Source organism: Streptomyces sp. NPDC002851, assembly GCF_053591935.1.
Genome location: NZ_JBSFUT010000002.1, coordinates 168627 through 281888 on the forward strand (window position 1 = coordinate 168627; position 113262 = coordinate 281888).

A 113262-nucleotide genomic window follows, 5' to 3' on the forward strand; every position below is an offset into this window, starting at 1 on the left:
GTGCGTCCGCTGGAAGGCGGGGCCTAGGCCACTGCCCATGCAGTACGCGTACGCGAGTCCGGCGATCAGGTTGATGACGGTCAAGCCAGGCAGGGTCGCGTTGAAACCCACCATCCAGGCCGACGTCGCCAGGAACAGACCGACCAGCAGGCCGAGTCCCTCCAGAAACTGCACTGTCGACGTCGAGGCAGCCCGCTCGGAGCTGCTGCGCCGCAGCGCGAGCACGTCCGGGTGTTCCTCGATACCCGGAACTGTACGTTCGGTCACGTCAGACACCTCCCGTTTTCACCTCGAACCCACCGCACCCATGTTCACGGCGGGCGGAGATTGATCAGAAAGAGATATTGATCAGAAAGAGATAAAGAGGCGGAGAACGAAAGAGGAAGCGAAGAGGAGGATGGGGTCTCTTTATCCGTTTTTTATCCTCTTTTTCATAGTGAGCCCCCCTCCGGCCTGTGTCCAGCGGCAGCCGGCCCCGCCGGGTACCCCGCACATCCCGGAGGGGGTGCCAGGCCAGGACCGACGGCTATGGAGGCGTTACCCTCCGTGTCGACGCTGAGGTCCGAGGGCGGTGAGGTTCGTCAAAAGGCAGCTGTGGCTGGGGAGTTGACAGCTTTGTGCCGTGGCGTCAGAGTCCCGACTGATGGACATAAACGATCTTACGCAGACCGAGCTGCGGGTGTGGCAGGCCTTTCCCAAGGGCGTCTGCGTGGACTTCCGTACGGCGGATGGCGAGGGCGCGGCGGACGCGTCGGACGCGGCGCAGGGCGCGGACTGGGGCCCGGAGCGGACCGTACGGGCCGAGGTGCTGCGCGCCCTGCTCCTTAACGGCCCGCTGGAAGACGGCGAGATACCCGCCCTCAAACTGGCCGGCGCCCGCATCACCGGGCTTCTCGACCTGGCGTACGGCACGATCGACCACGCCATACGGCTGAGTGACTGCTTCTTCGAGAACGCACCCCTGCTGTACGCCTCCCGGCTGCGCCAGCTGAACCTGAGCGGCTCCGCACTGCCCGGCCTTGCCGCCGCCACCGTCCAGGTGGAGAGCATGGTGCAGCTGACCGGCTGCCGTTTCCGCGGGGCGGTGCGGCTCGGCGGGGCGCGGATCGACGGGGCGCTGTTCCTGGACGGATGCGCGATCACTCCGCCGGACACCGAGGAGCCCGCACTCGGGCTCGGCCATGCGACCATCGGCGACAATCTGTTCGCCCCTGGCCTGCGGACGCATGGCGGCGTCCTGCTCAGCGGCGCCTCGATCGACGGGTTGGTCACCCTCGACGACGCACGGCTCAGCCACCCGGACTGCGCCGCCCTCGACGCTCAGACGCTCGTAGTGGGAAGCGACTTGCGCCTGCGGCGCGTGCACGTACAGGGCTGGATCGGCCTCCGAGGCGCCCGCGTCGCCGGGCGGCTCGACCTGTCGTACGCACGCCTGTCGAACCCCGGGGACACGGCGGTGCGCGCGAGCAGCTGCACCATCGGGGAACTCTGGCTCCGCAGAGGCCCGGTCATCGAAGGCACCCTGAACCTGCGCCGCGCCCAGATCGACGTACTGTTCCTGGAACCGGAGGTACTCCCGGACCGGGTCCTCTTCAACGGCCTCGGCTACACCACCCTCACCCCGCACGAGCCCGCGGAGCGCCGCCTCCCCATGCTGGACAGGGAGGGCGAGGGCTATCTCCCGCACAACTACGAGCAGTTGACCGCGGCGTACCTCCGCGTCGGCGACGACCACGCCGCCCGCGTCGTCCAGCTCGCCAAGCTCCGCCGCCACCGCCGCACCCTGTCCATGCCCGGCCGCGCGTGGGGTCACCTCCAGGAGGTCACGGTCGGCTATGGCTTCCGCCCCGTGCTCGCCTGCGTCTGGCTCCTGTCCCTGCTCTCTGTCGGCACGGTGGCGTACGGCGTGCACCACCCCCGCCCACTCAAGGCTTCCGAGGCCCCCGAGTTCAGCCCGATGTTCTTCACCCTCGACCTGCTGCTGCCGGTGATCTCCTTCGGCCAGGAGGGCGCGTTCGACCCGACGGGCTGGCACCGGACGCTGTCCTACGCCCTCGTCATCGCCGGGTGGATCCTGGCGACGACGGTCTTCGCGGGCGTGACGCGGACGGTGAGCCGCCAGTGATCGGCGTGGGTCGCGCCATCCGCTCGCATCGCTATCGGGCAGGCGCCGCTGCCCCTGCGGTGATGCGCTGCGCACGCCGGTCGCATAGGCACACGTAGCGCGGCATAGTCGGGCGGCATGTGCTTCAAGAAGCGGTTTAAAAAGGGTTATTACACCTGATGGCATGAGAGACCATCCGAAAGGATGGCGAATCGTAACGGCGTTGCTACCTTCAGCGAGTGACGGAGCCGCCTGTTCCGGAACAGGGTGACCGGCTCGGTGTCAATCACATCGAGGCCCTCTGCCTGACGCGGGTTTGAGGGCCCGTCAGCATTGCTGACCACTGCAGAGAGGGGTTCACATGCGTCGCATCCTGGCCCGGCTCGCCCTCGTCCTCGGCCTGCTCGGCACGCTGCTGGGAGGAGCCGCGACCGCCGCCACGGCCAACGCGCAGTACCCGTACGCCCACATCGTCAACATCAAGACCGGCGGCAGCCTGCTGCCGCAGAACTGGGGCGATGGCTACCAGGACGGCTGGTTCCACTACGTCTGGGACCGCGGTAACACCCTCGGTGCCGACCAGTGGGACTTCGAGCACCTCGACGGCAACATCTACATCATCCGCAACACCAAGACCGGTATGTGCCTCAAGCCGGGCGCTCCCTGGTACAACAAGCCGCGGGTGACCGAGGGGTCCTGCGGTACCGGTCTGGAATTCCAGTGGGACCTGACCGTGCGGCCCTGGGACGGCGCGTACAAGATCCGCAGCCTTTCCGCGCGCCAGGTCATGACCCCGTACTACGGCAACGGCCTGGGTGAGGTCGTCGTCCTCGAACCGGACAGCAGCGTCGAGAAGGTCTGGTGGTCCATCGACAACCTGTGAGCCGCCCGCTTCCACCCGGTCGGCGGCGCGACCACGACAGCCCCTCCCCCCCCCCCGGGGTGGGGGCTGCTCCCTGCCCCGGGACCCCGGGATGGTTCACCGGGATGGTTCATCGGTAGCGCTTCAGCTCACCGGGCCGCGCAAAGTAGAAGCCCCGCGGCTCTTCGTCTTCACCGGCCCCGTCGCCCCCGTGCCCACCCCCGCACAGGCATGGCGCCCCCTGCCCTTCGGCCAGCTGACCGCCGTTGAGCACCGGCTTGCCGTCGAAGCGCCGACCGCTGAAGCCGAACAGATGCGTCCCCCGGCCCAGCCGCATCAGCCCCACCACGACCCGCGCCGCCGGAACGGGCAGTCCGCCGGATACGAGGGGCACGCGGAGGAAGAGGTTGCTCTTCTCCCGCGCGGCGGGACCTGTCCACAGGGCAACGATCACAGAAGCCGAGCCCGAGCCCGAGCCCGAGTCCGGGTCCGGTCCTGGTTCCGGGACGCATCCTCGTACGAAGTACGGCTTGGCCACCGGCGCGACCGTGTAGTGCCACAACGCGGCGGCAACGGCACGCTGCGCCCGGGCGAGGCATTGCGGAGAGCAGGTCGGCTGACCCGGGACGGGCACTTCCTCATCCTCCTGCGATAGACGGCGATGACGCAGATGACGGTGAATTCTCCCCGTGCTGCTGGAGGAGGCGCGACAGAGGGCAGGGCAGGGGGCCAGGCCGGGCGCCAGGTTCCGCGCGGTTCGGGCAGGTCCCCTGAGTGGGCGAGATCTCGCCATCATTCATACGAGGTCAGTGAAGTAGTGCGGGTAATGGGTGTGTTGCTTCGAGACCTGTTCGGGCGTGAGGTCGGGGACGCTCATGTTTCCCGTGATCAGCACCTCATGGTTCGCCCATGACCCCACGTCGCTTCGGCGCCCGCCCGGTTCCATCCGCCAATCCGCGGTGGGCAGATTCGCGACGATGTCGGCTTGCATGATGAAGGCGCGGGTTGCCTGAGTGATGATCCATTGCGCTCTCTCTTGGTCTCGCGCGGACTCTCGGCAGCATCGGGCCGCCAGCTGCCAGAGCGTGGCCCACTGAACTCCCGGTGTCAGCGGACCGACGTACGCGATCTGGTGGTCGTCCACGAGCTTCGACGCGTAGCCGAACACCGGGCCGAAAATGCTGAAGGCCGTCACTCGGCCTTGCCCTTTGTGGGCGGCTTCCGGCATGAAGTTCCTTCCGGAGGTGCCCGGACGCGCGAGCCCGGGCACCGGTGCTCGAACAGCTAGCAGCAGGGGCCGTCGCCGCAGCAGGTCGGTTCGTTGCACTCGGCAGCCGTGTGCCACAGCCGCTCATCCACCTCGAATCCTGCGTCCTTGATCCGGTCCACGACCGAGACCATGAGGCCCCGGGTACGCACCTTCGAGTTGGGCATGTGGTGCAGAAAGCGTCCGAAGTTCTCGTGGCACCAGTCGGTGTACTCGATGCTGTGGAGTATGAAGGTGTGCCAGGCCGGATCGACTTCCTTCGATGGGGCGAGGGTGTCTTCCGTGCGGGTCGTGCCCATGACCCACAGGAACGCCAGCCCCTGATCCATGATCCGGTCGGCCATGCTGTGTTCGAGGCCGTACTCATCGGCGCAGAAGTCCACCAGGTGCTTGAACAGCTTCTCGGGGACGAGTTCACGGCCTCGCCGTGCCTTTACCTGACGTTCAAGGGCGACTGTCATGTGTCTCTTCCCTTCTAAGGGAGGAAGTTGGGTTCAGTCCTGGCAGCTCAGGAGAAGTGCGGGTGTTTGGCCACGACCGTGACGCCGGGGCCGTCAGCTACGGCGCGACCACGGATGAGTTCCTGCAGGGGCGAGCGTGAACCGCACAGCGCGTTGGTCAGGCGCTCGCTCAGCAATTTCGCTTCGGCGGGCAGGAGGACCATGTCCGTGTCTGCCATGTGCTGACCGTTCTTGGTCAGCCAGACCGGGATGAGAATGTGTCCCGCATCGCCCTGGTAGGCCGGGCGGCTGGGGATCGGATCTACGCGCCAGCCCTTTGGGGTGGCCGGATTCCTTGGCTTCTTTGGCCTTGGCGTGGTCGGCATGACCTCATCGTTCCGAACCCCGCGGTGTTCTTACAGCCCTATTCGCGTTGTGGGGTATCCGATCAAGAACGGCAATCGGCTGACCATTCCTGAAGAAGGCTTCTGAGTTGTTCACCGAATAGGGCGTGTCGCTCGTACAGGCCGAATACTTCGAGATGCTCGGCAACGTCCCGGATGTCCTGAAACGCGATTCGGCCCGTGAATGTCTCAACGGTTGCGAGTCGCTGGTCGTAGACCGTGAACGTGTTCATGGGGCCGCGCGCCACCATCGTGCCCACGGGTATGACGCCGATGCGGACGTTAGGGAGACGGGATACCGAGGCCAAGCGGTCCATTTGTATGGCCATGGCCGCCGGGGGGACCACGGCCCACCTGACGGCCTGCTCCGTCAGCAGAAACGTGAACTGCTTGGTGTGGTCGTAGAGGAGCGATTGCCGTTCAAGCTTCCTGGCCACCGTCATGGAGATGTCGACCGGCGCATGGCCGAGGCTTGCCCGGATGTATTCAGGCGTTGCAAGCAGCCCGGTCACCATTGCAGGCAGGAAGTAGCGGAGCACTCTGGCTTCTGCTTCAAGTCCCGCCAGTTCCGCTTGTCGCTTCTCCAGCCCTCGCCGCCACGATCTCCGTTTCCCTTGCCATTCCGTGTTGGCGAGCCGGGCGAGGGCGGCCACCTCTGCGACCCGCTCCGGTGGGGCGTCAAGTGCTCGGAGGATCAGCTCGACATCGACAAGAGTCGGTATGAGCTTCCCGCTTTCAATGTTGCTGATCTTGGTTTGCGACATGTTGCAGCGCTTGGCGAGCCAGACTTGTGTACGGCTGGCTCGCCTGCGTGCTTCGCGGAGCGTCTCAGCCAGGTCGGCCTTGGACTGACCCAGCTGCCCCGGTTCAAACGTCAAGACCCTTCACGTACTCCTCGAAAGGCACGGCGTGATCCAGTGCGATCCGCTTCCAGTTCCGGTAGGGCGCGGGATCGCCGTCGTATGCCTCGCGGTTGATCTGTGTGCCGTCCGGCCGGTAGTTGAGGTGAGCGATGCGGGACTCGTCGAACATCCACCAGTCGCGGCAGGAGAGGGGCAAACCGAAGTCGCTCTGTGTCACATCCAGGATGCGGATGTCCTCCCCGGCCGAGATGTTGCCGGGGATACCCCATGCGAACTGATACCGCTGGTAGTCGGTGAGCGGTTGGCGCACGACACGGACACGGCCGATGCTTCTGCCGGATTTGACGAAGCCGCGAACTCGTTCGTGCCAGCGTGCGTTGTGGCCCACGGGCTTACCCCCGCCCCGCAGGAAGCGCGCCACATTCTCCTGTTCCTTGGGCATGGTGTAGGTCGGCTGAGCCTCGAACCGCCATGCCTCCCGCTCAAAAGCGTCGAAGAATCTGCGCCAGTCTTCACCATCCAAGAGCACGGACAGCCTCCCTGAGCACGTGCTCGGGAATCTCGACCAGACCTTCTCCGGCGGCCGGAGCGAAGGCCTCGGATACCTCGCCCTGGATGATGAGAGAGCCGCGCGCCGTTCGGTAGATGTTGGGGCAGTCGTCGTCGTCACAGTTCGGGCCGCCGACGCTGCCAGTAAGTCGGGTCAGTTCTTCTCGAGCCATGCTGAACTCCCAGTTTCGTGAGCCCATTTGGTCGGGTCGTGATGACCGTACGAGGAGGCGGACAGGCTCGTCCATGCGACAGCGCGGATATTCGCGTTGTCGGGTAAAACGGGGCTGACCAGGGCTCAGAGCAGGTGGTCGGCCTTGCCCGCCTTGATGTCGCGGATGAGGGTGCGGAGGGCTTCGTGGGTGTCGGTGAGGTAGTGGTCCTCTTGGCCTGCTACGGCGATGTAGGCGTTGCCCTCGGGGTCGGTGCCGAGGCGGAAGCAGTGGGCTGCTTCTCCGCAGAAGGGATCTTCCCAGTTGATGGCGGACACGGTTGTCTCCCTTAGATGTCGCGGGCCAGAGCGTGGATGAAGTCGCGGGAGGCCGTGGGCGTCATGGCGACCTGCTCCATGGCCTCCAGCTGAGCTCTGTACTTCCGCAACTGCATCTCTGCATCCATAAATTCCGGGCCGTGTGTGCTGTCCAGCTCTACGGTGTCGAGCGCGGGCACGGTGGCTTCGGCGTAGGTAACCGTCTGACCGGCACCAGGGAAGCTCCCGGCCTTGAAGGGAATGACCCGCAGGCTCACGGAGTCCCGCTCGGAGATGCCCAGCAGGTGTTGCAACTGCCGACGCGCAACTGCCGCGCCGCCGAACTCCATGCGCAGCGCGGCCTCGTGCACGATCATGTCGAGCTCGGGTGGGTTGGGGCGTTCGAGGACCTGTCGACGGTCCATGCGATGTGCCACGCGTACGTCGATGTCCGCATCGGGTAGCCGGGGGATGACCGCCTCGAAGAGGGCGCGGGCACGCTCCTCGGTCTGCACCATGCCGGGCAAGTGCACGGTAAGTGCCACACGTAGGCGTTTCGCGTGCCACTCCAGCTCTGCGATGTCGAGGAAACTGGCCGGGAGTTGACCCTGGTACGACTCCCACCAGCCCTTCTCGCGCTCGGTGGCCATCGCGGCAAGTGCGTCCACGAAGTCGGTGTCCGGGCAGCCGTAGTTGGAGGCGAGCGTGCGCACCCGCTCGGCGCTGACGCCGGATCGGCCGGACTCCATGTTGGGCACGTTCGTACGGGGCACGCCCAGAAGGCCCGCGGCGAACTCCGTCGTCATCCCGGCCGCGACCCGCATCTTCCGCAACTCCGCGCCCAGGCGCCGTTGTCGCTCCGTGGTCGTGCTCCTTGGCGACATGAGCCCCTCCTGTTCGGCATCGCGCTCAGTCTGCCGCCGAGCCCGGCGCCGGGTCCACTGAAGGTGGACTGAATTCGGGAAGGGGTAGTACATGTACTCTGCGATGCCCTACGGTGAGTAATGCCACGCTCACGCAAGCCGTAAGCGGAAGCGCATCACACGAGCCTGCCCGCAACTCCATCCCTGGGAGGGGCGGGCCGTGTCAGGGAGACAGGCCACCGCTCGCGGCCATCGGCACATCAACACCGCCAACACCTCTACTGGACAAAGGAGTCCACCATGCTCATCGCCGCTGCCTGCACGACTCCCCACGCAGACGACCTCGCCTCCTCGACCCCACCCGCCCCCGACGAACTCGCCTACAGCCTCACCCTCCCCGCCGCGCTGACCAGCCCGTCCGTCGCCCGCGCCGCCGCACGCCGCATGCTGGCGGCCCACGGACTGCAGGGCGCGGCCGACGCGACGTTGCAGGCGGTCGGCGAACTCACCGCCTGCGCCTGCCGTTTCACGGCGGCCGAGGCGGTCTATCTATCCCTCCGCTACCGGGACGGAACGATCAGGATCACGCTCCACGACTCCCATCCGCGCCACACCAGCCGCCACTTGGCCGCCGCCTGTGACCGTGCGCGCGGTGCGGTCCTCGGGCTCCTGGACTGTGTGGTGGAGGAGTGCGACGGCGACTGGGGATTCGGTGAGGCTCGGGAGCCGGGCGGCGACGGTGGTACGCGGATGTGGGCGGTGCTGCCGTGTGCGGGAGCCAGGCGGTACGGAGGTGAACGGTTGCCGTAAGTGGTAATCCGTACCTAGGCTTATTACATGTCGCATCTGGTACGGCAAGCAGGTGACGGGGATATCGGCGAACTCGTACGGCTGCGGGGGCTGTTGTTCGAGACGCTGGGCGGTGAATTCTTCAACCCCTCGTCCGGGGACGACGGGTGGCGGGCGGCGCTCGTGGAGGTTCTCAAGGAGCAGCTGACGGCCGACGATGTCCGGATTCTCGTCGTGGATGGGGAGGGGGACGGGCATGGGCTTGGGGGCGATGGCGGGTGTCTCGCTGCGTGTGGGATCGGGATCGTTCAGCAGCGGCTGCCGGGGCCGCATCTACGTAACGGGCGCATCGGGGAGGTCATCGGCGTCGTGACCGACCCGGCGTATCGGCGACGCGGCTACAGCCGGGGGATCATGCGCGGGCTGCTCGACTGGTTCCGGGAGCGTGACGTCGCGCGGGTGGATCTGCACGCCTCGGCCGAGTCCGAGCCGCTCTATCGGGACCTGGGGTTCGACAACCACCCTGATCCGTCGCTCTGTTGGCGACCCTGACCCTGACCCCGATCCTGACCCTGACCACTCTGACTCCCCGCCGGTCTACGTGCACCCTGTGGGCAGGGCGTCCCCGCGGGCGCGCAGGTGTCGCAGGGCATCGGCGAAGGAGTAACAGTCGAAGAGCGCTGAGTGCTCCTGCCTCTGACCGCGCCCCTGACCCTGCCCGGCCATGGGCTTGGGCAGGGCGAGCACCTCCCATAGTCGGCCGACGTTCGCCTCGGACGTCTCGGGCGCGACGGTGTTGAGCCAGGGCCGGATGTTCAGAAAGGCGGCGTCGAGAAAGCTGCCCTTGATCTCGTCGCCGCGTGCTCGCGCCCAGGCGAGGTTCTCCCCGAGAACCACCATGTCGTTGCCGTACGAGAGCACGGTCTGCCCCCGGCAGAATCCGAGCAGTTCGCTCAGGGCTTCGGCGGGGTCTGCTCCTTCCCGGTCCACCAACTCCTGTTCGATGCCGGTGAGTTGGGTGAAGTAGTCCGAGAGTTGAGGATTCGCGATGGGCCGCACCAGCGCCTCGTACTCCTCAAGGATGGCGCAGTCCTCGCTCAGCCGTAGGGCCCCGATCTGCACGATTTCGCGCAGCTGCCCGGGGGCCGTCCAGCCCTGTTCCAGGGCGCCGGGCCAAGTGGTGAATTCAAGGTCGAATACGACGAACGTCGTCGGAGCGGCTGCCATGCCAGCACCATGGCAGAACCCGGGCCTGACACGGGTCGTGATCACGGCAGATTCAGCAGGTGTTCAAAGAGGCGGTGCCTCCGCTCCAGCAGTGGCTTCAGCCGCTTCAGTGGCTACGGAGCGGAGGCACCCCTTGTGGCGCCGGGTGGTTCTCAGCGGATGGCGAGGGCGACGATCTGGGTGACCGCGTCCTCCGTGAAGTTGTCATCGCTGACCAGGATCAGCGAGCGTTCGCCGGAGGGCATGACCGGGCCCCACGTCATGCCCTCGGTGTTGTCCACGGTGGACAGGCCGGGTAGGTCGTGGAAGTCCGCGACGAGCGTCTTCTGCATCGGCACGACTGTTTCGCCTGTTTCCCCGGCCAGGGAATCCATGGCGCGCACGTCGGTCGCACCGCGCGTGGTGGCGTCGTAGAGGCGGATCTTGTACCCGTGGCCGGCCACCCAGGTGCGTTCGAGGACGAGGTAGCGGTGGGGGTCGTCCGGGAAGGCGAGGATCGAGGGGACGCCGGTGTCCGGGCCCCACGGGCTGTCCGGGTCGTTCGGGGCGAAGATCTTCTCTACGGGGTAGGCGAACTGCCCCAGTACGTGGCCGCTTCGGGTCTGCTGGGTGACGCGGACCAGTGCGCCGCGGTTCACGTCGGGTACCGGACCGTCCTGGATCAGCGGACCCTCGACCGCGCTGGTCACCATCTGGCCCCGCAAACCAAAGGTGAACGCCTCCACGCCCTGGTTCCGCCGCGGCCCCCGCTCCTCCGTGGTGATCTCGTAGTTCGCGGGCAGGGGCAGCTGGCCGAGGTAGGCGCCGGTGCGGGAGGCGAACTGGATCGTCTGCGGGATCAGCGGATCGTCCGCGTTCTTGGGCCGGTTGCCCTCCTGCGACCACCAGTAGCGGCAGTCGCGCGGGGCGACGCGGATCTCTTCCGGGTCCACGGCCTTGCCGTCGCCCGCGGTCGGCGGCGGGTAGACCGTTCCGTCGGGCTGGCGGAAGGGGTGGGTGCCGGTGAAGTCGACGGACCGCACTCCGGCCGCGGTCACGTCGACCTTCGCCGTGTAGAAGCGGGCGGGCTGCTGGAACGAACGGTCGTCGCTGATGAACACGTACTCGCCGGTGCAGGGGTTCCGGTCGATACCGGAGAGCCCGCCGACGGTGGTGCCCTGGAAGTCGAGCTTGTGCGGAACGATCTTCTCGCCGAGCAGCCGCGCGTGTGCCGCTGCCGCTGCCGCGGACTTGGACGACTCGGATGACGTGTACGGCGCAGACGACTGGGATGGCTGGGACGACTGCGACGACTGCGACGGCTGGGACGACTTGTGCGACTCGGACCGCTCGGCGGTGCCGCCGGGTTGGGCGGCCACCGCGGGGGCCAGGATCGTCGTCAAGGCCAGGGCGGCGCCGCATGCTCGGCGCATCAAGGGTGCTCTCATGGCGGTGATGTTGTACCGCCCGGCCCGTCCAGTGCAGTCACCCACCCGTGTATTCCTGCCCCTTGGCGCCTTCGGAGCTAAGAGGGCCGTCCAGGGTCACTACGCTGCCCGCGTGTCCGTCCTGCGTCGTTACGGTGTCGGTATCGCCGTCCCGCGGGGCCGGGTTGCCCGCGTGTCCGTCGGCATACGCCGTGGCCGAGGTGCCGCACAGTGCGGCGGCCGCGGCGGCGAGGGTGACGAAGGTCTTCTTGGCGCGGGTCATACCGACTCCTCCAGGGGCGGGAATTCGAACAGCGGTTGTCAGAGATATGCCTGAATCTGTGGTGGAACATGCGTCGGCCGCGACGGCTCCCCCTCCGCGCCGTCGCGGCCGATCCCCCGTAGGGCAGGACTACTTGGCGGGCTCGCTGCCCGCGTGGCTGTCCTGCGTGGTGATGCCGCCATCGACCGGCTCGCTGCCGGCGTGGCTGTCCATCGTGCTGACGTCCGCCGGCAAGCTGCCCGCGTGGCTGTCGGTCGGCTTGATGGTGGGCTTCTTCTTGTTCTTGATCTCTTCGTCGCTCATTACGAACTCCCCCTGTGTAGGCGGCATTGTTGGGTAGCAACACCCGCCCGGCAGCTCCCCCGAGGGCCGCCGGACGGGCACTGCGGAGTCGCACCTTAACCCTGCGACTCTCCGCCAAGCCGTCTGCCCCCCGAGGCGACGGTTCGACAGAAATGAAGACTGCCGGACTGCGATAAACGATTGATGAACGCTTGAGCCGTGCTGGTCAGGCGGCAATCGGGGCGAGCAGTCGGCGCACCACGTCTGCCTCGGGCGCGTCCGTCTGCTCGTAGATCGCGAGAGCCTCGGTCCAGCACGCCTTCGCGCGGTCGGCCTGACCGAGCTCGGACAGGGCGCACCCCAGTGTCGTCAGGACGTTGCCTTGCGCCCACTCGCCACCGATGCAGCGCAGGGCGAGCGCCTGTTCGGCGTGTTGCGCGGCCTGGGCGGGACGGCCTGCGGCGAGGTGTGCCTCGGCGATCCGGAAGTGTGTCGAGCCCTCCCAGAGCCGCTGCCGGTTCTCCGTGAAAATGCCCAGGGCGTCCGAGAGTTTGCCGAGCGCCTCGGCGTAACGGCCTGCCCGTGTCAGGGCGATGCCGAGGGCAAGGCGTCCGTTGGCGAGACGTACGGTCAGGCCCAGGTTGTCGTAGATACCGATGCCCTGCTGTGCGAGTTCCACGGCCTGCGTGGTGCGGCCCATCGCCACCAGGATGCGGGACAGGTTGCACAGGGCGCTGGCCTCACCGGGCTGGTTGCTGTCCGCGCGGAAGGCCCTGATGGCCCGCTGCAGGTGGGCCTCGCCCGCTTCGTGGTGCTTGCGGTAGATGGCGATGATGCCCCGCTCATTGGGGGCGTTGGCGCTGGTCCACGGGTCCTCGGCGATGCGGCCGAGCTCGGTGGCCTGCTCCGCCTCCGCGTCGGCCTCGTCGAACCGGCCCGCCCGGCTGTGCACCTGGGTCAGGGTCGTGCGGGCCCGCCCCTCCGAGTGGGGGTCCCGGGCAGCGCGGGCGGCGTCGCGCGCGGCAAGTGTCGCGGTCTCGTAGCGCCGTGAGCTTGCCCCGGACTCGGCCAGGTCCTTGGCCGCCAGCAGGAGGTCGACAGCGCGCCGCAGCGAGCCCTCGGTCAGGGACTGCTGTACGCAGGCGAGGATGCAGTCGGCTTCCGCGTGCAGCCAGTCCAGTGCCTCGGAGCTGTCGGTGAAGTCGAGCGCGGGGTACTGGGTCTCCTCCAGGTGGTCCACGGTGCGGTCACCGGGGCGCTCCCAGGCGTACACGCCCGCCGCCGTAGCCAAGTAGAAGTCCAGCAACCGCGAAAGCGCCGCATCCCGCTCGCTGGGCGGATGTTCGTCCCGTTCCGCGCACGCACGCGCGTAGAGCCGGACCAGATCGTGGTAGCGGTAGCGGCCCGGGGCCGCCGACTCCAACAGCGATGTGTCGACGAGGGACTCCAGGAGGTCCTCCGTCGCCTCCACCGGCTGGTCCAGGACCGCCGCCGCTGCCGCCAGCGAGATGTCCGGGCCGTCCGCCAGGCCCAGGAGCCTGAACGCCCGCGCCTGCGCAGCGTCCAGCGCGCCGTACCCGAGCTCGAACGTCGCCTTGACTGCCAGGTCGCCCGCCTGCAACTCGTCCAGCCTGCGGCGTTCGTCCGCCAGCTTCGCGGCCAGGACCGAGACCGTCCACGTACGCCGGGCCGCCAGGCGCGAAGCCGCGATGCGGATGGCCAACGGCAGGAAGCCGCACGCTGCAACGACATCCAGCGCTGCCTCACGCTCCGAAGCGACCCGCTCCTCGCCCACGATCTTCGTGAAGAGCTGTAGCGCCTCCTCCGGCGACATCACATCCAGGTCCACCAGGTGCGCGCCCGCCAGGCCGACCATCCGGACCCGGGAGGTGATGAGCGCCGCGCAGCCCGCCGTGCCCGGCAGGAGCGGTCTCACCTGGGCGGCATCGCGGGCGTTGTCCAGGAGGACAAGGAGTCTGCGGCCGTCCAGGACCGAGCGGAAGAGCGCCGCCCGCTCCTCCAGGGTGTCCGGAATCGCCGAGTCCGCCGTGCCGAGGGCGCGCAGGAAGGCGCCCAGGACCGTTTCCGGCTCGGCCGCCCGGGCGCCCGCGCCCTGCAGGTCGACGTAGAGCTGGCCGTCGGGGAAGTGGGTGCGGGCCGCATGCGCCACATGCACCGCAAGCGTGGTTTTACCCACGCCGCCGATGCCCGCCAGGGCCGAGACCGCCATGACCCGGCCCTCCGCCGAGGCCAGGACCTCGCCCAGTTCCTCCACGAAGGCCACGCGGCCCGTGAAGTCCGGGACAGTCGCCGGGAGCTGGGCCGGGCGGACCAGCGACACCGTCTGCTCCGCGGCCGGAACCGAAGGTTCCGCCAACCCGGGATCCGCCTGCAAGATCCGCTGCTGCAGTTCCGCCAGCCCGGGCTGCGGGTCGACCCCAAGCTCGTCCGCGAGCAGGCGGCGCGTGTCCGCGTACACCGCGAGCGCCTCCGCCTGGCGGCCCGAGCGGTACAGGGCCAGCATCAACACCTCGCGGAAGCGCTCCCGCAGCGGGTGCGCTGCCGTCAGGGCCGTCAGTTCCGAGACCGCCTCCGCGTGGCAGCCCTGTTCCAGGTCCATGTCCAGGCGGGATTCGAGGAGTTGGAGGCGCCACTCCTCCAGGCGGGTGCGCTGCGTGTCCGCGTACGGGCCGGGGACGTTGGCGAGCGGCCCGCCGTCCCAGAGGGCCAGGGCCTTGTTGATGAGACCCCGCGCCTGGCACAGGTCACCCGCGCCGCGCGCCTTTTCCGCGTCCCCGGCCAGCTCCTCGGCCTGGGTCAGGTCGAGCGCCTCGCCTCCGGGTACGCCGGAACTGCCGCCCACCGGCAGCCGGATCGCGTAGCCGCCCGCCTCGCTCGCAAGCACCCCCGCGTCCAGGATCTTCCGCAGCCGCGAGGCGTACGTCCGTACCGCCGCGAGGGCCTGTGACGGCGGCTCCTCGCCCCAGATCGCGTCGATCAGCTCGGCCGCCGTGGCCGTGCGGCCCTCGCGCAGGAGCAGGGCCGCGAGCAGGGCGCGCTGCTGTGGGGAGCCGGTGTTCAGGGGCTCCTCGCCGCGCCACGCACGTACTGGTCCGAGCACGCTGAAGCGCAACGGCGGCCCCTCCGGGCGCCGCTGCTCGGGTACGCGCGGTACACCGTCCATCGTTGTCCCCCTGGCGACCTGCGGACGTGCTGGAGCCCTCTGGAGCGGGCCGGTGGAACCGAGGGCCGGGAGCTGCCTTCCCCCGCCGCCCGGTCCACACACATGGAATTGTCCGTGCCAGTTTGCCTTGTCGGGGGCGTCCGCGTCAGCAGGGGGAGGTACCTCTCACAACGTCCACGCACCCTCTACTCCGGCTATTTCCCGCCACTTTCACGGCATCGGGTCGTTCTTGGGCCGTTCTCGGGTCGGCCGCGGATCGCCCTCGGGTCTCCGATGGACCGTCCTCGGATCGTCGTCGGATTGCCTTCGCAAGCAACTGTCCGGAGAGCTGACGGGGCGTCAGATCAGCGCTACCGTGGAGCGCATGGAGACCTTCCCGAAGATCATCTCGGTGGACGACCACACGGTGGAGCCCCCCAACGTCTGGCGGGACCGGCTCCCGTCGAAGTACCACGACATCGGCCCCCGGATCGTGCGCGCACCCCTGAAGGAAATGTCCTTCCTGGGTGGGAAGTTCGCGCCCGTCATGGGCGAGCAGGGCGATGACGGGCCCATCGGTGACTGGTGGATCTATGAGGATCTGCACCGGCCGCTGACCCGGCTCGACACCGCCGTCGGCTACGACCGCGACGAGATCAAGCTCGAGGTCATCACGTACGAGCAGATGCGCCCGGGTTCGTACGACGTGCCGTCCCGCCTCGCCGACATGGACGTCAACCACGTCCAGTCCGCCGTCTGCTTCCCGACCTTCCCGCGCTTCTGCGGTCAGACCTTCACCGAGGCCAAGGACCGCGAGCTCGGGCTGCTCAGCGTGCGGGCGTACAACGACTGGATGGTGGAGGAGTGGTGCGGACCGCAGGCGCGCGGGCGCCTGATCCCGCTCACCCTCATCCCGTTGTGGGACGCCGAGTTGGCCGCCGCGGAGGTACGACGCAATGCCGCGCGCGGCGTGCGGGCGGTCGCGTTCTCGGAGATACCGCCGCACCTCGGGCTCCCCTCCATCCACACCGACTACTGGGACCCGTTCCTCGCGGCCTGCGACGAGACCGGGACCGTCGTCGCCATGCACATCGGCTCGTCCTCGAAGATGCCCTCCACGTCCCCCGACGCGCCGCCCGCGGTCGGCTCCACCATCACGTTCGCCAACTGCTGCTTCTCGATGGTCGACTGGCTGATGAGTGGCAAATTCGAGCGGTTCCCGAACCTCCGGGTCATGTACGCCGAGGGCCAGATCGGCTGGATTCCGTACATCCTGGAGCGCGCGGACGTCGTCTGGGAGGAGAACCGCGGCTGGGGCGGGGTCGCGGACAAGGTGCACCGGCCGCCGTCCGAGCTGTTCGCGGAGCATGTCTTCGGCTGCTTCTTCGACGATGCCTTCGGACTGAAGAACCTCGACGCGATCGGCGTCAAGAATGTCTTGTACGAGACCGATTACCCGCATTCCGACTCCACCTGGCCCAAGTCGCGGGAGGTGGGGGAGTCCCAGATGGGGCATCTGGCGCCGGATGTCGTGGAGCGGATCGTGCGGCGGAATGCTGTCGATCTGCTCGGTCTGACGGGGGACGGGCTGTGGGGCCCCTCGGCGCCCACGCATCCTGGTGGGGCGGGTTCCTCATGAGGCGGGGAACGACTCCGGGGGGACTGGGGCGACGGGCGCGACTGGCGTACGGCATGCAGCTTCCCGTCCAGTCCCAGAGCACGATCTACGCCGAGTCCTGGGAGGCGGCGGCCGGGGTCGAGGACCTGGCCGAGGTGGCCCGGGCGGCCGACCGGGCGGGCTTCGCGTACATCGCGTGCTGCGACCACGTGGCGATTCCGCGACGGCTCGCGGACGCGATGAGCACCGTCTGGTACGACCCCGTGGCCACGCTCGCCTTTCTCGCCGGGGTCACCGAGCGGGTACGCCTGCTCAGCCATGTCGCGGTCGTCGGGCTCCGGCATCCGCTCGCCACGGCCAAGCAGTACGCGACCCTCGACCACCTCAGCGGCGGACGGCTGATCCTCGGGGTCGGGGCCGGGCACGTGCGGGAGGAGTTCGAGGCGCTCGGGGCGGACTTCGAGGGGCGCGGGCGGGTGCTCGACGAGTGCGTGGACGCGTTGCGGGCCGCGCTCGGGCCGGAGGAGTTTCCCGCACATCGGGGTGAGTTCTACGAGTTCAGCGGGCTTGGGCAGCGGCCGCGGCCTGTGCAGGAGCGCGTGCCGATCTGGGTCGGTGGCTCCTCTCCGGCCGCGGTACGCCGGGCGGCGACGCGGGGCGATGGCTGGCTGCCCCAGGGGGACCGTCGCTCCGAACTGCCCCGGAAGATCGGCCGGTTGCTGCAACTGCGTGAGGCCGCCGGGATCGAGGAGCCGCCGGTCATCGGGGCCATCGCCGAGCCCTTGTATGTCGGCACACCCCGCTGGGACGTGGGGCGCCGCACCCTTTCCGGCAAGCCGGAGGCGCTCGCGGAGTCGCTTGCCGAGTACGCCGCGATGGGGGTGGGGCAGGTACAGGTGCGGTTCCGGTCGCGGAGCCGGGGTGAACTCGTGGAGCAGGTCGAGGCGTTCGGCGCTGAGGTAGCGCCTCTTCTTCCCCAGCCCCGCCCCTTCCCGTAACCGGGGGCTCTGCCCACCGGACCCCCGCTCCTCAAACGCCGGAAGGGCTGAAACAAATGCCCGGGCGGGGTGGGGCCCATTCAACCGACAGGAGGCAGACACATGGGCAAGCTGGATGACCGCGTAGTCATCATCACCGGGGCCGCCCGCGGCCAAGGTGAGCAAGAAGCGCGGCTCTTCGCCGACGAGGGCGCGAAGGTCGTCCTCGCTGATGTGCTCGACGAGCAGGGGCAGGCCGTCGCCAAGGAAATAGGGGAGGAGCGGGCCCGGTACATCCACCTCGACGTGAGCCGCGAGGACGACTGGACCGCCGCCGTCGCCGCGGCCAAGGACGCCTTCGGGAAGGTCGACGGGCTGGTCAACAACGCGGGCATCCTGCGGTTCAACGCCCTCGTCGACACCCCGCTCGACGAGTTCATGCAGGTCGTGCAGGTCAATCAGGTGGGGTGCTTCCTCGGGCTCAAGGCCGTCGCGCCCGAGCTCGCCGCCGCCGGGGGCGGGACCATCGTCAACACGGCCTCGTACACCGCGATGACCGGCATGGCCGCCGTGGGCACGTACGCCGCGACCAAGCACGCCATCCTCGGGCTCACCCGCGTCGCCGCCATGGAGCTGGCGCCGAGCGGGATCCGGGTGAACGCCGTGTGCCCGGGGGCCATCGACACCCCGATGTCCAACCCCTCGCAGCTCGACCCCGATGCCGACCCCGCCGAGACCTCGGCGGCCCTCGACGAGCTGTACCGGAAGCTGGTGCCGCTCGGGCGGGTCGGCCGGCCGCGTGAGGTGGCCGACCTGGCGCTCTTCCTCTCCGGCGCGGACTCCTCGTACATCACCGGGCAGCCGTTCGTGATCGACGGTGGGTGGCTGGCCGGGGTCAGCGTCATCTGATGGCGTCTGACGTCCACCCGAGGAGATCTGACGGTTCATCAGTATTGACGGGCCTCGGCCTCGGTGGAACAGTCGACGCATTCAGATCTGACGGTTCGTCAGAAACCGTCAGGAGGAACCAGGGAATCAGAGGACGGTGAACTCCTTGGAATTCGGGCTCTTTGTACAGGGGTACGTCGGCAAGCAGGCCCTGACCGATCCGCAGGCCGAGCACCGGGCGCTGATGAACGAGACCGAGTACGTCGTCCAGGCGGACAAGTCGGGTTTCAAATACGCCTGGGCGTCGGAGCACCACTTCCTGGAGGAGTACTCGCACCTCTCCGCCAATGACGTCTTCCTCGGGTACCTCGCGCACGCGACGGACCGGATCCATCTCGGCTCCGGGATCTTCAACCCGCTCGCGCAGGTCAACCACCCGGTGAAGGTCGCCGAGAAGGTCGCCATGCTCGACCATCTCTCCGAAGGGCGGCACGAGTTCGGGTCCGGGCGCGGCGCCGGGTCGCACGAGATTCTTGGGTTCATCCCGGGCGTCACCGATATGAACTACACCAAGGAGATCTGGGAAGAGACCATCGCCGAGTTCCCCAAGATGTGGCTCCAGGACGAGTACCAGGGGTTCCAGGGCAAGCACTGGTCGCTTCCGCCGCGCAAGGTGCTGCCCAAGCCGTACGGCAAGTCGCACCCCGCCATGTGGTACGCGGCCGGATCCCCGCCCTCGTACGCCATGGCCGCGAAGAAGGGGCTCGGGGTACTCGGCTTCAGCGTGCAGAAGGTGTCCGACATGGAGTGGGTCCTCGAGCAGTACAAGGGGGCCATCAAGGACGCCGAGCCGATCGGGGACTACGTCAACGACAACGTCATGGTGACGTCCACGGCCATCTGCGCGCCCACGCACGAGGAGGCGGTGCGGATCGCGGCGACCGGGGGGCTCAACTATCTGCAGTCGCTGGTCTTCCGCTACCACGACACGTTCCCGCGGCCCGAGGGCTTCCCGGTGTGGCCGGAGACGCTGCCGGAGTTCAACGAGGAGATCATCGAGCTGCTCATCTCCGAGGAGCTGCTGATCTGCGGTGATCCGGACGAGGTGCGCACGCAGTGCAAGCGGTGGGAGCAGGCGGGCGCCGATCAGTTGTCGTTCGGGCTGCCGATCGGGATCTCCCGGGAGGACACGCTCCAGACGATCCGGCTCATCGGGGAGCACGTGATTCCGCGGATCGACACCGACCCCGTGCACCGTACGACCAGGTTCCGGCGGGCGGCGTAAGACGTAAGAGGAGCGACGTAACAGGAGCGACGTAACAGGAGTGGCGTAACAGGAGTGGCGTAACAGGAGTGGCGTAACAGGAGGGGAAAGCACGTCATGCTCGACCACCTCATCAAGGGCGCGACCGTCGTCGACGGCACCGGAGCCCCCGCGTACGTCGGTGACGTCGGTATCCGGGACGGCCGGATCGCCGTGATCGCCGAGCCAGGAACCGTCACCGAAGCGGCGCGCACCAGCGAGGACGCCGACGGCAAGGTCCTCGCCCCCGGATTCGTCGACCCGCATACGCACTACGACGCCCAGCTGTTCTGGGACCCGTACGCGACACCGTCGCTCAACCACGGCGTCACCACCGTCGCGGGCGGCAACTGCGGCTTCACGCTGGCGCCGCTGCACCCCGATCGTCCCCAGGACGCCGACTACACGCGCCGCATGATGTCCAAGGTCGAGGGGATGTCCCTGGTAGCCCTCGAAGAGGGGGCGCCCTGGAACTGGTCCGGCTTCGGGGAGTACCTCGACGCCCTCGAGGGCCGGATCGCGGTCAACGCCGGGTTCATGGTGGGGCACTGCGCCCTGCGGCGGTACGTCATGGGGGAGGACGCGGTCGGGGGGCAGCCCACACCCGAACAACTCAAGGACATGCTGCGGCTGTTCCATCAAGCCATGGAGGAAGGGGCCTGGGGGCTCTCCACCACCCAGTCGTCCACGCACTCCGACGGGGACGGTGAGCCCGTCGCCTCCCGGCACGCCAAGCCCGACGAACTCCTCGCGCTCTCCCGCGCCGTGGCCGAGCACGAGGGCACCCAGCTGGAGGCGATCGTCGCCGGGTGTCTCGATCAGTTCTCCGACGACGAGATCGATCTCTTCGTGGACATGTCCGCCGCCGCCGGGCGGCCGCTCAACTGGAACGTGCTGACCATCGACGCCGCCGTGCCCGAGCGGGTGCCGCGGCAGCTCGTGCCGAGCGAGCGGGCGCGCAAGGCCGGTGGCCGGATCGTGGCGCTCACGATGCCGATCCTCACGCCCATGAACATGTCCCTGGGCACGTACTGCGCCCTCAACTTCATCCCCGGCTGGGGCGACATCCTCGGCCTGCCCGTGCCCGAGCGGATCGCGAAGCTGCGCGACCCGGAGGTACGGAAGGAGATGCTGCGCCGGGCCGACAGCAAGGAGGCCGGGGTCTTCAAGCGGCTCACCGACTTCGGCCGGTACGTCATCGGGGACACGTACAGCAAGGAGAACGAGGGCCTGACGGGCCGGGTCGTCCAGGACATCGCCGCCGAGCGCGGGCAGGACCCGTTCCAGTGCCTGGTGGAGATCTGCGCCAACGACGAGCTGCGTACGGTGCTGTGGCCGATGCCCCCGGACAACGACCCGGCCTCCTGGGAGCTGCGCAAGCAGACCTGGGAGCACGAGGACGTCATGCTCGGCGGCTCGGACGCGGGCGCGCATCTGGACCGGATGTGCGGCGCGCCGTACACGACCCGCTTCATCGGCGACTGTCTGCGCGGCCGGAAGCTCACGACCCTTGAGCGGGCCGTGAAGATGCTGACCGACGACCCCGCGCAGCTCTTCGGGCTCCGCGAGCGCGGCCGCATCGAGGAGGGCTTCCACGCCGACCTGGTGCTCTTCGACCCGGAGAAGATCGACGCGGGCCCGGCCACGCTCGTGCACGACCTGCCGGGCGACAGCCCGCGCCTGGACTCCAAGGCGCTCGGCGTCACCGCGGTCTGGGTCAACGGGGTCGAGGCCATCCGCGAGGACACCGTCACCGGCGCGGTCCCCGGCAAGGTCCTCCGGTCGGGCCGGGACACCCGGACGGTGAGCACCCAGTGACCTCCGGGCAGCGGCTGTTCATCGGCGGCGAGTGGGTCGACCCGGACCACGGGCACTACGAGGTGATCGATCCGGCGAGCGAGGGCGTCGTCGGGCTCGCGCCCGAGGCGTCGCGCGAGCAGGTGTACGCGGCGGCCGCGGCGGCCCGGGAGGCGTTCGACGACTGGTCGCGGACGCCGCCGGAGGAACGCTCCGCACTCCTGGACCGGGCCGCGGAGCTCATCCGCCGCGACGCCGCCGAGTCCGCAAGGATCGCCCAGGCCGAGACCGGCGCCACCACCGGCACCGCCCGCGGCATGCAGGTCGCCGTGGGCGCCGCCCGGTTCGCGCGGTACGCCAAGGGGGCCCTGGAGCCGGTCGAGCACGCGCTGCCGCCCCAGGTCACCGAGGCGGGTCCGATGGGCCCGGCCTCGGTGCTCGGGGCGCTCGCGATCCGGCAGCCGGTCGGCGTGGTCACCTGCGTCACGTCGTACAACAACCCGTGGGCCAACCCGGCGGGCAAGGTCGCGCCCGCCCTCGCCATGGGCAACACGGTGGTCGTGAAGCCCGCGCCGCAGGACCCGCTGTCGGTGTACCGGATGGCGGCCGCCCTGGCGGAGGCGGGCGTTCCGCGCGGGGTGGTGAATGTGGTCTCCGGGACGGATGTGGCGGTCGGCGAGGCGGCCGTCGACTCCCCGGACGTCGACATGGTGAGCTTCACCGGCTCTACGGCGGTCGGGCGGCGGATCGGCGAGGTGTGCGGCCGCACGATGAAACGGCAGCTCATGGAGCTGGGCGGCAAGGGCGCGGCGGTCGTCTTCGACGATGCCGATCTCGATGCGGCAGTACGGGGCATCGGCACGACGTACGCCTTCTACAGCGGCCAGATCTGTACGGCGCCGACGCGGGTGCTCGCGCAGCGGGGCGTGTATGAGCAGGTGGTCGAGAAGCTGGCGGGCTACATCGGGTTCCTGAAGGTCGGGGATCCGGCCGAGCAGGGCACGGTGGTCGGCCCGGTGATCTCGGCGGCCCACCGCGAGCGCGTCGAGTCGTACGTCGAGCTCGGCCGCAAGGAGGGCGCGAGGGTGGTCGCGGGCGGCGACCGGCCGCCCCTTGAGCGCGGCTTCTACGTGGCCCCGACGCTCCTTGCGGACTGCACGAATGAGATGCGGGTGGCCCGGGAGGAGATCTTCGGCCCGGTGGTCGTGGTGATCCCCTTCGACGACGAGGAAGAGGGGGTCCGGCTCGCCAACGACAGCGACTACGGCCTCATCGACTACGTCTGGTCCGGGGACGCCGCCCGCGCCTTCCGGGTGGCGCGGCGGCTGCGGGCGGGCGGGGTCGGCGTGAACACGGTGGGCCGGAACATGGAGGCCCCGTTCGGCGGGTTCAAGCAGAGCGGGGTGGGCCGGGACGTGGGTTCGTACGCCCTGCACGCGTACAGCGAGCTGCAGGCGGTGGTGTGGTCTGGCTGAGTGCCCGTTGAGTGGCCCTGAGTGACCGCGCGCCGGGTTTCGAGTGACGTTCAAAACAAGGACGGGAAATTTTGATTCCGGACAAAACAGACACCTCTGCGGTTCCCGCATGGCGGAAACAGGACTTCAGTCCTGTGAATCTGTGACCGAAGTCTCGCGTGTGCCTAACAATCCTTGATCGATATCCGATTCGCATCGGCTGATTCAAGGTTTAAGTACCGGACTCAAATCCTCCGGATGTGGAAACCGCAGCACCTACCGTCCTTTGCATGACGCAGCTCGAATCCCCGCCCCAGGGCGGAGACACGGTACGGGGCGTGGCCGCCGCAGACGGCAACGCCCAGGATGGCATCGCCCAGGACGGCGTACGCGCCAAAGGACTCAGTGGCAACTCACTGGGCCTCGTCGGCAGTTCCGCGATCGGGATCTCGACGGTCGCGCCGGTCTACTGCCTGACCAGCACGCTCGGCCCGACCGTGAGCGAGGTCGGCCTGCAGATGCCGGCGATCTTCCTCGCCGGGTTCCTGCCGATGCTGCTCGTCGCCTTCGCCTACCGCGAGCTGAACAAGGCGCTGCCGGACTGCGGCACCTCCTTCACCTGGACCGTCAAGGCCTTCGGGCCGCGCGTCGGCTGGATGTGCGGCTGGGGCCTGCTTGTCGCCACGATCGTCGTGCTCTCGAACCTGGCGGGTGTGGCAACGAACTTCTTCTGGCTGCTCGCGGGCGAGGTGACGGGCAGCGAGTCGATCGCCGCCCTGGACGGCAACAAGGCGATCCACATCCTCACCACGCTCGTGTTCGTCGCGGCGGCCACCGCGCTGAGCTACCGCGGCATCACGGCCACGAAGTGGGTGCAGTACGCGCTGGTGGCCCTCCAGCTGGCGGTCCTGGCCCTGTTCGTGGTGATGGCCGTGACGAAGTCGGACGAGGTCGTCGGCTCCCTGGACTTCTCCTGGTCCTGGATGAACCCCTTCGGCGTCGAGTCCTTCGCCGCCTTCACCGCCGGACTCTCCCTCTCGATCTTCATCTACTGGGGCTGGGACACCTGCCTGTCCGTCAATGAGGAGAGCGTCGGCAGCGCGAAGACGCCCGGCCGTGCGGCCATGCTCGCGATCGTCGTGATCGTCGCCTCGTACCTGCTCGTCGCCATCGCCACCCAGATGTACGCGGGCATCGGCGAGGAGGGCACCGGGCTCGGCAACCCGGACACCGCCGACAACGTCTTCGCCGTGCTCGCCGACCCGATCATGGGCAGCGGCTTCGGGATGCTGCTCTTCCTGGCGGTACTCGCCTCGGCGGCGGCCAGCCTCCAGACCACGTTCATCCCGGTGGCCCGCACGGCCCTCGCCATGGGCACGTACCAGGCATTCCCGGAGTCCTTCGCCAAGGTGCACCCGCGCTTCAAGACGCCCGGCCTGGCCACGATCGCGGCGGGCGTCGGGACCGGCGTCTTCTACACGGTCATGACGCTGCTGAGCGAGAACGTGCTCCTGGACACGATCTACGCGCTCGGCCTCATGATCTGCTTCTACTACGCGATCACGGCGTTCGCCTGCGTCTGGTTCTTCCGCCGCGAACTGCGCACCTCGGTCAAGGAGCTGCTGGTCAAGGGCGTCCTGCCGGGCCTCGGCGGCCTGATGCTCACGGCGGTCTTCGTCCAGACCCTCAAGGACATGTGGGACCCGGCCTACGGCAGTGGCTCGGCCGTCTTCGGCGTCGGCTCGGTCTTCGTCATCGGCGTGGGCCTGCTGCTGCTCGGGGCCGTGCTGATGCTGGTCATGCAGCGCCGCAGCCCGGCGTTCTTCCGGGGCGAGGTGCTGACGACGGAGACACCGGCGCTGGTGGTCGAGGACTGATCTTCCCGCCCACCGGTGGGGAACGACGACGGCCCGTCCCGTGGGGGGACGGGCCGTCGTCGTGTGCTGCGCGCGGCGCCGGGCCATGGCGGGGCTTCCGGGATCAGGCCGGGATCAGGCCGGGTTCTGCGGCGACAGCTCCGCCATCTCGCTCCAGCCCTGGGCCTCCGGGATCTCCACGTTGATGATCTCGGGGGTCGTGGCGATCGCCTCGGCCATCGTCTCCAGGCCCGCCTTGAAGTGCTCGGACTGGACGTGTGCGGCGCCCGCGTCGCCGTCCGCGAAGGCTTCGAGCAGCACGAACTGGTTCGGGTTCTCGGTGCTCCGGGACCAGTCGAAGAAGAGGTTGCCGGGCTCGGCGCGGGTGGCGCGGGTGAAGGCGTCGACGCGGTCGAGCCAGGTGTCGGTGTGTTCGGGGCGGACGGTGAAACGTACGGCGATGAAGATCATGGGTTCAGGGTGGCGGTGCCGTCCGGGCGGTGCCAGTGCGGGGCACCCGGATTCCGGCTCTGCCGGAAGAATCGGCCCGTCCGGCGTTTGAGGTCGAGCGTGATCAGCGCGACAAGGGGGCCTGGGGCTTGCCCCAGTTACGGGAAGGGGCGGGGTGGGGATGAAAGAGGTTCAGGCCGCGATTCCGTGAATCCCCGGTCACGCTCGGAGCAGGGCGTACGTAGGAGGCGGAACGAAGCTCGGCCGTACATGGCTCGCTTGATGGTCTTGATGCGGTTGACATGACCTTCGACGATGCCCGAGCTCCACGGGAGGGTGAGGCCGGCGGTGACGGCATCGCGGTCGAGGCAGAGGCTCTTCGAGAAGGAGAGCATGGGCCCTGGAGAGTCACGTTCGGCCTCCTGTACCCGGGCCAACAGCTGGTGGCCGCGACGGTGTTGGAGCAGGTCGTGGAAGGTGCGGGCGAGGTCGCAGGCTCGGGCGATGTCGGGGCACGCCAGCCGTGCGGTCAGGAGTTGTCTTCCTCCGAGGGCCTGCGAGTGCTGCGGGGCAGCATGATCCACGTGATGATCTTCCGTGGACTGGGGGGCGCCGCGGGCGGGTTCGACGGTGCCGGTCTTGAGTCCGGCGACGTAGCGGCGAACGGGCAGATCGCTGCCTGGGTAGCCGCGCTCGCGGATCCCGCGGAAGAGGTCGGTCGGGCTGGTCACGCCGTCGGTGAACCGCTCAGTCAAGGTAGGCGGTGCACGGCTCCAGCACCCCCTCGGGGCGCCCGTGCCGGGCCGAGGCCAGCAGGTCGTCGAAGTCGGTGTCGCGGAAGCGGCGGACGGTCTTGCGGTCCAGGTGCAGGCGCCGGGCGATTGCGGAGGTGGAGAGCCTCTGCCGGAGCAGGTGGTGGATATCGGAGTACCGGTCGACGGTGCGGATGGCGATCTTCGTGGGCGGCAGCGTCGGCGGAGGCAGCGGGTTGATGATCCGCCGGGGCAGTGCATCGCGGTCGGCTTCGGCCTGTTCGCGCAGGCAGGGGCGGTGTTGGTGACACGTCTTCTCGACCGCGGAGGAGAGGTTGTGGAGCAAATGCCAGTGGTCGGCGATCTCCTGGGCCTCGGAGGCGGCTTCCCGGACGGCGCTGGAGTGGGCACTCGACCGGTTCCCTGCAAATGATCTCCGCACCGGGATGTTCGCGCAGCCACGCGACGAAGGTCGCGGCGTCGCGGTCAGGCAGGACGTCCACCACGCGGGCCGCCTCGACGTCCACGAAGACAGTGCCGTAGCGCCAGCCCTTACGGAAGGCGAACTCGTCAACCCTCAGCACTCTCGGCGCCTGGGAGGGCACGGCCGGGGCCGTGAGCAAGTTCAGTAGGTGGGTGCGGCCGGTGGGTAACTGCGGGGTCCGGCACAGGCGTTCACCGGGACGGCCGCCCAGGAACATCGCGATGGTCTGCATCCATCGCCGTAACCCCACGCTGACGACGGTATCGCTCGCTGAGATCCGGGACCTGTTCGACGAACGGCCGCCGCGAGCACGCGGCCCGCCCGCAGAAGAAGCGACGAACGCTGCGCCAGATCACCAACGCCCGCCCCACCACGGGACGTTCGGTCAGGCGGCGCACGTACCGGGAGTGCACACGGCGTCCCGGACAACCGAGCCAGGTCAGACTGGTGGCCGCCCGCACGACGACGCCTCGACGGTGACCTGCACCGCCGTGACACGCACATCGATCCCGGGAAACAGCACATCCTCGATCGTGATAGCCCCCTACCAGGGAATCCCCCGCAAGAAACGTTCCCGCACTCGCACGAGGACCCGGGGATTCACGGAATCGCGGCCTGAACCTAATTGAGCCGCCGTCAACACCGCCGGACCCAAAGGGCATTGCCTCAAGGGGCAATAGAAAACCACCCACGCCCGCCCCTAGCGTGATCACCATGAAAAACATACGCATGGCCACCGCCGGCCTCATCGTCGCGGCGGTCCTCGCAGGAGCCGCACCCGCCCAGGCCGCTGAAGCCCCCCAGCGCGTCACCGTGGCCACCAGCACCGCGAACCCCGGGGCGGCAGTCCAGGCCAGCCCCAAAACCGTCCTGAAGTGGCTCGACTACAGCCGCAGCAAGAAGAAGAACCTCCCCCTTCGCCTCGGCTACTACAAGAAGAAGGGGAAGAAGATGGTCGGATCCGGCTGGACCAAGATCAAAAAGCGGCACAACATCCAGAAATACCGCATCGTCTCCTGGCTCGCGAAGTCCCCCAAGATCAACCCCCAGGGCAACAAGCGCTACCGTCTCACCGGCTGGGCCCACCGCATCCGCTGCACCAGCGGCAACTGCAAGGTCGTCTCCCGCATCCCCATGCGCCTCGTCACCGACGAAACCCGCATCCCCAGCGGCGGCCACCCCGGCAGCAGCGCCTACTACGGCGTCCTCACCGCCTACTGCGACTACGGCGACAAGGCCAAGCTCAAGTGCCCCACCTGGGTCAACACCAAGTTCAAGCCCAGGTCCGCCGTCGGCGCCTACAAGGCCGGCGAGAGCTACAAATTCACCTACAAGCCCCTCAAGACCGTCAAGGGACGCCTGGTCACCGCCTCCTGACACCGTGTCACCAACGATGCCACTACCCTGCCCCGGGTATCCCGCCCGGGGCAGCCCCCATTCCCGCCCGCCAGGAGAGAACCATGCCCAAGCGTTTCTTCCGACGCAGCACCCGATACGTCTTCTCCTACGAGCCCCTCGACGGCGCCCCCGAGCCCGACACCGGCGAGCAGGACGCCCGCGACCTCGCCGTCTCCGAATTCCTCCACAAGACCTCAGACCTGATCTTCCACGGCGGCCCCCGCGGCATAGAGCTCGCCCGCCTCGACGTCACCACCCGCGAAGCTGTCTTCCGTGAAGCATCCCGCCCCGACCCCATCCAGCCCCACTGGCTGACCGGTGCTCCGCCGGACGACGACGAACGCTGCGAGGAACACTGGCCACCCCAGCCGCCTTCCCCGGCTTGGGCCCACCTGGCTTGGCTCGTCCATGACCTCCCCCTCCTCTTTGCCTTCCGCGACTACGGCCCCGAAGGCGGCCCCGAACTGGACGGCATCGACGTCCCTGGGCGGGACTATGCCGATGTCCTGGTCCAACACAAAGGCGTCCAGTGGCGCGTGCGGGTACAGCTCGAAGGCCGTACCGACGAACTCGACCAGACCGGGATGCACATCGCCGAGACCTTCGGCGAGGGCGAATACCATCGCCTCGCCGACAAACACGATCCCCACCTCATCGACCTGCTCTGAGCATGGTGAAGGCCCCTCGTTTATGAGAGGGGGGGAGGAGTCAAGTGGATGGCGGATACCGCGCCCTGGGCGCACCACTGCCGGTTGCGTACCGGTTCGCGCTTTGCGACCTCCAGGAGGCTCAGCCACTGCTCTTCGCCGGGAATGCACGGCAGCTTCGTCATCCGGGGGACCAGGCCGCGCTGCTGACCGCTGTTCCGTCGGTCGGGGGTGTACCGACCGCGGCCGACGGGGTTCGAATCCCGCAGCCCCTCTTCCATGAGGAGGTCGTAGAACAGACGGACCGGCACGAGCCGCTGCTGGATCGTCGCGTTCGTCAGTCCCGCCCCCGAGTCGATCGAGATCACGTTCCTACCACGGCGATGCGGCCCGCGAGCTCAACTCCCTTATGTAGACGGCGATGTGGGAACGGTTCGCGGCGACCGGATCGACTTCCTCCCGCTCGCACATCAGCAGGTACTCGGCCAGTCCCCAGCCGTACGCGTCAATCGTGCGCGGTGCACGTCCGAGATCCGTCCAGACCGTCAGCCAGGCCGCAGCCTGCTGATGCCCGCCGAGCACCGGCCACTTCTCCGTGAGCACCGTCATGCCGCTCAGGCCATCTCCCAAGTCCGTGGTTGCACCGGGGAGACATGATCACCCCGGCAGATTCCACGCAACTTTTAAGACCATCAAGCGAGCCATGTACGGCCGAGTTTCGTTCCGCCTCCTCCGCACCCGCATCCTGCTCAGATCATGCCGGGGATTCACGGAATCGCGGCCTGAACCAAGAAAGAAGTCATCCACCCCGGCCCGCAGCCCACGTCAGAGCTGAGCGCAGTTCCCCGTGGCGTCGGCGGAACTCCTCCGTCGGGACCGATACCGAGACCGCCCGTACCCCGGTCTCCTCCGTTGCCCCCGGCAGGGTCACCGCCAAACACGTATACGCCGGATCCGCCTCGCCCACCGACACCGCGACCCCCTCCGCCCGCACCCGGGCCAGCTCCGCCTCGAAGCGGTCCGCGGACGTGATGGTGCGGTCCGTGAAGCGGGCCATCCCGTGGTCGGCCAGATAGCGGCGCCGGTTCGCCCGCCCCACCGCCGCCAGGAGCGCCTTGCCGTGGGCCGTTGCGTGGGCGCGTTGTTCGAGTCCTGGGGTCCAGGGTTCGGCGGCGGACACCGGGGCCGTCGTGTCGAGCACCGTGATCCGGCCGTCCCGGTATGTCGTGAAGTACGCCTCCGCCCCGGCCGCCCGCCGCACCCTCAGCAGCAGCTCCCCGACACCCGCCCCGACTCCCTGCTGCCGCCGGAAGGACTGGTGCAGGGCCGGGACCCGGTGGCCCAGGGTGTAGCCGTCCGGCGTGCGGGCCAGGTGGCCGCGGGCGGTGAGCGGGCCGAGCAGGTGGTAAACCGTCGACAAGGCGCAGCCGAGGCGGCGGGCCAGCGCCTTGGCCGTGACCGGGTGCGGGGCCTCGGCCACGGCGTCCAGGAGTTCCAGGGCGCGGTCTACGGAGTGCGGTCCTCGGGCGGGTCCTTGGGCGGGTCCTTGGGCGGGTCCTTGGGCGGGCATTTCTCCACCGTACGAAAACCGCGCACCCTCACTCCGCCTCTCCCAGGAAGATCGGGTTCGTGAAGGCCGCCAGGGGGCCCGGCAGGCCCGGTGTCGTTGCCGGGTGGCGTACCTCTGCGCGGACGTACGACGCGTACGCCGGGGTCGTGCGCCAGGACGCCGTGCCCGAGCCGGACTCCGGCAGCGGGGCCGCCGACGTGAACAGCGTGCCCTGGTCCGTGACCAGGCGGAGCGTGCAGCCGGGGGCGCCGCGCACCTCCAGGCGTACGGAAACCGGGTCCTCGGCATCGACCCGCAGCCGCTCCCCGATGCCCGCGTGCTCCCCGCGGCCGCCGGAGACCGTGAAGGACAGCTCCACCGCCGAGGACTCCGCTACGTACGAGCGGCCCGCCTTCAAGCCCGCGAGGATCGCGTCCCGGGTCAGGTCCTCGGCCAGTACGACCGTCTGCGGGCCGCCGACCCGGTCGGGGTCGCGGTGGGCGTCGCTGTTGCCCATGGCCGGGATCCAGCGGCCGTCACTCGCGCCGGTCTGCAAGGTGCTGTCCCAGTCCGCCAGGGACACCTCGTCGTCGGGCGTGTAGGGGCCGTTCCACACCTCGACCACGTCGGCCTCGCCGAAGCCGAACTTCCAGTTGCAGCCGATGCAGGTGGCATGCGGATGGGCGGGGACCACCAGGCCGCCCGCGCGGCGGATGGCGCGCGCGTAGTGGCCGAAGCGGTTGTCCCGGGCGCGGTAGCGCCAGTCCACGAACGTACCCGGGTCGGTGCCGAGGGCGACCACATGGCCGTTGCGGGTCGTGACCTCCTCGCCGAGGAGGATCAGGAGGTCGTCCCCGGCCGCCTCGGCCCAATGGGCGTGCGCCGCATGGGTGTTGTGCTCGGAGGTGTTGATGAAGTCCAGGCCCGCGGCGCGGGCGAGCGCGGCGATCTCGGCGGGGGTGCGGCGGCCGTCCGAGTACCAGGAGTGGAGGTGGCAGTCGCCGCGGTACCAGGCGCGGCCGCGGCCCTTCGCCCGCTCCGGCGGGTAGGTCGGCCTCGGGGGCTCGGCCTGTTCGCCGTATCGGAGCGTGAGGGTGATCTCGTACGGGAGGCCGTCGGGGGCCACCGTGTACGGGCCGAGTGCGATGTGCCAGGTGCCGGGGCGGATGCGGCCCGGGAGGTAGCCGGGGGTCGCGTCGTCGGCACGGACGAAGAATTCGCTGCGCGCGCCGCCCGACCAGCCCCGGAAGCCCGCCCCGCCGAGCTCGGTGCCGCGCTCGTCGAAGAGCCCGATGTCCAGGGCGTTGCCCGGGGTGCCGGGCGGCACGGTGGGCTTCTCGTAGGTGTACGCGACGTGGATCTCCCGTACGCCGGAGGGGACCTCGAAGGGCAGATACACGAAGTCCGGCGAACCGGTGGGGAGGGTGCCGCGCACCACCTTCGTCTCATCCGTGCCGCGCTCATCCGTATCGCGCTCATCGGCGCCGGCGAAGCTCACGCTATTCAACGTAAACGCGGTGGCCGCTCCCGTCATGAGCAGTCCGCGCCTGTTCAGGCGACGGTCGCGTGGGTCCTGTCTCTCGGGTAATGCGTCCTTGCACATGTGGCGGCTCCCCAGGGTCGGACGGCACGGATGATGCACTCCAACCCTGGTATTGGGCCGTTAACTCCGGTGCAAAGGAAGGGGGTTGACGGATTTCGGGACGGTGGCGCGCTCAGTCGTCGTTGGACTTGAGGGCCTTGATGATGGCGAGGATGATGATGCCGACCACCACGATGCCGCCGATCACGATCAGCGCGATGAGCAGCGGGCCGAGCTTCTTCTTCTTGCTCTTGCTGCTGCTCGAGCTGTCGCTGTCGGACTTGCCGGACCTGCCCTTGCCCGTGATCACCGCGGCGGGCGCACCCTGAGCCGCCTGCGCCGTCGTGTGCGAGGCCGACGTCGAGGCCGAGTTCGACACGGAAGCCGCGGCCGACGCAGACGTCACGGACGCGGACGTGGACGTGGACGTCGCGGCGTACGACGCGGCGGGCGCACCGAAGAGCAGCGTGCCGCTGAGCAACAGGGCCGACGCGGTGCGAAGTCGCATGGAAAACTCCCCCAGGTAGTGGTGATCCCGCGGGAGCCTAGGGCATGCTGCGACGCCCGTCGCTGCCGCTGGACGCTGTATGGAGGTTTCTGTGCGTATCTCCACCACTCTCTTCATGACGGACCGGACCATCGGCCCGGTACGCCTGGCCCGCGCCCTGGAGGAGCGGGGCTTCGACGGGCTCTTTCTGCCCGAGCACACGCACATCCCTGTGGGCGGCCGGTCCGCGTACCCCGGTGGCGAACTGCCCCCGGAATGCGCCCGGATGCTCAGCCCGTTCGTGGCCCTGGCCCAGGCCGCCGCCGTGACGGAGCGGCTCGGGCTCGGCACGAACATCACCCTGGTCGCCGAGCACGACCCGGTCGACCTGGCCAAGCAGATCGCCACCCTCGACCACCTCTCCGGCGGCCGTCTCACGCTCGGCGTCGGCTACGGCTGGAACCGTGAGGAGGCCGCCGACCACGGCGTGGATGAGGGGGCCTGGGCGCGGCGGCGGGCCGTCGTACGGGATCGGCTCGGGGTGATGCGGGCCCTGTGGGCGGACGAACCGACCGCGTACGAGGGCGAGTTCGGCTCCGTACAGGCGAGTGAGGCCCATCCGAAGCCGGTCCGGAAGCCGCGCGAACGGGCGTCGGGCGGGCCGCTGTACGGGCCGCGCACCCTGATCGGCGCCCCGGCCGGGCCGAGGCTGTTCGCGCGGATCGCGGCGTACGCCGACGGGTGGCTGCCCGTCGGTGGCGGCGGCCTGAAGACGGCGCTGCCCGCGCTGCGGGAGGCCTGGGCGGCGGCCGGGCGGGGCCCCGAAGCGCCGTACGTGGCGCTGTCGGCGGTCCGGCCCACGCCCGGAAAGCTCGCGTACTACCGGGAGTTGGGCGTGGACGAGGTGATCCTTCAGCTGCCGCCGGGGGCGGAGGAGGAGGTGATGGGCGTACTGGACGAGTACGCCGCCTACGTCACGGCGCCGGAGTGATCGTCTCCGCGCCCGAGCCCTCGGACTCCGGGATGCTGTCCATGAACGAGCTGACCGAGAACACGGCGTTGCCCGGCCCCGCCGGGCCGTACCCGGGCGGGGAGGTGAGGCCGAACTCCTCCAGGGTCGCGCGGTAGGTCTCCAGGAGCCGGATGTGGTACTCCAGCGGCGCACCCTGCGGATTGGCCTTGCCGAGCGGAGTCGTCGGCTCCGGGCACCAGGTGGTGAACCGGGGCACGACACCGTGGGACATGAAGAACCGCAGCCCTTCATGCGTGGAGGCGATGGCCTCGTCCACGGTCTGGAACCCGAAGGGCTCGGCCATCTCGACACCCGCGACGAAGTTGGGGATGACGTTCCGCGCCCCGAACACTTCAGTGGAGTCGAGAATCCGCTTGTGCCACTCGTCCCGTCCTACGTACCGCTCCTTTCCGGGGCAGTACAGCTCGAAGAGGCGCCGGTCCCACACCTCGAAGTTCGGGTGGTAGATCTGAATCCCGTAGTCGTGGAACCGCTGTACGTCGTCACGGGGAAGCGCCTGCGCGACCACCTTGCCGATCCAGCGGCGCGGGAAGGTCTCCTCGATGGCCTTGGCGTAGCTGCCGTAGAAGTCGGCCTCGTCCTTGCCGTCGACCTTCGAGGTGATGGAGCCGCCGGTGAGCGTGTAGGCGGTGGACGCCTTGGCGGTGTCGTACTTGTCGATGATCTCGAGCGCTTCGAGGATCTCGTCGGACGGCTTGACGCCGGTGTAGGGCCGTCCGGCCGCCTTGTGCTGGCGCCAGTTGTGGTTGATGTCGCAGTACTGGCACTCCTCCTTGGCGCCGAAGTACTGGCACACCCGGAAGACGGTCAGGTAGATCAGATACCCCCACTGAATGGTGGGCGCGACCTCCATCACGGACTTCCCGTTGGACAGCTTGTGCCGGTAGTACTCGGGCATCGGCGGCAGCCCGACGTCCGAGATCCGCTTCCCGTCGAGGTAAAGGCCGAGGCTGCCGTCCTCGCCGCCCTTGACGACGTACGGCGAATCGGGATTGACCCGCACGGAGACGACGGTGCGGCGCAGCTCGTACGGCCCACCGGTGAGCACGATCTCCTCCGGCGGCCGGTTCAGGGCGGCCTGCCCGAGCTCGGGCAGGGTGCGGTGGTCGAAGGAGAAGATGAAGTACGACTTCGGCTTGACGTCCTCGGACGTCCCGTCGGCGCCACCGGACAGCGCCGACTCGTCGAAGGCCATGCCGCCGCGCAACAGGTCTTCCTTGATCACGGCTTCCTTCGGGACATGCGGGAAGCGGGCCATCAGGTCTTCGACTAGGGCGGTGCGGCTGGGGCTGTCCATGTTGTCCATTGGACCAGAGCGGAGGGTCGTGGTGTGGGGCGGGGCGGCATGTGGGTGGGATTGATTTCGGAATGTGTTCCGAACTATGATGTGGGTATGTCCGCACCTACGGTTTCGTTCTCTGAGCTGTCCAAGAACTCGAAGCGCGTCGCCGAGACACTCGACAAGGCGCAGCGTGTCCACATCACGCGCCGCGACGGTGAGGATCTGTTCCTCACCACCGCGCGGCACGATCATGAGCGGGATGAGACGGCCGACGTCACGGCGCGGTTGCTCGCGGCGCTTGTAGGCGCCGAGGGCGGGGCGCAGACGATAGGGCGTGCACTGCCCGAAGTCTTCCCATGGGTGCGCCATCTGTCCGCGGACGAAGTCCGCGAGTTCGTCCAGGACCTTGTGGACGCGACGCGTGACGCCGTCCAGTTGGACGTGCACACGAACCTGCACCGAGTGATCGTCGGATGGCGTGCGACGGCCCGGATCCTCGCGGACCCGGAGCTCACCGCCCAGCTGACGCGGAGCTATCCGGACGAGGACTACGGCGAGGTGACCGCGCCGTGACGCCGAAGCGCGGAGACGCCGTGGCCCCGCCCCCGGTAGGTGAGGAATGGCGGCTGAAGTTCGCGTCGACCGAGGCGGCCAAGGGCTGGGGTGAGTTGTGTGCCGAGGCGCCGGGAAACGCTCGCCGCTGCTTCGAGGCGCTGCGGGCTGACCCGCTGTCGCATGCGGATCTGGACCGGCAGCATCCACTGTACGGACGGCTTTCGACGGCGAACTTGGGTGGGCGGGCGTATCCCCAGTGGGAGTACGAAGTGACGGCGGGTGGTCGAGTGCGGTACCTCGTCGACGAGGCGCGCCGCACCGTGCATTTCGTGTATGCGTCCACTCGACATCCCAAGGACACCGAGTAGGCGGACCCGGTGTCCGAGAACAGAGATCCGGAGCACTCCTCCGGTCCGGCCTCCCCCTGTCACACCCTGCTCGTATGCTCGATCCATGACGGATCAGCAGGCCCCCAAGCAGGCCCCCCGCAGTCCGCGCCCCACCTCCGCCGCCGCCTCAACTCCCGGGCCACCCACGGCCAATGCGATGCGTCGTGCGCTGAAGCGTGCCCGGGACGGCGTCGCGCTCGACGTCGCCGAGGCGGCCGTCCTCCTTCAGGCGCGGGGTGAGGACTTGGAGGACCTTGCCGCCTCCGCCGCCCGCGTGCGGGACGCCGGGCTCGAGGCCGCGGGGCGGGCCGGGGTGATCACGTACTCCAAGAGCGTGTTCATACCGCTCACCCGGCTCTGCCGGGACCGCTGTCACTACTGCACCTTCGCCACCGTCCCCGGCAAGCTGCGCCGCGCCGGTGAGGGGATGTTCATGTCCCCGGACGAGGTGCTCGATGTCGCCCGGCGCGGGGCCGAACTCGGGTGCAAGGAAGCCCTCATCACCCTCGGGGACAAGCCGGAGGACCGGTGGCCCGAGGCTCGTGAGTGGCTGGATGCGCACGGGTACGACGACACCCTGGCCTACGTACGGGCCATTTCCATCCGGATCCTGGAAGAGACCGGGCTGCTCCCGCACCTCAACCCGGGCGTGATGACCTGGACCGACTTCCAGCGGCTCAAGCCCGTGTCGCCGTCCATGGGTCTGATGCTGGAGACCTCCGCCGAGCGGCTTTGGCGCGAGCCGGGCCAGCCGCACCACGGTTCGCCCGACAAGGAGCCCGCCGTACGGCTGCGGCATCTGGAGGACGCGGGGCGCAGCTCCGTGCCGCTCACCAGTGGGCTGCTGATCGGGATCGGGGAGACCTACGAGGAGCGGGCCGAGTCGCTCTTCGACCTGCGGCGGATTGCTCGTGCCTATCACGGGATCCAAGAGCTCATCATTCAGAACTTCCGGGCCAAGCCCGACACCGTCATGCGTGGCATGCCCGACGCCGAGCTCGACGACCTCGTCGCCACCATCGCCGTCGCCCGGCACATCATGGGGCCCGCCGGGTGTCTGCAGGCGCCGCCCAATCTGGTCGACGGGGAGTACGCGCGGCTCATCGGGGCGGGCATTGATGACTGGGGTGGCGTCTCTCCCGTCACCATCGATCACGTCAACCCCGAGAAGCCCTGGCCCCAACTCGACGAGCTGGCTCGGCAGTCCGCCGACGCCGGATTCGAGCTGCGTGAACGTCTCTGCGTGTACCCGGAGTTCATTCAGCGCGGGGAGCCGTGGCTCGACCCGCGGCTCCTTCCGCATGTACGCGCGCTCGCCGATCCCGAGACCGGGCTCGCCCTGCCCGACGCGCCCGTGCGCGGGCTGCCCTGGCAGGAGCCCGACGAGCAGTTCACCGCCGGAGGCACCGGCTCCGGGCGGACCGATCTGCACCGCACCATCGACACCGAGGGGCGTACGTCGGACCGGCGTGCCGACTTCGACGAGGTGTACGGGGACTGGGGCGCCCTGCGCGAAGCCGCCGCCCCCGGCCTGTTGCCCGAGCGGGTCGACGCCGATCTCCGTACCGCCCTCTCCACCGCCGCCGACGACCCCACCAAGCTCACCGACGCCGAGGCGCTCGCCCTGCTGCACGCGGACGGCCCCGCCCTGGACGCCCTGACCCGGATCGCGGACGACGTGCGCCGCGCGGCGGTCGGGGACGACGTGACGTACATCGTCACGCGGAACATCAACTTCACCAACGTCTGCTACACCGGCTGCCGCTTCTGCGCCTTCGCCCAGCGCCGCACCGACGCCGACGCGTACACCCTCTCCCTCGACCAGGTCGCGGACCGGGCCGCGCAGGCCTGGGACGTGGGCGCGGTCGAGGTGTGTATGCAGGGTGGTATTCATCCCGATCTGCCGGGCAGCGCCTATTTCGACATCGCGCGGGCCGTGAAGGAGCGCGTCCCGGGCATGCATGTGCACGCCTTCTCGCCGATGGAGGTGGTCAACGGCGCGTCCAGGACCGGCCTTTCGATACGCGAGTGGCTGCTCGCCGCCAAGGAGGCCGGGCTCGACTCCATCCCCGGCACGGCCGCCGAGATCCTCGACGACGAGGTGCGCTGGGTGCTCACCAAGGGCAAGCTCCCGGCCGCCACCTGGATCGAGGTGATCAAGACCGCGCACGAGGTCGGCCTGCGCTCCAGCTCCACCATGATGTATGGGCACGTGGACCAGCCCCGGCACTGGCTCGGGCACCTGCGGACCCTGGCCGCGCTACAGCAGGAGACCGGCGGGTTCACCGAGTTCGTGACGCTGCCCTTCATCCACACCAACGCCCCCGTCTACCTCGCGGGCATCGCCCGCCCCGGCCCGACCGTCCGGGACAACCGTGCGGTCACCGCGATGGCGCGGCTGCTCCTGCACCCGCATATCCCCAATATCCAGACGAGTTGGGTCAAGCTGGGCACCGAGGGCGCCGCGGAGATGCTCCGCTCCGGCGCCAACGACCTGGGCGGGACGCTGATGGAGGAGACCATCTCCCGTATGGCGGGCTCCAGTTACGGCTCGTACCGCTCGGTCAAGGACCTCGTCGCCATCGCCGAGGCCGCCGGTCGCCCGGCCCGGCCCCGCACCACGCTGTACGGCGCGGTGCCCGAGGAGCGGCAGCGGGCGGCGTCGTCGTCGGACGGGCATCTTCCGGAATTGCTGCCGTTGGTCGACTGACGGCGGTAACCGGACGGTTCCTGGACTGACCGCATCTGGTCGTTCCCGGTCGATTACAGTGCTGCGCCGGACGTAGGCGTAACAGTGCGTGCTGCACCGGACGCAGACGTAAGGCACGGCAGGGAAGGAACGCGAGGTGAGCGCAGTAACCACGGCCGTCTGGGGCCGGTCCGAGCAGCAGGACTTCCGTAGCCGGGTGCGCGGCACCCTGCTCGGCGCCGCGCTCGGCGACGCGTTCGGTGCCGCCGTCGCCGGGCTCACCCTCGACGAGATCCGCGCCGAGCACGGCGCGGAGGGCCTGGCCGACCTGGCCCCCGCGTACGGCCGCCGGGGCGCGGTCACCGCCGCGACCCAGCTGACCCTGTTCACGGTCGACGGGCTGATACGGGCCCAGGTCCGCCGCGACACCGGCGCCTGGCACCCGCCCACCGACATCCACCGCGCCCACCGGCGCTGGGCGGTCACCCAGCACGAGTGGGGCCCGGACGAGCGCCGCAAGGAAGACGGCTGGCTGGCCCGCGAGGAGTGGCTCTACACCCGCCGCGACCCGGCCCGGGCCTGCCTGCTCGGCTTCGGCGACGAGACGATGGGCACCCTGGAGAACCCGCGGCATCCGGCGGAGCGCGGCTCGGCCGCCGTCACCCGGTCCGCGCCCTTCGGGCTGCTCGTCGGCTGGGAGCCGCAGCTGGTGCTTCAGCTCGCGGTCGAGTGCGCGGTGCAGTCCCACGGGCACCCGTCGGCGTATCTCACGGCGGGCGCGCACGCCCTGATCGTGCACGCGCTCGCCAAGGGCGACTCGCTCGACGCCGCGGTGCAGCGGGCGCTCGCCCTGCTCGCCGCCCGCCCCGGCCACCAGCCCGTCACGGACGCACTCAAGCAGGCCCTCGGCGCGGTCCGGCAGGGCCTGCCGACCCCGGCGCGGGTCGAGCAGCTCGCCGAGGAGGGTACGGCGGAGGCGGCGCTCGGCGCGGCCGTCTACTGCGCCACGGTGTGCGAGGACATCCGGCACGGGCTGCGGCTCGCCGCGAACCACGGCGCGGAGTCGGCGGCGGTGGCGAGCCTGACCGGCGCGATCCTCGGGGCGCTGCACGGCGAGACGGCCCTGCCGCCCGGCTGGCTCGCCGAGCTGGAGGGCCGCCCCGCGATCCTGGAACTCGCGGATGACTTTTCCATGGAGATGACGCAGGGCCCGGCGCTGCACAGTCCTGCGGGGTCTGCGCCGGGGTGGCTGGCTCGGTATCCGCGGGCGTAGAGCCTCGGGGACCCCGGCGTCCTCAGACGCCGGACGGACTTGAAGAAGGCGCCGCCCCCGCGACCTCCTCCGGATCGCTCTCGAGCGAGTCCACCAGAGCGGTCCGCTCCGCCGACCCCTCCGGCCGGATCAGCCCGATCCCGACGTACAGCACGAGCGACGTGAGCACCGGCGCGCTCACCGTCACCGTCTGGCTCGCGCCCTCCACACCCCAGTAGAGGAACGCCCACACCGCCAGGCCACCCGTCCAGGACGCGATCGCCGCCGTCGGCCCGGTGCGTTTGAACCACGGCAGCAGGCCCAGCATCAGCGGGATCGAGATCGGCCCCATCGTGGCCGCCACGATGCTGACCACGACCGTCATGATGAACCCGTCCGGGTCGGCGCTCAGCGCGATCGACATGGAGAGGCAGACGAAGGCGACGGTCGTGATCCGGGCGAAGAGCAGTTGCTGGCTCTCCGTGAAGCGGCGCACCTTCGGTACGAGGACGGGCACCAGGTCACGCGTGATGACCGCGGTGATCACATTGGAGTCGGAGGCCACCATCGCCATGGTGTGCGAGAAGAACCCGGCGAGCAGCAGCCCGATGAGCCCGGAGGGCAGCAGCTCCTGCGCCAGCATGATGTACGAGCGCTCCGGGTTGCCGAGGTCCGGCACGATCAGCGGCGCGGCGATCATCGGGATGAACAGGATCAGCGGCCACACCAGCCACAGCCCGCTGGAGAGCAGCGCCGACTTCTTGGCGCGGCTGCCCGAGGGCGCCGCCATGTAGCGCTGCGCCAGGTTCCACATGCCGCCGTTGTACTCGAAGGTCTTCACGAGCAGGAACGCCATGATGAGCCCGGTCGTGACGGTGCCGTTGACCGGGTCGCTGTGCGAGGCGGGCAGCTCGTCCCACATGGTCCAGAGCGAGGAGACCCCGCCCAGGTGGACAAGGACGGCGACGAGCATGGCGATCCCCGCGACGGCCTGGATGACGAACTGCCCGAAGTCCGTGAGGACATCGGCCCACAGCCCGCCGAAGGCCATGTAGCACATGGTGCAGATGCCGGTGAACGTGATGCCCCAGAGCAGCGGGATGTCCGCGAAGCCCTGGAGCAGCACCGCGATGGCGACCCACTTGGCGGCGATGTCCACGACCTTGAGCAACGCCCCGCTGTAGGCGAGGAGTTGCTGGGTCGGCAGGTTGTAGCGGATGGCGAGATAGGCGAGCGGTGAGTCCACGCCGTGCTTGGAGCGCAGCCGGTTCCAGCGTGCGGCGAAGAGGAATGAGCCGATACCGACGCCGATGCCGATGGTCAGCGGCCACCAGAAGTAGACGGTGATGCCGTAGTCGTACGCGACGGCCGCGAAGGTGACGAACATGATGGCGCTGTAGCCCGACATGTGGTGCGAGATGCCGGAGAGCCACCAGGGGACGCGGCCGCGCGCGGTGAAGAAGTCCGCGACGTTCTCGACGCGTTTCTTCGACCACACGCCGATCGCGACCATGACGAAGAAATAGCCGCCGAGCACGGCCCAGTCGAGACTGTTCATGCCCCCTCCAGGGGTCGCCGGCCCCATCCCGGGGTGCGCTCATCGTGGGTTCGCGCGCGGGGCCGCGACAACCGCCCGTAGGGTCAAGTACGGGTAAAATCGTTCTAGTTGAGGATCGCAGTTCATGTATGTGTATGGCGTGGGCGGGGTGCCGGTGCGGTGCCGGTGTGGGCTCAGCGCATCAATTCCCCCGCGTTCACGAGGAGGGACTGGCCCGTGATCGCCCGCGCCCGGTCCGACGCCAGGAACACACACGCGTCCGCCACGTCCCCGTCCGTGGCCAGGTCCGGCAGCGCCATCCGCTCGGTGAGGCGACGCTTCACTTCTTCTTCCGGCGATCCCTCGCTGTCCGCGGTGAATTGGACGTACGCCGCGACGGGCGGGCCCCACATCCAGCCGGGCTGCACGGTGTTGACCCGGATACGGTGCGGCCCGAGCTCGCGCGCGAGCGAGTACATCGCCGAGACGAGCCCACCCTTCGACGCCGCGTACGCCGCCTGCCGGACCTGCGACGGCGCGGCCACCGAGGACTGCGTACCGACGAACACGAGCGCGCCGCCGCGCTCCTTGAGCGCCGGAAGGCAGGCCCGGGCCATGCGCAGGCTGCCGAGCAGATTGACGTCCACGACGCCCTGCCAGGTCGCGAAGTCCGCGTCCTCCAGACCGCCGAAGTAGCTGTCCCAGGCGGCCACTTGGACCAGGGCGTCGATCCGCCCGAACCGTTCGACGGCCAGGGCGGCGAGTGCCGCGCACTGTTCCTCGTCGGTGATGTCGGTCGCCCGGTACGCGGTCCGGGTCCCGCCCGGATCGATCTCGGCGGCCGACTTGGCGAGGTTCGCCTCCGTGCGGGCGCCGAGCACGGCCTGCCCGCCGTCGCGGACGACGGCCGCGGCGACCTCGTGGCCGAGGCCGGCGCCGACCCCGGAGACGATCACGGTCTTTCCCTGGAGCAGCACGGGCACCTCCGCGGCTCTGGCCCTGCTCTGGCCTACGGGCCTGGTCCTGGCTCTGGCCAATCTTCTGACGGAGCGTCAGAGTAGGTCCGGTCCGTGGAGGAAGGAAGAGGAAGGGAGGGGAGCGCCGTGGGTGAGGAGACCCGTAGCGAGGCGTACGCGGAACTGGCGGCCGTCGGCCCGTACGGGGTGCACCCGGGCCATGCCCTGATCACCATGGTCGAGCCGCATCCGGGCCACGAGTACGCGTACAACCGCTGGTACGAGGACGACCACTACTACGCCGGTGCGATGGCCATGCCGTGGATGTACGCCGGGCGCCGCTGGGTCGCCCCGCGCGAGCTGCAACTCCTGCGCTACCCGGAAAAGTCGGCGGTGGCGCAGCCGGTCACCGCCGGGTGCTACATCTCCACGTACTGGATCACCGAGGGGCGCTACGACGACCACATGCGGTGGACCGTCGGCATCAACAAGCGGCTGGGCAGGGACGGCCGCGTCTACCAGGACCGCACCCACGTCTTCACGGCCTTCCAGGACCATGTGGCCACCGTCTACCGGGACGGCGCCGCGGGGCCGCGCGACTTCCACGCGCTCGACCACCCGTACAAGGGGCTGGTCGTCGAGGTGATCGACGCCGAAGCACCGGACCGGCGGGGCGAGTTGGTGGAGTGGCTGCGCTCGCGTGAGCTGCCGCGGAAGCTCGCCGGGTCCCCGGCCGCGATGGTGGTGCTGTTCCGGCCGACGCCGCTGCCGGGGGACCGGATGAGTTACGTGAAGCAGGTCGAGGGGGTCGACACCCGGCTGACGCTGCTGTGGTTCCTGGAGGCCGACCCGAGGGAGCAGTGGGCCGGGCGGTTCGCCGACCTTGACGGGGAGGTGGCCGGATCCGGCCTGGGGAGCGTGGAGTTGGTGGCGCCGTTCATTCCGACGGTTCCGGGTACGGACACCTATGTTGACCAACTGCGGTAGAGCGGCCGTGGAACGGGATGGAAGGGGGCGTGGAGCGAATAAGGCCGAGCCCCCTCGGCCAGGACGGCGGGCCAGTCGAGAGGGCTCTTGCGTATTGCCTTTTCGTGGAAGGGTCAGAAACCCTGGTTCACCTGCGCCACGAATGCGCTCCAGGAAGTCGCGGAGAATCCCAGGGACGGGCCTTCGGGAGCCTTCGAGTCCCGCACCGCGATGGCTTGCACGACAGGGGACTTGACCTCTACGCACGCGCCGTTCCCACCGGAATACGAGGACTTGATCCAGGCATTCGTCGCGCCTTGCTTGATTGCCATGTTAACTCCGATAACCGAGTCGTTGGTGGTGCTGTTGACGTGATCGACACTACTCGCCAACTCCGGTAGCGCGAGGGGTCGTTCACTCAACCGGATGCCAATTTCCCGGTTACTCTTCCGCCGCGGCTCGGCCAGGGTGTACCGTACGGCGCCGCTCCGTTCGGGGCCGCTGGCCGGGCGCTTTTATGTCATTCGCGCGTATTCCTTGGCGATGTCCGAGATGAACTGCTGGGTCTGGTCCACATTCAGCGCCTGCGCCCGCAAGTGCTCGTACATGACGCTGTATCGCTGGACGTCGTTGGACTTCTCCAGATAAAGGTCACTGGTGACGCCCTCGATGTAGACCACGCTGGAATCGGATGCGTCCGGGAACTCGAGAATCGCGTACTGCCCGCTCACGCCGGGATGTGCGCCCATGTCGAACGGCATCACCTGCACGGTGACGTGGGGCAGCTGCGAGACCTCCACCAGGTGTTCCAGCTGCTCGATCATCACCTCCTTGCCGCCGACCCGACGGCGCAGCGCGGCCTCGTCGAGTACCGCCCACAGGCGCAGCGGCGCCGTCTTCTCGTCCTCGCCGTTGATCCGCTGTTGCCTGCGCAGGCGTACCTGCACGCGCTTCTCGATGTCGGTGGCCGGGGTCTCCGGCATCGCCCCGTCGATCAGGGCCTCCGCGTAGCCGCGGGTCTGGAGCAGGCCGGGCACGATCTGCGGCTCGTAGACGCGCAGCGAGGCGGCGTCGGTCTCCAGGCCGATGTAGACGCTGTACGGAATGTCGCCGAAGGCGTGCCACCACCCCTGCTGGCGGCTGTCCTTGGCCATCTGCATCAGCGAGTCGACGATCCGGTGGTCCTCGACCTCGTAAACACCGCAGAGATCACGGACATCGCGCTGACTGATACTGCGCCGACCGTTCTCCAGGCGGCTGATCTTCGATTGCGAAACGAGCAGGCGTTCCGCCACCTCTTCCGCCGTCATTCCTTTGAGCTCGCGGAGTCTTCTCAGCTCCTGGCCCAAACGGCGCCGCCTGACGGTGGGATTGACATTGGACGCCACGGGACGTGCACCTCCGGCTGCGTGCCTGAAACTACCTTGCGTATCTGCTGCTGAGCAGATTGCCACCATGAGGTGTCGCAGCGCTGGGAAACGGCGGGATACGTGAGCGCGGCTCCGATTCGCTTTGATTCCGGAAATACGAGTGCGCGGGGCGGCGGGCCGGAACGCCGCGTGCACGGCGTCCGGTCCACCGCCCCGCGCGACCCAGCGGCTCCCGTACCGGGTCTGGGGACGACGATGCAGCACCGAAGGGGGTGGTGCTGTCGCGTGGTGCGCTGGTGGTGCTGGTGCGCTGGTGGTGCTGGTGCGCTGGTGGTGCTTGTGGTGCTTGTGGTGCTAGTGAGCCACGGCACGCGCCATGGAACCGCGGCGCTGCTGCATCGACATCCGGGCCGCTTCCGCGGCGGGCTCGGAGGCCGTGGCCCTGGCCGGCTGCTGCCGCCCGCCGGTGGCCGCGGAACGCCGCGGCTGCGCCGCCACGCCGTTCTGGACGTCCATCACGGCGTGCGCCACGAGGCCGCCCATCGGATCGTGCCTGATCAGGTCCCGGAGCCGGGAGCGGCAGGACCGCCCCTCGTTCCCGGGGTACAGATGCTTGCCGAGGCCGACCGCATGGGCCAGCGCGGCGAGCGCCGCGGTCCGCGGGTCCGGCGGTACGCCGGTGCGGATCGCGGAATCCAGCCGGGCCCTGATCTCCCGGCTGATCGCCGTGTCCGTCGCCTGATAGCGAGTCGTCGGCAGTACCCCGCACATCTGACCGGCGACGGCGTGCACCATGCCGCACCGCTCCAAATGCGAGAGATACGTCTGGCGGAGCCCCAGGCGGGGTCCGCCGATCCAGTGGACCGCGCGCACCGGTGCCCCGCGCCTGCGGAGCAGTTCGAGTGCACAGTCCAGGGTCGGATCTCCAGTCGGCCGTGGGGCTACCACGGCGATACGATCCCCATCTGGGGCTATCCGTCCGGCCAGCGCCAGCTCTACTAGCTGTGCTCCGGCCAGACCGAGGTCGAGCGACTGCGGCTGCGCTGTGGTACCCGTGGCCGGGTCCAGAGCGAGCAACAGAAGCTCCTCCGGAATTGTTCTGCGGCTCCTGCCCATCCATGCCTCCCCGCGTGGATGAATGACAGGGTGACCCCTCTCACATTGGTCTGTCGAGAGTGCGTGGTCGATATGTACGGGAACCTGTAGGTATGTCGTTCTCGTCTACCACGTGGGTCAATCCCGCACACAGGACACTGGTACATGGTTCGGACAGCGGGATCGGCCGGGGTTCGAGCGGCGGGCCGGACCCGCGGAGTCGGTTCACATATCGAGGAGGCATCGGTGGCGGGCGAGACCCCCGACAGGTCCGACAGGACGGAACAGCGGAAGTCTGCGGAGGCTTCGGACGAGCCCTCGGCGAAGGCTGCGACGGGGGCCGCGAAGAGGGCCACTCAGGGGGACGCGAAGGAGGCCGTGAAGGGTTCCACGAAGAAGGCCACGAAAGGCGCCGCGAAGGGCGCCGTGAAGGGCTCCACGTCGGGCTCCACGTCGGGCTCCGCGAAGGGCTCCGCGAAAGGGGAGGACCCGCGGCTCGCGGTGACGCAGGGGACACCGGCCGTGACGTCCGCGGCCCCGTCTCCGGTGGACCAGCCGACAGCGGTCTTCTCCACGAACTCGGTGAAGTCGGTGAAGTCGGTGAAGTCGGTGAAGTCGGTGAAGTCGGTGGGGAAGGCCGACGCCGACCCCGAGCCCGCTGAATCCGGCCCTGCCGACTCCGGCGAGGAGTCCGGTGACGCGCGGCTGCGTGCGGCCGTGGCGGCGTGGGTCGCGGGCAAGGACGAGGACCCCGCAAAGGACGCTTCCGCAAAGGGTGAGGCTGCGGGGGAGGACGAGGCTGCTGAGCCCCAGGAGCCTCCGGAGCCCAAGGAGCCTGAGGGGGAGGACGAGCCTGAGGAGCCTGCCGAGGGTGCGGCGGACTCCCTGAAGGGTGACGCCGAGGCGTCCGACTCGGAGGAGTCCGCGGAGCCCGAGGAGTCCGCGGAGCCTGAGAAGACCGCGGAGCCCGAGAAGCCCGAGGCGTCGGAAGAGCCCGAGGACCCCGGTTCCGAGCCCGTCGACCAGGCGACGGCCGTCTTCAAGACCGTAAAGCCGAAGCAGCCGGTCGATCAGCCGACCGCCATGCTGAAGCTGCCCGCAGAAGCCACCGCCTCCAAGGCGGACGAGAAGGCCGACGGCAAGGCCGATGAGAAGTCCGAGGGCAAGGCGGAAGCCCCGGAGTCCACGACCAAGGCCGAGTCCGACTCCGAGCGGACCAGCAAGTTCGTAGCCCTGAAGCCGCTCGACGAACCGGCCCCGCTCAAGAGGAAGCCGGAGCCCAAGGAACAGCCGAAGTCGGCGCCCCTCCCCGCCGAGGAACCCGCCGCGGCCACCGCTACCGCTACCGGTGCTGCCGCTACCGGTGCTGCGGCTGCCGCTGCGACCGCGACTGCCTCCGACACCGACGCCCCCACCACCGGCCCCGAGCGCACCACGCAGCAGCCGCTGCCGCCCAAGCCGCCGCTCGACCTGCTCGCCGAGCTGACGAACCGGCCGCCGCCGCCCGAGACGCCGCTGCGTACCGCCGTACGCCGGGTGAAGATCTGGACGCCGCTCGTGGCGCTCCTGGCGGTCGTGTTTGCGATCGTGCAGGCCGTACGCCCGTTGCCCACGCCCACGCTCGCCCTCACCGCCGACGAGAAGTACACCTTCGACGGCAGTGAGCCCAGCCTGCCCTGGCCGACCGAGGGCCAGGCGGTCGTGGACGTCGACGGCGTCGGGCGGCTCGGGACGTACGGCAAGGAGCAGCCGATCCCGATCGGCAGCGTCGCCAAGGTGATGACGGCGTACCTGATCCTGAAGGAGCACCACGACCCGAAGGAGAAGATCACGATAGACAAGGCCGCCGAGGATCACTTCTACAGCGGTGAGGAGGCGGGCGAGTCCGTGGTCCAGGTCAAGGAGGGCCAGCAGATCACGCTCAAGGAGGCCATCCAGGACATCATGCTGCCGTCCGCGAACAACGTCGCGAGGCTGCTCGCGCGCTGGGACAGCAACGGCGACGAGGACGCGTTCGTCAAGAAGATGAACGACGCCGCCAAGGACCTCGGCATGAAGAACACCAAGTACACCGACCCGAGCGGCCTGTCGGATACCACGGTCAGCACGGCCGTGGACCAGGTGAAGCTCGGCAAGGCGGCCATGGAGGACCCGCTGTTCCGGGAGGTCTCCCGGATGCCGACCTTCAAGTCCACGACCTCGGAGCGGCGGAAGGACCGGGACAACTTCAACAAGCTGGTCCCGCTCTACGGCGTCGTCGGCATCAAGACCGGCTCCACCACCAAGGCGGGCGGCAATCTGCTCTTCGCCGCGGAGAAGGAGATCGGCGGTTCCCGGCAGATGATCATCGGCGCGGTCTTCGGCCAGCACGTGCCGCCGATCATCGACACCGCGACCTTCAAGGGCCGGGACCTGATTCTGCGGACGCAGGAGCTGCTCGAGTCCCGGACGGTGGTGAAGAAGGGCGATGTCGTCGGCCATGTCGACGACGGGCTCGGCGGCACCACCCCGGTCGTCGCCACCAAGGACGTCTCGGCGGTCGGCTGGCCCGGCCTGACCGTGCAACTCGCCCTGGACGACGGCGGCAAGACGGTCCCGCACGAGGCGAAGGCCGGTACGAAGGTCGGTGTCCTGAGCGTCGGTGACGGCAAGGACGGCGCCGTGAAGGTCCCGGTCGCGCTCCAAGAGGACCTGGTGGAACCGGGCTTCGGCGACCAGCTGACCCGGGTGGCCTGACAGATCTCACATACAGACCCCACCTACAGACCCCACATACAGGTCTCACATACAGATCTCGCATACAGATCTCGCATAGCCGACCAGCTTCGGCTGACAGAGGGGAGCCGAACCGGCTCCCCTCTCGTCTCTCCAGGTGTCCGACCCCGCCCCAGTAATCTGAGGCGTCCCGCCGCACCGCGCACACAGTTGCCCTCTGGAGTTCGCCATCACCACGTCGCTGAACGCCTCCCAGGCCACCGCCCGGGCCGCGGAACGCCTGGCGGGGATCTCACGGACCACGGCCGCCCTTGTCCCGCTCGCCTTCGCCCTCGTGCTCGGCCTCTGGGGCATCCGCCGCCAGGGCAGCGTCTGGCGGGACGAGGTCGTCACGTACGACATGGCGAACCGCACGCTGCCCGAACTCCTGGGCACGCTGGAGCACTTCGACGCGGTGCACGGCCTCTACTACCTCTTCATGCACGGCCTGTTCGCGGTGTTCGGCGGCGATCTCACCACGCTCCGGCTGCCGTCCGTGTTCGCCATGGCGGCCTCGGCGGCGGGCGTCGGGCTGCTCGGGCACCGGTTCGCGGGGCCGCGTGCGGGCCTGTTCGCCGGGCTTGTCTTCGCGCTCATTCCGGCCGTGCAGCAGTACGCGCAGGAGGGCCGGTCGTACGCGGTGGTCTGCGCGCTGGTCACCTGGGCCACGTATCTCCTGGTGCGGGCGGCGACCGCGCCGAGCCGGGGCCGGTGGATCGGCTACACGGTGGTGGCCCTGATCGCCTGCCTGATGCACGAGTTCGCCGTCCTGATGCTCACGGCACACGGCGCGACCATGCTCTTCTCCGATGTGTCGCGCCCGGTGCGCCGCGCGTGGAGCCTGTCGGCGGTCTGTGTCGTCGCCGGGCTCACGCCGCTCGCCGTGGTCAGCATGGGGCAGACGGAGCAGGTCCGTTGGATCATGTGGCCGGACCCGCTTCAGCTGGCGACGTTCGCGCTGTTCGCGGTGGTCGGCCTGTGGTGCGCCCGGCGGACACCGGGTCGGCTCGCGGGCGGCCGGACGGGTGCCATCGGCCCGATCCGCCTGCGCACGCTGGCAGTTCCGCTGCTGATCCTGCCGACGGCGGTGCTGCTCCTGGTGTCCCACCTCAAGCCGATGTTCGTGGACCGCTATGTCCTTTATTACGTCATAGGGTTCGCGCTGCTGACGGGGGCGGCTCTGGACCGGGCCTTCCGGCCGCGCGGCGAGGGCGGCGGGGGTGGTGGGGTCGGCAGGGGCGGCGGGGGCGACGGGAGCAACGGGGACGGTGGAAGAACCGAAGGCAGTGTTCTGCGGCGGCCGTGGGCGCGCCCCGTGGCGGTGGCGGGTGTGCTGCTCGTACTGCTTCCGGTCTCCGTGCATCTGCGCAGCCCGGAGAGCCGTAAGGACGATGCCACCGCCGTGTCCAAGACCGTACGGAAGGTCGGCCGCCCCGGCGACGGGCTGCTCTTCACGCCTGCCCGGCGCCGGGTGTGGATGCTGGCCCAACCCGGCGAGTACCACGGCCTGTCCGACCTCGCCCTCGCCAAGGCGGTCGACTCCTCCGGCTCGTTGTACGGCAAGGAGGTGGCGGCCGACCGTATAAGGGACCGGATTCTCGCCAAGGACCGCATCGTGGTCCTCGGCGACCCGGCCGGCGACCCGCTCGACGAGACCCGCCGCGAGGCGGTCAAGCGCGAGACCCTCCGGGACCACTTCGTGCGCTGCAGCAGCGAAGAGGTCACGGGGGCCCGGGTGATGGTCTACACCCGCCCGGGCCGCTGCGCTCCATGAGCCGCTACGGCCTCTACAGCCTCTACCCGTTGGTGGCTTCGGTGGGCTCGGTGGCCTGAGTGGGCTCGGTGGCTTCGGTGGCTTCGGTGGCCTAGGCGGTTTCGGTGGCCTGGGTGGGCTCGACCGGGAACGCGATGTCGCACACCTCGTCCTCCGGCCCCGACGCGCACCAGTCGGCGAAGTACACCTCACGGCAGGGCCCCGCGATGGTGAGCCCGCGCTCCCTGATCCACGCCTCGACGGCCTCGTACGCCTCATTGATCTGCGGATGCGCGACCTGCGCCTTGGTGACGCGGGTGTATACGAGCCGGGCGCCCGGGACCGACTTGGCCCTGCCGCCATGTGCTTTGGGCCCGTTGGCGTCGGCCCAGGCCCGCGCCGCCGCGGGATCGATGACCGGTACGCAGGACTCGGCGGGCCCGTCGCTCTCCTGGCTGACCTCCGCGTAGTACTGCACGAATGGCACGCCCGCGATGCCGCCGCATTCCTCCTGCGCCGCCTTCTCCAGGCGTACGAGCGAGGCGTCGATGAAGGCGGGCAGTTCGTGCACGAGCGCGTGCCGCGTCTCGCTGATCACGAACTGCTCCGGTACGTCGACGGTCCTGATCTGGAACTTGTCGTACATGTCCGCATGCCTCCCGGCCAGTCGTCCACGGAGGTAGCGCGTGAGCGCCCGCTGCCCGGCGAGCCGCTCCTCGACGTCCGCCCAGTACGCGGCGAGCGCCTCGGCGGCCGCAGGCCCCGGCAGACCCAGAACCTCGCCGATCCGCGCGAGCGGCATGTCGAGCCGCCGCAACAGGGCGACGAGCCGGGCCCGTTCCACCTGGTCGGCCCGGTAGTAGCGGTAGCCGCTCAGCTCGTCGACGCGGGCGGGGCTGAGCAGCCCGAGCCGGTCGTACAGCCGCAGCGCCTTCGGCGAGAGCCGGGCATGGCGGGCGAACGCACCGATGGTCAACAGCTCTTGGGTCTCCTGCCTCACGGCTTCATCCTCCGTCACCGGGCGGCGGTTCCGCCCGGCGAGGACGACGCTGGGCCTTCCCCCAAGGGCAAGGTCAAACAATCCACGTGTCTTACGCGCCGCGCGCCTCGGCTACCGCTCACAGCTACCGCTCACAGTTGCCGCAACGCACCCCCGTCGATGGCCCATTCGGCCCCGGTGACCTGGGCGGCCCGCGGTGACAGCAGGTAGGCGATGACACCGGCGACCTCCTCGGGGGTGCCGATGCGGCCGGTCGGGAGGCGGCGCTCGTTGCGGATGAAGTGGTCGACGGCGGCGTCGGCCGGCATCCCGAACCGTTCCGCGAGCTGCTCGGCGAAGCCGTCGGGGGCGTCGAACAGGGCGGTACGAGTGGGGCCGGGCGAGACGACGTTGGACCGGATACCGCTCGGCCCGAGCGAGACGGCGAGCGACTTGGAGACGGACAGCAGGGCGGCCTTGGACGCGGCGTAGTCCGCGATGGTGGCGTCCGGCAGGCGGGCCGCCTCGCTGGCGACATGCACGATGCTGCCGCCGTCGGCGTTCTTCTCCAGGGCGGGCAGGGCGGCACGGGTGAGCCGCACGGCGGCGTGCAGATTGAGCTCGAAGGTGCGGTGCCACTGCTCGTCGTCGATGTTCGCGAAGCCGTCGCGGGAGGTGAGCGCCGCAGCGTTATTGACGAGCCCGTCCAACCGCCCGTACCGCTCGAGGACGTGCGCGACGGCCTCGACGCCCGCGGCGGGATCGGTGAGGTCGGCGCGGAAGAGCTCGGCCGAGTCGGGAAGGGCACCGGAGCCGCCGCCCGCGCCGCGTGCGACGGCGACGACCTGGGCTCCTTCATCGGCGAGGAGCCGGGCAGTGGCCTGCCCGATCCCGCTCGTACCGCCGGAGACGAGCACAACCTTGCCGCTGAGCTGCAGATCCATGACTCCACCCTCCCGGGTCGTCGAACCCTTTAACGGGTTCACAGTTCCATTACGCGGTGACATCGAGAAGGTAGCACCTCTGGAGCGGTAAAGGAACTCCAGACCCGATAGGGTGAGGGCTGTCGCGATGAAGCCCGCGATGAAGCCCGCGATGAACCGGGCAGAAGTACCGGTCGGAAGCACCGGGCAGAAGCACCGAGCAAAGAAGCGCCCGCCATGAACAGGGCGGAAGCGGAAGCACCAAAGGAGCCAGGAGTCAGGAGCCTGAATGTCACCCACCTCGGAGCCCCCGATATCCGGCACCCCCGCCCCGGGAACCGTCCGTCCGGGCGGTCGGACCGCCCGCGTCCGTGAGGCCGTACTGCGGGCGGCGGGCGACGTGCTGGCCGAAGACGGCTTCGCCGCGCTCGACTTGACGGAGGTGGCCCGGCGGGCGGAGGTCGGCAAGACCACGGTCTACCGCCGCTGGGGCACGCCCGGCGCCCTCGCGGCCGACCTGCTCGCGGACATGGCCGAGCAGTCCCTGCCCCGCACCGACACCGGCTCCGTCGCCGAGGACCTGCGCGCCCACGCCCGACTGGTCGCCAAGACCCTCATGGACCCCCGCCAGGGCCGCCTCTTCAAGGCCCTGATCGCGGCCTCCCTCTGCAACGACCAGGCGGCCGAGGCCCTCCACCGCTTCTACGCCACACGCCTTGAGGAATGGGCAGGCTGCGTGACGGACGCGGTGAAACGCGGCGAACTCCCTGCGGGAACCGCCCCCTTCCCGGTCATGGCCGCAGTCTCGGCCCCCCTCTACTACTCCTTCCTCAACACGGGCCGCCCCCTGACGGAGACCGACGCAGACAGGGCGGCGGCCTCGGCGCTGGCGGCGGCAAGGGCCGGGGTGTGGGCGGCGCAGGAAGGGCAGCAGGACGACACGAAGGCCGTGGATGCCGTGGATGCCGAGGGCACCGTGGAAGCCGAGGACGTCGTGGAAGCCGTGGACGCCGAGGACGCCGTTTCAGAAAACCAGGGCCACCTAGGATCCACCCCATGAACGCTCCGGCCGCAGCCACGCCTCCCAACGGCCCGTTGTGCACCTGCGATTCGATCGCTGCCGACCTGCGAGCGTTGGGGATCCAGGACGGGGAGACCCTCCTGGTGCACTCGTCACTGAGCTCGCTCGGCTGGGTGGTGGGCGGCCCGGTAGCCGTGGTGCAGGCCCTCATTGACGTCCTTGGCCCGGCCGGCACGCTGGCAGTGCCGACGCAGACGGCCGAGAACTCGGACCCGGCAGGCTGGTCCAACCCGCCGGTTCCCGAGGCCTGGTGGCCCACCATCCGCGCATCCACGCCCGCGTACGACCCGCACATCACCCCTACTCTCGGGGTCGGGGTCATTCCGGAAACGGTCCGGACCTGGCCCGGCGCGCTGCGCAGCGCGCACCCGCAGACGTCGTTCGCCGCGATCGGCGTACGCGCGGCGGAGATCACCGATGGGCACGCCTGGGACTGCCGGTTCGGCGAGCGCAGTCCGCTGGCCCGCCTGGAGGACGCCGGGGCACGCGTGCTGCTGCTGGGAACGGGCTATGCCGCCTGCACCGCCTTTCACCTGGCCGAGTGCCGCATCCCGGGCCCGACGGAAGAAGTGTCGTTCGCGGCCATGACCCCACAGGGCAGGCGCTGGGTCACGGTGCGCGACAACGCCCCCGACAGCGCCCCCTTCGACCGCCTCGGCGCGGACTTCGAACGCGACGAGGCGTCACCGGTGCAGCACGGCACGGTAGGCGCAGCCCCGACCCGCCTGTTCCCCCTCACAGCCGCCGTCACCTACGCCGAACAATGGCTGACGCGCATGCAAAAGGGCACCCACCAAGATGGGTAGGTGCCCTTTTGCCCGGTGCCCCCGGCAGGATTCGAACCTGCGACACCCGCTTTAGGAGAGCGGTGCTCTATCCCCTGAGCTACGAAGGCGAAGGCAACGAAGGCGTGGCCGACGTCTGACAGCGTAGCGGATGGGGGCTTCGGGGATCAGGTCAGTCTTCTTGGTGGGGCTTTCGGTCGGCGAGCATGGCTACCAACTCGTCGGCGCTCAGGCGGGTGTGGTGTTCCACCTCGGTCTCGATGGCCTGGGGGTCGCCGCTGCGGATGGCGTCGATCAGGCGGGCGTGGATGTGGAGGGCGCGGTCCGGGTCGGAGCGGGTGCTCTCGTCGACCGTGATGGCGAGGTTGATCTGGGCTTCCACGGTGGGCCAGATCCGCTTCAGCATGCTGTTGTCGGAGGCGTCCCAGATGGTGCGGTGCAGGGCTACGTGGGCCTGGTGGAGGCGGGCCGGGTCCTGTGCGGCGTGCGCGGCCTCGTACTCCTGCCAGGCGGACTCCAGCTTTGCTTGCCGGGTGCCGTCGGGGTCCTCGGCCACCGCTCGGGCGGCGAGGGTTTCCAGGGCGACGCGGACTTCCGCTATGTCGGTGATGAATTTTTCGTCCATCGACGTGACCACGACTCCGCGGTAGGGCTGCTGTTCCAGCAGGCCCTCGTGGATCAGCTGGTAGATCGCTTCTCGCAGGGTCGGGCGGCTGACGCCGAGCTGTTGAGCGACGTGAACCTCGCGCACCCGCTGTCCGGCCTTCAGCTCGCCGGCCACGATGGCTCGACGGAGCTCGTCCACCACCGCGTCCCGGCGGGTCTGGGTGGTGACCGGCCTGGGCCCGGCGGCCTGGGCAGCCTGTGCCGCCTGTGCCGACTGGGCGGGATGGTCGCTCATGAAATCCTCAGCCTCCGCAGATTGTCTGACCGCAATTCTATGGCCCAGCCCCTAGCGCTTCGGGGGCTCGGGCTCGGGGTCTGGGTCTGGGTCTGGGTCTGGGGCGGTCATGTTGCGCAGGTGGCTCAGGAACGTATGCGTCGCGGGGTGTCTGGGGGTGCTCGGCCACGCCACTCGGACCGTCACCGGGGGTGCGTCCGCCAGGGGGCGGTAGCAGACGCCGGGGTGGGGGTGGGTGTGTTCTGTGCTCTCCGCCGTGACGCCCACGGCCTCGCCCGTGGCGATGACCGTGAGCCATTCGTCCACGTTGGCCACCTCGAAGGTGTGGGGGTGTGGGCCGTCGGACCAGAGGTCGGCCGTCGTCGCGGCGGTGGCGCAGAGCACCACCGGGCGGTCGGTGAGGTCGGCCAGGCGTACGGTGGGGCGGTCGGCCAGTGGGTCGGTTTCCGGGACGGCGGCCAGACGGCGCTCCTGGTACAGCGGGCGGACCTCCAGGTCCGACCCCGGGGCGGGGGCCGTGCGCAGCAGTGCCGCATCGATCTCTCCGCGGCGCAGGGCGGCCTCCGGGTCGTCGCGGCGGTGTACCCGTACCGGAAGGTCGGGGTGCTGCTCGCGCCAGGTGCGCAGCAGGGGCACGGTGCGGTCGCCGAGGGCCGCCCAGGCGAAGCCGATGCGCAGGGGTCGTACCCCCGCGGCGGCTTCCGTCAGGGCGTCGTCCAGCTGGTGGAGGATCAAGTGGGCGCGTTCGTAGAGGCGTTGGCCTGCGTCGGTGAGGTGGAGGGTGCGGGTGGTGCGGTCGACGAGGCGTACGCCGACGCGGCTCTCCAGCTGCTCCAGGGTGCGGGAAAGGGCGGGCTGACTGACGTGGAGCGCGGCCGCGGCGCCGGTGATGGTGCCCGCGTCGCCGATCGCGGTCAGGGCCCGCAGATGTCGTAGCTCCACATTCATAACTCCCGAGCATAAGTCCATCGCGGAAGGTATTTCCCTGGTGCGGCGGCCCGGACTTAGCGTCGCAGGCATGAAGATTCTCCTCATCGGTGCCACCGGCAAGCTCGGCTCCGCCGTACACGAGACGCTGGCCGGGCGCGGGCACAAGGTCCTCACCGTGGGACGCACCGGCGGCGATCTGCGCTACGACGTTGCCGATCCGGCGCAGGTCACCGAGGTGTACGAGCGGGCCGGGGCGGTCGACGCCGTCGTCAGCGCGGCCGGTGACGTGCCGTACAAGCCCGTCACCGAGATGCAGCCCGAGGACTACCTGGGCGCTTTCCGCGGCAAGGCGCTCAGCCAGATCGATCTCGTACGGCAGGGGGTTCCCCGTATCGCCGAGCGGGGCTCCTTCACGCTGATCACCGGCGTACTGGCGCATGAGCCCATCCCCACCAGCAGCGCGGCCGCCATGGCCAACGGCGCCGTGGAGGCGTTCGTGCGCGCCGCCGCCATCGAGATCGCCCCGCAGCGCGTCAACGCCATCAGCCCCACGGTGTTCACCGAGAGCCTCGCCAAGTACGGGGACTTCTTCCCGGGTCGGCCCTCGGTCCCTCTCGCCGATGTCGCCCAGGCCTACGTCCGCTCCGTCGAGGGGGCGGAGACCGGGCAGGTCTACTCGCTCTAGCCACGCCCCTTCCTGGCTACGGCCCCTTCGCTCCCACCGCGCTCGTATCCGCTGGTCAGGGCCTCCGTGTATCGCGGGGGCCCTGCTTTCGTGCGCCCGCCGACCCCGCTCCGCGGCGCGGCTGTCGTCGCTTTACACCAACTTCGCGCCACCTTGTTGACTCCGCCCGTGGACGGTTCTAACGTCATCGCCATGCCGCAGATTGTTTGACAATCTGCAACCTGCACTCCAGGAGGTACACGACTCCATGCGGATCGTTGTTGTGGGCGCCGGGGCCGTCGGCCTGGCGAGTGCCTACCGGTTGGCCAAGAGCGGCTGTGAGGTCGTGGTGCTCGACGCCCGGCGCGCGGGTTCCGCTGCCACGCACGGCAATGCGGCCAAGATCGCGCTGGCGGAGAGCGGCCCGGTACCGACCCCCGGCGTCATCCTTCAAGGGCTGAAGTGGATGCTGAAGCCGGACAGCCCGCTGTACGTCAAGCCCTCGCTCGCGCCCGGCTTCGTCAAGTTCATGCTGAGCATGGCCCGGCACTGCAACGCCCGGGATTTCCAGTACGGCCTGGAGACCCAACTGCGGCTGGCCGAGGGCACGATGGATCTGCTCGACGACTGGACCCGGGACGGCATCTCCTTCGAGATGCACAAGGCCGGTGTCCTGCTCGCCTTCGAGACCCGGGAGCGGTACGAGGAGCAGTGCGCTTCGCTCGATGTCTTCGAGCGGTTCGGCATGGTGCCCGAGCATCTGCACGGTGATGCCGTCCAGGAGCGCGAGCCCGCGCTCAACGAGCGGACCCGGCATGGCCTGTTCTTCCCGGACGACCGGCAGGTCGAGCCGGACTCCCTCACCGCCGGGCTTCTGAAGCGTTGTCAGGAGCTTGGTGTGGAGGTCCATGAGCACACTCCGGTACGCCGGTTCCTGCGCGCGGGCGGCACCGTCACCGGCGTGGTGACCGACAAGGGCGAGTTCACCGGCGACAGCCTGCTGCTGGCGGCCGGGGTGTGGACCGGCCGGATGTCCCGCGAGCTGGGCGTTCCGCTGCCCATCCGGCCCGGCAAGGGCTACAGCGTCGACTACTCCCCGGCGCCTGTGCAGTTGCGCACCTCGCTCACCCTGGAGGACGCCCGCGTCGCGGTCACCCCGCTCAACGGGTTCCTGCGCCTTGCCGGAACGATGGAATTCGGCGGCCTGGAGGAGAGCATCAACCCCCGCCGCGTAGCCGCGATCAAGCAGGCCGCGGCCGATGCCTTCACCGGCTGGGACAACCCGCCGGGCGAGGCGAGTCCCTGGGCGGGCATGCGGCCGATGACGCCGGACGGGCTGCCGGTCATCGGTCGGCTCGGCTCGCTGCCGAACGTCTATGTCGCCTCGGGGCACGGCATGTTGGGCCTCACGCTGGCTCCCGCGACCGCCGAGATCATCACCGAGGCCATCACCCTGCGCCGTGTGCCCGCCGCCGCGGAAGCGGTCTCGCCAGGCCGCTTCACGCGGCGGTGACTTTCAGCTGTTCCTGACCGCCTTCGGCGGATCTTGCTGAGAAGGGGGCTGCCCCCTCCTCTCCTCCCATACCTGCCAACCCAGGAGACCCTCATGAGCACCCCCCGGTTCACCGGCATCCTCGCCGCCGTAGTCACCCCGCTCACCGCGGACGCCTCCGCCGTCGACGCGGCGGGCATCAAGCGCCAGGCCGAGCACATCGTCGGCGGCGGTGTCCACGGTCTCGTCCCCGGCGGCAGCACCGGTGAGTTCACCACGCTGACGCTCGACGAGCGTAAGCAGGCCACGGAGTTGTACGTCGAGGCCGCGGCCGGACGCGTACCGGTGGTGGCCGGGACCGGTGCTCTCGGTACCGCGGAGACCGTGGAGTTGAGCGTGCACGCCGAGAAGGCCGGGGCGTCCGCCGTCATGATCGTGCCGCCGTTCTACGACGCTCCGACCTTCGAGGAGCTGCTCGCCTTCTACGGCGCGGTCTCGGACGCGATCGACATCCCGATCATGTACTACAACATCCCCTCCGCGACCGGCGTGCAGCTCACGCCCGAGGAGCTGGCGAAGCTGGCCCGGGAGACCGCGGTGACCTCGTACAAGGACACCGGTGGCGACTTCGCCTGGTTCTCCGCGGTCAAGGAGCAGCACGCGCGGGACATCACCGCGCTCAACGGCTGGGACACCCTCACCTTCGCCGCGCTGGCGAGTGGCGCGCAGGCCGGTGTGTGGGGCACCGCGAGCGTGATCCCGCGGCTGTGCGCCGAGCTGTACGACGCTCTTGCCGTGCGGGGTGATCTGCACGCCGGGCGTGAGCTGTGGAAGAAGATCTTCCCGATCTGCCGGTTCCTGGAGTCCCACAACTACGCCTGTGGGATCAAGACCGGTGTCGAGCTGGTCGGGGTGAGCGCGGGCCCCACCCGCCGTCCTGTCCTTCCGCTGGCGCCCCAGTACCGCGCGGAGTTCCGTGCGCTGCTCGACGCCGCCGGTGTCGAGACCGTCGGCGACGCATCCGTGGCCGCCTGATGAGCGCGTATCGCCGTATTCAAGCGGTCGACGTCCATGCCGCGGGCGAGCCGGGACGCGTCCTGATCGGCAGTCATCTGCACGTCCAGGGCGTCACCATGGCCGAGCGGCTGCACTACTGCGAGAAGCACCTCGACGACCTGCGTCGGCTGCTGCTGCGCGAGCCGCGCGGCTATCCGGCCCTGTGCGGGGTCCTGGTGCTGCCGCCGGCCGACCCGGCCGCCGACTTCGGCCTGGTCATCATGGAGCAGGGCGGCTTCCGGCCGATGTCCGGCTCCAATCTGATCTGTGCCGTGACCGCCCTGGTGGAGACGGGTGAGGTGCCGGTCAGTGAGCCGGTCACGGACCTCACCGTGGATACCGCGGTCGGCCTGGTGCGGGTCCGCGTCGACGTCCAGGACGGCAAGGCCACCCAGGTCACGTTCGCCAACGTGCCCGCCTTCGCCGTCGCCCTCGAGCACGTACTCGAGCTGCCGGAGTACGGGCGGGTGCCGGTCGACATCGTCTTCGGCGGGCAGTTCTACGTGCAGGCGCGCGCTGCCGACCTCGGTATCCGCCTGGAGGCTTCCGCCGCCAAGGAGCTCGTGCGCGCCGGAGCGGTGCTTCGGGCCGCCGCGAACGAGCAGGTGGCGGTCAGCCACCCCATCAACCCGGGCATCAATCACATCGCCCTGACGATGATCCACGGGCCGTCGCCGACCCCGGGCACCGACGGCCGTAACGCGGTCGTCCTGCCCAGCGGCGAGGTCGACCTGGCCGATCCGACGACCTGGACCGGCACCCTCGACCGCTCGCCCTGCGGCACCGGCACCTGCGGCCGCATGGCCGCCCTGCACGCCCGCGGTCAACTCCCCCTGAACACCCCGTTCGTCCACGAGTCGATCCTCGGCACCACCTTCACCGGGATGCTCCTGGACACCGCCAGGATCGGCGCCCACGAGGCCGTACTGCCGACGATCAGCGGACGCGGCTGGATCACCGCGTTCAGCCAGCAAGTCCTCGACGACACCGACCCCTTCCCGCACGGCTACACCCTCGGCGACCTCTGGGGCGAGCAGAGCACCCCCGAACAGAGCACCCCCGAGCAGAGCACCCCACCGAACGGTCCGGCCGAGAACCCCCTGGAGCACTGATGGAAACCACCGGACAGCAGTTCATCGCCGGAAAGCGCCGCTCCGGCACCTCCGGCAAGCAGAACTCGGTCACCAACCCGGCCACCGGAGAGGTCCTGGCCGTCGGCAATCTGGCCGGGGCCGAGGACGTGGACGAGGCGGTCGCCGCCGCCCGCGCCGCCTACGCGGAGTGGTCCCGCACCACGCCCGTCGAGCGCTCCGAAGCCCTGCTGCGCTGGGTGGACCTTTGTATCCATTCGGGATTCGGATTCCAACGTGGTGACATAAGCCGATTGATAAAGTGATCGTGTGAGCAGCGAACTCGTATGGGAAAAGCGGCAGTTCGGCCACCGTGCCAGGCTGGCGCTGACGCCTGCGCAGATCCGGCTCATGGACGGCCAGGCGCACGCGGCCCGTACGATGTGGAACTGCCTGCACGACTGGTGGACGATGTTCCCCAGGGAAAAGCGTTCGCTGGCAGCTGCGGACGCCGCGATACGCCAGGCCCGCAAGGAGATCGACTGGCTTGCCGTGCTTCCCGCCCAGGCCGCGCAGGCGGTACTGAAGACGTATTTCCAGGCGTGGAAGAACTGCTGGGACGGCCGCGCCGACGCGCCGAACTTCAAGGCCCGCTTGCGGTCGGTGATGTCCGTGGACATCCCGCAGGGTCGGGACCTGAACATCACCCGCGTGCACCGCCGCTGGGGCATGGTCAACATCCCCAAGATCGGACGCGTCCGCTTCCGCTGGACGAAGGACCTTCCCGTCGGCAAGCGCACCAACACCGACAACCGCATCACCGGGGCCCGGTTGGTCAAGGACGCCCTCGGCTGGCACATCGCCTTCCGCGTCCAGGCCCTCGAGCCCAAGCCCGAGCCGCACACCGGGCCGGAGGTCGGCATCGATGTCGGCGTCACCGTCCCTCTCGCTCTCTCGGACGGGAAGACGTACGACCACGACGCATGGCTGACTGCCAAGGAACAGGCCAAGCTGCTCCGCCTGGAGCGGCGGGCCGCGCACCGCAAGACCTTCCGCAAGCCGGGCGAGCACCCCTCGAACCGTCTGCGGGCTACCTATGACCAGATCCGGACGCTTCGTGCGAGAGCCAAGCGCAGGCACCAGGACTGGCAGCACCAGACCACCACCGAGATCGCCGCAAGGTACAGCGTGATCGTGGTGGAAGATCTGACGATCACGCACATGGTCAAGAGCGCCAAGGGAACCGTGGAGAGCCCCGGGAGGAACGTCGCGCAGAAATCCGGCCTGAACCGCTCCATCAGCCAGGAGGCATGGGGCCGCACGGTCGAGCTGCTGACGTACAAGACCGCCCGAAACGGTGGCACTCTGCACGAGGTCCCTGCCCCCGGTACCTCCCAGCGCTGCTCAGCCTGCGGCTTCACCACGCCGGGCAGTCGGGAGTCCCAGGCCGTGTTCGTATGCAAGAACCCCGACTGCGGCTGGTCCGGCAACGCGGACCACAACGCGGCCCGGAACGTCTTGCACCTGTACCGGATGGGCCTCGCGCTCATCCCGGCTGCCGGGAGGGCAGTCGTTAGGCGCGCTCGTCGCGTCAAGCCCGCCACCGCAAGGTAGGTGGGAATCTCCTTCCTGAGCTTGCGAAGGGAGGAGAGCACTTCAAAAGGTCAAGTCCGAGGGCGAGTACCGCGGTGGCATCCCCTGGTACATCGAGAAGGGCCTCGGCCAGAAGTGGCTCGCGGTCATGGCCGCCGGTGTGGCGGTGCTCTGCTACACGCTGCTGATTCCCGGTGTGCAGTCCTCGACCATCGTCACCTCGCTCGACACCGCCTTCGGGGTTCCGACCTGGCTGTCCGGGCTGATCGTGGTGGTTCTTCTCGGCGTCGTCGTCTTCGGCGGTACGAAGCGCATCGCCGCGTTCGCCGAGAAGGTCGTGCCTTTCATGGCCGCCTGCTATGTGCTGCTCGCCGTCGTCGTCCTGATCGTGAACATCGGGGAGATCCCCGGCGTCGTACGGATGGTCATGGGCTCGGCCTTCGGAACCGACGCCGTCTTCGGCGGATTGATCGGTGCCGCGGTGTCCTGGGGAGTCAGGCGCTCGCTCTACTCGAACGTGGCCGGGGTCGGCGAGGGCGGCTTCGCTGCTGCCGCGGCCTCGGTCTCGCACCCGGTCAAGCAGGGCCTGGTCCAGTCGTTCTCCGTATACATCGACACCCTGCTCGTCTGTACGGCGACGGGCGTGATGATCCTGTCGACCGGGGCGTACAACATCCTGCCCGAGGGACGCGAGACCGCACTCGTCGAGAACCTGCCGGGGGTGGAGCCGGGGGCCGAGTTCACGCAGACGGCCATCGACTCGAGCTTCCCGGTGGACTTCGGCTCCGGGTTCGTCGCCGTCGCGATCTTCTTCTTCGCGTTCACCTCGCTCCTGTCGTACTTCTACTACGGCGTGACCAACGTCGTGTACCTGACCGGGAGTTCGCGGAGCGTCCCGGCCCGCATCGTGCAGGCCGTGGTGCTGCTCTCGGCCTACCTCGGCACGGTGCGTTCGACCGAACTGGTCTGGCAGCTGGGCGACATCGGGTACGGGCTCATCGCCTGGTTCAACATGATCGCCATCGCGCTGCTCCTGCCGATCGGCCTGCGCGCCCTGCGGGACTACGAACGCCAGACGAAGGCAGGGCTCGACCCGGTCTTCGACCCGGCTCGGGCCGGTATCAAGGGGGCGTCCTTCTGGGAGTCCCGAGCGGGCGTGACCCAGCCATAACGGTGCCCAGCCGTAACGGTGCTCAGCCATAACGGCGGACGGAACCCACCCGTCAGGGGCGCGTGATGCTGACGCGGTGGGTTCCGTCTGGCTCCGCCGAGGTGACCTTGATGCTGATGCCGGTGTCCTTGTCGGTGAAGGTGTCACCGGGGACGTGGGTCGCGTCGGAGAGTTCGGCGTGGACATTGGGGCGGCGGGTGCAGCCGCCGGAGTCGCGGGTGGAGTCGGCCACGGTGATCGGGCCGTGGCCGGTGTCCACGTCGGCGTCGACGCGGTAGATGAGGACGCCGGGCTTGCAGACCGCGTCGTCGTTGCCCGCGCGGGTACGGACCTCGACCGCGTAACCGGTCTTGCCGTCGATCGGGGCGAACGCGAGCTTCGTACCCCCGTTGGGCGCGGCGAGCGGGGCGAGGGCGTGTTCCGACGTGCCGGAGGACGCCGCACAGCCCACCTGCTCGTCGTCGAGCCAGCCGAGCTTCCACTTGTGCCAGGCGAGGAAGTCGTTATTGGCGCCCCAGTCCTCGCTCATGATGTCCCAGTGCCCGACCGCCCCGCCGCCGTCCGAGGTGTAGAGGTCGGGCAGGCCGAAGACATGGCCGTTCTCGTGCGGGAGTACGCGGTAGCCGGTCCGGTGGTACGAGCCCGAGCCGTCGTCCTGGCGGCTGTATACGAAGGACGCGTTCGAGACCGGAACGCCGTCCGCCGTCGGCGCCTCCTGGTTGCCCGCGAAGGTGACGGACAGGACCTGGTCCAGGGCCGAGGGCCCGGCGTTCGGCGTCATCAGGATGTTCACCAGGTCGTACGCGCGGAAGTCCACGTCCGGGTCGGCGGCCGCCACGATGTCCTCGACCAGCTCCCGGTAGCCCGGGTCGAAGGGGGCGCCGCGCTCTACGCCGTACGCCTCGAACGACTTCGGCATCCGCAGCCAGTTCTTGATCGGCGCGTCCGGGCGGTAGTCGAGGCGGCCGTAGGAGCTGGTGCGGAACCACTCCTGGGTCTGCGGGAAGAACTCCGCGAGCCGGTCGGTGGCCGAGCCCTCGCCGCGCGCGTCCGGGAAGTCGATCATGAGGTTCAGGGCCCGGATCTCGCCGGTGGAGCGGGTGTAGCCGGGAGGTGTCGGGACGCTCTCCGACATCTGGACGCTCAGCGCCCCGTTGATCATGCAGGGGGCCAGGGCCGTGGAGCGGTCGAGCGGGGCCGGGCCCGCGGCCTGCGGGCCTGCGGTGAGTCCCCCCGTGCTGGCCGTGGCCGCCCCGGCGAGCACGAGTGCCGCGAGGGCGGCGAGCACCGGGCGCCGCGGCCCGGGTCCGGGGCGACAGGACCTGGATATCCAGCGGCTCGACAGCTGCATGCGCGCCTGCCCTTCGGTCCGCGGCAGCCGCCCGTCCTGGCTGCGCCCTTGTCGATCACCCTCGGCCGGAGACTGCGCGGGCGCGCGCTGGGTGCGGCCGATCGTGGGGCGCCGGTGGGGTACGCAGATGGACGTGTGACGGGTGTGGCGCAGGTCTGGACGTGTGACGGGTGTGGCGCAGATCTGGACGCGTCACGGGTGTGGCGCAGGTCACCGAGGTGGCGCGAAATAAACGGGGAGCGTCTCCCCGTTTGCACGGGTGTCCTCGCGTAAACGGGGACTGAATCCCCGAATCAGCGTCCCGGAGGCCCGTCGTGGAGAGCGCCACCCAGAGCAAGCAGCACCGCGGTTCCCGGCCGCGGGCCGATGCCCTGCGCAACCGGGAGCGGATCGTCGCCGCGGCGCGCGAGATGTTCGTCGAGTCCGGCGCCGACGTTCCGCTCGACGAGGTCGCCCGCCGCGCCGGGGTCGGCAACGCCACCCTGTACCGGCACTTCCCCGACCGCGACGAGCTGGTCCGCGAGGTCGTGTGCTCCGTACTCGACCGGACCTCCGAGCGGGCCCGGCAGGCCCTCGACGCGGCGGGCGCCGCGGACGGGGACGCCTTCGAAGCCCTGCGCGCGTTCGCGCACGCCGCGGTCGAGGAGCGGATCGGCGCCCTGTGCCCCATGCTCTCCGGGACCTTCGAGGCGGACCACCCCGACCTGGTCACCGCCCGCGAGCGGCTCGCCGAGCTCCTTGACGCGCTCATGGGGCGGGCCCGCGCCGCGGGGCAGCTGCGCACGGACGTCGCCGCCGGTGACCTGATGGTGGCGCTGCACCAGCTCACCCGGCCGCTGCCCGGCGCCGGGTGCCCGAACTTCGACCAGTTCGTACGCCGCCACCTACAGGTCTTCCTCGACGGCCTCCGGGCCCCGGCACGGTCCGAACTCCCCGGCGCCGCCGCCACGTTGGCGGACCTGCGGCGGTCGGAGTGCGACGACTGACCTCAACTCCTTCTCCGTACGCAGACGACCGACCTCAGCTCCTTATCCCTGCGCAGACGACTGACCTCCGCTTTTCACCACGCACGGTCCTTTTCACCACGCACACGTCCCGAGGTGGGTACCCCCATGTCCGAAACAGCCCGGCCGGCCGACCAGGCCCTACCGGATCCCAAGCGCTGGAAGGCGCTCGTCTTCATAGCCCTGGCCCAGCTGATGGTCGTGCTCGACGCGACCATCGTGAACATCGCGCTGCCCTCCGCCCAGCAGGACCTGGGCATCTCGGACGGCAACCGGCAGTGGGTCATTACCGCGTACGCCCTCGCCTTCGGCGGACTGCTGCTCTTCGGCGGCCGGATCGCCGACCTGTGGGGGCGTAAGCGGACCTTTGTCACCGGCCTGTTCGGCTTCGCCGCCGCCTCCGCGCTCGGCGGCGCGGCCAGCGGTGAGGCGATGCTGCTCGGCGCCCGCGCGCTCCAGGGTGTCTTCGGCGCACTGCTCGCGCCCGCCGCGCTCTCGCTGCTCGCCGTGATGTTCACCGAGGCCAAGGAGCGCGCCAAGGCGTTCGGCATCTACGGTGCGATCGCCGGTGGCGGCGGTGCCGTCGGGCTGATTCTCGGCGGCTTTCTCACCGAGTACCTGGACTGGCGCTGGACGTTCTTCGTGAACATCCCGTTCGCGATCGTCGCGGCCGCGGGCGCGTACCTCGTGATCCGCGAGCCCGCCGGTGCCCGTAACCGCTCGCCGCTCGACATCCCGGGCGTCGTCCTGTCCACGCTCGGCCTCGTGGCCCTGGTGTACGGCTTCACGCGCGCCGAGTCCGACGGCTGGACGGACGGCGTGACGCTCGGCATGTTCGTCGCGTCGGCCGTGCTGCTCGCCGCGTTCGTGGCGGTCGAGGCCCGGGTCAAGGCGCCGCTGCTTCCGCTGCGCGTCCTGACCGACCGCAACCGCGGTGGCGTCTATCTGTCGCTCGGTCTCGCCGTCATCGCGATGTTCGGGCTCTTCCTGTTCCTCACGTACTACCTGCAGATCGTGAAGGGCTACTCGCCGGTGCAGACCGGCTTCGCGTTCCTGCCGATGATCGTCGGCATGATCACGGGCTCCACGCAGATCGGCGCCCGCCTGATGACCCGGGTGCCGCCGCGGCTGCTCATGGGCCCCGGCTTCCTGGCCGCGGCGACCGGGATGCTGCTCCTGACCCAGCTGGAGATCGGCACGTCGTACGCCGGTCTGATCCTGCCCGCGCAGCTCCTGCTCGGCCTCGGCATGGGTACGGCCTTCATGCCCGCCATGTCCATGGCCACGTATGGGGTCGAGCCGCGGGACGCCGGGGTCGCCTCGGCGATGGTCAACACCTCGCAGCAGGTCGGCGGCGCTATCGGCACCGCGCTGCTCAACACCATCGCCGCCTCGGCCACCACGGCGTACCTGACCGACCACGCGGCGCAGGCCGCGGGCGGTGCGGGCGCGCGGAAGCTGCTCCAGGCACAGGCCATGGTGGAGGGCTACACCAGCGCGATCTGGTGGGCCGTCGGGATCCTGGTCCTGTCCTCGGTGATCGCGACGACGCTGGTGACGACCGGGCGCCAGGGCGGCGGCGCCGCGCCGGTCGCCAAGGGTGACGGCGACGCGGGGCACGCGGAGGCGGAGGTGGCCGTTCCGGTCGTGGCCCACTGACCGCTGAAGCGTGGCCCACTGACCACTGAAGTAGGGGCGCCCCACAAGAACCGCGATGACCGCCCCTACTGAAGTACGGACGGAATCAACCTGAAGTACGGACGGAATCAGCGGAGCCACGGCAGGTCCGCGCCCGCCTCCTTCGGCTGCAGTCCCTCGGCGACGATCTGCATGATCTCGCCGAGGGACCGCTGCTGTTCGGGGGTGAGCCGGTCGAAGAGGGCCTGGCGTACGGCGGCCACATGGCCCGGTGCGGACTCCTTCAGGACGGCGTAGCCCTCGTCCGTGAGGACGGCGTTCTGGCCGCGCTTGTCCGAGGGGCAGTCCTCACGGCGCACCCAGCCGCTCTTCTCCAGGCGCGCGATGGCGTGCGAGAGCCGGGAGCGGGTGATCTTGGCGTGCCGTGCGAGGTCGGTCATCCGCATGCTCCGGAGCGGGGCCTGCGAGAGCTGTACGAGCAGCCCGTAGTAGATGTGCGGCATCTTCGCGTCGCGCTGCAACTGCCGGTCCAGATGGTCCTCGAGGAGCGTCGTGGCGTGCATATACGCCCGCCATATGCGCTGTTCCTCGTCGTTGAGCCAGCGCGGTTCCTCGTGGTGCTTGGTCATGACACCTACGGTACGAGGCGCTTCTCGTACCAGGCCACGTCCCAGTACCGCCCGAATTTCCGCCCCACCTCGTGGTACGTACCAACATGGGCGAAGCCGAAGCGCTCGTGCAGCCGCGCCGAGGCGGCGTTCGGCAGGGCTATTCCGGCGTACGCGCGGTGCACGTCCTCGTCCGCGAGGGCCTCGAAGAGCGCCTTGTAGAGCAGGGTGCCGACGCCCCGCCCGGTGGCCTCGGGGGCCAGGTAGACGGAGACCTCCACCGAGGTCGCGTACGCCGCCTTCGGGCGAAATGGGCTGCTGGTGGCATAACCGAGCACCCCGGAAGCGTTGGACTGATGCGCAACCAGGAGCCGGTGCGGACCGTCTTCAGGATGGGAGTGCAGCCACGGAAGGCGCTCCTGAGGCCCGAAGGGCTCCGTGTCGAATGTGATGGCCGTCTCACGGACGTAGTGGTTGTAGAGCTCCGTGAGCGGGGTGAGGTCGTCCTCCGTACCGGGCCTGACCTGCACCTCTCCGGGGTCCTGCGGCATCTCGCCTCCTAGGTGGCGGCACAGGGTACTGCAAGGTCAGGAAAAATGTTGAGCGGCTTGGGAATTCTGTCCGGATTCCAGTCGTTGTGTTCATCGAATGCAGGGCGTAAGCCCCGCACCGCCCCGCTGATGTCTTCGCAAGGGAGCACGCATGGCAACCCGTGCCGTCGCCCGTAAGTCCGCCGCCGGCGAGACCGACGCGGCAAACGGTGTTCGCGCCACTGGCGGCGAGATCGCCGATCGCGACCTGGTCGGCATGTACCTGGACGAGATCGCCCGTACGCCGCTGCTCGATGCAGCCAGAGAGGTAGAGCTCTCCCAGACCATCGAGGCGGGCGTGTACGCGGGCAAGATCCTCGCCGGTGAGGTCGATGAGCAGAGCCAGGTGGCCAAGGGGGCCGCCCGTGAGGAGCTCGAGGCCCTGGTCGCCGAGAGCGAGCGGGCCAAGGACATCTTCATCCGCTCCAACCTTCGCCTCGTCGTCGCGGTCGCCCGCCGCTACCCGCGCAGCGGCCTGCCGCTCCTCGACCTGATCCAGGAGGGCAACGCGGGCCTGGTGCGCGCGGTCGAGAAGTTCGACTACCGCAAGGGCTTCAAGTTCTCGACGTACGCGACCTGGTGGATCCGTCAGGCCATCACCCGCTCCATAGCCGACCAGTCCCGCACCATCCGCCTCCCCGTCCACCTCGTCGAGGAGCTCGGCCGAATCCGGCGCGTGCAGCGGGAGTTCAACCGTGAGCACGGCCGCGAGCCGGAGCACACCGAGATCGCCGCGGAGCTCGACTCCACACCGGCCCGCGTCTCGGACGTGCTCGACTGGGCCCGCGACCCGGTCTCCCTGAACATGTCGGTGGACGACGACGGCGACACCCAGTTCGGCGACCTGCTCGAGGACACCTCGGCGGTCACGCCCGAGCAGTCGGTGCTCTCGCTTCTGCGGAGCGAGGAGCTCGAGGACCTGATCGGCAAGCTCGACCACCGCACGGCGTCGATCATCCGGATGCGGTACGGCATCGAGGACGGCCGCGAGCGCACGCTCACCGAGGTCGGCAAGGAGCACGGCCTCACGCGTGAGCGGATCCGCCAGATCGAGAAGCACGCGCTGCTCGAACTGAAGCGGCTCGCCCGGGACACGGGGTTCGACGCGGCGGCCTGACGCCGCCCGACGGCCCCTCGCAGACGCGGGCTCCGGTGTCTTCCCCCGGCACCGGGGCTCGCTCCGTTTTGGACGTTGCCCCGCGCCGGTGTGCCGGTCGGCTAACGTGCCGTGGCCCGTGCCAGACGCGCAGCCAACTCCCCTACGTGACCGACGAGTTCCTCCGGCCCGTGCACCGTGAAGTCCGCGTCCACCAGGGTCAGGCGGACCGCGAGCCACTCGATCGAGTCCGTCACCGTGGCGCGCAGACGGCAGCTGTCCCGGCCCTCCGGCACGGGCGTGCCGATGGCCGCGGGGATGCGGGCGGCGACGAACTCGACGGGCGCGGCGAACGAGACGTCGATGGCGTACGACGGCTGGTGCCGCCACATCGCACGGCGCGTGAACTCCGCCGCATCGCCCTCCGGCAGCTCCCGCGGCGTGAAGCGCGCACCGGTCGGGAAGGGCTCCGCGACCCGGTCCACGCGGAAGGTGCGCCAGGCCGCGCGCTCCAGGTCGTACGCCACCAAGTACCAGCGCCGCCCGGTCGATACGAGGCGGTACGGCTCCACCAGGCGACGTGACTCGGTGCCGTCACCCGAGCGGTAGTGGAAGCGGAGCTTCTCGCTCCCGCTGGCCGCCGAGGCGATCACGGTGAGCGTCTCCGGAGAGATCGTCGCACTGTCACCACCCCCGGAGAACAAGGGAGTTGTGGCGGACTGAAGCGTCATGACGCGGTGCCGGAGCCGGGACGGAAGGACCTGTTCCAGCTTGGCGAGCGCCCGTACCGATGCCTCCTCCACGCCCTCCACGGCGTGCCCGGCGCCCGCCCGCAGGCCCACCGCGATCGCCACCGCCTCCTCGTCGTCGAGGACGAGCGGCGGCATCGCCTTGCCCGCCACAAGCCGGTAGCCGCCCTCGGCGCCGAGGCTGGCCTGCACCGGATAGCCGAGCTCGCGCAGCCGCTCGATATCGCGCCGGACCGTGCGACGGGAGACGTTCAGGCGGTCGGAGAGCTCGCCGCCGGACCACTCGCGCGGGGTCTGCAGCAGCGAGAGGAGTTGCAGCAGTCGTGCCGGGGTGTCTGTCGTCATGCGGTCATCGTCCCGCGGAAAGAGGACATGTTCTGACCTACATGCCCCGTACGTTCGTCCGCATGACCACCACAGCACCCACTACGCCTACGACGGCACCGGCCGCGCCTCGAGCGACGGCCGGGGAAACCGCCGATGTCACCACCTCCGGTCCGGCCGACCGGCGCCGCTGGATCGCGCTCGCCATCGTCATGACGGCGGCCTTCATGGACCTGGTCGACGTCACCATCGTCAATATCGCGCTGCCGTCCATCCGGGCCGAACAGGGCGCCACCTTCGGGCAGATCCAGTGGATCACCGCCGGGTACGCGCTCGCGCTCGGCGCCGGGCTGATCACCGGCGGACGGCTCGGCGATATCCACGGCCGGAGGCGGATCTTCCTCATCGGCATCGGCGGCTTCACGCTCGCCTCCGCGCTCTGCGGACTCGCCGTCAACCCCGAGATGCTCGTCGCCTCACGGGTCCTTCAGGGCGGTATGGCGGCGCTGATGGTGCCGCAGGTGCTCTCGATCGTGCACGCCACCTTCCCGGCCCACGAACGCGGCAAGGTCTTCGGCCTGTTCGGCGCGGTCGTCGGCCTCGGCGCGGTCTCCGGGCCGCTGCTCGGCGCGCTCCTCACGGAGTGGGACCTGTTCGGCCTGGGCTGGCGGCCGATCTTCCTGATCAACCTGCCGGTGGGCATCGCCGGGCTGCTGCTCGGCCGCGCCTTCATCAGCGAATCCCGGGCGCCCCGGGCGCTCCGGCTCGACCTGGTCGGCGTGGTGCTCGTGGTGCTCGGGCTCCTGATGCTGCTCTATCCGCTCACGCGCGGGCGGGAGTTGGGCTGGCCGGTCTGGGGGTACGTGTCGATGGGCGGCGCCCTCGTCGTCTTCGGGGCCCTGGTGGCGTACGAGAAGAGGAAGACCCGCAAGGACGGCTCGCCGCTCGTCGAGCTCTCGCTGTTCCGGGTCAAGAGCTTCGCGGCCGGGATCGCGGTGCAGCTCACCTTCGGGCTTGTCTGCGGGATCTTCTTCCTGGTGTGGACGCTGTACATGCAGATCGGGCTCGGCTGGTCGCCGCTGCGGGCGGGGCTCACCGGGATTCCGTTCTCGCTCGGGGTGTCGGTGGCGGCGGGCGTGTCCGTGCAGAAGCTGGTGCCGTGGTTCGGCCGGAAGGTGCTTCAGGCCGGGGCCCTGACGATGGCGCTGGGTGCGCTGCTCTACCTGTGGGAGGCCGGGCGGTACGGGGCCGACATCACCTCCTGGCAGATGGTGCCGCCGCTCGCGGTGATGGGCCTGGGCATGGGGCTCATCGTGGCGCCGCTGACCGACGCGGTGCTCTCCGGGGTGCCGCGGGAGCACTCCGGTTCGGCATCCGGCCTGATCAACACGGTGATGCAGATGGGGAACGCGCTCGGGCTCGGGCTGGTGTCCGTGGTCTTCTTCGGATTCATCGACAAGCACGCCGAGCGGACGGTTCCGGGGATCGCGTACCCGGAGGGGTTCCAGCACGCGCTCGGCTGGGTCGCCGGGATCCTCGGCGGGATCTTCCTGCTGATATTCGCGCTGCCGCGGAGGGCCGGGGGCGGCACCGAATAAGCCCGTCCGGCGTTTGAGGACGAGGCCTCCCCCAAGCTCTCAGCTTCGTTCGAGCAGGGAGGTACCCCCCTGGCCGAAGCGGGGGTCTGGGGGCGGCAGCCCCCAGCTACCGCCACCGAGCCGACGGGACCTTAGCCCGTTTCTGTCTGTCTCATGCCCGAGTCTGTTTACTTCCGCGCAACACAGTCGTACCGTGGGCGCGAACCCACAGACTCGGGCGCAACACAGACAGAAACGGGGCTGAAACCACATGTACGCACCGGAGCGCCAGCAGGAGATCCTGCGGCTCGCCCGCGACAGCGGTCGCGTGGACGTGCTGTCGCTCGCCGAGGAACTTCAGGTCACGGCCGAGACCATCCGCCGCGACCTGAAGGCCCTCGACCGCGCGGGCCTGGTGCGCCGGGTGCACGGCGGCGCCATCCCGGCCGGCCGCCTCGACTTCGAGCCCGACCTCGCCGAGCGCGAGAGCACCGCGGCCGACGAGAAGGACCGCATCGCCCGCGCCGCCGTCGCCGAGCTGCCCACCGAGGGCAGCGTGATCCTCGACGCCGGTACGACGGTGGCCCGGCTCGCCGCCGCGCTGCCCCTCGAGTCCGGCATCACGGTCGTCACGCACGGCCTCGCCACCGCCGCCCGGCTCGCCGACCACCCCGGCATCCAGCTGCACCTCGTCGGCGGCCGGGTCCGGAACCGTACCCGCGCCGCCGTCGACTCCTGGTCGCTGCGGGCGTACGGTGAAATCCGAGCTGACGTGCTCTTCCTCGCCGCCAATGGCTTCTCCGTAGAGCACGGCCTGACGACTCCGGACCTCGCCGAGGCCGCCGTCAAACGCGCCACCGTCGCCGCCGCCCGCCGGGTCGTGCTGCTCGCCGATTCCTCCAAGCACGGGCAGGAGCACTTCGCCCGCTTCGGCGACCTCGCCGACGTGGACCTGCTGATCACCGACTCCGGCCTGACCAAGGCCGCGGTCGCCGCCATCGAGCGGGGCGGTACGGAGGTCGTACGCGTATGAGAGACGAAGGCCGTACGCGCATGCGCCGCACCGAACCCCCGCGGCCGGAAACCCCCCGGGCAACCGCCGCACCCACCCGTACCCCCGCACCCGCTCCTGGCACAGAGGCAGCAAGCACCCTGATGATCCTCACCGTCACCCCCAACCCGTCCCTCGACCGCACCTACGAGGTCACCTCCCTCGACCGCGGCGAGGTCGTCCGGGCCACCGCCGACCGCATGGACCCCGGTGGCAAGGGGGTCAACGTCTCCCGCGCCGTCGCCGCCGCAGGCCGCCCCACCGTCGCCGTACTGCCCCTCGGTGGCGCCCCGGGCGCGGTGGTCGCCCAGCTTCTCGGCGAGCAGGGGATCGAGGTCGCCCCGGTGCCGGTGTCCGGCCAGACCCGCTCCAATATCTCCGTCGCCGAACCGGACGGCACCCTCACGAAGATCAACGCCGCCGGTCCCGAGCTCTCCGCCGACGAGGCCGAGTCGCTGCTCGCCACCGTCAAGGAGCAGTCCGCGGGCGCCAGTTGGATCGCCTGCTGCGGCTCCCTGCCGCGCGGGCTCACCCCCTCCTGGTACGCCGACCTGGTCGCCCGCGCGCACGCCGCCGGGGCCCGGATCGCCCTCGACACCTCCGGGCCCGCGCTGCTCGCCGCGCTCCGCGAGCGCCCCGACGTCGTCAAGCCCAACGCGGAGGAGCTCGCCGAGGCCGTCGGCCGCCCCCTCGCCACCGTCGGCGACGCCGTCAAGGCGGCCGAGGAGCTGCGTGAGCTGGGCGCCTACTCGGTGCTCGCCAGCCTGGGTGCCGACGGGCAGTTGCTCGTCGACGCGTCCGGCGCGCACTTCGCGACCGCCCGGGTCGAGGCCGTACGCAGCAACGTCGGCGCCGGTGACTCCTCCCTCGCCGGCTTCCTGATCGCGGGCGGCAGCGGCCTCCAGGCGCTCGCCTCCGCCGTGGCGCATGGCGCCGCCGCGGTGCAGCTCCCCGGCAGCGTGATGCCCACGCCCGCCGACCTGAACCTGTCGGCCGTGGCGGTCACGTCCGACGTCCCCCTGGACCGCGTACTCACCGAACCGGCGGAGCCCGCGACATGAACACCCGTCCCCACCTCACCCCCGTCCCCACCTCCACAGGCGTCCCCACCCCCGCCCGTCGGGCGATACCCGCGCAAAGGAGCCCGCGATGAGCGAGATGATCACCGCGGACCTGGTCGACCTCGACCTGTCCGCCGATACGAAGGAAGCGGCGGCCCGTTCCCTGGCCGAGCGCATGGTGGCCCTGGGCCGGGTGACCGACCTGGACGGCTTCCTCGCCGACGTCGCCGCCCGCGAGGCGCAGATGCCGACCGGCCTCGACGGCGGCATTGGCATCCCGCACTGCCGCAGCGCCCACGTCACCGAGCCGACGCTCGCGTTCGGCCGGGCGGCCCAGGGCATCGACTTCGGTGCCGCGGACGGGCCCGCCGACCTGGTGTTCCTGATCGCCGCGCCTACCGGGGCGGACAGCGACCACCTGACCATCCTGTCCTCGCTCGCGCGGCAGCTGATGGACGCCGAGTTCACCGGGGCGCTGCGGTCGGTCGACGACGCGGAGCGGGCGGCCGCGCTGATCCGGGGTGACGCCGAAGAGGCGACTGAAGAGGCGGCCGACGTACGGGAGACGCCTGCGGAGGAGCCCGGCGTACCCGCGGACGAGCCCGAACCCGTCCCCGGCGGCGCCCCGTTCAAGATCGTGGCCGTCACCTCCTGCCCCACCGGCATCGCCCACACCTACATGGCCGCCGAGTCCCTGGAGAACGCGGGCCGCGCGGCCGGGGCCGAGGTGGCGGTCGAGACGCAGGGTTCCGCCGGGTTCACCCGGCTCGACCCGGCCGTGATCGCCGCCGCCGACGCCGTGATCTTCGCGCACGACGTTCCCGTACGCGACAAGGAGCGGTTCGCCGGGAAGCCCACCGTCGACGTCGGCGTGAAGGCGGGCATCAACCGGCCCGCCGAGCTGATCTCCGAGGTGCGCGGCAAGGCCGAGCGCGGCGAGATCAGCGCGCCCGCCGCGGGCGGTACGCCGGTCGAGAGGGCCGGTGACGCGGGCGACAGCTACGGCACCAAGCTGCGCAAGTGGCTGATGTCCGGCGTCAGTTACATGGTGCCGTTCGTCGCCGCGGGCGGTCTGCTCATCGCCCTCGGCTTCGCCATTGGCGGCTACGAGATCGACCAGGCCAAGTCGGTCGCCGAGCACTTCGCCTGGGCCGAGGCCACCAGCTGGGCGGCGCTGCTGTTCCAGGTCGGCGGGCTCGCCTTCTCCTTCCTGGTGCCGGTGCTCGCCGGGTACATCGCGTACGGCATGGCGGACCGGCCGGGTCTGGTGCCGGGCTTCGTCGGCGGCGCGGTCGCCGTGCAGATCGAGGCCGGGTTCCTCGGCGGTCTCGTCGCCGGTCTGATCGCCGGTGCCACGGTCATGGCGATCCAGCGGGTCAGAATCCCCGCCGTCCTGCGCGGCATCATGCCGGTGGTGGTGATTCCGCTGCTCTCCGCGGCGGTGGTCGGATTCCTGATGTTCCTGGTGGTCGGCAAGCCGATCGCCGTCCTGCAGAGCGGCCTCAGCAACTGGCTGGAGTCCCTCTCCGGCGCCAACGCGATCATCCTCGGCGTGATCCTCGGCCTGATGATGTGCTTCGACCTCGGCGGCCCGCTGAACAAGGTCGCGTACACCTTCGCCATCGGCGGCCTGGGCACGAACGCCACCGAGGGCAACCTGAAGGTCATGGCGGCCGTGATGGCGGCGGGCATGGTGCCGCCGCTGGCTATGGCGCTCGCCACGACCGTGCGCGGCAAGCTGTTCACCAAGGCCGAGCGGGAGAACGGCAAGGCGGCCTGGGTGCTCGGTGCCTCCTTCATCACCGAGGGCGCCATTCCGTTCGCGGCGGCCGACCCGCTGCGTGTCATCCCGGCCTCGATGGCGGGCGGCGCGGTCACCGGCGCCCTGTCGATGGGCTTCGGCGCGACGCTTCAGGCCCCGCACGGCGGCGCGTTCGTGGTCCCGCTGATCGGTCAGCCGCTGCTTTACCTGCTGGCGATCGCCGTCGGTACGTGTGTGACGGCGGTCCTGGTCATCCTGCTCAAGGGGATGCGTAAGCCGGTCGCGGCGGCCGAGGGCCCGGCGGCGCCCGCGGTCCCGGCCGAGCCGGTGAAGCAGCCGGTGGCTGCTGCCTGAGCTCTGAGCTCTGAGCTCTGAGCTCTGAGCTCTGAGCGCTGAGCGCTGAGTTCTGAGCTCTGTTCGGACCGGAGCCCCGTTGCCGCGTTGCGGTGGCGGGGCTCCGGCGTGGGTGATGGGCGTGCGTGCGTGACGGGTGGTGTGCGTAACGGGCGGGCGCGCGTGACGGCCATATGCGAGATGGGTCACTTCGGGACCAAAGTCCCTTTGAATCCCTGTCGTAAGTCCTGGCCCGTGTTGTCTACTGACCCGCATGTTCGATCAGATCTCGATCCTCCAGCAGATCGGCCTTGCGGTGCTCCTGGCGGCGACGGTGGTCTGGGTCGTGGGCCTGGTGCGGAGGCTGCGCAGGGACCGGTTCGAGGTGACCGTCTGGCGTGAGGCCAAGGACCTGCGCGCCCTGCCCCGGCAGCGCTCGCATCACCCTGCCGAGAGCACGGAGCTGACGGCCGCCGAGCGCGATGCCTTCGCCGGGCTCGTACGTCAGCTCACGGACGGTCGTCCGTAGGAATCACGGATGACCGATCACGGGCGGTCGTCGACAGGGGTCACCGACGGTCGCCCGTACGGATCGCCCGGCGCTCCATGGCCGCGCGGGCCGCGTCCTCGCTGAGGTAGACCTCGCACATGTGCCGCCCGTCCGGCGTGTCCGTGTGCTCGACCTCCCAGAGGCTTATCTCCCGGCCGTCGGACAGCAGAAACGCGTGCTCGTACAGGGCGAAGCCGAGCCGCCCCGGACCGGTGGACCACCCGGGGTGACCGAACGACTGGGTGATCTGGTGGGCGGCCGCCGACCGAAGGAGCGCCGCGGTCTCGGCGCCCGGCCGGTCCGGGTTCTCCGCGCGGCGCAGCAGCCGACGGGCGTGGTCGGCCGACTCCTCGGCGGCGTACGCCCGTTGGGAGGGCAGCGACGGCAGTGCCGGAAGCGCGGCGGTCGGCGGCTCGAACGGCAGCGGATCGCAGCACCCGCCCGAGCAGTGACCCCCGAACTCCCCGAACTCCGCGAACTCCCCGGTGCTCGCGCACTCCGCACACTCGGCGCAGCCGCGTCCCGCGCGCGCCGCGATCCGGGCGGCCGCGATGCGGGCCTCTTCCTCCTCCGGGTACAGCTCGTGCTGCGTCTCGTCGGCGAGGGCGGCGACGACATGGCCCTTGCCGTACGGCGCGGCGTTGTGCCGCAGCTCCCAGAGCGTGAGGGCCTCGCCGTCGGCGAGCAGGAAGGTATGGCGGTACGTCTCGCGGTGCAGGCCGCCGCTGTGGTGGGCGGAGCGCAGCGAACTGTCGTACGCCAGCGCCGTTTCGAGCCGCCGTATCGTCTCGTCGGGCAGCTCGAAGGAGTTCAGGGCGCGCCCCAGGAGCCGTTCGAGATGCTCCTCGGGAGTCTGGTACGGAACGCTCAAGGTGTCTCCCGGCGTCGCTCGCGTGCTGCATGCCACCTGGTGACCGGCATCACCTTGCTGCAAGTCACCTTGTGACCGCTCACCGTAGCCCCTCGGTCGGACATCATGTCCGGGGTTCGGGAAAACGTACGAGGGCGGTCGGGAGTTCCCGCAGGTGAGGCGCCGACCGGCCGTCAATTTGCTGCGGGAGCGGTCAACTTCGTGCGACGGGATGAAACTACCGTAGTCCTTCATGCGCGTGCCGATTCTGACCGGAGAGCTTCCTGTGGGGGATGAAGGGGGCGGGTGCCGGGGTGCCGGGGTGCGGGACGCGCGCCGTGTGCGGGACGTACGCGGTGTGTGTGGGGGGGAGGGGCGCGGTGTGGGGGAGTGCGCGTCAGCCGTAGAGCGTGGGGGAGCGCGCGTCAGCCGTAGAGCTCCCCGTACGACGGGAAGACCCCGCCCGGCGTCTCCACGGAGTCGGCGGCCGCCACCGCCTTGACGATCGCGCGGGTCACCGCGTCCGCGCCCGCCGCCAGGATCGCGTTCACCGCGAGCAGCGCCGCCGACTCGTCCTCGGGGAGCGGCCGTTCGCCGGTGGCGAGCGTGAACACTGTGTCGCCGTCGTACAGCAGATGCACCGGCCGTACGGCGCGGGCCAGGCCGTCGTGGGAGGTGCCCGCGAGCTTCTGGGCCTGGGCTCGGGTGAGCGGGGCGTCGGTGGCGACCACGGCGAGCGTGGTGTTCAGGGGGCCGGTCGCCGCGCTCTGGCGGCGGGCCGACTCCTCGCGGGCGGCGGCGAGTTCGGCCTGGGCGCGGGCGTGCGCGGCGGGGTCGGGGGGTGTCGCGCCGCCTCCCGTGTAGTACCTCCCGTACAGCACCCCCGTCTCCGGATCGACCGCTGAGCCCACCGCGTTCACGGCGGCGATGGCGGCCACGGTGTGGCCCGAGCCGAGGCGGAGGCTCGCCGTGCCGATGCCGCCCTTCATGCCGCCGACCACGGCGCCGGTGCCTGCGCCGACATTGCCCTGGGGCACTTCCACGGAGCTCGCGGCGGCGTGTTCGACGGCCTCGCGGCCGAGCGCGGTGTCCGGGCGGGACCGCCAGTCCCCGCCCCGGCCCAGGTCGAAGAGGCAGGCCGCGGGCACCACGGGGACGACCTGCCCGGCCCCGCCGACCGGTACCCCGCGCCCCTGCTCCTCCAGCCACGCCATGACGCCGGACGCCGCGTCGAGCCCGTACGCGCTGCCGCCGGTGAGGACGACGGCGTCGATGCGCTGGACCAGGTTGCGCGGGTCGAGGGCGTCCGTCTCCCGGGTGCCGGGGCCGCCGCCGCGTACGTCCACGGCCGCGACCGCACCGCCCTCCGGGGCGAGTACGACGGTGGTACCGGTGAGCCGGCCGTCCCCGGCGCGGGTGGCGTGGCCGACGCGCAGGCCGCGGACGTCGGTGAGGGAGTCGTTCGGTCCGGTGGCGGAGGGGGCCGGTCCGGCCAGAGCAGCGAGGTTCTCCATGTGCCATGCGTACCACGTGAGTTACGCGGACCGGGGCGAGTTCAGCCCTCTTGCGGGGCCCGGCCTTGGGCGGTACGGGTATGAGGGCCCGTACGACCTCGGGCGGGGCTCAGGCCTGCTGCCCGGCCTCGGCCGCCTCTCGCCGTACCATCCGTGCCGTCAGGGTCACCCCCGTCGCCACCGCCGCCGCCATCACGAGCCCGGCCGCGAGCACCGCCCAGTGCCCCGCGAACGTACAGGCAAGGACCGCCACCGCGCAGACGGGAAGCACGAGTTGCTGCGCGAGCCCCACCTTGAAGTGGCGGGAGTGCAGGCCCCACACGGTGATCAGATAGAGCGCCGCAGGGACGGTCACGGCGGCCGAGGCGGCGAGCGTGGAGATGTGCGCCTTGTGCAACGCCTCCTCGACCGCGACCTCCAGGCCCGCACCGATGGCCGCGGCCGCCGCGAAGATCAGGTAGTGGCCGTAGCCCCACAGGAAGCCCTGCTTGTTGGAGCGGAGATGGCCGTGGATCGGGACGACGAAGTAGATCCACCAGGCGGCGAAGACGATGAGCAGCCCGCCCGCGGTGATCGGCAGCAACTCGTCGAGCGCGTCGTGCTCATCGACGCCGGACTTCACGGCGACCGTGGCGGCCAGGATGGTCTCGCCGAGCACGATGATGGTGAACAGGCCGTACCGCTCGGCGATGTGGTGCGGATGCCACGCCGAGTTGAACCGGCGCTCGGCGATGACCGGCACGGAGAGCTCGGCCAGTGCCATCACCAGGAACAGCCACGGCTTCGCCCCCTCCGGCAGGAACAACAGCCCCGACCAGCCGACCTGGCAGACCAGGACCCCGGCCGCGTACGACTGGGCCATCCGCCGCTCGGCGCCACTGGCCCCGCGGGCGGCGCGCAGCCACTGCGTGACGAGCGCGAGCCGCATGACCAGATAGCCGAGCCAGACGAGCAGGAAGTCGTGCTCGTCGAAGGCGCGGGACACTCCGGCGGCGAGGATGAGCACGCCGGTGATCTGCACGAAGGTCACGACCCGGTACAGCGCGTCGTCGTTGTCGTACGCCGAGGCGAACCAGGTGAAGTTCATCCAGGCCCACCAGATGGCGAAGAACACCATCGCGTAGTTGAGCACGCCCTCGCCCGCGTGCCCCTCGGCAACGGAGTGCACCAACTGCACCCCGGCCTGCGCGACCGCCACCACGAAACACAGGTCGAAGAACAGCTCGAGCGGCGTCGCGGCCCGATGCCCCTCGCCCCGGTGCCGTGCGGTCATACGGAGCACGGGGTGCGGCGGCCGTGGCGGTCGTGGCGGCCGTGGCGAGGAGGACGCCCCGGGGGACGAGGACGACTCGGGACTTGATCCTGACGTGGAACCGGATTCATCTGGCGTGGCCATGGCCAACAGCGTGCCAGGGGCCGGGCTACGGCGCCTTCCGGAGTGGTCCAGCGGCTTGTCGTCTGTGGGGCTACGGGGAGCCGCGAGGGCGTTCTGCGGGATGTACGGGAGCACGAGCTCCCGTAAGACACGACGAGCTGTCGGCAAGGACTTACGGAAGCCCTCCCGTAGGGACCTAAGCCAGACCGTACACACGACAAACTCCCCTTATTTCTCCCGTAATTCACATTCACCCTGGATTCGTAAGGATTCCTCCTCAACGCCACCAGGAACGACGCCATGAGTCCTGCCGTACAAGAGGCGGCCGCCCCGAGCGACGTGCGGTCGTACGACCCGGCCCAGTACCGCCCCGGCCGCACCATCACCGACTGGGAGCCGGAGAACGAGCTCTTCTGGAGGTCCACCGGCAGGCGGGTCGCCACCCGCAACCTGTGGATAGCCGTCCCCGCTCTGCTCGTCGCCTTCGTGGTGTGGCAGGTGTGGAGCGTCACCGCGACCAACCTCACGGACGTCGGCTTCGGCTTCAGCACCTCGCAGCTGTTCTGGCTGACCGCGATCCCCGGGCTGACCGGCGGTACGGCCCGGATCTTCTACACCTTCCTCGGCCCGAAGATCGGCCAGCGCACTTTCACCGCGCTCTCCACGGTCGTCCTGATCGCCCCGCTGATCTGGCTGGGCCACGCCGTCCAGGACACCTCGACCTCGTTCACCGAGATGGCGATGATCGCGGCCCTGTGCGGCATCGGCGGCGCCAACTTCTCCTCCTCGCTGGCGAACATCGGCTTCTTCTTCCCGAAGAAGCTCAAGGGCAACGCGACCGGCATCAACGGCGGCCTCGGCAACCTCGGCGTCTCCGTGGTCCAGCTGCTCACCCCGATCGTGATCACCAGCTCGGTGATCGCCATCGGCTCGGGTCAGCGCAACGCCAGGACCGGAGGCGAGGTCTACCTCCAGAACGCCGCGTTCCTGTGGGTCCCGGTCCTGATCGTCCTCGCGCTGGTCGCCTGGTTCGGCCAGAACAACCTGAAGACCGCCTCCACCTCCTTCAGCCAGCAGAAGATCATCTTCCGGCGCAAGCACAACTGGCTGATGACCTGGCTCTACGTCGGCACCTTCGGCTCCTTCATCGGCTTCGCCGCAGCGCTGCCGATGCTGATCAAGACGACCTTCCCGGTCTACTCGGTCGCGACCTATGCCTGGATGGGCCCGGCCCTCGGCGCCCTGGCCCGCTGGGCCGGCGGCTGGATCGCGGACAAGCTGGGCGGCGCCCGGGTCACGATCCTGTCCTTCGTGGGCATGGCGGCCTCCATCGTCGGCGTCATCTCCTTCCTCCCCTCGGGCAGTGAATCCGGCAGCTTCTACGGCTTCTTCGCCTGCTTCCTCGCGGCGTTCTTCTTCTCCGGCATCGGCAACGGCTCGACGTTCCGGCAGATCCCGGTGATCTTCCGCAACCAGCACCTGAAGGGCCTCACCGAGGGCACCCCGGAGTACGCCAAGGCCCTGAAGCAGACCGAGATGGAGGCCGGAGCCGTCACCGGCTTCACCGCCGCCATCGCCGCGTACGGCTTCTTCTTCATCCCGGCGCTCTTCGCCAACTTCGCGGTCACCAGCGCGATGTGGGGCTTCGTCGCCTTCTACGTCAGCTGCATCGCCGTGACCTGGTGGTACTACGCCCGCAAGGGCGCCGAGTCCCCGAGCTGACACTCGCGGCAGGTCCAAAGTCCCGACCAAAACCGCAGGTCAAAGCGGAATCAGGGTTCCGGCCCGGAGGATCCCGGGCCCTCCGGTCCACATCCGGGGACCAACGCCGAGCCAAATGATCGATCGACCGCAGTGCAATGGACGAGAGCGAAGGCACAGCGACCGGAAGGTGTGCACCATGACCGCAACTCCCGCGGAGCAGACGGTGAACGGCGAAGCCTGGGGCGGCTTCAAGGGCGGGCTGTGGCGGGACGCCATCGACGTCCGCGGCTTCGTCCAGCGGAACTACACGCCGTACGAGGGCGACGGCTCCTTCCTCGCCGGTCCGACGGCGCGCACCACCGCCCTGTGGAACAAGCTCCTCGGCATGTTCCCGGAGGAGATCGAGAAGGGCATTTACGACGTCGACGTGAAGACCCCGTCGCGTATCGACGCCTTCAAGCCGGGCTACATCGACGGCACCGCCGCCGACCACCACGACCTGATCGGCGCACCCGGAGAACTACCCGCAGCTGACCATCCGGGTCTCCGGCTACGCGGTCAACTTCGTCCGCCTGACGCGCGAGCAGCAGCTGGACGTCATCAACCGCACCTTCCACGGCTCCCTCTGAGCCCCTGCCCCGCGGCCCCGGAGCCTGGCCCTCACCCCGGCCCCGGGGGCCGCGAACTCCCCCTCCGACTCCAACTCCAGCTCCAACTCCAACTCCAACTCCTTCCAGGAAAAACGGAGTTACGTCATGACCGTCCTGCTCGGCCAGAACACCCCGGCCACCGCCGCCGCCACCCCGGCCACTACCACCACCGCCGCCACCCCGGCGGCCGCCGCCACGCACCGCCCCAGCGAGGGCTCGGTCCACTCCTGGGATCTGTCGACCGGGGTCGACGGACCCGGTACCCGCTTCGTGACGTTCCTCTCCGGCTGCCCGCTGACCTGCCTGTACTGCCACAACCCCGACACCTGGACGATGCGCAACGGCAAGCGCACCTCGGCGGACGACGTGGTCAAGGAGGCCGCCAAGTACACCCGGTTCATCGCGGCCGCCCGTGGCGGAGCCACCATCAGCGGCGGTGAACCGCTCCTCCAGCCCGTCTTCGCCGGCGAGCTCCTTCACCGCTTCAAGCACGAACTCGGCCTGCACACCGCCCTGGACACCTCCGGCTTCCTCGGCACCCGTGCCACCGAAGCGCTCCTTCGCGATGTCGACCTGGTGCTCCTTGACATCAAGTCCTGGGACCGGGAGACCTACAAGAAGGTCACCGGCCGCCCGCTGCGGCCCACCCTCGACTTCGCGCACCGCCTCGCCGATCTCGGCAAGAACGTCTGGGTCCGCTTCGTGCTCGTCCCGGGCCTGACCGACGACCCCGCGAACATCGAGGGCGTCGCCGCCTTCGCGGGCTCCCTCGGCAATGTCACGCGCGTCGACGTGCTGCCGTTCCACAAGCTGGGCGAGGCCAAGTGGCAGGCCCTCGGCAAGAACTTCACGCTGCACGACACCCCGTCGCCCGCCCCCGAGCAGATCGCCGCGGCGAAGCAGATCTTCGCCGCGCACGGCCTGAAGGCGGTCTGACCGGCGGGAAAGCCGCCCCCGCCCCCCGTTCGGCCTACAGCGGCGGCGGGCCCGAAGACGCGTTCCTACCGTGACCTTGTGACCACTACCACCCGCGCGCAAGCGGCCGCAGACACCTACCGCCCCGGATCCACGATCTCCGAATGGCAGCCCGAGGACGACGCCTTCTGGAAGTCCACCGGCCGCAAAGTGGCCCAGCGGAACCTCTGGGTCTCCATCCCCGCCCTCATGCTCGGCTTCGTGGTCTGGCAGGTCTGGTCGGTCACCGCGGTCCAGCTCAACGAGGTCGGGTTCGCCCTCACCACCTCCCAGCTGTTCTGGCTGACGGCCATCCCCGGCATCACCGGCGGCACCTTCCGCATCCTCTACACGTTCATCGGGCCGAACTTCGGTGAGCGCAGGTTCACCGCGCTCTCCACGATCGTCCTGGTCGTGCCGATGCTCTGGCTGGGATTCGCGCTCCAGGACACCGGGACCCCGTACTGGGAACTCGCTCTGATCGCCGCCGTCTGCGGTATCGGCGGCGCCAATTTCTCCTCGTCGATGGCGAATATCGGCTTCTTCTTCCCCAAGCGCGAGAAGGGCAGTGCCAACGGCCTCAACGGTGGGCTCGGCAACCTCGGTGTCTCCGTGGTCCAGTTGGTCGCCCCGCTGGTCGTCACGGCCGCGGTGCTCGGCGCCCCGGCCGGTGGGCCGCAGCGCGACACGGTCAAGAACGAGGACGTCTGGCTGCAGAACGGCGCCTTTCTCTGGGTGCCGCTCCTGGTGATCATGGCGCTGCTCGCCTGGTTCCTGATGAACGACCTCAAGGTCGCCGCCGCCCCGTTCAGCCAGCAGAAGATCATCTTCCGGCGCAAGCACAACTGGCTGATGACCTGGCTCTACGTCGGCACCTTCGGCTCCTTCATCGGCTTCGCCGCGGCCCTGCCGATGCTGATGAAGAACAACTTCGCCGCCCAGGGCTACCAGGCCACCACCTACGCCTGGATCGGCCCGTTCATCGGCGCCCTCACCCGCTGGGCGGGCGGCTGGCTCTCGGACCGGATCGGCGGGGCCAGGGTGACCATGGTGTCCTTCGTGGGCATGGCCGCCTCGCTGGTCGTGGTGATCATGGCGCTGCCGCACAGCGGCGACCAGGGTTCCTTCTGGTCGTTCTACCTCGGCTTCCTCTGCGCCTTCGCCTTCTCCGGCATCGGCAACGGCTCGACCTTCCGGCAAATCCCGGTGATCTTCCGGGACTTGCACCTGAAGCGGGTGGCGGGCCAGGGCGCGCAGGCCGAGGGGGCCGCGCTCAAGCAGGCCGAGATGGAGGCCGGCGCGGTGACCGGCTTCTCCGCGGCGATCGCCGCGTACGGCTTCTTCTTCATCCCCGCGATGTTCGCGAGCATGGCCGTGATCGGTTCGCTGTGGCTGTTCGTCGGGTTCTACGCCACGTGTCTCGCCGTCTGCTGGTGGTTCTACGCCCGCAAGGGCGCCGAGGCCCCCAGCTGACCCGCCACGGGAGCCCCGGCCCTCGGCCGACCGGACCCCCGCACCGGCCGACCGGACCCCCGCGCCGGTCGGCCGATCGCCGTACCCTGGAGGCATGAGCAACACCGCCGCCCCCGCCCCCGAACCGCGAGACGCGAAGGCCGAGCCCAGGCCCCGTCCGGCTCTGCACTTCGACGATCCACTGAACGAACAGTCGGCGGACGACACGGATCGCGGGTGGGGTGAGCGGCCCAGCGCCGACGGCGACAGCGCCGACCTGGCGCGCTTCCTGGACGAGAAGCCGCCCCACCACCTCTGAGCAGCGGCCGCTACTTGCTGAGGCCACCAGCCGGGCCACCCGTCGGGCCACCCGCAGGGCCGCCGCCGGAGCCGCTCTCCGCGGCGCCCGCGCTCCCGCCGCCGCGCTGCGCGACCAGGGTGTCCCTGATCTCCTTGAGCACCTCGAGCTCGGTGACCTCGAGGGTCTCCGCTACGCCTTCCTTCGCCTTGCGGCGGTCTTCCATCCTGGCCAGGTACTTCGCCATGGGCATCACCATCAGGAAGTAAACGACGGCCGCGGTGATCACAAAGCTGAGGGTGGCGCCGAGGACCGAGCCCCACATGATCGGGATGCCCTCGACGACCTCGCCGGTCTCCGCGTCCGTCCGGCAAGGGGCCTGGAGGCACGAGGAGTACTTCTCGAGGTCCTTGGTGCCGATCGCGCCGACGAGCGGGTTGATGACGCCCTTCACCACAGCGTTCACGATGTTCGTGAACGCGGCGCCGATGACCACCGCTACGGCCAGATCGATCACGTTCCCGCGCAGCAGGAACGCCTTGAAGCCTGCCCACAAGCTGGGCTTCTTCTCCTCGCTCACCATGGAGCCCTTCTCCGTACGTGAAATTGACGGTGTTATTAGGCCCCGTTGAGCGGAACTCCGTCCAATCAGCACACACGATCAAGTGAGTTGACGGAAACATTTTGTGGCTCAACATACGATCACCGCCAACTGCCCCCGCACACCCGCGCCCGCGAGCTTCGCCGCGTCCTCGCGCGGCACGGAGAGCACGACCAACGCACCGCGTCCGCTGCCGCTGTCGCCGTCGTCGAACCCGGAGCTGAGCCCCGAGCCGCCTTCGGTATCGACGCCGGAGCTGCCCTCAGCCCCGCCCCTGCCTCCGCCTCCGGAGCCGGTGTCGGCCGCGGCCCCGGGCACCCGGGCCACCCGCGCCCCGGCCACCACCCGGGAAGCGTCGCCGCCCGACTCCGGTGCCGCGATCACATCGACCCGGTCCCCGGGCCGCAGCAGCCGCACCGTCTCGGCGTCCGCGATGCGGACCGGAGCCGTCACCAGGTCGACGGCGCCCCGCTCCGGTCCGGCCGCCCCGGACGCGGGTTCCCGTGCGTCCGCCGGGCCGACGCCGCGCAGGCCCGTCGAGGCGAGCGCCGCGGCGGCCATCGCGAGTCCCGCGGCCGTCGCCCGCCGTCTGCGCCGTACCGCGCCCGGAATGCGGTACCGCCCGCCGCGCACCCGCAGCGGAGAGAAGTGCGGCACTTCGCACGGGGGAGGAGGCACGGCCGAGGGCGCGGACGACGGCGCGGAGGGCCGTACGGGAAAGGAGTCGGAGGACATGGCAACCACCGCCTGTCGTGAGGGAGATCGGCTGAACGCACCTCACGATCCACGGTTCGCCGGAATCCCGCTCCGGCCTGTGGATGCCCGACGGGTTGTGGACAATTCCCTCACCCGAAGGGGAAGTTCCGGCCGCCCACCGCGCCTCAGCCCCCCCCCGTCAGCCCTGTCAGCCCCCTCAGTCCACCTCAGCCCTCCTCAGTTCCCCTCAGGGCAACTCGATCCCCAGATCCCACCCGTCATGCGCCCGCATGCACAGGCAGTCCCGCTCGACCGGTGCCGGCAGCGCGCGCACCGCGTCGAACAGCACCTCGCGCAGCCGCGCCACGTTCTCCCCGAACACCGTCATGACCTCCGCGTGCGAGACGCCGTCGCCGTGCTCGGCACCCGCGTCCAGGTCCGTCACCAGCGCCATCGACGTGTAGCAGAGCTCCAGTTCACGCGCGAGCACGGCCTCCGGGTGCCCGGTCATGCCGACCACCGACCAGCCCGCCGCGGCGTGCCACTGCGACTCGGCACGGGTCGAGAAGCGCGGGCCCTCGATGACGACCATGGTGCCGCCGTCCACGGGCTCCCAGTCCCGCCCACGCGCCGCCTTCAGGGCGACCCTGCGTCCTTCGGGGCAGTACGGGTCGGCGAACGTCGTGTGCACCACGTTCGGCACGCTCCCGTCGGGCAGCGGCACCCCGTCGAAGTACGTCTGGACCCGCGACTTCGTACGGTCCACCAGCTGGTCCGGCACCAGCAGCGTCCCCGGCCCGTACTCGGACCGCAGCCCGCCCACGGCGCAGGGTCCGAGGACCTGTCGTACGCCCACGGAGCGCAGCGCCCACAGATTGGCGCGGTAGTTGATGCGGTGCGGCGGCAGGTGGTGCTGCCGCCCGTGCCGGGGCAGGAAGGCGACCTTGCGTCCGGCTATGTCGCCGAAGAAGAGGGAGTCGCTCGGCGGCCCGTAGGGGGTGTCGACCCGTACCTCGGTGACGTCCTCGAGGAAGGAGTAGAAGCCCGAGCCGCCGATGACGCCGATCTCCGCGGTCCGCGCTGCCTGTTCCGCGTTCACTGCCTGCTCTTCGTTCGCCATGGCGAGCAGCGTAGAGGGCCCCGCGGTCGGATGACCGCGGGGCCCTCTAAAGAAGATGCGCGTCCGGTACGCGTCCGCTGCCGGATCAGGCGGCCGAGCTGCTGCTCGACGAGCCCCCGGAGGACGACGAGGACGAGGAAGACGTCGAGGCAGAGGAAGACGTCGAGGTGCCGGCCTTCGACGACGAGTCACTCGATGAAGACGAGCTGCCCGAGGACGATGCCGGGGAGCTGCTCGACGACGAGCCACGGCTGTCGTTGCGGTAGAAGCCGGAGCCCTTGAAGACGATGCCGACCGCCGAGAACACCTTCTTGAGGCGTCCGCTGCAGCTGGGGCACTCGGTCAGGGCGTCGTCCGTGAACTTCTGCACGGCCTCGAGGCCCTCACCGCACTCGGTGCACTGGTACTGGTAGGTCGGCACTTGCTTCCTCCTGGCACTCTCACTCGATGAGTGCTAACGACGCTCCATAGTGACCTATTCCTCGGGATCAGTCCACTGCGACGGGGACGCGGTGACCGACGCCACGTGCCACGGTCCGCCCCTGGGAGGACGGCCGGAGCCGCGAGCGCAGCGCCACCAGGGTGAGCAGCGCGAGGACCGTGCCGCCCATCGGGACCAGGAATCCGGCGCTCGCGCCGAAGGAGTCCGCGAGCCGCCCGGTGACCGTCACGGCCACTGCCTGGCCGAGCGCCACCGAGCCGGTGAGCAGGGTGAACGCCTCGGTCCGCGCGGATGCCGGGACGAGGGTCTCGACCAGCGTGAAGCCGGTGATCAGGGCGGGCGCGATGCACATGCCGACGGCCAGTCCGACCACCGCGAACAGCGCCACGGAGTGCACCATCCACAGCGTGGAGGCCATCACGGCGAGCGCGGTGTAGCCCACGAGGAGGCGGCGCCGCGGGCCGACCTTCCAGGCGATGGCGCCGCAGGCGATGCCCGCCAGCATGTTGCCGGCCGCGAAGATCCCGTACAGGAGGCCGTTCACGCCGGGCTGCCCGGCCTCTTCGGCGAAGGCGGTCAGCGCGACCTGCATGCCGCCGAAGACCGAGCCGATGCCGAGGAGGGCCACCGCGAGGGCGCGCACACCGGGCACCGAGAACGCGGAAACGTGCTCCACGCGCGCGTGCCCGTCGACCGCGCCGTGCGCCTTGGGCTGGGTGGCGCGCTGTGCGGCGAAGAGCAGGCCGCCCGCGAGGGTCAGCAGCGCCTCGGCGGCGAGGCCCGCGCCCGGGTGCAGCCAGGTGCACAGGGCGGTGGCGAGCACCGGGCCGACGACAAAGGTGAGCTCGTCCGTCACGGACTCGAAGGCCGCGGCCGTCTGCATCAGCGGCCGCTGCTCGGGCCGGTCGAGGACGGCCGCCCAGCGGGCCCGCACCATCGGCCCGACCTGCGGCACCGTGGCGCCCACGGGCACCGCCGCGACGAACAGCGCCCACAGCGGGGCGTGGGCGAGGGCGAGCACGGTGAGCAGGATCACCGAGGAGGCGTGCAGCAGGACGCCGGGGATGAGCACGGCGGACTGCCCGAAGCGGTCCGCGAGCTTGCCGCTCTGCGGGGCGCACACGGCCATGGACACACCGGCGACGGCGGCGACGGCGCCCGCGCTGCCGAACGAGCCGGTGGTGTGCTGCACGAGCAGCACGATGGACATGGTCAGCATCGCGAACGGCTGGCGTGCCGCGAAGCCCGGCAGAACAAAAGAAAGAGCGCGCGGGGTGCGCAGGAGCGCCCCGTACCCGGGGCGGGAGGTGGAGTTGACCGCGGACGCCACGGTCCTTGCCTTTCTGCTGCCTGGTGGCGGGCCCGTGTGGCGGCGCCGAGAGCTGTCCTCTTGCGCAGAAGAACGTCGGTGATACCTGGCCCACTGCGAGGGCCGCGGCCGCCGTGCGGTCGCGCCAGCTCTGCATCAGACAGAGGTGGTTCGATTCAGTGTCCATCCATCGTAAAGGTTCATGCGCTTCTACGCCTCTGAATAGGCGAAGATTCAGCCCTTGTTGCCTGTGATTTATCGGACACTGGGGCGGGCTGGGCGTACTGAAGGGGCGTACTGAAGGCGGGCGCTCTTTTACGAGGACGGTCCGTTTTCGGTCGCCTCTTACGAGGACGGCCCGTTTCCGGTCCCGAGCCATCCGGCCAGCTTGCCGCCCCGGCTGACCGCCCGGAGCCGCTGCTCCACGGCGTCCCGTACCGGGTCGGTGGCGACCACGAGGAGTTCGTCGCCGTGCCGCAGCACGGTGGTCGGCAGTGGCACGAACGAGGCGCCGTCGCGTACGACCAGGGTGACCGCGGCCCCGGCCGGAAGCCGCAGTTCCGCGATCTCGACGCCGTGCATCTTGGACTTCGGCGGGACCGGCACCGACAGGAGGTGCCCGCGCAGCCGCTCCAAGGGCGCCGACTCGATGCCCAGGTCGGCCGGGGTCTCGCCGGTCTCGCCGAGGTGCAGCGCCTTGGCGAGCCAGGGCAGCGTCGGCCCCTGGACCAGGGTGTAGACGACGACCAGCACGAAGACGATGTTGAAGATCCGCTCGCTGCCCTCGATCTCGGTGACCATCGGGATGGTCGCGAGAATGATGGGCACGGCGCCGCGGAGCCCGGCCCAGGACATCAGTGCCTGCTCGCGCCAGGGCAGCCGGAACGGCGCCAGGCTGAGCACCACGGAGAACGGCCGGGCCACCATGGTCAGGATGAGCCCGATGGCGACCGCCGGCCAGATGTCCATGAGCAGCGTGCTCGGCGCGGCGAGCAGGCCGAGCAGGACGAACATGCCGATCTGCGCGATCCAGCCGAGCCCGTCCGCGAAGCCCCGGGTGGCCGGCCAGTGCGGCAGTTTGGAGTTGCCGAGCACCATCGCGGCCAGATAGACGGCGAGGAAGCCGCTGCCGTGGGCCAGGGCCCCGGCCGCGTACGCCGAGATCGCGATGGCCATCACGGCGATCGGATAGAGGCCGGAGGCGGGCAGCGCCACATGGCGGAGCCCGAAGGCGCCGAGCCAGCCCACGGCGAGCCCCACGGCGGCGCCGATGGTGAGCTGCAGGGCGATCTCGCCGATCAGGGTGTACCAGGAGTGGATCGGTCCCGTGGTGGAGAAGGCCACTACGAGGATCACCACGGGGGCGTCGTTGAAGCCGGACTCGGCCTCCAGAACGCCTGTGACGCGCTTGGGCAGTGGCACCCTGCGGAGCACCGAGAAGACCGCCGCGGCGTCCGTGGAGGAGACGACGGCACCGATGATCAGGGACTGCTGCCAGTCCAGGCCGACCAGGTAGTGCGCACCCGCGGCCGTGACGCCCACGCTCACCGCGACGCCCACCGTCGACAGCACCGAGGCGGCCGGCAGCGCGGGTCGGATCTCCTTCCACTTGGTCCCCAGACCGCCCTCGGCCAGGATCACGACGAGGGCGGCGTAGCCGATCACCTGGGTCAGTTCGGCGTTGTCGAACTGGATGTCGCCGAAGCCGTCCTGACCCATCGCCACCCCGATACCGAGGTAGAGGAGCAGGCTGGGGAGCCCGCTGCGCGACGAGATGCGGACCGCGACCACCGCGACGAGCAGCACGACGGAGCTGAGGAGGAGGAGCTGGTTGAGCTGGTGGACAGTCAGGGGCCATTCCTTCCACGCGTAACGAAACCGGGTACTTCGTTACCTTACCTAATCGTTTACGGTTCCTTGACGCCGCCCCCCGTTCCGGACTCCCGCCCTCCGCACCGATCGATCGCCAGGCCTGCCGGATTCCCGACTCCCCGTCCGAGGCCGCTGTGCCCTGCGCCTAAGGTTGCTCCCGAACAACAGCACCGACCGCACGGCCAACAGCACCGAATGCACGGCCTGTCCGGCCGACCGCACAGCCGCTCCCGCCGCTCTAAGCCGCTCGAAAGACAGCAAGGACAGCGATGCCCGCCAACACAAGCGCCTCTTCCGGCGAGAAGCCCGGGAAGAAGAAGGGGCGACGTGCCCGCCTGATCGTGATCGCGCTGGTCCTCGCGCTCGTCGCGGGTGTGGGCTTCGGCGCGTACTGGAGCCTCAGCACCGTGCGCGCCTCCCTGCCACTGACCAAGGGATCGATCCGACTCGACGGCCTCGCGGGCCCGGTGGACGTACGCCGGGACGGCAACGGCATTCCGCAGATCTATGCCGAGTCCGACGCGGACCTGTTCATGGCGCAGGGCTTCGTGCAGGCCCAGGACCGGTTCTGGGAGATGGACGTACGGCGGCATCTGACCTCCGGTCGGCTCTCCGAGATGTTCGGCAAGGACCAGATCGAGAACGACGAATTCCTGCGCACCCTCGGCTGGCACCGGGTCGCGCAGCAGGAGTACGAATCCAAACTCTCGCCGGAGACGAAGAAGTACCTGCAGGCGTACGCCAAGGGAGTCAACGCCTATCTCGACGGCAAGAGCGGCGATGAACTGTCCGTCGAGTACGCGGCGCTCGGCTTCACCAGTGACTACGAAGTAGAGAAGTGGACCCCGGTCGACTCGGTGGCCTGGCTCAAGGCGATGGCCTGGGACCTGCGCGGCAACATGCAGGACGAAATCGACCGCTCTCTTATGTACAGCCGCCTTGGCCCCCAGCAGATCAAGGACCTGTACCCGGAGTACCCGTACGACCTGCACAAGCCGATCGTGCAGGAGGGCGCGCTCGACCCCGCCACCAAGTCGTACGACCCGGAGGGGACCGCGACGCGGACGCAGGGAACGTCCGCTGCGGGCACCGACAGCGGCAGCGCTACCGGCAATACCGGTTACAGCGGTGACGCCACAGGGGCGGGCGGCGGCGCCGGTCTCGCCGGCGGGAACACCGCGTCCGACGGCATGACCACGCAGCTCTCCGGACTCTCCAAGGTCCTCAACAAGCTTCCGGACGGCCTCGGTCCGAACGGCGACGGCATCGGCTCCAACTCCTGGGTCGTCTCCGGTAAACACACCACCAGCGGCAAGCCGCTCCTCGCCAACGACCCGCACCTGGCGCCCGAGCTGCCCTCCGTCTGGTACCAGATGGGTCTCCACTGCAGGAACGTCTCCGAGAAGTGCCGGTACGACGTCTCCGGCTACACCTTCGCCGGGATGCCGGGCGTGGTCATCGGACACAACCAGGACATTGCCTGGGGCATGACCAACCTCGGCGCCGACGTCACCGACCTCTACCTGGAGAAGATCCAGGGCGACGGCTACCTGTACGACGGCAAGGTGCAGCCGTTCAAGACCCGCAAGGAGACCATCAAGGTCGCGGGCGGCGCGGACAAGAACATCGTCGTGCGCGAGACCAACAACGGACCTCTGGTCTCCGACCGCGACAGCGAGCTGGGCAGGGTCGGCCAGGAGGCGCCCGTGGACAGCGCCGCGCCCGACCGGGCCGACGGCTACGCGGTCGCGCTGCGCTGGACCGCCCTGGACCCCGGCAAATCCATGGACGCGGTCTTCGAGCTGAACCGGGCCAAGGACTTCACCGACTTCCGCAAGGCGGCCGGACACTTCGAGGTGCCCTCGCAGAACCTGATCTACGCGGACACCAAGGGCAATATCGGCTACCAGGCACCCGGAAAGATCCCCACGCGCGCCAAGGGCCACAACGGCGCGCTCCCGGCCCCCGGCTGGGACGCCTCGTACCGCTGGACCGGCTGGATCCCGCAGACCGCGCTGCCGTACGAGTACAACCCGGAGCGCGGCTACATCGTGACCGCCAACCAGGCCGTGGTGGACGCCAAGAAGTACCCGTACAAGCTCACCGAGGACTGGGGTTACGGCGCCCGCAGCCAGCGCATCACCGACCTCATCGAGTCGAAGATCAAGAACGACGGCAAGATCTCGACCGAGGACATGCGCAAGATGCAGCTGGACAACAGCAGCGAGATCGCCAAGATGCTGACGCCCAAGCTGCTCAAGATCGACGTCTCGGACCCGTACGTCCGTGAGGCGCAGAAGCTCCTCGAGGGCTGGGACTACACCCAGGACGCCGACTCGGCCGCGGCCGCGTACTTCAACGCGGTCTGGCGGAACATCCTCAAGCTCGCCTTCGGCAACAAGCTGCCCAAGGAGCTGCGGGTCGACGGCTCCTGCATCAGCGTCCCGCCCGCCGACAAGACCGGGCCGGTCGACGACCCCGACGCGCGGGTGCGCGAGTGCGGCGAGCGCGCTCCGGACCTGGCCCAGCCGGACGGCGGCGACCGCTGGTTCGAGGTGGTGCGCAGCATCCTCGACGACGAGGACAACGAGTGGTGGCAGTCGCCGTCCACGCGGCTCGACTCCGAGACCAAGACCCGCGACCAGCTCTTCGCGCGCGCCATGGAGGACGCCCGCTGGGAGCTGACCGCCAAGCTCGGCAAGGACGTCGACACCTGGAGCTGGGGCCGCCTGCACCGGCTGACCCTGAAGAACCAGACCCTCGGCACCGACGGCCCCGGCTTCATGCAGTGGCTGCTCAACCGCGGCCCCTGGGATCTGGGCGGCGGCGAGGCCGCGGTCAACGCCACCGGCTGGAACGCGGCGGGCGGCTACGACGTGATCTGGGTGCCGTCGATGCGGATGGTGGTGAACCTCAAGGACTTCGACAAGTCCAAGTGGATCAACCTGACCGGCGCCTCGGGCCACTCCGCCAGTGATTACTACATCGACCAGACCGAGAAGTGGGTGGACGGCGAACTGCTCGACTGGTCCTACTCGGAGAAGGCGGTCGAGGACGGCACCGAGAACCATCTGGTGCTCAGGCCGTAGGCCTTTTCGGCCGCCCCTCCGGGGGCGGCCGAAAGCGGCTGTCAGGCCGTGAACCTGCGGACCCCGCTCGGGGTCACCACCGCGTGCACGGGGTGGTCGTGCGGCTCCTCCGGGACCCGCGCGACCACCTCGTTCTCGTAGAGGAGCACGATCAGCGGCGGATGCGCCCGCGCGCGTGCGAGCCGCGCGAGGACCCGGTCGTACGAGCCGCCGCCGCGCCCCAGACGCATCCCCCGCCCGTCCACGGCGAGCCCCGGCAGCAGCACCGCGTCCGCCTCCAGAACGGCCTCGGGCCCGAGCCGCGCACCATCCGGCTCGAGGAGCCCGCGTCCGGCGCGCACCAGGTGCTCCGCGCCGTCGTACGCGCCCCAGTCCAGGTCGTTATCGGGCAGCAGCACCGGCAGCAACACCCGCACCCCGCGCGCGTGCAGGGCGTCGAGCAGCACGCGCGTGCCGGGCTCCGGGCCGACCGACACATACGCGGCCACGGTCCGCGCGCGGGCCAGCTCCGCAAGCCCGAGAGCCTGCTCGGCGAGTACCGCCGCCGTCTCCTGGACGTCATCCGGAGTCAACCGGCGCCTCATCTCCAGGAGTTCTCCGCGCAAGGTCGCCTTGTCAGCCTTGCCGCTCGAGTCAGCATCCACAGCCAGCTCACAAACCTCTCTAAGCGTGCGTAATGGGTCTCAATTAACCGGACCCACATCTTCCGCACATAGACACCGGTTACGCTGCAGGGCATGACTGAGTCGCACCCTACGATCACCAAGGCTGTCATCCCGGCCGCGGGCCTCGGCACACGCTTCCTCCCGGCCACCAAGGCCACGCCGAAGGAGATGCTGCCGGTCGTCGACAAACCGGCGATCCAGTACGTGGTCGAGGAGGCCGTCGCCGCGGGCCTGTCGGACGTCCTCATGGTCACGGGCCGCAACAAGCGCCCCCTCGAGGACCACTTCGACCGGAACTACGAGCTGGAGGAAGCCCTCGCCAAGAAGGGCGACCAGAACCGGCTCGCCAAGGTCCAGGAGTCCAGCGACCTGGCGACCATGCACTACGTCCGCCAGGGCGACCCCAGGGGCCTCGGCCACGCCGTCCTGTGCGCGGCCCCGCACGTCGGCAACGAGCCCTTCGCGGTCCTCCTCGGCGACGACCTGATCGACGCCCGCGACCCGCTCCTTCAGCGCATGACCGAGATCCAGGCCCGCGAGGGCGGCAGCGTCATCGCGCTCATGGAGGTCGATCCGGCGCAGATCCACATGTACGGCTGCGCGGCCGTCGAGCCCACGAACGAGGGCGACGTCGTCAAGGTGACCGGCCTGGTCGAGAAGCCGGAGCCGGTGGACGCCCCCAGCAACCTCGCGGTCATCGGCCGGTACGTCCTCGACCCCGCCGTCTTCGACGTCCTGCGCAAGACCGAGCCGGGCCGCGGCGGCGAGATCCAGCTCACCGACGCCCTGCAGCAGCTCGCCGCCGAGGAGAAGCTCGGCGGCCCGGTGCACGGCGTGGTCTTCAAGGGCCGCCGCTATGACACCGGTGACCGTGGCGACTACCTGCGTGCCATTGTCAGACTCGCGTGCGAACGTGAAGACCTGGGCCCGGACTTCCGGACCTGGCTTCGCCGTTACGTCACCGAGGAGATGTAGCACTTGAGCAGCAGCACGACGGCCACCGCCACCGACCCGACCCACATCTGGTCGGTGGACGAGCACTTGGACGACATTCTCGGCGCGGTCCACCCGCTCGAGCCGATCGAGCTGCAGCTGCTCGACGCCCAGGGCTGCGTCCTGGTCGAGGACATCACGGTGCCCGTCTCGCTGCCGCCCTTCGACAACAGCTCGATGGACGGGTACGCGGTCCGTACCGCCGATGTCGCGGGCGCCACCGAGGAGTTCCCCGCCGTCCTCGAGGTCATCGGGGACGTCGCGGCGGGCTCCCCCGGTGACCTGACCGTCGGCCCGGGCCAGGCCGCCCGCATCATGACCGGCGCTCCGCTGCCGCCCGGCGCCGAGGCCGTCGTACCCGTCGAGTGGACCGATGGCGGACTCGGCGAGGGCGCCGCCGGAACCATGGCCCCGCACAGCGCCGCCCCCGAGGGCGCCACCGGCGAGGTCCGCGTGCACCGCCCCGCCGAGGCCCGGGCGCACGTACGCGCGCGGGGCAGCGACGTCAAGGCCGGTGAGCGCGCCCTGGCCGCGGGCACCGTCCTCGGCCCGCCGCAGATCGGTCTCCTTGCCGCGATCGGCCGCGGCACCGTCCGGGTGCGCCCGCGCCCGCGCGTGGTCGTCCTGTCCACCGGCAGCGAACTCACCCAGCCCGGCGAGGAGTTGACCGAGGGCCGCATCTACGACTCCAACAGCTTCGCGCTCACCGCCGCCGCGCGGGACGCGGGCGCGATCGCCTACCGTGTGGGCGCCGTCGCCGACGACGCCGAGACGCTCCGGGCCACCATCGAGGACCAGCTGATCCGCGCCGACCTCCTGGTCACCTCGGGCGGCGTCAGCGTGGGCGCGTACGACGTGGTGAAGGAGACCCTGCAACACGCCGGGGAGTGGTCCGGCGACGGCAGCGGCGGCAGCGGCGTCGAGTTCCGCAAGCTCGCCATGCAGCCCGGCAAGCCGCAGGGCTTCGGCGCCATCGGCCCCGACCACACCCCGCTGCTCGCCCTGCCCGGCAACCCGGTCAGCTCGTACGTCTCCTTCGAGCTGTTCGTCCGCCCCGCCATCCGCGCCCTGATGGGCCTCAAGGACGTCAGCCGCCCCACCACGAGCGCCGAGCTGCGCGCCGACCGGCCGCTGTCCTCCCCGAAGGGGAAGCGCCAGTTCCTGCGCGGGACGTACGCACAGGGGACGGTCACTCCCGTAGGGGGCGCCGGTTCCCACCTCATCGCCGCCCTGGCCCGGGCCAACGCCCTGATCGTCGTCCCGGAGGAGACCACGGAGGTCGCCCCCGGCGCCGCCGTGGACGTGATCCTCCTCGGGTGAACCCGCCCCGGTACGGGTACCGTGTCTGCCCACACGAGACAGGCCCCACCGGGCCCGACGGGGAGCGCAGGCAGATGAGCACGCACGAGCGACTGACGCACATCGACGAGGCGGGCGCGGCCCGCATGGTCGACGTATCCGAGAAGGACGTGACCGCGCGCACCGCCCGCGCGAGCGGCCGCGTCCTCGTCTCGCCCCGCGTGGTCGAGCTGCTCCGCGGCGAGGGCGTACCCAAGGGCGATGCCCTCGCCACCGCGCGCATCGCGGGCATCATGGGAGCCAAGCGCACCCCCGACCTGATCCCGCTCTGCCACCCGTTGTCAGTGTCGGGTGTCAAGCTTGATCTGTCGGTCGCCGACGACGCCGTCGAGATCCTCGCCACCGTGAAGACCACCGACCGCACCGGGGTCGAAATGGAGGCCCTGACCGCCGTCTCGGTCGCGGCCCTCACGGTGGTCGACATGGTCAAGGCGGTCGACAAGGGCGCGGTCATCACGGACGTCCGCGTCGAGGAGAAGACGGGCGGCAAGTCCGGGAAGTGGAGCCGGTCGTGAAGGCACTCGTCGTCACCGCGTCCAACCGCGCGGCGGCCGGGGTGTACGAAGACAAGGGCGGCCCGATCCTCGCCGAGGGCCTGCGCGGCCTGGGCTTCGAGGTCGAGGGCCCGCAGGTCGTGCCCGACGGCGACCCGGTCGAGGCGGCGCTGCGCGCGGGCGTCGAGGCCGGGTACGACGTCATCCTCACCACCGGCGGCACCGGCCTGACCCCCACCGACCGCACCCCGGAGGCCACCGCGGCCGTCCTCGACCGCGAGGTGCCGGGAATCGCCGAGGCCATCCGGGCGTTCGGCCGGGACAAGGTGCCCGCCGCCGCGCTCTCCCGCGGCCTCGCCGGACTCGCCGACCGCACTCTGATCGTGAACCTGCCGGGCTCGTCCGGCGGCGTCCGGGACGGCCTCGCCGTACTGGAAGGAATCCTGGTCCACGCGGTCGAGCAGATCCACGGCGGCGATCACCCAAGACCGGACAGCGGATCCCACGGGAGCGAGAGCTGAACCTAACCTCCTGGCCCGTCGTGCTGGCGGACGGCGATATCGTCCTCCGCCCCATAAAGCTGCGCGATCAGCGCGCCTGGCGTGAGGTCAACCGGCGCAACCGCGACTGGCTGCGCCCCTGGGAGGCGACCATTCCGCCGCCGGGCCCCAGCGGTCCGGTGGTGCACCGCCCGACGTACCGGCAGATGGTCCGTCATCTGCGCGCCGAGGCCAACGCGGGCCGGATGCTGCCCTTCGTCATCGAGTACCGGGGGCGCCTGGTCGGCCAGTTGACGGTCGCGGGAATCACCTGGGGCTCGATGTGCTCGGGCCATATCGGCTACTGGGTGGACGAGTCGGTGGCGGGCCGCGGCGTGATGCCGACCGCGGTGGCGCTCGCCGTGGACCACTGCTTCCGTACGGTCGGACTGCACCGCATCGAGGTCTGCATTCGCCCCGAGAACATGCCGAGCCGTCGGGTCGTGGAGAAACTCGGATTCCGCGAGGAGGGCCTTCGCCCACGCTATCTCCACATTGACGGCGGCTGGCGGGACCATCTCGTCTTCGCGCTCACCGCGGAAGAGGCCCCGGAAGGGTTGCTGAACCGCTGGCACCGGTCACGACCTCGAAACACCGAAATAAAATAAGTGTTCGAAAAAAGCCGGTAGTTGACCGCGAATATGGCATCGCGGGGCGCCAATCGAAGGCTGCTGATCGCATCAGTCACAAAAAAGTTTCGAGATATCAGCCAGATCGTGCGACACACCGGGCCAATTGGCAGATGGCCTCACGCAAACCCCTCTACCGTGTGAGGTGTGAGCAGCAGCGGCCTCATCTACGCAGTCATCGTCGGGGCCTGGGCCGCCTACTTGGTGCCGATGTGGCTCCGTAGGCAGGACGAGCTCAATGAAGCTCGTCCGACGGAACGCTTCAGCACCGCCATCCGGCTGCTTTCCGGACGGGCGGGGATGGAGCGCCGGTACGCCAAGGGCCTGCGGACGCGGACCGAGGGGGAGGAACCCTCGGCCGAAGCCGACCCGGACGCTGTCACGGAAGCCCTCACGGGCGCCGTCGACGTCCGGGCCTTTGCCGTGCCTCCGGACACTCCGGACGCTCCGGACGTTGAAGGCGCAGCGCCCCCGCACGGCAGCAAGCGCTCCGGGCGGCAGGAGCAGCGGGAGCGGTCCGGCGCCGAGGAGCGGGCGGAGCGGCGCGCCGTTGCCGAGGCCGCGGCGCGCGCCCGGCGCTCCAAGGTGCTCGCCCGGCGCCGCCGCACCACGGTGATCCTCTTCCTCGCCTTCACGCTCGGCTCGGTCGTCGCCGCCGTGGGCGGGCTCGCCTTCCTGTGGGCCCCGGCCGTGCCCGCCGTACTGCTCAGCGCGTACATCGCGCATCTGCGCGCCCAGGAGCGTCGCCGCTACACGTACACGATGGACCGCCGCCGCGCCGAGGCCGCGGCGAAGCGGCTGCGCGAGCGGCGCCCCGGCGAGCGGCGCTCCGCGGGTGCGGCCGCCGGTGAGCGGTACGACCGGCAGGCCGGGGAGGGGGGCGACGAGGGGTACGCAGGGCAGCCGGAGCCCTCCGGCCCCGGGGTCTCCTCGCTCGCCGCCGACCGGCGTGCCCTGGTCGAGCAGACCGACCACGCGGAGTGGGTCGACCAGCAGCGCGAGCGGGAGCGGGGTGCGGCCCGCGGCGACAGCTGGGAGCCGGTGCCGGTCCCGCTGCCGACCTACGTCACCGCACCGGTCGCCCCGCGCGCCAGCGGCAGCGTCGACCTCGGCGCCCCGGACACGTGGAGCTCGGCCCGGTCCAGCGCGGCGGAGCCGACGAAGGGCGCGCGGGACGCTGCCGCCCGCGGCGCCGCTGCCCGTGACAGCCGTGACAGCCGTGACAGCCGTGACAGCCGTGACAGCCGTGACAGCCGTGACAGCCGCGACGCCCGTGGTGGCGGCAAGGCGGCACAGGGCGGCGCAACCGGCGCCGCGGAGGACCCGTCCGGCCAGGGCGCCGAGGGTGCCGAGGGCGCCGAGGGTGGCGCGGAGCGCCGGGCTTCCGGCTCCACCGGGTCGGCTTCCGGGCGCCGGGCCGGTGCGCGGCGTCGGCGGGATCGTGGCCGTACCCCGCTGTTCGACCAGTACGCGGACGGTGACCGGCCCCGGGCTGCCAACGAGTGAACGCCGGTAGCTGACCAGCGGGGAACGGATTTCCAAGCACCCCGACGGGGGTGCTAAGGTTTCTCTCGTTGCAAGGGCCTGTGGCGCAGTCCGGTAGCGCACCTCGTTCGCATCGAGGGGGCCAGGGGTTCAAATCCCCTCAGGTCCACTTGCAAAGGAGATCCCGTCCGATCGAAAGATCGGGCGGGATCTTCGTCGTTTCCGGGGCCTTCTGCTGTGTGGGGTGGGTCGAACGGCCCGGGTGGGGTGGGCCGAAGGGCTGATACGGGGTGGGCGGGTGCCTGGCTACCTTTGAGGGATGCTGTGCCGCTTCCGTCCGGTTGTCGCCGTCTGTGGTGCCGTGCTGCTCGTCGCGGTGCTCGCGGGCTGTGCCGAGCCTCGGGGGCTGTATGTGCAGGGGCCCAGGGTCACGCCCTCGCAGGTGACCGGGCCCGTGTATGTGGCCGACTCGATGGGGCAGCCGTTGCGGCGGCCGACCTCGATCGGGCTCACCGAGTTCGTCTCGCTCTCCGAGCTGCGCTGGGGGGACTGGGGCGGGGCGACGGCGCGGGCCTCCGGGAAGCTGAGCGGCAGTTGGTGTCTGCCGGGGTGTGACGACAAGCCGTACGACGTGACCGTGACGCTCAGCGGGCTCGAGAAGCAGGAGCGGGTCGCCTACTACCGGCGGGCCACGGTCGAACCGGGACCCCATGAGGAGCTGCCGAAGGAGGCCGTGCGGGTGCAGCTTCAGGGGATCCGGCTGACGGTGCCGACGTTCTGAGCCGGTGTCGTTCTCCGTCGGCGTGCTGAGCCGGTTGCGTTGTGAGTTGGTGTTCTGAGAGGCCCATGGGACTGCGTACGAAGATCGGGATCGCCATCGCGGGTACCGCCGCCGTGGTGTCCGTGGTGATGGGGCTGCTCGTGCACCACCGGAGCGTGGACGCGCAGTTCGAGGGCGCCGTGGGGCAGATCGGGGACCGGCTGCAGACCGCCGTGCAGGATCACGCGGCCGGGGTCGATGCCGCGTCGAGCCTGGTCAACCCGCCGGATCTGCCCAAGTCGTTGGGCGAGGCGGTGGAGCAGGGGCAGTGGGGGGTGTATCTGGAGCAGGACTCCACCGGGATGCCGTGGCTGTGGGCGGCGAGCAAGGACGGTGACGATGTCGTCGCGCTGCGGCGGCCGTATCAGCGCGAGGTCGCGACCGTACGGGATCTGGACCGGGTGCTCTGGATGGCCGGGGGCATCGGGACGGCCCTGGCCGTGGTGGCCGGGCTGCTCGTCGCCACACGGCTCGGGCGACGGCTCACCGCCTCGGCGGATACGGCGCAGCGGATCGCGGACGGGGATCTGACGGCACGGCTTCCGCTGCACGGCAAGGACGAGATCACCCGGCTGACCACGGCCGTGAACACCATGGCCGACGCGCTCGCCGCGCGGCTCCAGGCCGAGCGCGAGGTGACCGCGAACATCGCACACGAGCTGCGGACGCCGGTGGCCGGGATGGTGACCGCCGCAGGGCTGCTGCCTCCTGGCCGCCCCTCGGAGTTGGTGCGGGGCAGTGCGCAGCGGTTGCGGGAGCTGGTGGATGACGTGATCGAGGTGGCGCGGCTCGATGTCTCGGCGGAGCAGGCGGAGGCGGAGGTGTGCGGGCTCGGGGCGCTGGTGCGGAATGCGGCCGCGGCCGGTGCCGCCGGTGCCGCCGGGGCGGACGGGATGAACGGGACGAACAGAATAAACGGGGCGGACGGTGTGATGGTGACCGTGGTGCGGGATGCCGAGGTCGAGACCGATCCGCGGCGGGTGGAGCGGGTGGTGGCCAACCTGGTGAGCAATGCGCTGCGGCATGGGGCCGTGCCGGTGTCCGTGGAGGTCTCGGACGGGGTCGTACGGGTGCGGGACTGCGGGCCCGGGTTTCCGGAGGCTGTGCTTACGGGTGGGCCGCAGCGGTTCCGTACGGGGGAGCGGGACAAGGGGCTCGGTCTTGGGCTGACCATTGCGCAGGGGCAGGCGCGGGTGCTCGGCGCGCGGCTGCGGTTCGAGAATCCCTCCGGGGGCGGGGCGTTGGCGGTTCTTGATCTGAGGGGGTCCGTGCGGGCATAGGCCTGAGCCGTCCGCAGGGGCGTCCGGCGACGGGGGCTGTGCCCACCCTTCCCCAAGCTCTCAACTTCGTTCGAGCAGGGGAGACCCCACTCGCCCTGCGGAACGACTGCCCACAGCGGTAAGACTCAGAGAGGCTTCGCCAGGCAGCGGCTCTCTTCGTGGAAGCGGTAGTACCCGAACTTCGCGCACGGCTCGTAGCCCGCCGATGCGTACAAGGCCAGGGCCTCCGGCTGCCTGGTGCCGGTCTCCAGGACCATGCGGGTGCGGCCAGCAGCACGCGCGTCCTCCTCCAGGAGGACCAGGATGCGGCGGGCCAGGCCCGTCCCGCGGGCCTCGGGGACCACGTACATGCGCTTGAGTTCGGCGTCGCCGTCGGCGTACCCCTCGTCGTTTTCGTCCTGCGTGCGCCAGCCGCCGGTGGCGACGGGGCGGTCGTGGGCGTCGTACGCGACGAGGAAGAGGCCGCGTGGGGGTGTGAACATCGCCGGGTCGAGCGGGGTGGCGTCGCCTTCCGGGTCGCCGTAGCGCGCCGCGTACTCGAGCAGGACCTGGGTGCTGAGCTTCACAGCGTCGGGGTGGTCGTAGGCGACCGGTCGTATGTCCATAGGAATCCAGTGTGCCGGTACGGTGTCGGGGTGCTGACTGTGACCTCTGTGAATGTGAATGGGCTGCGCGCCGCCGCCAAGAAGGGCTTCGTCGAGTGGCTGGCCGCGACCGACGCCGACGCCATCTGTCTCCAGGAGGTGCGGGCCGAGCCGCAGCAGCTGCCGGACGGGGTCGGGCAGCCCGAGGGATGGCACGTCGTGCACGCACCCGCCGAGGCCAAGGGCCGTGCCGGGGTGTCGCTCTACACCCGCCGCGAGCCGGACGCGGTGCGGATCGGCTTCGGGTCGGAGGAGTTCGACGCCAGCGGGCGGTACGTCGAGGCGGACCTGCCCGGTGTCACGGTCGCGAGCCTGTATCTGCCCTCGGGCGAGGTCGGCACCGAGCGGCAGGACCAGAAGGAACGGTTCATGGCCGAGTTCCTGCCGTATCTGAAGGAGCTGAAGGCGCGGGCCGCCGCGGACGGGCGCGAGGTCGTGGTCTGCGGTGACTGGAACATCGCGCACCGCGAGGCCGACCTGAAGAACTGGAAGGGCAACAAGAAGAACGCCGGGTTCCTGCCCGAGGAGCGGGCCTGGCTGAGCGAGGTCTTCGAGGAGTACGTCGACGTGGTGCGGGCGCTGCACGCGGACGACGACGCCGGGCCGTACTCGTGGTGGTCGTACCGCGGGCGGGCCTTCGACAACGACTCCGGCTGGCGCATTGACCTTATTGTCAGTTCGCCCGGCCTGGCAACGAAGGCCGTCAAGGCGTACGTGGAGAAGGCCGCCAGCCATGCGGAGCGGTGGAGTGATCACGCACCGGTCACGGCCGTGTTCGACGTGTAGCTAAGGCGCGTTCGGAGGCCCGAAGATGAAGCAAGGTCCCTGCTTCTTTCAACAACTTCCCTAAGAGATCCATCAAGGAAGTTGTTCGAAGAAGCAGGGACCTTGCTTCACGGCATGGGGGCGGTCCGGTCCGTCGAGCCGTCCTAGCGCCGTCGCTCGGCGGACCGGGGTCTATGCGGCCAGACCTTGCCCGGCGGGACCAGCCACTCCGTGCCCCCGCCCTCGGGGCGCAAGAACGCCGTGGGGCGTTTGCGGCGCTTCCCCGGAAGGTCGGACGGGTCCTCGTAGTCCCGGATCACGTCGCGCAGGACGCCAATGCGTCCGGCATCGTCCACGACGCGCTGGCCGATGTACGCACGCGTGATCACTTCGTGGCTCCCGGACAACTGTCGGCGTGGCGGTAGATCACGACGGGTGGTCCCGAGGGAGGCTCCAACGTGCCTCGGTGTACGGGCTCCAGTCTCTTGATCGGCTGCATGCAGGCGGAGCACTGGTTTCCCTGGGGCGCGTACGTGACGTACTCCCAGCGCCCTGCGATCGTCTCTGCTTTGGTCGTGTTGGCCATCACATCGTCGCCGTCCCCTCGTTTCTCACTGGCGTGATCGTCCCGTGGGCCGCTGGGACGGAGGAACCTCGTACGTTTCCCACTTCGGGACGTCCCGCAGGGGGTAGAACGTCCCTCAAGGGTGTCCGGGAGAGGGGAGGCGCGGACCGTGCCGAATGAGCGTCTGCGGGCCGTCATGGCCTCTGGTGGGTGGACCCACGCGGGTCTGGCCGATGCGGCGGGCGTCGACCCCAAGTCGGTTGAACGGTGGGTCAATCTGGGCCGGACTCCGAGGCGGGCGACGGCCCTCAAGGCCGCTGAGGCGCTGGGGGAGGACGTGCACGCGCTGTGGCCGTCTCTGCGCCAAGCACGGGCCGCGCGAGCGGTGAGCCCCGAACTTGTAGCGCTGTACGGCCAGCGGGCCGACCTGCCAGTGTCGGTCTTCGTGGAACTCCTCGCGCAGGCCCGCCAGCGGATCGATGTGCTGGTGTACGCGGCCGTGTTCCTGCACGAGGCGTACCCCAGGCTCAATGACCTGCTACGGGAGCGCGCTGCCGACGGGTGCGCGGTTCGCATTGCCGTGGGCGACGCGGAGAGCCCCAACGTCCAACAGCGTGGCCAGGAGGAGCGGTTCGGGCATGGCATCGAGTCACGTTGTCGGCTGGCCCTCCTGCACTACCAGCCTCTGGCGGGCGTCCCCGGGATCGAGCTGCGGACGCATGGGACGACGCTCTACAACAGCGTGTATCGCGCGGACGATCAGATGTTGGTCAATGCCCATGTGTGGGGTGCGAACGCCTACGGTGCGCCCGTGTGGCATCTGCGCCGGAACGTTGATGGGGGCATGTTCGACACCTACGCGGCGAGCTTCAGCGTCGTGTGGGAGGTCGCCCGACCCGTGGAAGGGTGAGCCCATGGCCCGCACCGAGTACTACGACGACCCGAACGCGCCGGAGCCCAACAGCCTGGTGGTGGCGGCCTCCGCCGTGGTCACCGATGGCCAGGGGCGCATCCTGCTCCAAAGGCGCCGTGACAACGACCTCTGGGCACTCCCGGGCGGCGGGATGGACATGGGGGACTCGCTGCCCGGCACGGCCGTCCGGGAGGTCAAGGAGGAGACGGGCCTGGACGTGGAGGTCACCGGCCTTGTCGGCACGTACACGGACCCTCGGCACATCATCGCTTACAGCGACGGAGAGGTGCGCCGACAGTTCAACGTGTGCTTCACGGCGCGGGTCGTCGGCGGGGAGTTGGCCATCTCGGACGAGAGCACTGAACTCCGCTTCGTGGAGCCTGCGGAACTGGACTCCCTGCCTATGCACCACACGCAGAGGCTGAGGCTTTGGCACTACATGGAAGATCGGGACGCTCCTTACCTGGGGTAGTCGAACTGAGCAGCAAGCTGGTGAGGACTTACGTCACATGCCAAACACAGGTGAGACCTTCGAGAGTTACGTTCAATTTATCTACGAGACTCTGCTGGGCGCCCAGGGGAAGAATATCTCGGTCTCCAGGAGGGCGACCGTCTTCGATAATCACGGAAACTCCTACAACATCGATGTTTTCTATGAATTTGATGTGGCGGGAGTGCATCATCGGGTTGCAATTGAGTGTAAGGACACTCGTCGGCCGGTGGAGCGTGATGATGCGATTGCTTTCGTGGGAAAAATTCGCGACCTGCCGAGCACTATCGGAATCTTCATCTCGAAGAGTGGATTTCAACCTGCTGCAAAGAAGTATCTTAAAGATCACGGGGTCGTGCACTACAGCGGGGGTGACTTGCCGCACCTCGGGAGTGTCATTGCGTCCATGATCTCGCCGATTGCCATGCCTGATGAGTCAGCTGTCGGTCAACCCTTCTGGACTCTGATGCGGCAAGAAGAAGGGCACACCACGGGTGTTTGGTGCCTTCTGCAGGAACCTGGTAGTGATCGCCAGGGCGGGGTGCACGCGAAGGGGGGAAATCCTGCTGGAGCATTCCCGCTGTTTTTCTCGAAGCCGCAGGCCGAGTTGTTCTGGAAGCTCTACTACGGCGAGTCTCCGGAAGTTTGTGTTCGGGGTATTGAGCAGCCTGCGTTGAGGTTCCTCATGCTCATGGCTGACAGTGAAGGGCGCCAGTTCGCGATTTGTCAGCCATTTGATGATGAGGAGGGTCGACCTAAGATGATCTGTCAGGGGTGGACCGCTAGAGAGCTTGCTCGTGAATACTCGATGGTCGACATTTCTGCGAAGTTTGAAGGGGAGACCCATAAGGGTGGCCGCAGTCGTAAGTTTGGCGCCTCCAGGAGGCGTGGCAGATAGTCAGGTGGTTGAACCTAGCGCCCGGTAGAGCGTCGCGCGGCTCACTCCAAGGGCCTTGGCTATGGCCGTGACGCTCTCGCCCTTGGCCTTGCGGGCCTTGGCGGCGGCGAGCTTGTCGGCGTCCATGACAGCCGGCCGCCCTCCCGTACGGCCCTGCGCCTTGGCGGCCTCAAGACCGGCGCGGGTCCGGTCCTTGATGAGTGACCGCTCGAACTCCGCCATGGCGCCGACCACTTGCAGCATGAGACGTCCGTCCGGGGTGTTCGGGTCGATGCTCGCCAGTGCGCCTGTCAGGACCTTGAAGCCGATCCCGCGTTCCTTCAGGCCGTCAACCATGGTCACCAGGTCGATCAGTGAGCGGGCGAAGCGGTCCAGCTTCCAGACGCACAGAGTGTCGCCAGGGCGGAGGTAGTCCAGTGCGGCGGCCAGCTCCGGGCGGTCGGTGGTCTTGCCGCTGGTCTTGTCCGTGAAGACCCGCGCGCAGCCCTCCTCCTGGAGCGCATCGAGCTGAAGCTGTGCTTCCTGTTCATCCGAGCTGACCCGTGCGTAGCCGATGAGGTGTCCCGTGTTCCCCGCCATGACCCAACTGTCTCATAACTCGTCTCAGAACGACAATAGGTTCGAATGGGTTGTGAGACGAGTTGTGGACACGATTTCGGTGCGTCTGGGGTGGCTGGCAAGGTGTCTCAGAAACAATCGTTTTTGGACGCCTGTCCGCTGGCTACTCTCTGCCGTCTTGCACCCTTGTGAACCCGTACAGCCTTGGAGCTGCTGAGACTCAGCGGTCCCCGGGTTCGAGCTGGAGGGGGCACTCCCCACCCCGTCCCCCATCGAGGAGGTGAAGCCAAAACCGTGCTTCGCCGTACAACTTCCCTAGGGGAAACCATAGGGAAGTTGTACGGCGAAGCACGATGCACAGCGCGGGCAACGGGACGACCCGGCGGCGACGGTTCTTGGGATCGTCGTCGTAACTTCATCAAGGCCCGCGCACGGCGCGGGCGCGCACCGTCTTCGGCGCGGCCTGCCTCCTGTCTTCGCCCCGGCTGGCCGCGCCCGGCGGCGCGCTCGCGGCTGCGGGCAGAAGGTGGAAGAACCCCGCTGTGGCTGGGGCGGTCGGCTCCACGGCTTTAGACACCATGGGGTGGGCCACGAAGATCATGGCCCCACGTCGTGCTTTACCGAGCAGGTCCACAGACCGCCCGACTCGCCGGGAGCTCGCGGCAATCACTGAGAATCTTTCGCCCTCAGCACCGCACGAGCAGCTACGAGCATGGAATGAACAGCCTCTGCACTCATGCTCAACTTGTCAGACCCGCGCCGTTGCGGAATGGAAAAGTGCGATCCAGTCACGCGTTCGGAAATTATTGCCCCCTTAACCAGGAATGGCTTAAACTCTTCAGGCTGAGGCGGAACATGAACGACCAGAAGATCTCCACCATCGACGGAGATTACCTCAATCTTTAGCCCCTCAATCGAAGGTACAACCTTCTCGTGCAGCACTTGCGCGTAAGTTTGCACCAGAATAGTGCCGGGCCTGCAGGGCGTAACCTCACTCAGAACGTCCCTCCCAACACGATCGCGCTCAGTCCCGATACCGACAACCAGAATTCCACCATCAGTCGAGTTGGCCAAGGACGTCACATCGCAGGCAAATTCATACTTCTGCGATCGCGAAGATATTCCGTAATTCTTCCGCTTCGCTTCAAGCCAGTCCGATTCCGGTTGACCCAACAGTGCCTCCGGCTTACCGGCCAGGAGCAGGGTATAAGCGCCGAGGGGTGTGTCGGGGGTCGCATCACGGTGACCCAACAACACCCGCAAGCCTTCCGAGACCTCAGCACACCGGGATACCGTCCAATCGAGCGGGGGCAGCAATTCGACCTCGATCCCCAGCGGATCAATCGGGCCGCCTCCGCAGAACCTAACGCTTTCCACACGCACAGAAAGTCGCCGAAGGTAAAGCGTCGAACGCTCCTCGAATTCCTCCAAAGTTCGGACGAATTGATGCCTGACCGAGAAGATAAAGGTCAGCTCGCCGTCCGAGTTGAGCGAGAAGTTTTCATACTGACGCGGATTCTCCTCGCGAGCGTATGCGCGAGCCCATCTATCGTGCGGCGTGGAGATAACGCAAAAATCGACGGGGTAGCCGTCGGGGTTCTTATGGCCGGTCACAATAGCGGAGTCCGTCAAGGCCTGATGAATGGAGCTGAGAGTGACGGCAGCTATGGAGTCGCGCATAAAATCGCAACCACTCCTTTCCCTGACGACTGTACCGTCCGAAATCACCACTGCCTGCAGCTCTGCATTCCAGGTCACGTCCACTGCGGCAAACTCCCCACCCACGGCAACATGCAGTATTTGCTAGTGTCGCATTCCTCGCGCTCCGCCGCCCTCCTTATTCAGTGCGCGGGAACACGGTGGACGGCTCCGTGGAACCCGACTCGTGGAGGCGTGCCGCCGCAGGACAGTGGGACATGTGGGCAGATCGCCGAGGACCCCTGGCGACCCTCTTCGTGACATACACAGCTGACATCAACAGCAGCGGACAGCAGCAATCTTGAGCGGTCCGGCTCGGAAGAGGCACCCCTGGCACGATCAGGCCGAGCACTCGTGACCATGAGCTCCTAATGCCGGTGTCAACGATTCTCCTGGCGCTGTCGGACGTTCGGGCGTGGTACCTCCACACTCCCCACGATCACCAAGACGTGGCCCGCACCTCCCCGTACAGATGCTGTCCGACTCGCGCCGGGGGCACCAGGTCAAAGGCCCACCACCTACTAGTTTTAGTAGGTGGTGGGCCTTTGACATCCATGGCTGACATCAGCGTCTATGGTCTTGACGACCGGGGCGCCTCCTGAGCAGCCGGTCCATGTGGCTCATGGCCTCACGCTGAGTGTCCTGCACGACGTGTGTTGTAGACGTCCATAGTGATGCTGATCTGGCTGTGCCTGAGGATCTCCTTGACGACGCGGGGCGCCCCCTGCCGCAGTGAGGAACGTGACCGTGCCGTGCCGCGCATCGTGGAGTCGGATCACTCGGAGGTCGGCGGACTGGGCGACGCGGGTGAAGGACCGGTAGACGTTCCGGGGCTCGACCGGGCGGCCGGTGCGGGTAGTGAAGACGTAGCCGGACTCCTGCCACCTCTCCCCCGCCTTGGCCCGGGCAGCGGCCTGTCGCATCCGGTGCCAGCGCAGTGGCGCGATTTTGAGTTCAGTAGTGCCCCTTAAGGGCCGCTTTGGCGTGTTCCGTCGGGTGGGCCACCCTGGCACGCCAACGACCCACCCACCGAAGGTGGTTCGTGGGTGGGCCGTGCGCGGGGCGGGGGCTCAGTCGGCGTCGAGTGCGGCCGTCTCCAGGGTCAGTGCCTCCGGGTTCTCCTGGCGTCCGACGTCGAAGCTCAGGCGCTTGAGTGCGCGGTCCTTCATGTCGTGTGGGCGTCCTCCACGCGTGCCCTTGGCGCATTCCACGTGTGCGCCGGCGTCCAGGAGCAGGCGGCGGCGCCCCTTCTCGTCCCGCTCCTTCCAGAGGTCCCGGTACGTCTTGCCCGTGTCTCGCTCCTCGACGCGAGGCGGTGTGGCTGGCGTTGCTTCCAGGGCTTCCGCGCGGCGCTCCAAGGCGTCCACCTGTTCCTGCCAGACCTTCCGGCCCATGGCGGACCGTCGGGTGTCCTTGGTGGCATACAGGCCGCGCAACTCCTCCTCCAGCTCTGCGAGTTCCGGACCTGGGTCGTAACCAGGGTGCGTGACCTTTTCGGTCACCTTCATGTGCCCGAAGTGGCGCAGCATCTCGCCGGCCGTCCACTCCTCCGCCCACTCCTGCTTGATGGCTGCTGGCGCCTTGCAGGTGAAGCCGCGTGCCTGGGCTCGGCAGACGTAGACTGCGTAACCGTGGGCGGGGACTCGGTACATGCGGCCTTGGCAGCCCGCGCAGTGGAGCACCCCCAGGAGCAGCGCGCCCGTGTCCTTACGGTCGCCCCTCGGACCGCCCTCCCGGGCCTCCACCACAGATCTGATGCGGTCGCGTTCCTCACTCGTCAGGATCGGGTCGTCTGTGATCATCACGGGGTTGCCCTTGCGGTCCCGAACTGTGGCCCCGTTGTGGACCTGGTGGCCGAGCAGCGACGGGGACAGGAGCACCCGCTTGACCGTCTGGCTGACCCACTTGCGGCCCTTGGGGGTGCGGCCCTGGCGGGTGTCGTTCCAGTCCCGGGGCGTCATGACCTCCGTGGCGTTCAGGTGCGCCGCTATGGCGTTGGGGGTGTCTCCGTCCAGGAGCATGCGGATCATGGTCTCTATGGCTTCCACGCGCTCCGGGTCGGGTGCCAGCGTCCAGCCTTCCCCGCTGGCCAGTGGCATGGGCTTGTACCCGTACGGCGGCAGACCTCCGGCGTAGCGTCCTGCGGCCCGCAGGGCAGCGTTCGCGCCCGTCACGCGCTCCTTGATGGCCTGGGCCTCCATCTGGGCCGCGAACGCCAGGAGCATGATGATCAGTTCTGACATGACCGAGGTCATGTCCAGTTCCAGGGCGGTGCCTCCCGGGCCCTCCGCGAAGACGAGACGCTTGCCGTGTTGCTTCGCCCAGCGGGCCAGGTCCGCCATGTCGGCCATGGAGCGGACCGCGCGGTCCAAGCGCCACCAAATGATCACGTCGTAGTCGTCCGGGCGGGCCAGCCAGTCGCCAAGTTCCGGGCGCTGGAACGGCGTTGTCTTGCTGGCGGAGACGTCCAGGTCCTCCGCGTAGCCGACCACTTCCGCGCCCAGGCGGGACGCCGCCAGTTCACCCGCCTCTCGCTGGCGGGCCGGTGAGGTGGTCTCGTCGGTCTTCACGCTCAGGCGTATCGCTATCAGCGCGCGCAGGCCACGCGGCCCCGTGTTCTCCCCGCTCATGCGCATGATCGTCCCCCAGACAGCTAACTGTGTCTCCCCATTAATGGGCTGGCGGATCGACTACCACGTGGCGACGCCCGGGCTCGCCGAGCGGGCCGTGAAGGGGTTCGTGGAGCGGGCCGCCAGTCATGACGAGCGGTGGTCGGACCACGCGCCGGTGACCGTGGTCTACGAGCTCTGAGCCGTACGGTCACGACTCCCGGCTCAGGCGGCGGTCCAGGGCCATCGACAGTTCCGCCTCCACCACGGCCTTGGCCAGGGGGCGGAGTTTCTCCAGGGTCTCCATGGTGGCGTCCGGCTTGTGGGTGCCGATGATCGACGTGAACAACTCGGCCAGGGCGTCGGCGTGTTCGCGGACGCGGCGGCCCGCCGTCATCACCTCGGAGAGCGGGACTCCTTCGCGTACGAGCGCGACCGAGGCGTCCAGGAGGCGGCGGGAGATGTGCACGATCTCGTCGCCGTCGGTGCCGATGTAGCCGAGGTCCAGGGCGGCTTGGAGGTTTTCCGGGGTGACCTCGCCCTCGAAGTAGTCCGCGAGTTCTTCCGGTGTGAGGTGGACCGGGGTCTCCTCGGTGGGGCCGGAGGGGGCGCCGCCGGTCAGGCCGAGCAGGGCGCCGACGTCGCGGCCCGACTCGAAGGCCTCGGTCAGGTCGGCGATGGCGCTGAGCGTGTGGCCGCGTTCCAGGAGTGCGGCGATGGTGCGCAGGCGGGCCAGGTGGTGGTCGTCGTACCAGGCGAGGCGGCCCTCGCGGCGGGGTGGTGGGAGCAGCTTGCGCTCGCGGTAGAAGCGCAGGGTGCGCACGGTGATACCGGCCTTCTCGGCCAGTTCCGTCATGCGGTATTCGCGGATCGTCGGGTCTCCCGCCTTGCCTGCCATGTCCTCTGCTGAGTCTTCCGCTGCTTCGTCTGCCACGACGGGAGCCTATGCAATACCGCCGGTAACATTCCCGGTTCCAACCCCTACCCATGAGTACGACGCTGCTCTACTCTCTCCCCATTGCGCCAGTGATTACTGGCATAGTCATGAGCTTGGGGAGGCGGCGGCATGGGTGAGCACGAACCGGAGCATGTGCGCGTAGCGGTGATCGGGAGCGGCTTCGGCGGGCTCGGGGCCGCCGTGCGGCTGCGCCGCGAGGGCGTCACGGACTTCGTGATCCTGGAGCGGGCCGGTGCCGTGGGCGGCACCTGGCGGGACAACAGCTATCCGGGGTGCGCCTGTGACGTGCCCTCGCATCTGTACTCGTTCTCGTTCGCGCCCAACCCGGACTGGCCGCGCGCCTTTTCCGGGCAGGAACACATCCGTCAGTACCTGGAGCACGTCACCGACACCTTCGGGCTGCGGCCGCACATCCGGTTCGACTCCGAGGTGAAGCAACTGCGTTGGGACGCGGGCGAGCTGCGCTGGGAGCTGACGACCAGCGCCGGGTCGCTCACCGCCGACGTCGTCGTCTCCGCCACCGGGCCGCTCTCCGACCCGCAACTCCCGGACATCCAGGGCCTCGACACCTTCGAGGGCAAGATCTTCCACTCCGCGCAGTGGGACCACGACTACGACCTCACCGGCAAGCGCGTCGCCGTCATCGGCACCGGGGCGTCCGCGATCCAGATCGTCCCGTCCATACAGGCCAAGGTCGGCAAGATGACGCTGTTCCAGCGCACCCCGCCGTGGGTGATGCCGCGGGCCGACCGGAAGATCAGCGGCGTGGAGCGGTGGCTGCACCGGCAGTT

The 113262-nt window shown here is 69.4% G+C and carries 106 protein-coding genes, 2 tRNA genes and 6 pseudogenes (2 of these 114 running past the window's edge); 59 read left to right on the plus strand and 55 right to left on the minus strand.

All coding sequences use genetic code 11. The features are described from left to right. Nucleotides 1-276 carry the 5' portion of an SPW repeat domain-containing protein gene (locus ACWD10_RS02620; protein WP_451086190.1) on the minus strand. The gene continues 183 nt to the left of window position 1, outside the view, so 276 of the gene's 459 nt are visible here — the first part of the coding sequence; its start codon is at nucleotides 274-276; its stop codon lies off the left edge, out of view. A 367-nt stretch (nucleotides 277-643) separates the two neighbouring features. Here ACWD10_RS02620 and ACWD10_RS02625 point away from each other — a divergent pair, with 367 nt between their 5' ends. Beyond that, entirely contained in the window at nucleotides 644-2125 is a 1482-nt protein-coding gene (locus ACWD10_RS02625) for a membrane-associated oxidoreductase (protein ID WP_451086192.1), read from the plus strand. A 340-nt stretch (nucleotides 2126-2465) separates the two neighbouring features. Then, nucleotides 2466-2987, plus strand: coding sequence for an RICIN domain-containing protein (locus tag ACWD10_RS02630; protein WP_451086194.1), 522 nt, complete (start codon nucleotides 2466-2468; stop codon nucleotides 2985-2987). Between the two features lie 109 nt (nucleotides 2988-3096). Here ACWD10_RS02630 and ACWD10_RS02635 read toward each other — a convergent pair whose 3' ends face one another. The 9 genes from ACWD10_RS02635 to ACWD10_RS02675 form a co-directional block, all read right to left on the minus strand. After that, nucleotides 3097-3600 (minus strand): hypothetical protein, encoded by a 504-nt coding sequence (locus ACWD10_RS02635; protein ID WP_451086195.1) that lies wholly within the window; start codon nucleotides 3598-3600, stop codon nucleotides 3097-3099. A 162-nt stretch (nucleotides 3601-3762) separates the two neighbouring features. Beyond that, nucleotides 3763-4194, minus strand: a complete 432-nt coding sequence (locus ACWD10_RS02640) for a hypothetical protein (RefSeq protein WP_451086197.1) — start codon at nucleotides 4192-4194, stop codon at nucleotides 3763-3765. 56 nt (nucleotides 4195-4250) lie between these two features. Continuing rightward, nucleotides 4251-4694, minus strand: a complete 444-nt coding sequence (locus ACWD10_RS02645; RefSeq protein ID WP_451086199.1) for a glycine-rich domain-containing protein — start codon at nucleotides 4692-4694, stop codon at nucleotides 4251-4253. A gap of 47 nt (nucleotides 4695-4741) precedes the next feature. Beyond that, nucleotides 4742-5059: a hypothetical protein gene (locus ACWD10_RS02650; protein WP_451086201.1), complete on the minus strand. Its 318-nt coding sequence runs from the start codon at nucleotides 5057-5059 to the stop codon at nucleotides 4742-4744. Nucleotides 5060-5121: 62 nt separating this feature from the next. After that, a complete protein-coding gene (locus tag ACWD10_RS02655; protein WP_451086203.1) occupies nucleotides 5122-5955 on the minus strand; it encodes a helix-turn-helix domain-containing protein in 834 nt (277 codons plus the stop codon). Continuing rightward, nucleotides 5945-6469 carry a DUF6879 family protein gene (locus tag ACWD10_RS02660; protein ID WP_451086205.1) on the minus strand — a complete coding sequence of 175 codons (525 nt, stop codon included), beginning with the start codon at nucleotides 6467-6469 and terminating at the stop codon, nucleotides 5945-5947. Before ACWD10_RS02660 ends, ACWD10_RS02655 begins: the two co-directional genes overlap by 11 nt. Further along, on the minus strand, nucleotides 6453-6662 hold the full coding sequence (locus ACWD10_RS02665; RefSeq protein ID WP_451086207.1) for a hypothetical protein: 210 nt from the start codon (nucleotides 6660-6662) through the stop codon (nucleotides 6453-6455). The genes ACWD10_RS02660 and ACWD10_RS02665 overlap by 17 nt, the downstream gene beginning before the upstream one ends. A 125-nt stretch (nucleotides 6663-6787) precedes the next feature. Next, a complete protein-coding gene (locus ACWD10_RS02670; RefSeq protein WP_451086209.1) occupies nucleotides 6788-6979 on the minus strand; it encodes a hypothetical protein in 192 nt (63 codons plus the stop codon). 11 nt (nucleotides 6980-6990) lie between these two features. Next, nucleotides 6991-7842, minus strand: a complete 852-nt coding sequence (locus tag ACWD10_RS02675; protein ID WP_451086211.1) for a helix-turn-helix domain-containing protein — start codon at nucleotides 7840-7842, stop codon at nucleotides 6991-6993. Nucleotides 7843-8121: 279 nt separating this feature from the next. Between ACWD10_RS02675 and ACWD10_RS02680 the strand changes: the two genes are divergently transcribed. Together ACWD10_RS02680 and ACWD10_RS02685 are read left to right on the plus strand one after the other, a co-directional pair. Next, nucleotides 8122-8631: an ATP-binding protein gene (locus ACWD10_RS02680; RefSeq protein ID WP_451086213.1), complete on the plus strand. Its 510-nt coding sequence runs from the start codon at nucleotides 8122-8124 to the stop codon at nucleotides 8629-8631. A gap of 27 nt (nucleotides 8632-8658) precedes the next feature. Next, nucleotides 8659-9162, plus strand: coding sequence for a GNAT family N-acetyltransferase (locus tag ACWD10_RS02685; RefSeq protein WP_451086215.1), 504 nt, complete (start codon nucleotides 8659-8661; stop codon nucleotides 9160-9162). A gap of 45 nt (nucleotides 9163-9207) precedes the next feature. Here the strand turns inward: ACWD10_RS02685 and ACWD10_RS02690 are convergent, their stop codons facing one another. From ACWD10_RS02690 to ACWD10_RS02710, 5 genes are all read right to left on the minus strand, one after another. Continuing rightward, nucleotides 9208-9837 carry an exonuclease domain-containing protein gene (locus ACWD10_RS02690; protein ID WP_451086217.1) on the minus strand — a complete coding sequence of 210 codons (630 nt, stop codon included), beginning with the start codon at nucleotides 9835-9837 and terminating at the stop codon, nucleotides 9208-9210. A gap of 152 nt (nucleotides 9838-9989) precedes the next feature. Then, entirely contained in the window at nucleotides 9990-11264 is a 1275-nt protein-coding gene (locus ACWD10_RS02695; RefSeq protein ID WP_451086219.1) for an esterase-like activity of phytase family protein, read from the minus strand. Nucleotides 11265-11301: 37 nt separating this feature from the next. After that, nucleotides 11302-11526, minus strand: a complete 225-nt coding sequence (locus ACWD10_RS02700) for a hypothetical protein (protein ID WP_451086221.1) — start codon at nucleotides 11524-11526, stop codon at nucleotides 11302-11304. Between the two features lie 129 nt (nucleotides 11527-11655). Beyond that, a complete protein-coding gene (locus tag ACWD10_RS02705; protein WP_451086223.1) occupies nucleotides 11656-11829 on the minus strand; it encodes a hypothetical protein in 174 nt (57 codons plus the stop codon). Nucleotides 11830-12034: 205 nt separating this feature from the next. After that, a complete protein-coding gene (locus ACWD10_RS02710; protein ID WP_451086225.1) occupies nucleotides 12035-14992 on the minus strand; it encodes an AfsR/SARP family transcriptional regulator in 2958 nt (985 codons plus the stop codon). A 364-nt stretch (nucleotides 14993-15356) separates the two neighbouring features. Here ACWD10_RS02710 and ACWD10_RS02715 point away from each other — a divergent pair, with 364 nt between their 5' ends. The 7 genes from ACWD10_RS02715 (at nucleotide 15357) to ACWD10_RS02745 (ending at nucleotide 24885) form a co-directional block, all read left to right on the plus strand. Then, nucleotides 15357-16610, plus strand: a complete 1254-nt coding sequence (locus ACWD10_RS02715; protein WP_451086227.1) for an amidohydrolase family protein — start codon at nucleotides 15357-15359, stop codon at nucleotides 16608-16610. A 53-nt stretch (nucleotides 16611-16663) separates the two neighbouring features. Further along, nucleotides 16664-17587 (plus strand): LLM class F420-dependent oxidoreductase, encoded by a 924-nt coding sequence (locus tag ACWD10_RS02720; RefSeq protein WP_451086229.1) that lies wholly within the window; start codon nucleotides 16664-16666, stop codon nucleotides 17585-17587. Between the two features lie 102 nt (nucleotides 17588-17689). Further along, nucleotides 17690-18475 carry an SDR family NAD(P)-dependent oxidoreductase gene (locus ACWD10_RS02725; RefSeq protein WP_451086231.1) on the plus strand — a complete coding sequence of 262 codons (786 nt, stop codon included), beginning with the start codon at nucleotides 17690-17692 and terminating at the stop codon, nucleotides 18473-18475. 145 nt (nucleotides 18476-18620) lie between these two features. Next, a complete protein-coding gene (locus tag ACWD10_RS02730; RefSeq protein ID WP_451086529.1) occupies nucleotides 18621-19739 on the plus strand; it encodes an LLM class flavin-dependent oxidoreductase in 1119 nt (372 codons plus the stop codon). Between the two features lie 96 nt (nucleotides 19740-19835). After that, nucleotides 19836-21575, plus strand: coding sequence for an N-acyl-D-amino-acid deacylase family protein (locus tag ACWD10_RS02735; RefSeq protein WP_451086233.1), 1740 nt, complete (start codon nucleotides 19836-19838; stop codon nucleotides 21573-21575). Next, nucleotides 21572-23029, plus strand: a complete 1458-nt coding sequence (locus ACWD10_RS02740) for an aldehyde dehydrogenase family protein (protein WP_451086235.1) — start codon at nucleotides 21572-21574, stop codon at nucleotides 23027-23029. Before ACWD10_RS02735 ends, ACWD10_RS02740 begins: the two co-directional genes overlap by 4 nt. A 269-nt stretch (nucleotides 23030-23298) precedes the next feature. Next, nucleotides 23299-24885 carry an APC family permease gene (locus ACWD10_RS02745; RefSeq protein WP_451086236.1) on the plus strand — a complete coding sequence of 529 codons (1587 nt, stop codon included), beginning with the start codon at nucleotides 23299-23301 and terminating at the stop codon, nucleotides 24883-24885. Between the two features lie 114 nt (nucleotides 24886-24999). On the opposite strand, the gene ACWD10_RS02750 is transcribed toward ACWD10_RS02745, so the two are convergent. From ACWD10_RS02750 to ACWD10_RS02765, 4 genes and pseudogenes are all read right to left on the minus strand, one after another. Next, on the minus strand, nucleotides 25000-25335 hold the full coding sequence (locus ACWD10_RS02750; RefSeq protein ID WP_451086238.1) for a putative quinol monooxygenase: 336 nt from the start codon (nucleotides 25333-25335) through the stop codon (nucleotides 25000-25002). Between the two features lie 137 nt (nucleotides 25336-25472). Then, entirely contained in the window at nucleotides 25473-26045 is a 573-nt protein-coding gene (locus ACWD10_RS02755; protein WP_451086240.1) for a transposase, read from the minus strand. A 16-nt stretch (nucleotides 26046-26061) separates the two neighbouring features. Next, the gene (locus ACWD10_RS02760) at nucleotides 26062-26412 is read right to left on the minus strand and encodes a hypothetical protein (protein ID WP_451086546.1); all 351 of its coding nucleotides are present in this window, start codon (nucleotides 26410-26412) and stop codon (nucleotides 26062-26064) included. Between the two features lie 112 nt (nucleotides 26413-26524). Then, a pseudogene (locus tag ACWD10_RS02765) lies at nucleotides 26525-26782 on the minus strand (transposase); the annotation flags it as partial. Between the two features lie 482 nt (nucleotides 26783-27264). On the opposite strand from ACWD10_RS02765, the gene ACWD10_RS02770 reads away from it, so the two are divergent. Next, on the plus strand, nucleotides 27265-27927 hold the full coding sequence (locus ACWD10_RS02770) for a hypothetical protein (RefSeq protein WP_451086242.1): 663 nt from the start codon (nucleotides 27265-27267) through the stop codon (nucleotides 27925-27927). Between the two features lie 83 nt (nucleotides 27928-28010). Beyond that, nucleotides 28011-28616, plus strand: coding sequence for a hypothetical protein (locus tag ACWD10_RS02775; RefSeq protein ID WP_451086244.1), 606 nt, complete (start codon nucleotides 28011-28013; stop codon nucleotides 28614-28616). A gap of 20 nt (nucleotides 28617-28636) precedes the next feature. On the opposite strand, the gene ACWD10_RS02780 is transcribed toward ACWD10_RS02775, so the two are convergent. From ACWD10_RS02780 to ACWD10_RS02800, 5 genes are all read right to left on the minus strand, one after another. Continuing rightward, a complete protein-coding gene (locus tag ACWD10_RS02780; RefSeq protein ID WP_451086246.1) occupies nucleotides 28637-28963 on the minus strand; it encodes a hypothetical protein in 327 nt (108 codons plus the stop codon). A gap of 4 nt (nucleotides 28964-28967) precedes the next feature. After that, complete coding sequence (locus tag ACWD10_RS02785; RefSeq protein WP_451086248.1) at nucleotides 28968-29204, minus strand: hypothetical protein; 237 nt, start codon at nucleotides 29202-29204, stop codon at nucleotides 28968-28970. A gap of 190 nt (nucleotides 29205-29394) precedes the next feature. Continuing rightward, nucleotides 29395-30165: an IclR family transcriptional regulator gene (locus ACWD10_RS02790; RefSeq protein ID WP_451086250.1), complete on the minus strand. Its 771-nt coding sequence runs from the start codon at nucleotides 30163-30165 to the stop codon at nucleotides 29395-29397. Nucleotides 30166-30193: 28 nt separating this feature from the next. Further along, nucleotides 30194-31678 carry a CehA/McbA family metallohydrolase gene (locus tag ACWD10_RS02795; RefSeq protein WP_451086252.1) on the minus strand — a complete coding sequence of 495 codons (1485 nt, stop codon included), beginning with the start codon at nucleotides 31676-31678 and terminating at the stop codon, nucleotides 30194-30196. Nucleotides 31679-31859: 181 nt separating this feature from the next. Next, complete coding sequence (locus ACWD10_RS02800) at nucleotides 31860-32234, minus strand: hypothetical protein (RefSeq protein ID WP_451086254.1); 375 nt, start codon at nucleotides 32232-32234, stop codon at nucleotides 31860-31862. Nucleotides 32235-32325: 91 nt separating this feature from the next. Between ACWD10_RS02800 and ACWD10_RS02805 the strand changes: the two genes are divergently transcribed. Further along, nucleotides 32326-33204, plus strand: coding sequence for a TIGR03619 family F420-dependent LLM class oxidoreductase (locus ACWD10_RS02805; RefSeq protein ID WP_451086256.1), 879 nt, complete (start codon nucleotides 32326-32328; stop codon nucleotides 33202-33204). Here the strand turns inward: ACWD10_RS02805 and ACWD10_RS02810 are convergent. Continuing rightward, on the minus strand, nucleotides 33188-34543 hold the full coding sequence (locus ACWD10_RS02810) for a radical SAM protein (protein WP_451086258.1): 1356 nt from the start codon (nucleotides 34541-34543) through the stop codon (nucleotides 33188-33190). The two genes, ACWD10_RS02805 and ACWD10_RS02810, sit on opposite strands and share 17 nt — an antisense overlap. A 96-nt stretch (nucleotides 34544-34639) precedes the next feature. Between ACWD10_RS02810 and ACWD10_RS02815 the strand changes: the two genes are divergently transcribed. From ACWD10_RS02815 to ACWD10_RS02830, 4 genes are all read left to right on the plus strand, one after another. Then, a complete protein-coding gene (locus tag ACWD10_RS02815) occupies nucleotides 34640-35101 on the plus strand; it encodes a prevent-host-death family protein (protein WP_451086260.1) in 462 nt (153 codons plus the stop codon). Next, nucleotides 35098-35451: a hypothetical protein gene (locus ACWD10_RS02820; protein ID WP_451086262.1), complete on the plus strand. Its 354-nt coding sequence runs from the start codon at nucleotides 35098-35100 to the stop codon at nucleotides 35449-35451. Before ACWD10_RS02815 ends, ACWD10_RS02820 begins: the two co-directional genes overlap by 4 nt. Before the next feature lie 178 nt (nucleotides 35452-35629). After that, nucleotides 35630-38182, plus strand: a complete 2553-nt coding sequence (locus ACWD10_RS02825) for a bifunctional FO biosynthesis protein CofGH (protein WP_451086531.1) — start codon at nucleotides 35630-35632, stop codon at nucleotides 38180-38182. A gap of 136 nt (nucleotides 38183-38318) precedes the next feature. Further along, complete coding sequence (locus ACWD10_RS02830) at nucleotides 38319-39434, plus strand: ADP-ribosylglycohydrolase family protein (RefSeq protein WP_451086264.1); 1116 nt, start codon at nucleotides 38319-38321, stop codon at nucleotides 39432-39434. A gap of 22 nt (nucleotides 39435-39456) precedes the next feature. Here the strand turns inward: ACWD10_RS02830 and ACWD10_RS02835 are convergent, their stop codons facing one another. Together ACWD10_RS02835 and ACWD10_RS02840 are read right to left on the minus strand one after the other, a co-directional pair. Continuing rightward, on the minus strand, nucleotides 39457-40971 hold the full coding sequence (locus tag ACWD10_RS02835; protein ID WP_451086266.1) for a sodium:solute symporter family protein: 1515 nt from the start codon (nucleotides 40969-40971) through the stop codon (nucleotides 39457-39459). 173 nt (nucleotides 40972-41144) lie between these two features. After that, complete coding sequence (locus ACWD10_RS02840) at nucleotides 41145-41927, minus strand: SDR family oxidoreductase (protein WP_451086268.1); 783 nt, start codon at nucleotides 41925-41927, stop codon at nucleotides 41145-41147. A 126-nt stretch (nucleotides 41928-42053) separates the two neighbouring features. On the opposite strand from ACWD10_RS02840, the gene ACWD10_RS02845 reads away from it, so the two are divergent. Next, entirely contained in the window at nucleotides 42054-42893 is an 840-nt protein-coding gene (locus ACWD10_RS02845) for a hypothetical protein (RefSeq protein WP_451086270.1), read from the plus strand. Nucleotides 42894-43006: 113 nt separating this feature from the next. On the opposite strand, the gene ACWD10_RS02850 is transcribed toward ACWD10_RS02845, so the two are convergent. The 3 genes from ACWD10_RS02850 to ACWD10_RS02860 all read right to left on the minus strand — a co-directional run bounded on the left by ACWD10_RS02850 (nucleotide 43007) and on the right by ACWD10_RS02860 (nucleotide 45358). Further along, nucleotides 43007-43204, minus strand: a complete 198-nt coding sequence (locus tag ACWD10_RS02850) for a DUF397 domain-containing protein (protein ID WP_451086272.1) — start codon at nucleotides 43202-43204, stop codon at nucleotides 43007-43009. A gap of 183 nt (nucleotides 43205-43387) precedes the next feature. After that, nucleotides 43388-44260: a helix-turn-helix domain-containing protein gene (locus ACWD10_RS02855; RefSeq protein ID WP_451086274.1), complete on the minus strand. Its 873-nt coding sequence runs from the start codon at nucleotides 44258-44260 to the stop codon at nucleotides 43388-43390. Between the two features lie 336 nt (nucleotides 44261-44596). Continuing rightward, entirely contained in the window at nucleotides 44597-45358 is a 762-nt protein-coding gene (locus tag ACWD10_RS02860) for a GOLPH3/VPS74 family protein (RefSeq protein WP_451086276.1), read from the minus strand. 357 nt (nucleotides 45359-45715) lie between these two features. On the opposite strand from ACWD10_RS02860, the gene ACWD10_RS02865 reads away from it, so the two are divergent. After that, the gene (locus ACWD10_RS02865) at nucleotides 45716-48073 is read left to right on the plus strand and encodes a D-alanyl-D-alanine carboxypeptidase (protein WP_451086278.1); all 2358 of its coding nucleotides are present in this window, start codon (nucleotides 45716-45718) and stop codon (nucleotides 48071-48073) included. Nucleotides 48074-48386: 313 nt separating this feature from the next. Next, nucleotides 48387-49865 carry a glycosyltransferase family 39 protein gene (locus ACWD10_RS02870; RefSeq protein WP_451086280.1) on the plus strand — a complete coding sequence of 493 codons (1479 nt, stop codon included), beginning with the start codon at nucleotides 48387-48389 and terminating at the stop codon, nucleotides 49863-49865. 91 nt (nucleotides 49866-49956) lie between these two features. On the opposite strand, the gene ACWD10_RS02875 is transcribed toward ACWD10_RS02870, so the two are convergent. Next, on the minus strand, nucleotides 49957-50862 hold the full coding sequence (locus ACWD10_RS02875) for a MerR family transcriptional regulator (RefSeq protein ID WP_451086282.1): 906 nt from the start codon (nucleotides 50860-50862) through the stop codon (nucleotides 49957-49959). Nucleotides 50863-50975: 113 nt separating this feature from the next. Then, complete coding sequence (locus ACWD10_RS02880) at nucleotides 50976-51767, minus strand: SDR family NAD(P)-dependent oxidoreductase (RefSeq protein ID WP_451086283.1); 792 nt, start codon at nucleotides 51765-51767, stop codon at nucleotides 50976-50978. Between the two features lie 268 nt (nucleotides 51768-52035). Here ACWD10_RS02880 and ACWD10_RS02885 point away from each other — a divergent pair. After that, nucleotides 52036-52659, plus strand: a pseudogene (locus tag ACWD10_RS02885) (TetR/AcrR family transcriptional regulator C-terminal ligand-binding domain-containing protein); the annotation flags it as partial. Nucleotides 52660-52802: 143 nt separating this feature from the next. Further along, nucleotides 52803-53633 carry an aminoglycoside N(3)-acetyltransferase gene (locus ACWD10_RS02890; RefSeq protein ID WP_451086285.1) on the plus strand — a complete coding sequence of 277 codons (831 nt, stop codon included), beginning with the start codon at nucleotides 52803-52805 and terminating at the stop codon, nucleotides 53631-53633. 16 nt (nucleotides 53634-53649) lie between these two features. Here ACWD10_RS02890 and ACWD10_RS02895 read toward each other — a convergent pair. From ACWD10_RS02895 to ACWD10_RS02905, 3 genes are all read right to left on the minus strand, one after another. Next, nucleotides 53650-53722 (minus strand) — tRNA-Arg (locus tag ACWD10_RS02895). Between the two features lie 62 nt (nucleotides 53723-53784). Further along, on the minus strand, nucleotides 53785-54513 hold the full coding sequence (locus tag ACWD10_RS02900; protein ID WP_451086287.1) for a GntR family transcriptional regulator: 729 nt from the start codon (nucleotides 54511-54513) through the stop codon (nucleotides 53785-53787). A gap of 51 nt (nucleotides 54514-54564) precedes the next feature. Beyond that, a complete protein-coding gene (locus tag ACWD10_RS02905; protein ID WP_451086289.1) occupies nucleotides 54565-55461 on the minus strand; it encodes a LysR family transcriptional regulator in 897 nt (298 codons plus the stop codon). A gap of 70 nt (nucleotides 55462-55531) precedes the next feature. On the opposite strand from ACWD10_RS02905, the gene ACWD10_RS02910 reads away from it, so the two are divergent. From ACWD10_RS02910 to ACWD10_RS02940, 7 genes and pseudogenes are all read left to right on the plus strand, one after another. After that, a complete protein-coding gene (locus ACWD10_RS02910) occupies nucleotides 55532-56128 on the plus strand; it encodes a short chain dehydrogenase (protein WP_451086291.1) in 597 nt (198 codons plus the stop codon). Between the two features lie 247 nt (nucleotides 56129-56375). Beyond that, nucleotides 56376-57620: an NAD(P)/FAD-dependent oxidoreductase gene (locus tag ACWD10_RS02915; protein ID WP_451086293.1), complete on the plus strand. Its 1245-nt coding sequence runs from the start codon at nucleotides 56376-56378 to the stop codon at nucleotides 57618-57620. Between the two features lie 93 nt (nucleotides 57621-57713). Next, on the plus strand, nucleotides 57714-58634 hold the full coding sequence (locus ACWD10_RS02920) for a dihydrodipicolinate synthase family protein (RefSeq protein WP_451086295.1): 921 nt from the start codon (nucleotides 57714-57716) through the stop codon (nucleotides 58632-58634). After that, the gene (locus ACWD10_RS02925; protein WP_451086297.1) at nucleotides 58634-59767 is read left to right on the plus strand and encodes a proline racemase family protein; all 1134 of its coding nucleotides are present in this window, start codon (nucleotides 58634-58636) and stop codon (nucleotides 59765-59767) included. The genes ACWD10_RS02920 and ACWD10_RS02925 overlap by 1 nt, the downstream gene beginning before the upstream one ends. Beyond that, nucleotides 59767-60051: an aldehyde dehydrogenase family protein gene (locus ACWD10_RS02930; protein ID WP_451086299.1), complete on the plus strand. Its 285-nt coding sequence runs from the start codon at nucleotides 59767-59769 to the stop codon at nucleotides 60049-60051. The genes ACWD10_RS02925 and ACWD10_RS02930 overlap by 1 nt, the downstream gene beginning before the upstream one ends. Before the next feature lie 4 nt (nucleotides 60052-60055). Continuing rightward, a complete protein-coding gene (locus tag ACWD10_RS02935) occupies nucleotides 60056-61339 on the plus strand; it encodes an RNA-guided endonuclease InsQ/TnpB family protein (RefSeq protein WP_451086301.1) in 1284 nt (427 codons plus the stop codon). A gap of 58 nt (nucleotides 61340-61397) precedes the next feature. After that, nucleotides 61398-62489 (plus strand): annotated as a pseudogene (locus ACWD10_RS02940) (amino acid carrier protein); the annotation flags it as partial. Nucleotides 62490-62541: 52 nt separating this feature from the next. Here ACWD10_RS02940 and ACWD10_RS02945 read toward each other — a convergent pair. After that, the gene (locus tag ACWD10_RS02945) at nucleotides 62542-63840 is read right to left on the minus strand and encodes a M6 family metalloprotease domain-containing protein (RefSeq protein ID WP_451086303.1); all 1299 of its coding nucleotides are present in this window, start codon (nucleotides 63838-63840) and stop codon (nucleotides 62542-62544) included. Between the two features lie 314 nt (nucleotides 63841-64154). On the opposite strand from ACWD10_RS02945, the gene ACWD10_RS02950 reads away from it, so the two are divergent. Together ACWD10_RS02950 and ACWD10_RS02955 are read left to right on the plus strand one after the other, a co-directional pair. After that, complete coding sequence (locus tag ACWD10_RS02950; protein ID WP_451086305.1) at nucleotides 64155-64826, plus strand: TetR/AcrR family transcriptional regulator; 672 nt, start codon at nucleotides 64155-64157, stop codon at nucleotides 64824-64826. A 126-nt stretch (nucleotides 64827-64952) separates the two neighbouring features. After that, nucleotides 64953-66503, plus strand: coding sequence for an MFS transporter (locus tag ACWD10_RS02955; protein WP_451086307.1), 1551 nt, complete (start codon nucleotides 64953-64955; stop codon nucleotides 66501-66503). Between the two features lie 107 nt (nucleotides 66504-66610). Here ACWD10_RS02955 and ACWD10_RS02960 read toward each other — a convergent pair whose 3' ends face one another. Continuing rightward, nucleotides 66611-67111 (minus strand): MarR family winged helix-turn-helix transcriptional regulator, encoded by a 501-nt coding sequence (locus ACWD10_RS02960; RefSeq protein ID WP_451086309.1) that lies wholly within the window; start codon nucleotides 67109-67111, stop codon nucleotides 66611-66613. Nucleotides 67112-67116: 5 nt separating this feature from the next. Beyond that, nucleotides 67117-67641 carry an N-acetyltransferase family protein gene (locus ACWD10_RS02965; protein WP_451086311.1) on the minus strand — a complete coding sequence of 175 codons (525 nt, stop codon included), beginning with the start codon at nucleotides 67639-67641 and terminating at the stop codon, nucleotides 67117-67119. A gap of 151 nt (nucleotides 67642-67792) precedes the next feature. Here ACWD10_RS02965 and ACWD10_RS02970 point away from each other — a divergent pair, with 151 nt between their 5' ends. Next, a complete protein-coding gene (locus ACWD10_RS02970; protein WP_451086313.1) occupies nucleotides 67793-68797 on the plus strand; it encodes a sigma-70 family RNA polymerase sigma factor in 1005 nt (334 codons plus the stop codon). Nucleotides 68798-68898: 101 nt separating this feature from the next. Here ACWD10_RS02970 and ACWD10_RS02975 read toward each other — a convergent pair whose 3' ends face one another. Continuing rightward, nucleotides 68899-69870, minus strand: coding sequence for a helix-turn-helix transcriptional regulator (locus tag ACWD10_RS02975; protein ID WP_451086315.1), 972 nt, complete (start codon nucleotides 69868-69870; stop codon nucleotides 68899-68901). Nucleotides 69871-69932: 62 nt separating this feature from the next. Here ACWD10_RS02975 and ACWD10_RS02980 point away from each other — a divergent pair, with 62 nt between their 5' ends. From ACWD10_RS02980 to ACWD10_RS03000, 5 genes are all read left to right on the plus strand, one after another. Then, on the plus strand, nucleotides 69933-71447 hold the full coding sequence (locus ACWD10_RS02980) for an MFS transporter (protein ID WP_451086317.1): 1515 nt from the start codon (nucleotides 69933-69935) through the stop codon (nucleotides 71445-71447). A gap of 250 nt (nucleotides 71448-71697) precedes the next feature. Continuing rightward, the gene (locus ACWD10_RS02985; protein ID WP_451086319.1) at nucleotides 71698-72459 is read left to right on the plus strand and encodes a DeoR/GlpR family DNA-binding transcription regulator; all 762 of its coding nucleotides are present in this window, start codon (nucleotides 71698-71700) and stop codon (nucleotides 72457-72459) included. 122 nt (nucleotides 72460-72581) lie between these two features. After that, nucleotides 72582-73538, plus strand: a complete 957-nt coding sequence (gene pfkB / locus ACWD10_RS02990) for a 1-phosphofructokinase (protein ID WP_451086533.1) — start codon at nucleotides 72582-72584, stop codon at nucleotides 73536-73538. 88 nt (nucleotides 73539-73626) lie between these two features. Next, nucleotides 73627-75654: a PTS fructose transporter subunit IIABC gene (locus ACWD10_RS02995; protein ID WP_451086321.1), complete on the plus strand. Its 2028-nt coding sequence runs from the start codon at nucleotides 73627-73629 to the stop codon at nucleotides 75652-75654. A 253-nt stretch (nucleotides 75655-75907) separates the two neighbouring features. Next, nucleotides 75908-76162 (plus strand): hypothetical protein, encoded by a 255-nt coding sequence (locus tag ACWD10_RS03000; protein ID WP_451086323.1) that lies wholly within the window; start codon nucleotides 75908-75910, stop codon nucleotides 76160-76162. A 40-nt stretch (nucleotides 76163-76202) separates the two neighbouring features. Here the strand turns inward: ACWD10_RS03000 and ACWD10_RS03005 are convergent, their stop codons facing one another. From ACWD10_RS03005 to ACWD10_RS03015, 3 genes are all read right to left on the minus strand, one after another. Further along, complete coding sequence (locus ACWD10_RS03005) at nucleotides 76203-77054, minus strand: DUF6227 family protein (RefSeq protein ID WP_451086325.1); 852 nt, start codon at nucleotides 77052-77054, stop codon at nucleotides 76203-76205. A 404-nt stretch (nucleotides 77055-77458) separates the two neighbouring features. Beyond that, nucleotides 77459-78547, minus strand: a complete 1089-nt coding sequence (locus ACWD10_RS03010) for a P1 family peptidase (protein ID WP_451086327.1) — start codon at nucleotides 78545-78547, stop codon at nucleotides 77459-77461. 109 nt (nucleotides 78548-78656) lie between these two features. Further along, entirely contained in the window at nucleotides 78657-79820 is a 1164-nt protein-coding gene (locus ACWD10_RS03015; protein ID WP_451086329.1) for a low temperature requirement protein A, read from the minus strand. Between the two features lie 402 nt (nucleotides 79821-80222). Between ACWD10_RS03015 and ACWD10_RS03020 the strand changes: the two genes are divergently transcribed. The 5 genes and pseudogenes from ACWD10_RS03020 (at nucleotide 80223) to ACWD10_RS03040 (ending at nucleotide 85001) form a co-directional block, all read left to right on the plus strand. Then, nucleotides 80223-81644, plus strand: coding sequence for a NarK family nitrate/nitrite MFS transporter (locus ACWD10_RS03020; RefSeq protein WP_451086331.1), 1422 nt, complete (start codon nucleotides 80223-80225; stop codon nucleotides 81642-81644). A gap of 491 nt (nucleotides 81645-82135) precedes the next feature. Continuing rightward, nucleotides 82136-82255: pseudogene (locus tag ACWD10_RS03025) on the plus strand (glycine radical domain-containing protein); the annotation flags it as partial. A gap of 126 nt (nucleotides 82256-82381) precedes the next feature. Beyond that, the gene (pflA, locus tag ACWD10_RS03030) at nucleotides 82382-83212 is read left to right on the plus strand and encodes a pyruvate formate-lyase-activating protein (RefSeq protein ID WP_451086333.1); all 831 of its coding nucleotides are present in this window, start codon (nucleotides 82382-82384) and stop codon (nucleotides 83210-83212) included. Between the two features lie 78 nt (nucleotides 83213-83290). After that, nucleotides 83291-84703 (plus strand): NarK family nitrate/nitrite MFS transporter, encoded by a 1413-nt coding sequence (locus tag ACWD10_RS03035; RefSeq protein WP_451086335.1) that lies wholly within the window; start codon nucleotides 83291-83293, stop codon nucleotides 84701-84703. A gap of 94 nt (nucleotides 84704-84797) precedes the next feature. After that, nucleotides 84798-85001, plus strand: coding sequence for a hypothetical protein (locus ACWD10_RS03040; RefSeq protein WP_451086337.1), 204 nt, complete (start codon nucleotides 84798-84800; stop codon nucleotides 84999-85001). 10 nt (nucleotides 85002-85011) lie between these two features. Here the strand turns inward: ACWD10_RS03040 and mscL are convergent, their stop codons facing one another. The 6 genes from mscL to ACWD10_RS03070 all read right to left on the minus strand — a co-directional run bounded on the left by mscL (nucleotide 85012) and on the right by ACWD10_RS03070 (nucleotide 90999). Continuing rightward, entirely contained in the window at nucleotides 85012-85563 is a 552-nt protein-coding gene (gene mscL / locus ACWD10_RS03045) for a large conductance mechanosensitive channel protein MscL (RefSeq protein WP_451086339.1), read from the minus strand. 108 nt (nucleotides 85564-85671) lie between these two features. Continuing rightward, nucleotides 85672-86316: a hypothetical protein gene (locus ACWD10_RS03050; protein ID WP_451086341.1), complete on the minus strand. Its 645-nt coding sequence runs from the start codon at nucleotides 86314-86316 to the stop codon at nucleotides 85672-85674. A gap of 208 nt (nucleotides 86317-86524) precedes the next feature. Then, entirely contained in the window at nucleotides 86525-87397 is an 873-nt protein-coding gene (locus ACWD10_RS03055) for an S-methyl-5'-thioadenosine phosphorylase (protein WP_451086343.1), read from the minus strand. Nucleotides 87398-87482: 85 nt separating this feature from the next. Then, nucleotides 87483-87818: an FmdB family zinc ribbon protein gene (locus ACWD10_RS03060; protein WP_451086345.1), complete on the minus strand. Its 336-nt coding sequence runs from the start codon at nucleotides 87816-87818 to the stop codon at nucleotides 87483-87485. A gap of 67 nt (nucleotides 87819-87885) precedes the next feature. Continuing rightward, a complete protein-coding gene (locus ACWD10_RS03065; RefSeq protein WP_451086347.1) occupies nucleotides 87886-89169 on the minus strand; it encodes an MFS transporter in 1284 nt (427 codons plus the stop codon). 324 nt (nucleotides 89170-89493) lie between these two features. Beyond that, nucleotides 89494-90999, minus strand: a complete 1506-nt coding sequence (locus tag ACWD10_RS03070; RefSeq protein WP_451086535.1) for a potassium/proton antiporter — start codon at nucleotides 90997-90999, stop codon at nucleotides 89494-89496. Nucleotides 91000-91289: 290 nt separating this feature from the next. Between ACWD10_RS03070 and ACWD10_RS03075 the strand changes: the two genes are divergently transcribed. Beyond that, the gene (locus tag ACWD10_RS03075) at nucleotides 91290-94109 is read left to right on the plus strand and encodes a penicillin acylase family protein (RefSeq protein ID WP_451086349.1); all 2820 of its coding nucleotides are present in this window, start codon (nucleotides 91290-91292) and stop codon (nucleotides 94107-94109) included. A gap of 41 nt (nucleotides 94110-94150) precedes the next feature. Here ACWD10_RS03075 and ACWD10_RS03080 read toward each other — a convergent pair whose 3' ends face one another. Beyond that, nucleotides 94151-94753 (minus strand): 5-formyltetrahydrofolate cyclo-ligase, encoded by a 603-nt coding sequence (locus tag ACWD10_RS03080; RefSeq protein ID WP_451086351.1) that lies wholly within the window; start codon nucleotides 94751-94753, stop codon nucleotides 94151-94153. Between the two features lie 93 nt (nucleotides 94754-94846). Between ACWD10_RS03080 and galU the strand changes: the two genes are divergently transcribed. From galU to ACWD10_RS03125, 9 genes are all read left to right on the plus strand, one after another. Beyond that, nucleotides 94847-95749: a UTP--glucose-1-phosphate uridylyltransferase GalU gene (gene galU, locus ACWD10_RS03085; RefSeq protein ID WP_451086353.1), complete on the plus strand. Its 903-nt coding sequence runs from the start codon at nucleotides 94847-94849 to the stop codon at nucleotides 95747-95749. 3 nt (nucleotides 95750-95752) lie between these two features. Further along, nucleotides 95753-97087, plus strand: a complete 1335-nt coding sequence (glp, locus tag ACWD10_RS03090; protein ID WP_451086355.1) for a molybdotransferase-like divisome protein Glp — start codon at nucleotides 95753-95755, stop codon at nucleotides 97085-97087. 74 nt (nucleotides 97088-97161) lie between these two features. Beyond that, the gene (gene moaC, locus ACWD10_RS03095) at nucleotides 97162-97641 is read left to right on the plus strand and encodes a cyclic pyranopterin monophosphate synthase MoaC (RefSeq protein ID WP_451086357.1); all 480 of its coding nucleotides are present in this window, start codon (nucleotides 97162-97164) and stop codon (nucleotides 97639-97641) included. Beyond that, nucleotides 97638-98141, plus strand: coding sequence for a MogA/MoaB family molybdenum cofactor biosynthesis protein (locus ACWD10_RS03100; RefSeq protein ID WP_451086359.1), 504 nt, complete (start codon nucleotides 97638-97640; stop codon nucleotides 98139-98141). The genes moaC and ACWD10_RS03100 overlap by 4 nt, the downstream gene beginning before the upstream one ends. After that, a complete protein-coding gene (locus ACWD10_RS03105) occupies nucleotides 98138-98767 on the plus strand; it encodes a GNAT family N-acetyltransferase (RefSeq protein ID WP_451086537.1) in 630 nt (209 codons plus the stop codon). The genes ACWD10_RS03100 and ACWD10_RS03105 overlap by 4 nt, the downstream gene beginning before the upstream one ends. A 168-nt stretch (nucleotides 98768-98935) precedes the next feature. Continuing rightward, a complete protein-coding gene (sepX, locus tag ACWD10_RS03110; protein ID WP_451086361.1) occupies nucleotides 98936-100294 on the plus strand; it encodes a divisome protein SepX/GlpR in 1359 nt (452 codons plus the stop codon). Between the two features lie 74 nt (nucleotides 100295-100368). Next, a tRNA-Ala gene (locus tag ACWD10_RS03115) sits at nucleotides 100369-100442 on the plus strand. 150 nt (nucleotides 100443-100592) lie between these two features. Then, nucleotides 100593-101054 carry a hypothetical protein gene (locus tag ACWD10_RS03120; protein WP_451086363.1) on the plus strand — a complete coding sequence of 154 codons (462 nt, stop codon included), beginning with the start codon at nucleotides 100593-100595 and terminating at the stop codon, nucleotides 101052-101054. A gap of 65 nt (nucleotides 101055-101119) precedes the next feature. After that, a complete protein-coding gene (locus ACWD10_RS03125) occupies nucleotides 101120-102373 on the plus strand; it encodes an ATP-binding protein (RefSeq protein ID WP_451086365.1) in 1254 nt (417 codons plus the stop codon). Nucleotides 102374-102498: 125 nt separating this feature from the next. Here ACWD10_RS03125 and ACWD10_RS03130 read toward each other — a convergent pair whose 3' ends face one another. Further along, complete coding sequence (locus tag ACWD10_RS03130) at nucleotides 102499-102978, minus strand: GNAT family N-acetyltransferase (RefSeq protein WP_451086367.1); 480 nt, start codon at nucleotides 102976-102978, stop codon at nucleotides 102499-102501. Nucleotides 102979-103008: 30 nt separating this feature from the next. Between ACWD10_RS03130 and ACWD10_RS03135 the strand changes: the two genes are divergently transcribed. The 4 genes from ACWD10_RS03135 (at nucleotide 103009) to ACWD10_RS03150 (ending at nucleotide 106648) form a co-directional block, all read left to right on the plus strand. Then, the gene (locus ACWD10_RS03135) at nucleotides 103009-103803 is read left to right on the plus strand and encodes an exodeoxyribonuclease III (protein WP_451086369.1); all 795 of its coding nucleotides are present in this window, start codon (nucleotides 103009-103011) and stop codon (nucleotides 103801-103803) included. A gap of 713 nt (nucleotides 103804-104516) precedes the next feature. Continuing rightward, on the plus strand, nucleotides 104517-105257 hold the full coding sequence (locus ACWD10_RS03140; RefSeq protein WP_451086371.1) for a helix-turn-helix domain-containing protein: 741 nt from the start codon (nucleotides 104517-104519) through the stop codon (nucleotides 105255-105257). A gap of 4 nt (nucleotides 105258-105261) precedes the next feature. After that, nucleotides 105262-105732 carry an NUDIX domain-containing protein gene (locus ACWD10_RS03145; RefSeq protein WP_451086373.1) on the plus strand — a complete coding sequence of 157 codons (471 nt, stop codon included), beginning with the start codon at nucleotides 105262-105264 and terminating at the stop codon, nucleotides 105730-105732. Between the two features lie 37 nt (nucleotides 105733-105769). After that, nucleotides 105770-106648 (plus strand): restriction endonuclease, encoded by an 879-nt coding sequence (locus ACWD10_RS03150; protein ID WP_451086375.1) that lies wholly within the window; start codon nucleotides 105770-105772, stop codon nucleotides 106646-106648. Here ACWD10_RS03150 and ACWD10_RS03155 read toward each other — a convergent pair whose 3' ends face one another. The 4 genes and pseudogenes from ACWD10_RS03155 to ACWD10_RS03170 form a co-directional block, all read right to left on the minus strand. Next, nucleotides 106649-107227, minus strand: coding sequence for a recombinase family protein (locus tag ACWD10_RS03155; protein WP_451086377.1), 579 nt, complete (start codon nucleotides 107225-107227; stop codon nucleotides 106649-106651). 645 nt (nucleotides 107228-107872) lie between these two features. Continuing rightward, nucleotides 107873-108970 carry an AlbA family DNA-binding domain-containing protein gene (locus tag ACWD10_RS03160; protein ID WP_451086379.1) on the minus strand — a complete coding sequence of 366 codons (1098 nt, stop codon included), beginning with the start codon at nucleotides 108968-108970 and terminating at the stop codon, nucleotides 107873-107875. A 498-nt stretch (nucleotides 108971-109468) separates the two neighbouring features. Continuing rightward, nucleotides 109469-109857 (minus strand): annotated as a pseudogene (locus ACWD10_RS03165) (tyrosine-type recombinase/integrase); the annotation flags it as partial. A 117-nt stretch (nucleotides 109858-109974) separates the two neighbouring features. Beyond that, nucleotides 109975-111534: a recombinase family protein gene (locus tag ACWD10_RS03170; RefSeq protein WP_451086381.1), complete on the minus strand. Its 1560-nt coding sequence runs from the start codon at nucleotides 111532-111534 to the stop codon at nucleotides 109975-109977. Nucleotides 111535-111580: 46 nt separating this feature from the next. Between ACWD10_RS03170 and ACWD10_RS03175 the strand changes: the two are divergent. Continuing rightward, nucleotides 111581-111715 (plus strand): annotated as a pseudogene (locus ACWD10_RS03175) (exodeoxyribonuclease III); the annotation flags it as partial. Between the two features lie 9 nt (nucleotides 111716-111724). Here the strand turns inward: ACWD10_RS03175 and ACWD10_RS03180 are convergent. Continuing rightward, nucleotides 111725-112411: a MerR family transcriptional regulator gene (locus ACWD10_RS03180; protein WP_451086539.1), complete on the minus strand. Its 687-nt coding sequence runs from the start codon at nucleotides 112409-112411 to the stop codon at nucleotides 111725-111727. Nucleotides 112412-112579: 168 nt separating this feature from the next. On the opposite strand from ACWD10_RS03180, the gene ACWD10_RS03185 reads away from it, so the two are divergent. Further along, nucleotides 112580-113262: the beginning of a flavin-containing monooxygenase gene (locus ACWD10_RS03185; protein WP_451086383.1), read on the plus strand. 931 nt of this gene lie beyond the right edge of the window; only the first 683 of its 1614 coding nucleotides appear in the window; the start codon lies at nucleotides 112580-112582; its stop codon lies off the right edge, out of view.

Bases quoted from the DNA above. Each gene is read 5' to 3' on its own strand.
- ACWD10_RS02625 (WP_451086192.1), top strand. From the start codon at position 644: ATGGACATAAACGATCTTACGCAGACCGAGCTGCGGGTGTGGCAGGCC.
- ACWD10_RS02630 (WP_451086194.1), top strand. From the start codon at position 2,466: ATGCGTCGCATCCTGGCCCGGCTCGCCCTCGTCCTCGGCCTGCTCGGC.
- ACWD10_RS02640 (WP_451086197.1), bottom strand. From the start codon at position 4,194: ATGCCGGAAGCCGCCCACAAAGGGCAAGGCCGAGTGACGGCCTTCAGC.
- ACWD10_RS02645 (WP_451086199.1), bottom strand. From the start codon at position 4,694: ATGACAGTCGCCCTTGAACGTCAGGTAAAGGCACGGCGAGGCCGTGAA.
- ACWD10_RS02650 (WP_451086201.1), bottom strand. From the start codon at position 5,059: ATGCCGACCACGCCAAGGCCAAAGAAGCCAAGGAATCCGGCCACCCCA.
- ACWD10_RS02665 (WP_451086207.1), bottom strand. From the start codon at position 6,662: ATGGCTCGAGAAGAACTGACCCGACTTACTGGCAGCGTCGGCGGCCCG.
- ACWD10_RS02675 (WP_451086211.1), bottom strand. From the start codon at position 7,842: ATGTCGCCAAGGAGCACGACCACGGAGCGACAACGGCGCCTGGGCGCG.
- ACWD10_RS02680 (WP_451086213.1), top strand. From the start codon at position 8,122: ATGCTCATCGCCGCTGCCTGCACGACTCCCCACGCAGACGACCTCGCC.
- ACWD10_RS02685 (WP_451086215.1), top strand. From the start codon at position 8,659: ATGTCGCATCTGGTACGGCAAGCAGGTGACGGGGATATCGGCGAACTC.
- ACWD10_RS02690 (WP_451086217.1), bottom strand. From the start codon at position 9,837: ATGGCAGCCGCTCCGACGACGTTCGTCGTATTCGACCTTGAATTCACC.
- ACWD10_RS02695 (WP_451086219.1), bottom strand. From the start codon at position 11,264: ATGAGAGCACCCTTGATGCGCCGAGCATGCGGCGCCGCCCTGGCCTTG.
- ACWD10_RS02700 (WP_451086221.1), bottom strand. From the start codon at position 11,526: ATGACCCGCGCCAAGAAGACCTTCGTCACCCTCGCCGCCGCGGCCGCC.
- ACWD10_RS02705 (WP_451086223.1), bottom strand. From the start codon at position 11,829: ATGAGCGACGAAGAGATCAAGAACAAGAAGAAGCCCACCATCAAGCCG.
- ACWD10_RS02710 (WP_451086225.1), bottom strand. From the start codon at position 14,992: ATGGACGGTGTACCGCGCGTACCCGAGCAGCGGCGCCCGGAGGGGCCG.
- ACWD10_RS02715 (WP_451086227.1), top strand. From the start codon at position 15,357: ATGGAGACCTTCCCGAAGATCATCTCGGTGGACGACCACACGGTGGAG.
- ACWD10_RS02720 (WP_451086229.1), top strand. From the start codon at position 16,664: ATGCAGCTTCCCGTCCAGTCCCAGAGCACGATCTACGCCGAGTCCTGG.
- ACWD10_RS02725 (WP_451086231.1), top strand. From the start codon at position 17,690: ATGGGCAAGCTGGATGACCGCGTAGTCATCATCACCGGGGCCGCCCGC.
- ACWD10_RS02735 (WP_451086233.1), top strand. From the start codon at position 19,836: ATGCTCGACCACCTCATCAAGGGCGCGACCGTCGTCGACGGCACCGGA.
- ACWD10_RS02745 (WP_451086236.1), top strand. From the start codon at position 23,299: ATGACGCAGCTCGAATCCCCGCCCCAGGGCGGAGACACGGTACGGGGC.
- ACWD10_RS02750 (WP_451086238.1), bottom strand. From the start codon at position 25,335: ATGATCTTCATCGCCGTACGTTTCACCGTCCGCCCCGAACACACCGAC.
- ACWD10_RS02770 (WP_451086242.1), top strand. From the start codon at position 27,265: ATGAAAAACATACGCATGGCCACCGCCGGCCTCATCGTCGCGGCGGTC.
- ACWD10_RS02775 (WP_451086244.1), top strand. From the start codon at position 28,011: ATGCCCAAGCGTTTCTTCCGACGCAGCACCCGATACGTCTTCTCCTAC.
- ACWD10_RS02785 (WP_451086248.1), bottom strand. From the start codon at position 29,204: ATGACGGTGCTCACGGAGAAGTGGCCGGTGCTCGGCGGGCATCAGCAG.
- ACWD10_RS02790 (WP_451086250.1), bottom strand. From the start codon at position 30,165: ATGCCCGCCCAAGGACCCGCCCAAGGACCCGCCCAAGGACCCGCCCGA.
- ACWD10_RS02795 (WP_451086252.1), bottom strand. From the start codon at position 31,678: ATGACGGGAGCGGCCACCGCGTTTACGTTGAATAGCGTGAGCTTCGCC.
- ACWD10_RS02800 (WP_451086254.1), bottom strand. From the start codon at position 32,234: ATGCGACTTCGCACCGCGTCGGCCCTGTTGCTCAGCGGCACGCTGCTC.
- ACWD10_RS02810 (WP_451086258.1), bottom strand. From the start codon at position 34,543: ATGGACAGCCCCAGCCGCACCGCCCTAGTCGAAGACCTGATGGCCCGC.
- ACWD10_RS02815 (WP_451086260.1), top strand. From the start codon at position 34,640: ATGTCCGCACCTACGGTTTCGTTCTCTGAGCTGTCCAAGAACTCGAAG.
- ACWD10_RS02825 (WP_451086531.1), top strand. From the start codon at position 35,630: ATGCGTCGTGCGCTGAAGCGTGCCCGGGACGGCGTCGCGCTCGACGTC.
- ACWD10_RS02835 (WP_451086266.1), bottom strand. From the start codon at position 40,971: ATGAACAGTCTCGACTGGGCCGTGCTCGGCGGCTATTTCTTCGTCATG.
- ACWD10_RS02850 (WP_451086272.1), bottom strand. From the start codon at position 43,204: ATGGCAATCAAGCAAGGCGCGACGAATGCCTGGATCAAGTCCTCGTAT.
- ACWD10_RS02860 (WP_451086276.1), bottom strand. From the start codon at position 45,358: ATGGGCAGGAGCCGCAGAACAATTCCGGAGGAGCTTCTGTTGCTCGCT.
- ACWD10_RS02880 (WP_451086283.1), bottom strand. From the start codon at position 51,767: ATGGATCTGCAGCTCAGCGGCAAGGTTGTGCTCGTCTCCGGCGGTACG.
- ACWD10_RS02890 (WP_451086285.1), top strand. From the start codon at position 52,803: ATGAACGCTCCGGCCGCAGCCACGCCTCCCAACGGCCCGTTGTGCACC.
- ACWD10_RS02900 (WP_451086287.1), bottom strand. From the start codon at position 54,513: ATGAGCGACCATCCCGCCCAGTCGGCACAGGCGGCACAGGCTGCCCAG.
- ACWD10_RS02905 (WP_451086289.1), bottom strand. From the start codon at position 55,461: ATGAATGTGGAGCTACGACATCTGCGGGCCCTGACCGCGATCGGCGAC.
- ACWD10_RS02910 (WP_451086291.1), top strand. From the start codon at position 55,532: ATGAAGATTCTCCTCATCGGTGCCACCGGCAAGCTCGGCTCCGCCGTA.
- ACWD10_RS02915 (WP_451086293.1), top strand. From the start codon at position 56,376: ATGCGGATCGTTGTTGTGGGCGCCGGGGCCGTCGGCCTGGCGAGTGCC.
- ACWD10_RS02920 (WP_451086295.1), top strand. From the start codon at position 57,714: ATGAGCACCCCCCGGTTCACCGGCATCCTCGCCGCCGTAGTCACCCCG.
- ACWD10_RS02925 (WP_451086297.1), top strand. From the start codon at position 58,634: ATGAGCGCGTATCGCCGTATTCAAGCGGTCGACGTCCATGCCGCGGGC.
- ACWD10_RS02930 (WP_451086299.1), top strand. From the start codon at position 59,767: ATGGAAACCACCGGACAGCAGTTCATCGCCGGAAAGCGCCGCTCCGGC.
- ACWD10_RS02945 (WP_451086303.1), bottom strand. From the start codon at position 63,840: ATGCAGCTGTCGAGCCGCTGGATATCCAGGTCCTGTCGCCCCGGACCC.
- ACWD10_RS02955 (WP_451086307.1), top strand. From the start codon at position 64,953: ATGTCCGAAACAGCCCGGCCGGCCGACCAGGCCCTACCGGATCCCAAG.
- ACWD10_RS02960 (WP_451086309.1), bottom strand. From the start codon at position 67,111: ATGACCAAGCACCACGAGGAACCGCGCTGGCTCAACGACGAGGAACAG.
- ACWD10_RS02965 (WP_451086311.1), bottom strand. From the start codon at position 67,641: ATGCCGCAGGACCCCGGAGAGGTGCAGGTCAGGCCCGGTACGGAGGAC.
- ACWD10_RS02970 (WP_451086313.1), top strand. From the start codon at position 67,793: ATGGCAACCCGTGCCGTCGCCCGTAAGTCCGCCGCCGGCGAGACCGAC.
- ACWD10_RS02975 (WP_451086315.1), bottom strand. From the start codon at position 69,870: ATGACGACAGACACCCCGGCACGACTGCTGCAACTCCTCTCGCTGCTG.
- ACWD10_RS02980 (WP_451086317.1), top strand. From the start codon at position 69,933: ATGACCACCACAGCACCCACTACGCCTACGACGGCACCGGCCGCGCCT.
- ACWD10_RS02985 (WP_451086319.1), top strand. From the start codon at position 71,698: ATGTACGCACCGGAGCGCCAGCAGGAGATCCTGCGGCTCGCCCGCGAC.
- pfkB (WP_451086533.1), top strand. From the start codon at position 72,582: ATGATCCTCACCGTCACCCCCAACCCGTCCCTCGACCGCACCTACGAG.
- ACWD10_RS02995 (WP_451086321.1), top strand. From the start codon at position 73,627: ATGAGCGAGATGATCACCGCGGACCTGGTCGACCTCGACCTGTCCGCC.
- ACWD10_RS03000 (WP_451086323.1), top strand. From the start codon at position 75,908: ATGTTCGATCAGATCTCGATCCTCCAGCAGATCGGCCTTGCGGTGCTC.
- ACWD10_RS03010 (WP_451086327.1), bottom strand. From the start codon at position 78,547: ATGGAGAACCTCGCTGCTCTGGCCGGACCGGCCCCCTCCGCCACCGGA.
- ACWD10_RS03015 (WP_451086329.1), bottom strand. From the start codon at position 79,820: ATGACCGCACGGCACCGGGGCGAGGGGCATCGGGCCGCGACGCCGCTC.
- ACWD10_RS03020 (WP_451086331.1), top strand. From the start codon at position 80,223: ATGAGTCCTGCCGTACAAGAGGCGGCCGCCCCGAGCGACGTGCGGTCG.
- pflA (WP_451086333.1), top strand. From the start codon at position 82,382: ATGACCGTCCTGCTCGGCCAGAACACCCCGGCCACCGCCGCCGCCACC.
- ACWD10_RS03040 (WP_451086337.1), top strand. From the start codon at position 84,798: ATGAGCAACACCGCCGCCCCCGCCCCCGAACCGCGAGACGCGAAGGCC.
- mscL (WP_451086339.1), bottom strand. From the start codon at position 85,563: ATGGTGAGCGAGGAGAAGAAGCCCAGCTTGTGGGCAGGCTTCAAGGCG.
- ACWD10_RS03050 (WP_451086341.1), bottom strand. From the start codon at position 86,316: ATGTCCTCCGACTCCTTTCCCGTACGGCCCTCCGCGCCGTCGTCCGCG.
- ACWD10_RS03055 (WP_451086343.1), bottom strand. From the start codon at position 87,397: ATGGCGAACGAAGAGCAGGCAGTGAACGCGGAACAGGCAGCGCGGACC.
- ACWD10_RS03075 (WP_451086349.1), top strand. From the start codon at position 91,290: ATGCCCGCCAACACAAGCGCCTCTTCCGGCGAGAAGCCCGGGAAGAAG.
- galU (WP_451086353.1), top strand. From the start codon at position 94,847: ATGACTGAGTCGCACCCTACGATCACCAAGGCTGTCATCCCGGCCGCG.
- moaC (WP_451086357.1), top strand. From the start codon at position 97,162: ATGAGCACGCACGAGCGACTGACGCACATCGACGAGGCGGGCGCGGCC.
- ACWD10_RS03120 (WP_451086363.1), top strand. From the start codon at position 100,593: ATGCTGTGCCGCTTCCGTCCGGTTGTCGCCGTCTGTGGTGCCGTGCTG.
- ACWD10_RS03125 (WP_451086365.1), top strand. From the start codon at position 101,120: ATGGGACTGCGTACGAAGATCGGGATCGCCATCGCGGGTACCGCCGCC.
- ACWD10_RS03130 (WP_451086367.1), bottom strand. From the start codon at position 102,978: ATGGACATACGACCGGTCGCCTACGACCACCCCGACGCTGTGAAGCTC.
- ACWD10_RS03145 (WP_451086373.1), top strand. From the start codon at position 105,262: ATGGCCCGCACCGAGTACTACGACGACCCGAACGCGCCGGAGCCCAAC.
- ACWD10_RS03150 (WP_451086375.1), top strand. From the start codon at position 105,770: ATGCCAAACACAGGTGAGACCTTCGAGAGTTACGTTCAATTTATCTAC.
- ACWD10_RS03155 (WP_451086377.1), bottom strand. From the start codon at position 107,227: ATGGCGGGGAACACGGGACACCTCATCGGCTACGCACGGGTCAGCTCG.
- ACWD10_RS03170 (WP_451086381.1), bottom strand. From the start codon at position 111,534: ATGAGCGGGGAGAACACGGGGCCGCGTGGCCTGCGCGCGCTGATAGCG.
- ACWD10_RS03180 (WP_451086539.1), bottom strand. From the start codon at position 112,411: ATGGCAGGCAAGGCGGGAGACCCGACGATCCGCGAATACCGCATGACG.